General features: G+C 55.0%; 103 protein-coding genes and 1 pseudogene (2 of these 104 only partly in view). 32 read left to right on the top strand and 72 right to left on the bottom strand.

The window, feature by feature from the left end; all coding sequences use genetic code 11:
- Window positions 1-190, top strand: the final stretch of a protein-coding gene (locus MLE19_RS10060) for a methyl-accepting chemotaxis protein (protein ID WP_240718046.1). It extends 1517 nt beyond the left edge of the window; only the last 190 of its 1707 coding nucleotides appear in the window; its start codon lies beyond the left edge, outside the window; its stop codon occupies window positions 188-190.
- Window positions 191-226: 36 nt separating this feature from the next.
- Here the strand turns inward: MLE19_RS10060 and MLE19_RS10055 are convergent, their stop codons facing one another.
- Window positions 227-1861 carry an NAD+ synthase gene (locus tag MLE19_RS10055; RefSeq protein WP_240718045.1) on the bottom strand — a complete coding sequence of 545 codons (1635 nt, stop codon included), beginning with the start codon at window positions 1859-1861 and terminating at the stop codon, window positions 227-229.
- 136 nt (window positions 1862-1997) lie between these two features.
- Here MLE19_RS10055 and MLE19_RS10050 point away from each other — a divergent pair, with 136 nt between their 5' ends.
- Complete coding sequence (locus tag MLE19_RS10050; RefSeq protein ID WP_240718044.1) at window positions 1998-2270, top strand: PP0621 family protein; 273 nt, start codon at window positions 1998-2000, stop codon at window positions 2268-2270.
- Here the strand turns inward: MLE19_RS10050 and thiO are convergent.
- On the bottom strand, window positions 2267-3382 hold the full coding sequence (thiO, locus tag MLE19_RS10045; protein ID WP_240718043.1) for a glycine oxidase ThiO: 1116 nt from the start codon (window positions 3380-3382) through the stop codon (window positions 2267-2269). The two genes, MLE19_RS10050 and thiO, sit on opposite strands and share 4 nt — an antisense overlap.
- A 134-nt stretch (window positions 3383-3516) precedes the next feature.
- Here thiO and MLE19_RS10040 point away from each other — a divergent pair, with 134 nt between their 5' ends.
- Window positions 3517-4053, top strand: coding sequence for a GspH/FimT family pseudopilin (locus MLE19_RS10040; RefSeq protein WP_240718042.1), 537 nt, complete (start codon window positions 3517-3519; stop codon window positions 4051-4053).
- A 21-nt stretch (window positions 4054-4074) separates the two neighbouring features.
- On the opposite strand, the gene trxB is transcribed toward MLE19_RS10040, so the two are convergent.
- A complete protein-coding gene (gene trxB / locus MLE19_RS10035; RefSeq protein WP_240718041.1) occupies window positions 4075-5028 on the bottom strand; it encodes a thioredoxin-disulfide reductase in 954 nt (317 codons plus the stop codon).
- A gap of 253 nt (window positions 5029-5281) precedes the next feature.
- Here trxB and acnA point away from each other — a divergent pair, with 253 nt between their 5' ends.
- Entirely contained in the window at window positions 5282-8014 is a 2733-nt protein-coding gene (gene acnA / locus MLE19_RS10030; protein WP_240718040.1) for an aconitate hydratase AcnA, read from the top strand.
- A 63-nt stretch (window positions 8015-8077) separates the two neighbouring features.
- Here the strand turns inward: acnA and MLE19_RS10025 are convergent, their stop codons facing one another.
- The 3 genes from MLE19_RS10025 to MLE19_RS10015 form a co-directional block, all read right to left on the bottom strand.
- Window positions 8078-9757, bottom strand: a complete 1680-nt coding sequence (locus tag MLE19_RS10025) for an NAD-dependent malic enzyme (RefSeq protein WP_276322405.1) — start codon at window positions 9755-9757, stop codon at window positions 8078-8080.
- A 179-nt stretch (window positions 9758-9936) separates the two neighbouring features.
- A complete protein-coding gene (locus tag MLE19_RS10020; protein WP_240718038.1) occupies window positions 9937-11148 on the bottom strand; it encodes a YeeE/YedE family protein in 1212 nt (403 codons plus the stop codon).
- A gap of 141 nt (window positions 11149-11289) precedes the next feature.
- Window positions 11290-12303 carry an AI-2E family transporter gene (locus MLE19_RS10015; RefSeq protein ID WP_240718037.1) on the bottom strand — a complete coding sequence of 338 codons (1014 nt, stop codon included), beginning with the start codon at window positions 12301-12303 and terminating at the stop codon, window positions 11290-11292.
- 495 nt (window positions 12304-12798) lie between these two features.
- Between MLE19_RS10015 and MLE19_RS10010 the strand changes: the two genes are divergently transcribed.
- Window positions 12799-13296, top strand: a complete 498-nt coding sequence (locus tag MLE19_RS10010; RefSeq protein ID WP_240718036.1) for a hypothetical protein — start codon at window positions 12799-12801, stop codon at window positions 13294-13296.
- Window positions 13194-14534: an HD domain-containing phosphohydrolase gene (locus MLE19_RS10005; RefSeq protein WP_306420907.1), complete on the top strand. Its 1341-nt coding sequence runs from the start codon at window positions 13194-13196 to the stop codon at window positions 14532-14534. Before MLE19_RS10010 ends, MLE19_RS10005 begins: the two co-directional genes overlap by 103 nt.
- A 730-nt stretch (window positions 14535-15264) precedes the next feature.
- Here MLE19_RS10005 and MLE19_RS10000 read toward each other — a convergent pair.
- From MLE19_RS10000 to fliD (MLE19_RS09905), 20 genes are all read right to left on the bottom strand, one after another.
- Window positions 15265-16287: a tryptophan--tRNA ligase gene (locus MLE19_RS10000; RefSeq protein WP_240718034.1), complete on the bottom strand. Its 1023-nt coding sequence runs from the start codon at window positions 16285-16287 to the stop codon at window positions 15265-15267.
- A 146-nt stretch (window positions 16288-16433) separates the two neighbouring features.
- Window positions 16434-16865, bottom strand: coding sequence for a hypothetical protein (locus MLE19_RS09995; protein WP_240718033.1), 432 nt, complete (start codon window positions 16863-16865; stop codon window positions 16434-16436).
- Entirely contained in the window at window positions 16865-17974 is a 1110-nt protein-coding gene (locus MLE19_RS09990) for a PilW family protein (RefSeq protein ID WP_240718032.1), read from the bottom strand. The genes MLE19_RS09995 and MLE19_RS09990 overlap by 1 nt, the downstream gene beginning before the upstream one ends.
- The gene (gene pilV / locus MLE19_RS09985) at window positions 17971-18417 is read right to left on the bottom strand and encodes a type IV pilus modification protein PilV (protein ID WP_240718031.1); all 447 of its coding nucleotides are present in this window, start codon (window positions 18415-18417) and stop codon (window positions 17971-17973) included. Before pilV ends, MLE19_RS09990 begins: the two co-directional genes overlap by 4 nt.
- On the bottom strand, window positions 18404-18829 hold the full coding sequence (locus MLE19_RS09980) for a type IV pilin protein (RefSeq protein ID WP_276322404.1): 426 nt from the start codon (window positions 18827-18829) through the stop codon (window positions 18404-18406). Before MLE19_RS09980 ends, pilV begins: the two co-directional genes overlap by 14 nt.
- A gap of 35 nt (window positions 18830-18864) precedes the next feature.
- Window positions 18865-19845: a 4-hydroxy-3-methylbut-2-enyl diphosphate reductase gene (gene ispH, locus MLE19_RS09975; RefSeq protein WP_240718030.1), complete on the bottom strand. Its 981-nt coding sequence runs from the start codon at window positions 19843-19845 to the stop codon at window positions 18865-18867.
- Window positions 19846-19875: 30 nt separating this feature from the next.
- Complete coding sequence (gene fkpB, locus MLE19_RS09970) at window positions 19876-20322, bottom strand: FKBP-type peptidyl-prolyl cis-trans isomerase (RefSeq protein WP_240718029.1); 447 nt, start codon at window positions 20320-20322, stop codon at window positions 19876-19878.
- Window positions 20323-20358: 36 nt separating this feature from the next.
- The gene (gene lspA, locus MLE19_RS09965; RefSeq protein WP_240718028.1) at window positions 20359-20856 is read right to left on the bottom strand and encodes a signal peptidase II; all 498 of its coding nucleotides are present in this window, start codon (window positions 20854-20856) and stop codon (window positions 20359-20361) included.
- 37 nt (window positions 20857-20893) lie between these two features.
- Window positions 20894-23755 (bottom strand): isoleucine--tRNA ligase, encoded by a 2862-nt coding sequence (gene ileS / locus MLE19_RS09960; protein WP_240718027.1) that lies wholly within the window; start codon window positions 23753-23755, stop codon window positions 20894-20896.
- Window positions 23739-24866 carry a bifunctional riboflavin kinase/FAD synthetase gene (ribF, locus tag MLE19_RS09955; RefSeq protein ID WP_240718026.1) on the bottom strand — a complete coding sequence of 376 codons (1128 nt, stop codon included), beginning with the start codon at window positions 24864-24866 and terminating at the stop codon, window positions 23739-23741. Before ribF ends, ileS begins: the two co-directional genes overlap by 17 nt.
- Window positions 24867-24931: 65 nt before the next feature.
- Window positions 24932-26515, bottom strand: coding sequence for a murein biosynthesis integral membrane protein MurJ (murJ, locus tag MLE19_RS09950; protein WP_240718025.1), 1584 nt, complete (start codon window positions 26513-26515; stop codon window positions 24932-24934).
- A gap of 136 nt (window positions 26516-26651) precedes the next feature.
- On the bottom strand, window positions 26652-26918 hold the full coding sequence (gene rpsT / locus MLE19_RS09945) for a 30S ribosomal protein S20 (protein ID WP_022521977.1): 267 nt from the start codon (window positions 26916-26918) through the stop codon (window positions 26652-26654).
- Between the two features lie 281 nt (window positions 26919-27199).
- Complete coding sequence (locus tag MLE19_RS09940) at window positions 27200-27955, bottom strand: amino acid ABC transporter ATP-binding protein (protein ID WP_240718024.1); 756 nt, start codon at window positions 27953-27955, stop codon at window positions 27200-27202.
- On the bottom strand, window positions 27952-28620 hold the full coding sequence (locus MLE19_RS09935) for an amino acid ABC transporter permease (protein ID WP_240718023.1): 669 nt from the start codon (window positions 28618-28620) through the stop codon (window positions 27952-27954). The genes MLE19_RS09940 and MLE19_RS09935 overlap by 4 nt, the downstream gene beginning before the upstream one ends.
- An 82-nt stretch (window positions 28621-28702) precedes the next feature.
- Window positions 28703-29473, bottom strand: a complete 771-nt coding sequence (locus MLE19_RS09930; protein WP_240718022.1) for an amino acid ABC transporter substrate-binding protein — start codon at window positions 29471-29473, stop codon at window positions 28703-28705.
- A gap of 125 nt (window positions 29474-29598) precedes the next feature.
- On the bottom strand, window positions 29599-30288 hold the full coding sequence (locus tag MLE19_RS09925; protein WP_240718021.1) for a cell division protein ZipA C-terminal FtsZ-binding domain-containing protein: 690 nt from the start codon (window positions 30286-30288) through the stop codon (window positions 29599-29601).
- A gap of 407 nt (window positions 30289-30695) precedes the next feature.
- A complete protein-coding gene (locus MLE19_RS09920; protein ID WP_240718020.1) occupies window positions 30696-34091 on the bottom strand; it encodes a tetratricopeptide repeat protein in 3396 nt (1131 codons plus the stop codon).
- Between the two features lie 163 nt (window positions 34092-34254).
- Complete coding sequence (locus MLE19_RS09915; protein WP_240718019.1) at window positions 34255-35370, bottom strand: FliC/FljB family flagellin; 1116 nt, start codon at window positions 35368-35370, stop codon at window positions 34255-34257.
- Between the two features lie 364 nt (window positions 35371-35734).
- Window positions 35735-37129 (bottom strand): flagellar filament capping protein FliD, encoded by a 1395-nt coding sequence (fliD, locus tag MLE19_RS09910; protein WP_240718018.1) that lies wholly within the window; start codon window positions 37127-37129, stop codon window positions 35735-35737.
- Between the two features lie 201 nt (window positions 37130-37330).
- Window positions 37331-38677 carry a flagellar filament capping protein FliD gene (fliD, locus tag MLE19_RS09905; protein ID WP_240718017.1) on the bottom strand — a complete coding sequence of 449 codons (1347 nt, stop codon included), beginning with the start codon at window positions 38675-38677 and terminating at the stop codon, window positions 37331-37333.
- A 314-nt stretch (window positions 38678-38991) separates the two neighbouring features.
- Here fliD (MLE19_RS09905) and MLE19_RS09900 point away from each other — a divergent pair, with 314 nt between their 5' ends.
- Entirely contained in the window at window positions 38992-39348 is a 357-nt protein-coding gene (locus MLE19_RS09900) for a hypothetical protein (RefSeq protein WP_240718016.1), read from the top strand.
- A 395-nt stretch (window positions 39349-39743) separates the two neighbouring features.
- Window positions 39744-40748 (top strand): serine hydrolase domain-containing protein, encoded by a 1005-nt coding sequence (locus MLE19_RS09895; RefSeq protein ID WP_240718015.1) that lies wholly within the window; start codon window positions 39744-39746, stop codon window positions 40746-40748.
- A gap of 24 nt (window positions 40749-40772) precedes the next feature.
- Here the strand turns inward: MLE19_RS09895 and MLE19_RS09890 are convergent, their stop codons facing one another.
- Genes MLE19_RS09890 through MLE19_RS09880 form a run of 3 tightly spaced genes read right to left on the bottom strand, consistent with a single transcriptional unit; the run spans window position 40773 to window position 42398 of the window.
- Window positions 40773-41333, bottom strand: a complete 561-nt coding sequence (locus MLE19_RS09890) for a YqhA family protein (RefSeq protein WP_240718014.1) — start codon at window positions 41331-41333, stop codon at window positions 40773-40775.
- 14 nt (window positions 41334-41347) lie between these two features.
- On the bottom strand, window positions 41348-41941 hold the full coding sequence (locus MLE19_RS09885) for an exopolysaccharide biosynthesis protein (RefSeq protein WP_240718013.1): 594 nt from the start codon (window positions 41939-41941) through the stop codon (window positions 41348-41350).
- Window positions 41934-42398, bottom strand: a complete 465-nt coding sequence (locus MLE19_RS09880; protein WP_240718012.1) for a TerB family tellurite resistance protein — start codon at window positions 42396-42398, stop codon at window positions 41934-41936. Before MLE19_RS09880 ends, MLE19_RS09885 begins: the two co-directional genes overlap by 8 nt.
- A 225-nt stretch (window positions 42399-42623) precedes the next feature.
- Between MLE19_RS09880 and MLE19_RS09875 the strand changes: the two are divergent.
- Window positions 42624-42833, top strand: a pseudogene (locus MLE19_RS09875) (type II toxin-antitoxin system HigB family toxin); the annotation flags it as partial.
- The gene (locus tag MLE19_RS09870; protein ID WP_240718011.1) at window positions 42823-43179 is read left to right on the top strand and encodes a helix-turn-helix domain-containing protein; all 357 of its coding nucleotides are present in this window, start codon (window positions 42823-42825) and stop codon (window positions 43177-43179) included. The pseudogene MLE19_RS09875 and the gene MLE19_RS09870, both read left to right, overlap by 11 nt.
- Before the next feature lie 25 nt (window positions 43180-43204).
- Here MLE19_RS09870 and MLE19_RS09865 read toward each other — a convergent pair whose 3' ends face one another.
- From MLE19_RS09865 to MLE19_RS09805, 13 genes are all read right to left on the bottom strand, one after another.
- Window positions 43205-44218, bottom strand: a complete 1014-nt coding sequence (locus MLE19_RS09865; RefSeq protein ID WP_240718010.1) for a nucleoid-associated protein — start codon at window positions 44216-44218, stop codon at window positions 43205-43207.
- A gap of 54 nt (window positions 44219-44272) precedes the next feature.
- Window positions 44273-45034 (bottom strand): ABC transporter permease, encoded by a 762-nt coding sequence (locus MLE19_RS09860; protein WP_240718009.1) that lies wholly within the window; start codon window positions 45032-45034, stop codon window positions 44273-44275.
- Window positions 45031-45972, bottom strand: coding sequence for an ABC transporter ATP-binding protein (locus MLE19_RS09855; RefSeq protein ID WP_240718008.1), 942 nt, complete (start codon window positions 45970-45972; stop codon window positions 45031-45033). Before MLE19_RS09855 ends, MLE19_RS09860 begins: the two co-directional genes overlap by 4 nt.
- A 95-nt stretch (window positions 45973-46067) precedes the next feature.
- The gene (locus MLE19_RS09850; protein ID WP_088701779.1) at window positions 46068-46346 is read right to left on the bottom strand and encodes a peptidylprolyl isomerase; all 279 of its coding nucleotides are present in this window, start codon (window positions 46344-46346) and stop codon (window positions 46068-46070) included.
- Window positions 46347-46406: 60 nt separating this feature from the next.
- The gene (locus MLE19_RS09845; protein WP_240718007.1) at window positions 46407-47534 is read right to left on the bottom strand and encodes a serine hydrolase; all 1128 of its coding nucleotides are present in this window, start codon (window positions 47532-47534) and stop codon (window positions 46407-46409) included.
- Between the two features lie 29 nt (window positions 47535-47563).
- A complete protein-coding gene (locus tag MLE19_RS09840) occupies window positions 47564-48673 on the bottom strand; it encodes a heparan-alpha-glucosaminide N-acetyltransferase domain-containing protein (protein ID WP_240718006.1) in 1110 nt (369 codons plus the stop codon).
- A 186-nt stretch (window positions 48674-48859) separates the two neighbouring features.
- Complete coding sequence (locus MLE19_RS09835) at window positions 48860-49162, bottom strand: hypothetical protein (protein WP_240718005.1); 303 nt, start codon at window positions 49160-49162, stop codon at window positions 48860-48862.
- A gap of 334 nt (window positions 49163-49496) precedes the next feature.
- Window positions 49497-50267 carry an SDR family NAD(P)-dependent oxidoreductase gene (locus MLE19_RS09830; protein ID WP_240718004.1) on the bottom strand — a complete coding sequence of 257 codons (771 nt, stop codon included), beginning with the start codon at window positions 50265-50267 and terminating at the stop codon, window positions 49497-49499.
- Window positions 50268-50324: 57 nt separating this feature from the next.
- Complete coding sequence (locus tag MLE19_RS09825) at window positions 50325-51488, bottom strand: Gfo/Idh/MocA family protein (RefSeq protein ID WP_240718003.1); 1164 nt, start codon at window positions 51486-51488, stop codon at window positions 50325-50327.
- 35 nt (window positions 51489-51523) lie between these two features.
- Window positions 51524-52576, bottom strand: a complete 1053-nt coding sequence (locus MLE19_RS09820; protein ID WP_240718002.1) for a sugar phosphate isomerase/epimerase family protein — start codon at window positions 52574-52576, stop codon at window positions 51524-51526.
- Window positions 52577-52691: 115 nt separating this feature from the next.
- Window positions 52692-53657 carry an ABC transporter substrate-binding protein gene (locus MLE19_RS09815; RefSeq protein ID WP_240718001.1) on the bottom strand — a complete coding sequence of 322 codons (966 nt, stop codon included), beginning with the start codon at window positions 53655-53657 and terminating at the stop codon, window positions 52692-52694.
- A gap of 77 nt (window positions 53658-53734) precedes the next feature.
- Window positions 53735-54760: an ABC transporter permease gene (locus tag MLE19_RS09810; RefSeq protein ID WP_240718000.1), complete on the bottom strand. Its 1026-nt coding sequence runs from the start codon at window positions 54758-54760 to the stop codon at window positions 53735-53737.
- Window positions 54753-56264: a sugar ABC transporter ATP-binding protein gene (locus tag MLE19_RS09805; RefSeq protein ID WP_240717999.1), complete on the bottom strand. Its 1512-nt coding sequence runs from the start codon at window positions 56262-56264 to the stop codon at window positions 54753-54755. Before MLE19_RS09805 ends, MLE19_RS09810 begins: the two co-directional genes overlap by 8 nt.
- Before the next feature lie 217 nt (window positions 56265-56481).
- Here MLE19_RS09805 and MLE19_RS09800 point away from each other — a divergent pair, with 217 nt between their 5' ends.
- Complete coding sequence (locus tag MLE19_RS09800) at window positions 56482-57708, top strand: ROK family transcriptional regulator (protein ID WP_240717998.1); 1227 nt, start codon at window positions 56482-56484, stop codon at window positions 57706-57708.
- A 61-nt stretch (window positions 57709-57769) separates the two neighbouring features.
- On the opposite strand, the gene MLE19_RS09795 is transcribed toward MLE19_RS09800, so the two are convergent.
- The 6 genes from MLE19_RS09795 to MLE19_RS09770 form a co-directional block, all read right to left on the bottom strand.
- Window positions 57770-58546: an SDR family oxidoreductase gene (locus MLE19_RS09795; RefSeq protein ID WP_240717997.1), complete on the bottom strand. Its 777-nt coding sequence runs from the start codon at window positions 58544-58546 to the stop codon at window positions 57770-57772.
- A 20-nt stretch (window positions 58547-58566) separates the two neighbouring features.
- The gene (locus MLE19_RS09790; RefSeq protein WP_240717996.1) at window positions 58567-60312 is read right to left on the bottom strand and encodes an IlvD/Edd family dehydratase; all 1746 of its coding nucleotides are present in this window, start codon (window positions 60310-60312) and stop codon (window positions 58567-58569) included.
- 31 nt (window positions 60313-60343) lie between these two features.
- Window positions 60344-61351, bottom strand: coding sequence for an L-arabinose ABC transporter permease AraH (gene araH, locus MLE19_RS09785; RefSeq protein ID WP_240717995.1), 1008 nt, complete (start codon window positions 61349-61351; stop codon window positions 60344-60346).
- Window positions 61352-61412: 61 nt separating this feature from the next.
- Complete coding sequence (gene araG / locus MLE19_RS09780; RefSeq protein ID WP_240717994.1) at window positions 61413-62906, bottom strand: L-arabinose ABC transporter ATP-binding protein AraG; 1494 nt, start codon at window positions 62904-62906, stop codon at window positions 61413-61415.
- A 57-nt stretch (window positions 62907-62963) separates the two neighbouring features.
- Window positions 62964-63959: an arabinose ABC transporter substrate-binding protein gene (locus tag MLE19_RS09775; protein WP_240717993.1), complete on the bottom strand. Its 996-nt coding sequence runs from the start codon at window positions 63957-63959 to the stop codon at window positions 62964-62966.
- A gap of 64 nt (window positions 63960-64023) precedes the next feature.
- Entirely contained in the window at window positions 64024-65265 is a 1242-nt protein-coding gene (locus tag MLE19_RS09770; protein ID WP_240717992.1) for an aldose epimerase family protein, read from the bottom strand.
- 146 nt (window positions 65266-65411) lie between these two features.
- Between MLE19_RS09770 and MLE19_RS09765 the strand changes: the two genes are divergently transcribed.
- From MLE19_RS09765 to MLE19_RS09755, 3 genes are all read left to right on the top strand, one after another.
- Window positions 65412-66353: a LysR substrate-binding domain-containing protein gene (locus MLE19_RS09765; RefSeq protein ID WP_240717991.1), complete on the top strand. Its 942-nt coding sequence runs from the start codon at window positions 65412-65414 to the stop codon at window positions 66351-66353.
- Window positions 66354-66504: 151 nt separating this feature from the next.
- Window positions 66505-67491 carry an AraD1 family protein gene (gene araD1, locus MLE19_RS09760; protein ID WP_240717990.1) on the top strand — a complete coding sequence of 329 codons (987 nt, stop codon included), beginning with the start codon at window positions 66505-66507 and terminating at the stop codon, window positions 67489-67491.
- Window positions 67492-67520: 29 nt separating this feature from the next.
- Window positions 67521-69095, top strand: a complete 1575-nt coding sequence (locus tag MLE19_RS09755) for an aldehyde dehydrogenase (NADP(+)) (RefSeq protein WP_240717989.1) — start codon at window positions 67521-67523, stop codon at window positions 69093-69095.
- A 19-nt stretch (window positions 69096-69114) separates the two neighbouring features.
- Here the strand turns inward: MLE19_RS09755 and MLE19_RS09750 are convergent, their stop codons facing one another.
- Genes MLE19_RS09750 through MLE19_RS09735 form a run of 4 tightly spaced genes read right to left on the bottom strand, consistent with a single transcriptional unit; the run spans window position 69115 to window position 73667 of the window.
- Window positions 69115-70065, bottom strand: coding sequence for a Gfo/Idh/MocA family protein (locus MLE19_RS09750; protein ID WP_240717988.1), 951 nt, complete (start codon window positions 70063-70065; stop codon window positions 69115-69117).
- Between the two features lie 35 nt (window positions 70066-70100).
- Complete coding sequence (locus MLE19_RS09745) at window positions 70101-70871, bottom strand: FadR/GntR family transcriptional regulator (RefSeq protein WP_240717987.1); 771 nt, start codon at window positions 70869-70871, stop codon at window positions 70101-70103.
- Window positions 70872-70902: 31 nt separating this feature from the next.
- Window positions 70903-71847, bottom strand: coding sequence for a DMT family transporter (locus tag MLE19_RS09740; RefSeq protein WP_240717986.1), 945 nt, complete (start codon window positions 71845-71847; stop codon window positions 70903-70905).
- 17 nt (window positions 71848-71864) lie between these two features.
- Window positions 71865-73667, bottom strand: coding sequence for an IlvD/Edd family dehydratase (locus MLE19_RS09735; protein WP_240717985.1), 1803 nt, complete (start codon window positions 73665-73667; stop codon window positions 71865-71867).
- Between the two features lie 372 nt (window positions 73668-74039).
- Between MLE19_RS09735 and MLE19_RS09730 the strand changes: the two genes are divergently transcribed.
- Window positions 74040-75116, top strand: a complete 1077-nt coding sequence (locus tag MLE19_RS09730) for a TRAP transporter substrate-binding protein (protein WP_240717984.1) — start codon at window positions 74040-74042, stop codon at window positions 75114-75116.
- A gap of 46 nt (window positions 75117-75162) precedes the next feature.
- Here MLE19_RS09730 and nanR read toward each other — a convergent pair whose 3' ends face one another.
- From nanR to MLE19_RS09690, 8 genes are all read right to left on the bottom strand, one after another.
- Window positions 75163-75885: a transcriptional regulator NanR gene (gene nanR, locus MLE19_RS09725; protein ID WP_240717983.1), complete on the bottom strand. Its 723-nt coding sequence runs from the start codon at window positions 75883-75885 to the stop codon at window positions 75163-75165.
- A gap of 76 nt (window positions 75886-75961) precedes the next feature.
- Window positions 75962-77050, bottom strand: coding sequence for an Ldh family oxidoreductase (locus tag MLE19_RS09720; RefSeq protein ID WP_240717982.1), 1089 nt, complete (start codon window positions 77048-77050; stop codon window positions 75962-75964).
- 100 nt (window positions 77051-77150) lie between these two features.
- On the bottom strand, window positions 77151-78530 hold the full coding sequence (locus MLE19_RS09715) for a TRAP transporter large permease (protein ID WP_240717981.1): 1380 nt from the start codon (window positions 78528-78530) through the stop codon (window positions 77151-77153).
- Window positions 78531-78571: 41 nt separating this feature from the next.
- On the bottom strand, window positions 78572-79114 hold the full coding sequence (locus MLE19_RS09710; RefSeq protein WP_240717980.1) for a TRAP transporter small permease: 543 nt from the start codon (window positions 79112-79114) through the stop codon (window positions 78572-78574).
- A gap of 65 nt (window positions 79115-79179) precedes the next feature.
- A complete protein-coding gene (locus tag MLE19_RS09705; protein WP_240717979.1) occupies window positions 79180-80181 on the bottom strand; it encodes a sialic acid TRAP transporter substrate-binding protein SiaP in 1002 nt (333 codons plus the stop codon).
- 170 nt (window positions 80182-80351) lie between these two features.
- Window positions 80352-81530, bottom strand: a complete 1179-nt coding sequence (locus tag MLE19_RS09700; RefSeq protein WP_240717978.1) for a four-carbon acid sugar kinase family protein — start codon at window positions 81528-81530, stop codon at window positions 80352-80354.
- Window positions 81527-82528: a 4-hydroxythreonine-4-phosphate dehydrogenase PdxA gene (gene pdxA, locus MLE19_RS09695; protein ID WP_240717977.1), complete on the bottom strand. Its 1002-nt coding sequence runs from the start codon at window positions 82526-82528 to the stop codon at window positions 81527-81529. Before pdxA ends, MLE19_RS09700 begins: the two co-directional genes overlap by 4 nt.
- Window positions 82525-83289, bottom strand: a complete 765-nt coding sequence (locus MLE19_RS09690; RefSeq protein WP_240717976.1) for an SDR family NAD(P)-dependent oxidoreductase — start codon at window positions 83287-83289, stop codon at window positions 82525-82527. Before MLE19_RS09690 ends, pdxA begins: the two co-directional genes overlap by 4 nt.
- Before the next feature lie 237 nt (window positions 83290-83526).
- On the opposite strand from MLE19_RS09690, the gene MLE19_RS09685 reads away from it, so the two are divergent.
- The 3 genes from MLE19_RS09685 to MLE19_RS09675 are packed head-to-tail and all read left to right on the top strand — an operon-like array spanning window position 83527 to window position 87462.
- Window positions 83527-84690, top strand: a complete 1164-nt coding sequence (locus tag MLE19_RS09685) for a fumarylacetoacetate hydrolase family protein (protein ID WP_240717975.1) — start codon at window positions 83527-83529, stop codon at window positions 84688-84690.
- A gap of 46 nt (window positions 84691-84736) precedes the next feature.
- A complete protein-coding gene (locus MLE19_RS09680) occupies window positions 84737-86038 on the top strand; it encodes an L-fuconate dehydratase (RefSeq protein ID WP_240717974.1) in 1302 nt (433 codons plus the stop codon).
- Complete coding sequence (locus MLE19_RS09675; RefSeq protein ID WP_240717973.1) at window positions 86038-87462, top strand: FAD-binding oxidoreductase; 1425 nt, start codon at window positions 86038-86040, stop codon at window positions 87460-87462. The genes MLE19_RS09680 and MLE19_RS09675 overlap by 1 nt, the downstream gene beginning before the upstream one ends.
- A gap of 28 nt (window positions 87463-87490) precedes the next feature.
- On the opposite strand, the gene hpaI is transcribed toward MLE19_RS09675, so the two are convergent.
- From hpaI to MLE19_RS09655, 4 genes are all read right to left on the bottom strand, one after another.
- On the bottom strand, window positions 87491-88261 hold the full coding sequence (hpaI, locus tag MLE19_RS09670; RefSeq protein WP_240717972.1) for a 4-hydroxy-2-oxoheptanedioate aldolase: 771 nt from the start codon (window positions 88259-88261) through the stop codon (window positions 87491-87493).
- Between the two features lie 16 nt (window positions 88262-88277).
- Complete coding sequence (locus MLE19_RS09665) at window positions 88278-89573, bottom strand: TRAP transporter large permease (protein ID WP_008959408.1); 1296 nt, start codon at window positions 89571-89573, stop codon at window positions 88278-88280.
- Window positions 89570-90112 carry a TRAP transporter small permease gene (locus MLE19_RS09660; RefSeq protein ID WP_240717971.1) on the bottom strand — a complete coding sequence of 181 codons (543 nt, stop codon included), beginning with the start codon at window positions 90110-90112 and terminating at the stop codon, window positions 89570-89572. Before MLE19_RS09660 ends, MLE19_RS09665 begins: the two co-directional genes overlap by 4 nt.
- A gap of 92 nt (window positions 90113-90204) precedes the next feature.
- Window positions 90205-91185, bottom strand: coding sequence for a TRAP transporter substrate-binding protein (locus MLE19_RS09655; protein WP_240717970.1), 981 nt, complete (start codon window positions 91183-91185; stop codon window positions 90205-90207).
- Between the two features lie 258 nt (window positions 91186-91443).
- Here MLE19_RS09655 and MLE19_RS09650 point away from each other — a divergent pair, with 258 nt between their 5' ends.
- A complete protein-coding gene (locus MLE19_RS09650) occupies window positions 91444-92211 on the top strand; it encodes an SDR family NAD(P)-dependent oxidoreductase (RefSeq protein ID WP_240717969.1) in 768 nt (255 codons plus the stop codon).
- Here MLE19_RS09650 and MLE19_RS09645 read toward each other — a convergent pair.
- Window positions 92192-93106, bottom strand: a complete 915-nt coding sequence (locus MLE19_RS09645) for a LysR family transcriptional regulator (protein ID WP_240717968.1) — start codon at window positions 93104-93106, stop codon at window positions 92192-92194. The genes MLE19_RS09650 and MLE19_RS09645 overlap by 20 nt on opposite strands.
- A 149-nt stretch (window positions 93107-93255) precedes the next feature.
- Between MLE19_RS09645 and MLE19_RS09640 the strand changes: the two genes are divergently transcribed.
- Together MLE19_RS09640 and MLE19_RS09635 are read left to right on the top strand one after the other, a co-directional pair.
- On the top strand, window positions 93256-94461 hold the full coding sequence (locus MLE19_RS09640) for a CaiB/BaiF CoA transferase family protein (RefSeq protein WP_240717967.1): 1206 nt from the start codon (window positions 93256-93258) through the stop codon (window positions 94459-94461).
- 11 nt (window positions 94462-94472) lie between these two features.
- The gene (locus tag MLE19_RS09635) at window positions 94473-95408 is read left to right on the top strand and encodes a hydroxymethylglutaryl-CoA lyase (RefSeq protein ID WP_240717966.1); all 936 of its coding nucleotides are present in this window, start codon (window positions 94473-94475) and stop codon (window positions 95406-95408) included.
- 13 nt (window positions 95409-95421) lie between these two features.
- Here MLE19_RS09635 and MLE19_RS09630 read toward each other — a convergent pair whose 3' ends face one another.
- The 4 genes from MLE19_RS09630 to speB form a co-directional block, all read right to left on the bottom strand.
- Window positions 95422-96882 carry an aldehyde dehydrogenase family protein gene (locus MLE19_RS09630; RefSeq protein WP_240717965.1) on the bottom strand — a complete coding sequence of 487 codons (1461 nt, stop codon included), beginning with the start codon at window positions 96880-96882 and terminating at the stop codon, window positions 95422-95424.
- Window positions 96883-96891: 9 nt separating this feature from the next.
- A complete protein-coding gene (locus MLE19_RS09625) occupies window positions 96892-98520 on the bottom strand; it encodes a 5-guanidino-2-oxopentanoate decarboxylase (RefSeq protein ID WP_240717964.1) in 1629 nt (542 codons plus the stop codon).
- Window positions 98521-98530: 10 nt separating this feature from the next.
- A complete protein-coding gene (locus MLE19_RS09620; RefSeq protein ID WP_240717963.1) occupies window positions 98531-99913 on the bottom strand; it encodes a YjiH family protein in 1383 nt (460 codons plus the stop codon).
- Window positions 99914-100065: 152 nt separating this feature from the next.
- Entirely contained in the window at window positions 100066-101016 is a 951-nt protein-coding gene (gene speB, locus MLE19_RS09615; protein ID WP_240717962.1) for an agmatinase, read from the bottom strand.
- 306 nt (window positions 101017-101322) lie between these two features.
- Here speB and MLE19_RS09610 point away from each other — a divergent pair, with 306 nt between their 5' ends.
- From MLE19_RS09610 to MLE19_RS09580, 7 genes are all read left to right on the top strand, one after another.
- The gene (locus tag MLE19_RS09610) at window positions 101323-102741 is read left to right on the top strand and encodes a sigma-54 interaction domain-containing protein (RefSeq protein ID WP_240717961.1); all 1419 of its coding nucleotides are present in this window, start codon (window positions 101323-101325) and stop codon (window positions 102739-102741) included.
- A gap of 102 nt (window positions 102742-102843) precedes the next feature.
- Window positions 102844-103974: an ABC transporter ATP-binding protein gene (locus MLE19_RS09605; protein WP_240717960.1), complete on the top strand. Its 1131-nt coding sequence runs from the start codon at window positions 102844-102846 to the stop codon at window positions 103972-103974.
- 31 nt (window positions 103975-104005) lie between these two features.
- Window positions 104006-105286 (top strand): ABC transporter substrate-binding protein, encoded by a 1281-nt coding sequence (locus MLE19_RS09600; protein ID WP_240717959.1) that lies wholly within the window; start codon window positions 104006-104008, stop codon window positions 105284-105286.
- An 80-nt stretch (window positions 105287-105366) separates the two neighbouring features.
- Complete coding sequence (locus MLE19_RS09595; protein ID WP_240717958.1) at window positions 105367-106251, top strand: carbohydrate ABC transporter permease; 885 nt, start codon at window positions 105367-105369, stop codon at window positions 106249-106251.
- On the top strand, window positions 106248-107090 hold the full coding sequence (locus MLE19_RS09590) for a carbohydrate ABC transporter permease (RefSeq protein ID WP_240717957.1): 843 nt from the start codon (window positions 106248-106250) through the stop codon (window positions 107088-107090). Before MLE19_RS09595 ends, MLE19_RS09590 begins: the two co-directional genes overlap by 4 nt.
- Before the next feature lie 65 nt (window positions 107091-107155).
- The gene (gene recQ, locus MLE19_RS09585) at window positions 107156-108973 is read left to right on the top strand and encodes a DNA helicase RecQ (RefSeq protein ID WP_240717956.1); all 1818 of its coding nucleotides are present in this window, start codon (window positions 107156-107158) and stop codon (window positions 108971-108973) included.
- A gap of 119 nt (window positions 108974-109092) precedes the next feature.
- Window positions 109093-109488, top strand: a complete 396-nt coding sequence (locus MLE19_RS09580; protein WP_240717955.1) for an MbcA/ParS/Xre antitoxin family protein — start codon at window positions 109093-109095, stop codon at window positions 109486-109488.
- Here the strand turns inward: MLE19_RS09580 and mtnA are convergent.
- Window positions 109473-110492: an S-methyl-5-thioribose-1-phosphate isomerase gene (gene mtnA / locus MLE19_RS09575; RefSeq protein WP_240717954.1), complete on the bottom strand. Its 1020-nt coding sequence runs from the start codon at window positions 110490-110492 to the stop codon at window positions 109473-109475. The genes MLE19_RS09580 and mtnA overlap by 16 nt on opposite strands.
- 105 nt (window positions 110493-110597) lie before the next feature.
- Between mtnA and mtnB the strand changes: the two genes are divergently transcribed.
- From mtnB to MLE19_RS09560, 3 genes are read left to right on the top strand one after another with little or no spacing between them, the layout of a single operon-like run.
- Window positions 110598-111185 (top strand): methylthioribulose 1-phosphate dehydratase, encoded by a 588-nt coding sequence (mtnB, locus tag MLE19_RS09570; RefSeq protein ID WP_240717953.1) that lies wholly within the window; start codon window positions 110598-110600, stop codon window positions 111183-111185.
- 28 nt (window positions 111186-111213) lie between these two features.
- A complete protein-coding gene (gene mtnC / locus MLE19_RS09565) occupies window positions 111214-111900 on the top strand; it encodes an acireductone synthase (RefSeq protein ID WP_240717952.1) in 687 nt (228 codons plus the stop codon).
- Between the two features lie 35 nt (window positions 111901-111935).
- Window positions 111936-112484 carry a 1,2-dihydroxy-3-keto-5-methylthiopentene dioxygenase gene (locus MLE19_RS09560; RefSeq protein ID WP_240717951.1) on the top strand — a complete coding sequence of 183 codons (549 nt, stop codon included), beginning with the start codon at window positions 111936-111938 and terminating at the stop codon, window positions 112482-112484.
- A gap of 156 nt (window positions 112485-112640) precedes the next feature.
- On the opposite strand, the gene mtnK is transcribed toward MLE19_RS09560, so the two are convergent.
- Together mtnK and MLE19_RS09550 are read right to left on the bottom strand one after the other, a co-directional pair.
- A complete protein-coding gene (mtnK, locus tag MLE19_RS09555; protein ID WP_240717950.1) occupies window positions 112641-113930 on the bottom strand; it encodes an S-methyl-5-thioribose kinase in 1290 nt (429 codons plus the stop codon).
- 87 nt (window positions 113931-114017) lie between these two features.
- Window positions 114018-114950, bottom strand: coding sequence for a LysR family transcriptional regulator (locus MLE19_RS09550; RefSeq protein WP_240717949.1), 933 nt, complete (start codon window positions 114948-114950; stop codon window positions 114018-114020).
- Between the two features lie 89 nt (window positions 114951-115039).
- Here MLE19_RS09550 and MLE19_RS09545 point away from each other — a divergent pair, with 89 nt between their 5' ends.
- Window positions 115040-115343, top strand: the 5' portion of a protein-coding gene (locus tag MLE19_RS09545) for a DMT family transporter (protein WP_240717948.1). 125 nt of this gene lie beyond the right edge of the window; only the first 304 of its 429 coding nucleotides appear in the window; its start codon is at window positions 115040-115042; the stop codon falls past the right edge of the window.

Below are 115343 nucleotides of genomic sequence, written 5' to 3'. Positions count from 1 at the left end.
TAATAGCCTGCGCCAGAACGCCCACTCTTTACTGCATGCGATGGAAGTATTCAAACTACCTAATAGTCACCAAATAGCGCAGCCACAGACGCCATTAGCACCTATATCAGCCCGTGGCCAAGCAGCTAACAGGCCAGCACTGCCCGCCGTAAAACGTCAGCAGGCTGAGCCTGAATGGGAAAATTTTTAAACACGCCTAACTGCATTGGCTACCGTTAAAAATGTATTAATCTCCGGGCTGCCAGCCATTGACGATAGGGTAACGGCGGTCCCGACCAAAACCACGTGGCGTAACGCGTACGCCAATAGGCGCTTGGCGGCGTTTGTACTCACAGCGGTCAACAAGCTTGACTACTTTATAGACGTCCTCAGCGTCAAACCCGGCAGCGATAATCGCTTCAGCGCTCATGTCGCCTTCGATATAGCTCAATAGGATAGCATCGAGGGTGTCATAGTCAGGCAGAGAGTCGCTATCTTGCTGATCTGGCGCCAGCTCAGCGCTGGGTGGACGCTCAATCACCCGCTCAGGAATGGCCGGTGATTGCGTATTACGCCAGCGAGCTAGGCGATACACCCAGGTTTTGTAAACGTCTTTAATGGCATTAAAACCGCCCACCATATCCCCATACAGCGTGGCGTAGCCCACCGCCATTTCGCTCTTGTTACCCGTCGTCAGTACCATCAAACCTTTTTTATTAGAGATCGCCATCAGCAGTACGCCACGACAGCGGGACTGCAGGTTCTCTTCGGTGGTATCCCGTTCGGTGCCTGCAAAACTCTCTGCCAGCGTGCCCATAAACGCCTCTACCATGGGTTCAATCGGCATGATCTCATAGTGCACGCCCAACATGTTCGCTTGCTCAGCGGCGTCTTGTTTGGAAATGTCCGCGGTGTAGTGGTAAGGCATCATCACCGCCTGCACCCGCTGAGGCCCGAGTGCATCAACTGCAATCGCCAGCGAAAGCGCCGAGTCAATGCCGCCTGAAAGCCCTAGCACCACGCCGTCAAAACCACTCTTGTTGACGTAATCACGTAGCCCTGTAACGAGCGCACAGTAAAGGCTCTCTTCCGGCTCTACTTCGGGGTCAATCTCGCCTGGCTGTGGTTCCCAAATGGTCGCACTGGTTTGCAAAAACTGAATCGGCATCAGGCCTGCCTGCCAATACGGCGCCAGCACCTGAATTTGACCGCTGGCGTTAACGCAGCAGGAGCCGCCGTCAAACACCAGCTCGTCCTGACCACCAATCGTATTCACATACACAATGGGTCGGTTGACGTCTTGGGCGTGCAGCTCCAATAAACGCAGCCGCTCAGTGGGCTTGTCTTGATGGTAAGGCGAGGCATTTAAGGTGATAAGAATCTCAGCGCCTGCCGCCGTGGCGGCCTTGACCGGCGCGCCGTCCCATAAGTCTTCGCAGATCAATATGCCTAACTTGGCGCCCTTATGCTCATATACGAACGGTTCTGTGCCGGGAGTAAAGTAGCGCTGCTCGTCGAACACCTGGTAATTAGGCAGCGCTTGCTTGGCGTACTCGCCCTCCCATTGACCGTTATAAAGCACACCTGCCAAGTTGTAGCAGCGCCCCTCACGAACACCGGGATAACCAATAATGACCAGCACATCGCGGGCAATTTTCGACGCCATAAGCGCACGGGCCTCACGCAGCCGGGTCTCCATTGAGGGACGCAGCAGCAAATCTTCCGGCGGGTAGCCCGACAAAAAAAGCTCTGGAAAGACAACAATATCTGCCCCGTGCTCAATGCGAGCTTCGCGCACGGCCTCAATAGCACGTGCAGCGTTGCCGGGAATATCTCCGACCAGAGGATCAAGTTGGGCCATTACCAGCGTTAAGTCTTGCATGGGCGTTAAAATCTCTTGAGAATCTTTTAAATAGGGTTACACCGTCATACACGCATTGTCCCGCAAGGGCCATCAACTGGCAAAGGCCGTGCGTCACTCACAACGCTTAAATCCCTACTTTGGGGGCAAAAAAAGGATGAACCTCTTGATCATTCGGCTGATTATCTTCGCCGTTCTATTTTATGCCGGTTTAAAGCTCTACGGCATCTACCGGCAACGCAAACTTGAGCATGACGAAAAAAGTAAGACACTCAACCGCCACGAAGGTGGCAAAATGGTGCGCTGCCGCTGGTGCGACGTTCACGTGCCTGAAGATGAAGCGCTCCGTGACCAGGAGCAGTGGTTCTGCTCAGGAGCGCATCGTGACCGTTTTCTACAAGAGCAACAGGATAAAGACGGAACACTTTAGATTAGCTTAAGCCGCGCTGGGGTAGGTTGATAAGGCGCTGGGTCAATCAGTGGCTCACGCCCAAGCAGATGATCCACCAATAAATGGGTCGAGGCAGGTGCCAATACCAAACCGTTACGGTAATGACCCGCATTGACGAAGACATTAGGCCATCCAGGCAGTGCGCCAATAAACGGTATGCCCTGTGGAGACCCTGGCCGCAGACCTGCCCACTGGTGCGCCACTGGGCAAGTTGCCAATTCAGGCAAAATGGCTTCTGCACTCTTTTTCAAGGAGGCCAAGGCTACTTCGTCGGTGGTCTTATCAAACCCCGCCTCTTCCAGCGTGGAGCCGACCAATAACAGGCCATCTGCACGCGGAATAATATAGCGGCCGTCTTTCAACACCACCCGTTGCACTAACCCTTTCGGCGCTTGGTAAGCGATCATCTGCCCTTTAACGGGCCTTACCGGCAGGTGCACACCTAACTGCGCTAACAGCTGTGCGGCCCAAGCGCCGCCACACACCACAATACGTCCAGCTTTAAGTGGCCCTTGGGAGGTCACCACGCCCTCAGCCCTGCCCTCTCTATTGCCATTCTGATGAATAAAACCACTAACTTCACACTGCTCCCGAAGCGTTACCTGGGGCATCGCGGCTAGCCGTGCCTTCAACGCCTTGGCTAAACGCGGGTTGCGCACGCTGCCCAATGTTGGCATCCATAGGGCGCTGTCGCCTGCCATCGCCACGCTGGGCTCTTTAGTGTGAACGAAATCAGCCCCTACCCGCTCTAACGGCTTGCCCAATTGGCGTGACCACGTCAGCGCTTTGTCGGCATCATCCACATTGAGATAGAGCAGTCCTTTTTGGCGATACTCAGGGTCAATACCGGTCTCTTCTAACAGTCGCAAAGCCAGCGAGGGGTAGACACCTTCCGACCAGCGGGAAAGCTGCGACACTGCCGAATCGTAACGCCAGGGATAGAGCGGTGAAACAATGCCGCCACCGGCCCAGGATGCCTCTTTACCGCACTCACCTCGCTCAACCAGCGTGACTTGCTGGCCCGCATCGGCCAGCTGCAGCGCTGTCATCATGCCGATCACACCGCCGCCAATAATTAAGAAATCGCTCACAAAATTGTCCGTTCTGGCTTACATAAAAGAAGCGTAGCGCCGCCTAGGATGACCTATTAACTACGATGTGTTCGCTGTTAACGACGGAGAGTGAGCATAGCGCGGGCAATAGTAAGGTCAAGCGAGGAGAGGCGATGAACGGCTGCCATATCGATACACCCACTACCCCCGAAGGCGGGTTCACGCTGCTGGAACTTCTGATCACGCTGCTATTAGTCGGCATCATCGCCGCCTGGGGACTGCCCAATTTTCAAGCGCTGGGACAGCGTACCGCTCAGACCAGCGAGATAAACCGATTTCAGAGCGCATTTTCGTTAGCGCGAAATACGGCCATTAGCCAACGCCGCCAGTTGACACTTTGTCCCGCTGATGAGGATCGCAAAGCGTGCACTGATGACTGGGGTGGTGAGCTAATGATTGTACAAGGGGATAAAACAGACAGCATTGTCGCAGAGGATGTTTTGCGAATCGTACCCGCACAACAGGGCACCACAGTCAGCTATAGCAGAGGTTGGTCGCGCATTCGCTATAGCTCGCTAGGTTATACCAGCGGTTACAACGGCAGTTTTGCTATTTGCTCAAGCAGCGGCGGCGAGGGCGTTCAAGGTAGAAAGCTGGTGCTCAGCCAGTTGGGGCGCTTACGGGTGGATGAAGCGCCTATTGACTGTTAGGCGCTTCAAACTATCCCCTATTTATCCGGCAATGCCGTCCAGGTAACGCTCGGCATCCAGTGCTGCCATGCAGCCACTGCCCGCCGAGGTAATCGCCTGGCGATAAATGTGATCCATGACATCACCGCAGGCAAACACGCCCGGCACGCTAGTGGCTGTCGCGTTACCTTCCAAGCCAGAAGTGACTTTGATATAGCCGCCATTCATTGCCAACTGGCCTTCAAAGATGCCCGTGTTGGGGCTATGGCCAATGGCGATGAACAGCCCAGGCGCATGAATCTCTTTGCTGGTGCCATCTTTCGTGGATGTCACCCGCACCCCGGTGACCCCCGAGTTATCGCCAAGCACTTCTTCCACTTCCTGGAACCATTCAAGCGCGATTTTGCCCGCCTCGGCTTTCTCGAACAGCTTATCCTGCAAGATTTTTTCCGCACGCAAGGTATCTCGACGGTGCACAAGGGTTACCTTGGAGGCAATATTGGAGAGATAAAGTGCCTCTTCCACGGCGGTATTACCGCCCCCGACAACAATGACTTCCTGATTACGGTAGAAGAAGCCATCGCAGGTAGCGCAGGCCGAAACCCCTTGCCCCATAAATTGCTGCTCTGTGGGCAAGCCCAAGTAACGCGCGCTGGCACCGGTGGCCACAATCAATGCATCGCAGGTATAAACACCGCTATCGCCCTTTAAGGTGAAGGGCTTTTCACCTAGGCTTACCTCATTGATATGGTCAAACATAACTTCGGTATTAAAACGCTCTGCGTGCTGCTTCATACGCTCCATTAATTCAGGCCCTTGGACACCCTCTGCGTCACCCGGCCAATTATCCACGTCGGTTGTGGTGGTCAACTGGCCACCCGCCTGAATACCGGTGATCAATAACGGCTTTAAATTTGCCCGTGCAGCGTACACGGCGGCCGTATAGCCGGCCGGGCCGGATCCAAGAATAATCAAACGCTCATGACGAGTTTCCATGACACCACCTTGTAAAGACTTGACTGATAGCTTTGTTGAAAGCTGTGTAAATGATTTTGGCAAAGAGTCTGCCTGAAATGGCGTCAAGTACAAGCTATTGCAAGGTTTCGTCTACGCTATTAGGCGAAGATACCTTGAAAGCCCTTATGCAAAGACGCATGTGTTATTACTATGGTACGCAAGGTAAGCCATACTAAAAGAAGACAGTGACCGTCGCGCTGAGCTAACACCCCAGCAATCAGAGGAGAATGGCATGAGCAAGACACCCGATACGCTAAGCACCCTAGAGGTTGGCAGTACAACGTATCACTACTACAGCCTCCCCAAAGCGGCCGATGCCCTGGGCAATATTGATCGTTTGCCCAAGACGCTCAAGATTCTGCTCGAAAACCAACTGCGCTTCGCCGATGACGAGAGCGTAGCCCAAGAAGATATGCAGGCCCTGGTCGACTGGCAGACCGAGGGTAAGTCCAGCCGTGAAATTGGCTACCGCCCTGCGCGCGTATTAATGCAGGATTTCACCGGTGTACCCGGAGTGGTGGACCTGGCCTCCATGCGCGCCGCTGTCGAAAGCCTCGGTGAAGATCCGGCCAAGATCAATCCACTTACACCGGTTGACCTTGTTATTGACCACTCAGTCATGGTCGATAAGTTTGGCAACCCAGCGGCGTTCCAAGAGAACGTTGATATTGAAATGCAGCGTAACCGCGAGCGTTACGAATTTCTACGCTGGGGGCAGCAGGCGTTTGATAACTTCAGCGTCGTGCCTCCCGGCACCGGTATCTGCCACCAGGTAAACCTGGAGTACTTGGGCCGCACGGTGTGGACCAAAGACGAAGACAGCAAAACCTTCGCCTATCCCGATACGCTCGTTGGCACTGACTCACACACCACAATGATCAACGGCCTGGGTGTTCTCGGCTGGGGTGTCGGTGGTATCGAAGCCGAAGCAGCCATGCTTGGTCAGCCGGTTTCAATGCTAATCCCTGAAGTCATTGGCTTCAAATTGACCGGCAAACTACGCGAAGGCATTACCGCGACGGATTTGGTACTCACCGTTACAGAAATGCTGCGCAAAAAAGGCGTGGTAGGTAAGTTTGTCGAGTTCTATGGCGACGGTTTGAAAGACCTGCCGCTGGCGGATCGCGCCACTATTGCCAACATGGCCCCGGAGTACGGCGCCACTTGTGGCTTCTTCCCGGTGGATGAAGAAACGCTTAACTACATGCGCCTTACGGGTCGAGAAGATAAGCAAGTCGCGCTCGTTGAAGCCTATAGCAAAGCGCAAGGCCTGTGGCGTGAGCCCAGCGATGAGCCGATCTTCACCGATGCCCTGCAGTTAGATATGACTGAGGTAGAAGCCAGTCTTGCTGGCCCCAAGCGTCCGCAGGATCGTGTAGCACTGCAGGACATGGCGGCAGCGTTTGATAAGTTCCTGCAGGAAGATACCAAAGCGAAGCCCACTGAAAAGGGCAAGTTCTCCTCTGAAGGTGGCCAAACCGCCGTGGGAGTAGAGCGCAGCTTCGAACATGACACCAGCCAAGCCGTTAAACTGGATGACCATGACTTCAGCCTTGACCCCGGCGCGGTAGTGATTGCGGCAATTACGTCGTGCACAAACACCTCCAACCCCAGCGTGATGATGGCGGCTGGTCTACTGGCGCGCAAAGCGCGTGAAAAGGGCTTAACTACCCAGCCGTGGGTGAAAACGTCGCTGGCGCCCGGCTCCAAAGTGGTCACCGACTATCTTGCCGCCGCGGGCCTTAATGATGACTTGGATGAGCTGGGCTTCAACCTTGTCGGCTACGGCTGCACCACCTGTATCGGCAACTCCGGCCCACTGCCGGATGAAATCGAACAGGCCATTAACGATGGCGATCTTGCCGTTGCCTCGGTGCTTTCCGGTAACCGCAACTTTGAAGGCCGCGTGCACCCGCTGGTGAAAACCAACTGGCTCGCTTCACCACCCCTAGTAGTGGCTTACGCCCTGGCCGGTAACGTTCAGCGTGACCTCACCAAGGAGCCGATTGGTAAGGGCAGCGACGGCGAACCGGTCTATCTAAAAGACATTTGGCCCAGTCAGGCAGAAATTGCCAACGCGGTTGAGAAAGTGAATACCGAGATGTTCCGTAAAGAGTACGGCGCGGTGTTTGAGGGCGATGACGTCTGGAAAGCTATCGACGTTTCAGAAAGTAAAGTGTACCAGTGGCCTGAATCCACCTACATCCAGCATCCGCCTTTCTTTGAAGGCATGGGCCGGGAGCCGGATGCCATCGAAGATGTGCATAGCGCCCGGGTATTGGCGATGCTGGGCGACTCGGTCACCACCGACCACATTTCCCCAGCCGGTGCCATCAAGCCAGACAGCCCTGCAGGGCGTTATCTGCAAGAGCATGGTGTTAAACCGGTCGACTTCAACTCCTATGGCTCGCGCCGGGGTAACCACGAAGTCATGATGCGCGGCACCTTTGCCAACGTGCGGATCAAAAATGAGATGCTCGATGGTGTTGTTGGCGGTGAAACTCGCCACGTACCCAGCGGCGAGCAGATGGCTATTTATGATGCGGCCATGAAATACAAAGAGGAAGGCAAACCGCTTGTCGTGATCGCCGGTAAAGAGTATGGCACCGGTTCTTCGCGGGATTGGGCGGCCAAAGGTACTCGCTTGCTGGGCGTTCGCGCGGTTATCGCCGAATCCTTTGAGCGTATTCACCGCTCCAACCTAATCGGCATGGGCGTTGTACCGCTGCAGTTTGCCGAAGGCGAGAGCCGTCAAACGTTGGGATTAACCGGGGATGAAGAGATTTCGATTGCCGGTTTAAGCGATCTGACGCCGGGTGGCACGGTCAAAGTCGTGATCAAAAATGCCGACGGGGAACGTAGCGTTGATGCCAAGTGCCGAATTGATACGGTAAACGAGCTGGCTTACTACCGTCATGGTGGTATCCTTCACTACGTGCTGCGCAAGATGATCGGCGCAGCCTAAAGGTAAAACCTACCAATGCTTGCATGCCCCCACCTCGGTGGGGGCTTTTTTTTAGCTATGCGCTTAAAAAGCACGGCGACGGTAGGTGCGGTAATCCGGGGACCAGGACGCCTTTTCAATCAACTCCCTCAGGGTCGTGCCGCTGGTTTTCAGCGCCACGCCGTTCTGCTGCGCCTGTGCGGCAACCTCAAAAGCTATCGATTTACTGATATCGCGAATACGCGACAGCGGCGGCAGAAGCGCCCCTTTGCCCTCTTTTACCAGCGGTGCTTCACGGGCCAGCGCCCGCGAGGCGCTCATCAGCATCTCATCGGTGACGCGGCTGGCACTGGCGGCAATCACGCCCAACCCAATGCCCGGGAAGATATAGGCATTGTTGCACTGAGCAATCGGATATGTGCGGCCATTATAAACCACCGGCGCAAAGGGGCTGCCGGTGGCGACCAGGGCTTGGCCATCGGTCCAGCGGATGACGTCTTCCGGCACCGCTTCAGCTTGGGAAGTAGGATTAGACAGCGGCATGATCACCGGGTGCTCACAGCCTGCGTGCATGGTGCGTACAACTTGCTCGGTAAAGATACCGCGCTGACCACAGACACCGACCAGTACCGTTGGTTTGATTTGGGCAATCGTCTCTTCCAAGCCCTGGCCATTCCACTCAACCACGAGGGAAGGATCGTGCGCTAAACGGCGCTGGAAATCGCGCTGCCACACCTGATCGCTGGTCATCAAACCATCCCGATCAACAATGAAAATACGCGCTCGCGCTTCGCTTTCGGTCAAACCTTCAGCTTCCATGGCCACAACCACCTGCTCGGCGATGCCACACCCGGCTGAACCACCGCCGACAAATACCACGCGCTGCTGGGCAATCGTCTCATCCCGAGCCTGACAAGCCGCCATCAAGGTACCGACCACCACAGAAGCCGTGCCCTGTACGTCATCGTTAAAGCAGCATAGCTCGTCACGATAACGTTCCAGCAATGGCACCGCGTTGGCCTGGGCAAAGTCCTCGAACTGCAAGAGCACGTTAGGCCAGCGGCGCTTCACAGCGGCAATGAACTCCGCCATGAAAGCATCGTACTCTTCTTGGCCAACCCGCTCATGGCGCCAGCCCATATACATGGGGTCATCCAGCAGCGCTTTGTTATTAGTGCCCACATCAATCATGATCGGCAGCGTGTAGGCGGGGCTGATGCCACCACAGGCGGTATAAAGCGCCAGCTTTCCAATCGGAATCCCCATGCCACCGATGCCCTGGTCACCCAAACCTAAAATGCGCTCGCCATCCGTCACTACGATGACTTTTACGTTGTCTTTCGTGGCGCTGCGCAGGATGTCATCCATATGCTCGCGGTCAGGGTAGCTAATAAACAGCCCACGGTGGTTACGATAAATATTGGAGAACTCCTGACACGCCTGCCCCACCGTGGGGGTGTAGATAATCGGCAGCATCTCTTCAAGGTGCTGGGAAACCAAGCGGAAGTAGAGCGTTTCGTTGTCATCTTGAATGGCGCGCAGATGGATGTGCTTTTCAAGGTCACTATGGCACTGCTGATACTGGCGATAGACCCGCTCCAGCTGATCCTCAATGGTTTCCACCTTTTGCGGCAGCAAACCAATCAGGTTAAACGCCAAGCGCTCCTGCTGAGTAAACGCACTGCCTTTGTTCAATAGCGGCATTTCGAGCAGAGAAGGACCGGCGTAAGGAAGGTATAGGGGGCGTTTACTCTGGGTAGTCATAAGCACTCTCTTTTTTATGTCAATCACTGCTGCGATGCAGCAAAATCGGGCGTTTGCGGCGTTTGGACGTAATGTAACATGCTCCTGAGACAAAGGTAGAAGAGTGCGACCCTGTGAACATAAAAACGCCCCGATTTAGGGCAACTAAATCGAGGCGTAATAGAGACTTTAAAACTAAATCAGGCGGTTTTTGCAGTGGGTTTGCGTCCCTCTACTCCCGCGAAGAAAAATGGCCGCAGCTTAACGCCGAGCATATTGCCAGCAAACGCTGCTACCAACCATATCCAACCATGCAAACTGCCTGAGGCAATGCCACTGAAGTAAGCACCGATGTTACAGCCATACGCCAAGCGCGCCCCATAGCCCAGCAAGAGGCCACCGATGATCGCTGCAAGAACAGACTTTAACGGGATTTTAAAGTTAGGTGCAAAACGACCTGCCAAACTCGCGGCCGCTAGTGCGCCAAGCATAATGCCGACGTTCATGACCGTGGTAATATCGCTCCATACGCTAGCCTCAAGGGCTGCCGCATTACCCGGTGCCTGCCAATAGCCCCACTGACTGACATCGCCACCCACTAACTCAAAACCTTTTGCGCCCCATAGCGCAAACGCAGAGGTAATTCCCCAAGGACGGCCTGCCAGTGCCAAGGTAACAAAATTCAGCAGCGCTAATGCCACCGCACCCGCCACTAACGGCCAAGGCCCCGTCAGCCAACGTGCATAGCCATGCTTAGTGACGATAGGCGCTTGTTCTAACTGACCGTGACGGCGTTTCTCCATCACCCAGGTAAAGGCCGCAATCGCAGCAAACAGCACCAGACTAATCGCAATCCCACCACTAACCCCGGCGACATTCACCAGTGATACCGGCTGAAAAGCAGGCAAACTCTGCCACCAAGCAAAATGCGCAGATCCAATCACTGAACCCACAATAAAGAATACCAGGGTAATCAACATGCGGGCGTTACCACCACCTGCCGTAAACAGCGTGCCGGACGCACAGCCGCCGCCCAGTTGCATCCCTAATCCAAACAAAAACGCCCCTACCAGTACAGAGATACCAATAGGTGCCACAAAGCCCGACACCTCATTACCAAACAGGGTTCCTGCACCCAATGCGGGGAAAAACAGCACCACGGCAATGGCCAGCATGACCATTTGCGCACGCAGGCCACGCCCACGACGCTCGGTAATAAATACCCGCCACGCAGCAGTAAAGCCAAAGGCAGCGTGGTACAGCACCATGCCAAATAGCCCGCCAACAATCATCAGCAGGCCGGTATTGGCTTCGAACACCATCCCCACCAGCAACGCACCAATTACAATCGCCGCAGTGGCTATCAGCGGCACGCGATAGCTCTGCGGCGCAGCAACAGTCGTAGTCGACATACATTCACCTTTAGCAATGCCAAAAGCGTCTGTTCATCAACAAGCGCTTCCAACTAGTTTGAGTCATGGTGACAAGCTTAACGCTGCCTATAATAGACGTACAATTATTTGTGCGACGTTATTTAACACGATTAACTTTTTCTATGAGCTCTCTTCCTCACGTGTTACGTAAAGACGGTTCACCAACACAAACGCCACCACGGTCAGCGGTGCGGCCAAAATCAGGCCAGCCAAGCCAAACAGCGTACTGGCGGCAAACAATGAAAACAGTAGCATCGCAGGCGGCAAGTGAACGGCCCGCTGCTGTACCAATGGCTGTATAATATTGCCTTCTATCTGCTGAATAATCGTATACGCAATCAGCACAAACAGCGTGGTTTGAGGACTCACCGTAAAGGCCAGCAGTAATGCAGGAATAGCGGCAATCATCGGCCCCACCAGGGGCACAAAATCCAATAGCCCCGCCACTAAGCCCAAGCCAAGCGGGGCGGGCACGCCCAAGAGCCACATAGTGATGCCTACTAATATCCCAGTGACCACCATGGCGACTAACTGCCCGCCCAACCAATAACGTAGCGCCTTCCCGCTCTCATCCAATGCATCACCCAATTTTGGGCGGCTTTTTATCGGCGCCAGTAACAGCAGCCCTCGGCGGTAAAGCCCCGGCTGCGCAGCGAAATAAACCATGCCCACAATCAGCGCAAAGAAGCTGACCACACTGCCGCCCATTGAGACCACCATCATCCCAACTTGCGAAATGCCGTTTCCAAATAAATCTCTCGCCCGCCCTGCCGCGTCATCAAGCAAGGGGGCTAGCTGAGAACCTTCAAGCCGTTCCTGCAGCTGTTCCCACGCATCGGGTAATAGCACCGCCAACGACTCCAACTCAGCAGACACCTGGGCACCAAACGCCCAGCTTATTAAGGCTAATGCCAAGGTCAACGCAACAATCACCATTAACAACGCGAGCCATCGCGGTGTACCTAGCTTTAAAAGTGGCGACATACACGATTGCAAGATGCAGGCACCGACTACCGCCCCAAAGATCAAAATCAGTAGCCCTACCAGTTTCCATAGCATTAACGCCACGACCGCCAGCGTTAATGCTATCAATGCACACTCCGTAAACGTCTGATGCCGCTTCCTTGATCGCATTCACTACTCCCTTTTGTAGACGCGTTGACAGCAGCAAGCTAACACCGAAATAGAAAACATACGTGCCATCGATGACCACTACTATAGGTCAATAGCCCACTCAATGGGCCGCCACCTAAGGCCGTATCACAGCTTTTATACAAGATGGGTTGAGACAATTTTTTACAGGCACTCATTATTCTGATTAAAGGGACGCCCGATAGATAAAGGACTGCCATGAGGATTTCTAAAGAGGAAAAGCGAAATATGAGAGGATCGGTATTGAAAAAAACGACCCTGGTTTGGGTATCCCTCCAGGCATGCTATAGGGAAATAACTTGCCAGCATGGATAGCCTAGGTAGGCAAACATACCATTTTGCATTACTAGACGTTTCAAAACCTACAATTTGATGACGAATTGATTATTTTACTAACTAAAATAAATTATACTTTTAAGCATGACCTCTCCCCTGAAAGATAATTTAAAACCGTTAGCACACTCATAGGTATTTCAGATGTCCGTCTCTGCTTTGTATAAAAATCCTTCAGCAAACGTCATACGTTCACTGCTCCAGCATACCCATGAGCTGTCTATCTATGCCAAGGACATGCCCTACGCTTTAAAGGCGCATATTGTAGAATTGAACCTGAGTACTGGTCGTTTAGTGCTGGAGGTAGACTATGCAGGATCTGATATTGAAGATTATTTAGTCAACGGTGGCGTGAGCTTCGACCTTGAGGCTCTAAAAGGCGTACACGCCACAGAGCGTGAGACCTACAGCCTCAGCAGCGTTGCCGCCAACTTAATCAAAATGGACAGTGCGCTATATCGTCTGGAGTGCCAGCTTCCAGAATCAGTCTTCGTTCAAGAGAATAGGGGAGCGCGGTACGCATTCCCTTTATTCTTGGCATGCAGGCCCGCGTCAATCTCGAAATTTATATGCATGAACTCAACGTTCCGGCCAGGCTGCGCAATTTATCCGTGGGCGGTTGTATGGTTGACATCGATTTAGCGGAGAGTATCGCAATTAGTGTAAAGCAGGAAATCCCAGGAATCACGCTAGAATTCCCCAACGGAGTAAGCTTTTTTGCAGCAGGTAAAGTCCGACATATACGTCCCTTGGGTAACCAGGGCTATGCAGCGCTTGGGATTGAGTTCATTAACTTAACGACGTCTCAGACAGAGGCCTTATTTCAGTACGTCAATGAGGCCGAAAGAGAGGCTGCTTTCCGAACAGGGACTAACGATAAACTCACTCATCACTCCCCCCTGTTCGTTGCTGGTGCCAAAGAGAAAAAACTGCTGCAAAGAGAAGCACAAAATCGTGAGAAGCGCGCCCGACAGTCACCCATGGAACGAGGTGTTGTAGATGTGTCGCATCAACTCCAAGTAGGGCTGATGCATATGAGGACTCGCTCTGTATTCCCTAGCGAGCTCTTTTACGATTGCGTCGACACATTGCGTTATCTTGTCGAACAGGATCGCAAAACCTTTCTTTATGCCCTGGCATTCCTTCGTGATGAACCAGATTGGGTGAGGCATGCCGTTCAGGTAGCCGGTCAGCTGGCTGACATGCTACTGGCCAGAGACCCGCACTCCCCCCAGGTGCGTGAAGCCGTGCTGGGTGCTTTATTACACACCATGGGTAAGCCGCTTCTGATCAGCGCCGAACTGCCATCTCTCAAGGTCAATATGAATCCGGCACAGAAAGCTATCCTGAGCGGCCACATTGAAGAGTTAAATAGGAAGCTGAGTGAGTTAAATTGGGTGCCAAGCCCCACCTGCCGCGAGGTAATAGAACAAGCCAACGAGAGATTGGACGGCTCTGGTTACCCCTCTGGCAAGCACGGTGAACAGCTGTCGACTCTTATTAGGCTAGTCACAGTCATCAAGGCAATCAACAAGCTGCTGCACGGGCGTAATGGAGAACCTCCTCGCTCACCGCTTAAAGCCTACCGAAGAATCCATGAGACCAGCGCGGCTTACGACAAAACCGTTCTGATTGAGTACATCCAAGTATACGGACTTTACCCAATTGGGAGTCTGGCTAAATACTCAGCAGGTTTCCTTGCCTGGGTGATGGACACCGACAGTAAGGGCATACCTAAACAGGTCAATATTGTTAAGAACTTGAGCTTTCCGGATACTAATATTAGCAGCGTTATTAGCGAAGGAGATTTGTCACAGATCGGTGAACTACAAGAAATCGTCAACCCCGCTGATTACGGGGTAAAAGTGATTAAAGTATAAGTAGAGACACACTGCCCTGAAATGAGATTGCCCAACATAGAAAATGGCTGGGCATCTCATAATTATCTAGTAGAACAGAGACTGATCAAGTTCCTCTGGTGCCAGGCCATATTTGCTTTTGGGATGGCGACGACGGCTTTCTATCTGCAGCACCTGGGCTCAGCTTGGAGTGACTCTCTTATTAAAGTCTGGCTAACAAAAATAGATCAAGATGCGGCAATCTATCGCACATACACGATGCGTCGGACCAAAGCTTCGCTGAGCTGAGATGCCGTTGCATGAAAACTTGAGAACGTTGCAACTGCCCGTAGAGCATAGGTAGCTTAAAAGTACTGTCAGATATTTTAGAATAAAAACAGATGGGGCCTTACTTAGAAATGGCTGAGCAAGCGGTAGTATAGAAGTATATACGTCGATCTTTTTCAGGCATTCATTACCGGTCAGAATTTACCGAAAGGACCGCTTTGGGTCCTGGTCGTGTGAAAACAGAAAAATCTGGCCCATCCTACGTTGCTTTCTGCTGCTCATATCGATAGCCTCGCAAACATATCTATCATAAATTAAATGTACTTCAGCGTATCGGTTTTTCTCCGTTGATAACAAGAAAAAGGTCGCCCGAAGGCGACCTTTTTCTCAATAGCATTTTTTTCAATACTGCATGTCTCGGTTAAAGCGCCCTTTCTCGCTAAGGGGAAATCAATCAAGCTAGCTAGCTAGAAACCATATGGATTTAAACAAACCGACCAAGGCCAACCGCTGAACGCAACCGATCCATCGTCACAGCCGCTTCTTCTCTGGCCCGCTCGGCACCTTTCTGTAAGATCGCTTCGATGTGGGCGGGGTCTTCCATCAATGCGTTGTAACGTTCACGGGGAGCGCTTAAGTGGGCATTCAAATATTCGAACACCTGATTTTTTGCATCGCCCCAACCAATGCCCGCAGCATATTGCTCACGGAGGCTGGTTGTCTCTTCTGCTGTCGCGAAGGCTGAATAAATCTGGAACAGCGTGCAGGTATCAGGATCTTTCGGCTCACCAGGTTCCAGTGAGTTGGTTTTGATCTTACGTACCAGCTTTTGGAGCTTCTTCTCGGGCGAAAAGAGCGGGATCGTATTATCGTAGCTTTTGGACATCTTGCGCCCATCTAAGCCATTCAGTAGCTGTATTTTGTCGTCTACCACCGCCTCAGGGAGTACAAAGTGCTGACCTTTATAGAGGTGGTTAAAACGCCCGGCAATATCGCGGGCCATTTCAATGTGCTGGATCTGATCACGACCTACCGGCACTTTGTTGGCGTTGAACATCAGAATATCGGCCGCCATGAGCACGGGGTAACCAAACAGCCCCATGGTAATACCTTTATCAGGATCCTGGTTTTCTGCTTCTTCGTTCTCTGCCACCGCTGCTTTGTAGGCATGGGCACGGTTCATCAGGCCTTTGGCGCATACACAGGAGAGCATCCAGGTAAGCTCAGGGATTTCCGGGATATCCGACTGGCGATAGAAAATCGCGTTGTCGGTGTCTAGTCCCAGCGCCAGCCAAGTAGCGGCAATTTCCAGGCGTGATTCTTGAACACGTTTAGGATCTGGACACTTTATAAGCGCATGGTAATCAGCCAAAAAGTAGAACGACTGAACGTTGGGATCTTGACTGGCCTCGATGGCAGGCTTGATCGCCCCGACATAGTTACCTAAATGGGGAGTTCCGGTGGTGGTGATACCGGTAAGAACACGGGTTTTGGGAGTTTGACTCATAGTTTCCAGGCTCATCATTGAACGTACATAACAGCATGATACTGGTATGAATCCAGGTATGCGACTAGCAGAACTTAGTTTTACAATACATGCTGGCAGTATTGAAATTTATATAAACATTATGCCTCAATCATTTCGCATAATTTTTAATTGACAAATAGAAAAAACGGATCACTAAAGGCAAGCGGTTCTTCCTGTTCATTACTTACAGTCCCAAAAGCTACGAAACACTCCTTGCCATTCACGATCAACGGAAAATAAAAACAAAGGGACGCCTTCTCCTCACATTGATCTACTACCTGTCCAAGATCTTTAATTTCTTCCCAGCGCATTTTTTCAATATCATCTTGATCATAAGACTCACCACCCCAGTTTATTGTTTCGAGACTCTCTTCAAAAACCCTTGAGTAAGCAGACTCTGCATTCATGTTAGCTTGCGCTACTAACCGGTAGTTACCCGCCAAATGCTCATTTATTATTGCTGATTGCATGCCAGCAGTTCCCAATAACAGTGCCCCGGCTAGCAACGCCATAACAATGACCAATGCAGCCCCCTTCTGGCGGTGATATAAAGTCATTAGCCATCACCGAAATTAATATTTTCCGACAAATCCTCTAATGCTTGACGCATAGAAAAATCATAACCATAAACTGAAAGCAATTCCCAAACACTCAGATCGGCATTAATACTATTAACATTATTGAACACAACCGACCCACTTGCGATAACACTACCAACAAAATCAACACCAGACATACTTAAATTGACACTACCAGCACCCCAAATAAGTCCTCGAAAAAATGCATTGGCATTATTGCCATTAAAATTAATTGCACCACCAGCGACAATAGCGACATCTGAAACCGAGGAATTATTATTTTGATACATTGAAATACCTTGCTCTGCCACCACCACCTTTCCATTTAGTTCAGCTAAATTTAAATTGTTTATATTACCATTACAATAAAAAGCCATACTTGAAGAAGAGGTTATTTCACCTTCATTGCAAGTAGCAACTACATTATCCAGATTACTAAAGTTCTTAATATATCCGGTGTATAAAATATGTGAGTTGCTTGACTGTGGAGAAGGTAAGGTCGACAGACCTAAATTGGAATTAACCGTTGACTCACTGACAAGAATATTTTCTGTTCCGCTCACAGCACCTCCCGCGATCACGGCATCTCCTCTACCCTCGCGGCTTGTTGGAGTATCAAAGAGGCTAGCATATACGCCCTGCCGCTCCAGGACATGAAATATAATCCCCTCACCGTTTTTCTCTAATGGCAGTTTCACTTGATAAAGCGGCGCATCCCCAGGCACACGTTCTCCTAGCTCGTGTTCTTGCTCAACACATTGACTTTCCAAATAACCGTTTGGTAAATCTTTGAGAAAACTGATTAACGGTTGACCACTTTCTTCTTTATCTGCCACCGTACAATTGCAATTACCATAATCTAGTTCACACCGCAGGGTGTAACGTCCTGGCCCATTTTGACGTATCTCGCTAGTTATTCGCTGAGCGATAAAAATCAAGTTTTCCTGCTTACGGCTTACTTGGTCGACGGTTTGAAATGTTTGATAGGTCGTTAAAAACAGCTGTCCAGCGCCTAATATAATGACCGTTCCAATCGCCATCGCCACCATCAACTCAACCAATGTAAAGCCATTTTGACGCTGGTTCATGGCGAGCTCTCGAGGAATGGGAGGCTAAAAATGTAGTCAAGCTTGTCATTGTTATCCTCACCTAGCACCAGAGTGACTGTGAACTGACATTTATCGTTGCCACTATCTGGTTCAATACCACTTTGCGCTACAATAGCATTGCGCAGCGGCGTTGAATCTCCACCGTAAAACCAGTCTTCTCTCCAACCGGACTGAACGGCAAAGGCGTTGATATCTTTGCAGTTTTGGCCTTTTTCAAGCGAGGCAAGATTTGCCCATAGCCTCTCCTGGGCGTCTACTGCCGCGACGCTTGCTACCGAGCGCTGATAACCAGCATTCGCACTCTGCAGCGCCTTCAACTGCATAGCCGCCACACCAATCAGGCCGATAGAGAGAACCACCAGCGCGATGAGCGCCTCTATTAAGCTAAAGCCACGCTGTTGATTCTGTTTACCAACAGGCATCGGGCAACCTTTCGCCAGTTGAACTTAAGGTTATATTCCCTTCGCAACCATCATTTTGAAGAGGAGTCGCGGTCAGTAAATAGCCGTTACCGCTAATACTCGACTCAATCTCATAGTTGTTTTCGGGAGAAGACTCACTAATGTTGCAATCACTATAGGTGTAAGAGCGCGTATAACAGCGCTCAAGCTCAGAGGCAGCCTGCATTAGGCCTGCATGGGCGTCGGTTCGGACGGATTTTTGCACGTAGCGGGTATAGCTGGGGTAGGCAATAGAGGCGATGATGCCGATGATCACCACCACTATCATTAACTCAATGAGAGTAAAGCCGCGCTGGCCGCTAAGTGAAGGTCGGCCAGAGGTAGGATGAGAAACATAAGGCACGCGGCTTTGCTCCTGTATTAGTTGGCTCATACTCTTTAGTATGTCGCAAACCAATACGCTTTGCATTAGCTACTGGCAATCACCTTTTCACGCAACTCTTTCGGCATTGAGAAGGTAATAGTTTCTTCTCGACCCTGTAACTCTTCGGGCATAGCAGCGCCCATGGTTTGAAGTTTGGTGATAACACCTTTAACCAACACTTCTGGGGCACTAGCCCCTGCCGTCACGCCAATGCGCGCGACATTTTCAAGCCACAGTGGATCAATCTGTTCAGCGTTATCGATCAAGTAGGCGGGTGTGCCCATGCGCTCAGAAAGCTCCCTCAAACGGTTGGAGTTAGAGCTATTCGGGCTACCCACCACCAGCAATAAATCGCTTTGGGCGGCTAGTTCACGTACCGCATCCTGACGGTTTTGTGTGGCGTAGCAGATGTCATCATTGCGTGGCCCTTGAATCTCAGCAAACTTATCACGCAGCGCAGCGATCACCTTGGCGGTGTCATCCATCGAGAGCGTCGTTTGGGTCACGAAGGCCAGCTTGGAAGGGTCGCGTACCTCTAGCTTAGCGACATCTTTTTCGTCTTCCACTAGATAGATACGCCCACCGTGGGAGGTGTCATAACGCCCCATGGTGCCTTCAACTTCCGGATGGCCTTCATGACCGATAAGGATGCACTCCTGTCCACGCTTAGCGTAGCGCAACACTTCTAAGTGCACCTTGGTCACTAATGGGCAAGTGGCGTCGAATACCTTTAAGCCCCGCCGTTCCGCATCAGCCTGTACTGCTCGAGAAACGCCGTGGGCAGAGAAAATGACGATAACGTCGTCCGGCACTTCATCCAATTCTTCAACAAACACAGCGCCACGGTCACGCAACGTTTCAACCACAAAGCGGTTATGAACCACCTCATGGCGAACATAAATAGGCGGGCCAAAGACATCCAGTGCGCGATTGACGATGTCAATGGCGCGGTCCACACCGGCACAAAAACCTCGTGGGTTGGCCAGTTTGATTTCGATAGGCTGTGCTTGCTGCGTGCTTGTCATAAGAGCACCTTGATGCGACATGGCATCTAATTAATGAGTGGTCACCGGCTTAACGTCCAGTACTTCTACTTCAAACGTGAGCGTGCGGCCTGCTAGTGGGTGATTGAAGTCCACTTCAATACGGTCACCGTCAATGGTTTTGACCACACCAGGCAATTCCGTTCCCGCTTTATCGGCAAACGACATCACCATACCAATTTCTGGCGCTTCATCGCCAAAATCAGCCCGCTTCAGGGTCTGAATATTTTGCGGGTTGTGCTGGCCGAAGGCATGCTCTGGGGTGATCTGAAAAGTACCCTCCTGCCCCGCGGCCAGGCCTTTAATGGGGTGCTCAAACCCGGGCGGCAGATTACCGTCGCCAAACTCAAACGTGGCCGGTGTTTTGTCTTTGGTGGAGTCCACCAACGTGCCGTCTTCTAACTTTAAGGTGAAGTGTAGCGTCACTTCCATACCGTCATCGATCAGATAGTCGCTCATTACCGCTCTCAATAGTCAGTTGTTCTCAATGTTCGATTAATGGGAAGCATCGGCCACTTTTTTGCGCCGCCGCTCGCCCATAATAGATTCCCAGATTAAAGCGACCGCCCCTAGGGTAATCGCAATATCTGCCACGTTAAACGCTGGGTAGTACCACCCAGCGGCGTGGAAAGAGAGAAAATCGACCACATAGCCATGCACTAAACGGTCGTAAAGATTGCCCAAGGCGCCTCCAATAATCAGCGGCAGCGCTATCGCTAATAGTTTTTCATCGTGCTTGATGCGCATCAGCCAAATTGTTAAGCCCACGCTAGCGCCAATGGCAATAATCGCGAAGAACCAGCGCTGCCAGCCGGGATGGGTCGCTAAAAAGCTGAACGCCGCGCCGGTATTGTGTAGCAGGGTCAAGTTAAAGAATGGCAACACTTCTACCGGCTGCGCATAACCGAGCTGGCTGCTGGCCACGTATTTAGTGGCCAAATCCAGCACGATCACCGCCACGGCTAGCCATAGCCAGCGCAGTGGCCGTTGCATCGTTGGACGTACGTTTGTATCAGGCGTATTTCCTTCTTTAAGCATAGTAACGAATCTCACCGCTGCCTTCGGGAAGGTTGCTGATACAACGCCCACATAGATCCGGATGGTCAGCATGAGTACCCACATCCGGGCGGTGGTGCCAGCAGCGCTCGCACTTGGTGTTATTGCTGGCGTTGACCGCCACTTTCAAGCCTTCAAGCTCCGTTGTTTCCGCCGCTACATCACCGGCTTCAGCAAGAGGCTTGAGCGTGACTTCGCTGGTGAGCATGACAAAGCGCAGCTCATCACCCAGTTTAGCCAACGTTGCCTGAAGCTCATCGCTCACATACAGCGTGACTTCCGCTGCCAAACTGCCTTTGATGACTTTGGCATTACGGGCGTCTTCCAGGCACTTATTGACCGAATGCTTAACCTCCAGCACTTGCTCCCAGAACGCACGGCCAAGATCCGCGCCCTCTTCCAACGTGCCAAGGTCAGTGTAGTAGGTCTCAAGCAACACGCTGTCGCCGCGCTTACCAGGAATGTTCTCGTGGATCTCTTCTGCGGTGAAGGAGAGAATCGGCGCAATCCAGCGGCTTAGTGCTTCCACCACGTGATAGAGCGCGGTTTGCGCACTACGGCGTGCCAGTGAGTCGGTTTGGGTGGTGTATTGGCGGTCTTTAATCACATCTAAATAGAAGCCACCCAGCTCTCGCGCGCAGAAACCGTGCACCTGCTGGTACACATCCAGGAAGCGGTACTCTTCATAGGCTTTTTCAATGCGCGCCTGAAGCTGAGCCGCGCGATCCACGACCCACTGATCCAGCGCCAGCATATCGCCAAACGCCACTTGGTTTTTCTCTGGATCAAACCCGTTAAGGTTCGAAAGCAGGAAGCGGGCGGTGTTGCGAATCCGGCGATAGACATCGGAGGTGCGCTTCAAAATCTCGTCGGAGACGGCCATTTCACCGGAATAATCGGTGGAGGCGACCCATAGGCGCAGAATATCGCCGCCTAGCTTATCCATCACTTCCTGGGGCGCGACCACGTTGCCCAGCGATTTAGACTGCTTGCGGCCCTGAGAGTCGACGGTAAAACCGTGGGTCAGAAGCTGGCGATACGGCGGATGACCATCAATCGCCGAGCCGGTGAGCAGCGACGAGTGGAACCAGCCACGGTGCTGATCAGAACCTTCCAAGTACAAATCAGCCCGTGGGCCGCTTTCGTGACCATGAGGGTGCGAGCCGCGCAGCACGTGGCGGTGTGTAGTGCCGGAGTCGAACCAAACATCCAGTGTATCGGTGACTTTGTCGTACTCTGCGGCTTCCGCACCCAACAGCTCTGCTGTGTCGAGCTTGAACCAAGCCTCAATGCCCTCTTGCTCAACGCGCTTCGCAGCTTCTTCCATCAGCCCGACGGTGCGTGGGTGCAGCTCGCCGGTTTGCTTATGCAAAAAGAACGGAATCGGCACGCCCCAGTTACGCTGGCGGGAGATACACCAGTCCGGGCGGTTAGCGATCATGCTGTGCAGGCGCGCCTGCCCCCAGGCGGGCGTGAACGCCGTGGCTTCGATGCCTTCCAAAGCACGCTCACGCAGGGTCTTGCCGTCTTTGCCTTGAATATCCATGCCCACAAACCACTGCGCCGTGGCACGGTAGATCACCGGCGTTTTATGGCGCCAGCAGTGCATGTAGCTGTGCTTGATCGGAATATGCGCCATCAGCGCACCGACTTCGCTTAGTTTTTCGACGATCTGGGGGTTGGCCTTCCAGATCATCTGACCGCCGAAGAACGGCAAGTCATCAGCGTACACACCGTTACCCTGCACCGGGTTGAGCATGTCGTCGAACTCCATGCCATGCTCGCGACAGGTGATAAAGTCATCCATGCCGTAGGAAGGCGCTGAGTGAACGATACCGGTACTACCCACCTCAGACTCGACATACTCAGCTAGATAGACTGGCGAGAGGCGATCATAGAATGGGTGACGGAAATTGATCAGGTCGAGGTTTTTGCCCTGGGTCGTAGCAACCACTTCGCCCTGCAAACCGAAGCGCTCTAAGCAGCTCTCCACCAGCTCTTCGGCTAAAAGGAGCAGACGCTCGCCGGTATCCACCAGCGCGTAGGTAAACTCCGGATGAACGTTCAGCGCCTGGTTGGCAGGAATGGTCCACGGCGTGGTGGTCCAGATCACCACGGCGGTAGGCTTCGCCAGCTCAGTTAAACCAAACGCTGCGGCAAGCTTTTCAGCATCTTCCACTGGAAAGGCAACGTCGATAGCGTCGGACTTTTTATCGGCGTACTCAACTTCGGCTTCTGCTAGCGCCGAACCACAGTCGAAGCACCAGTTAACCGGCTTCAAGCCTTTAAATACATAGCCCGCATCGACCATCTCAGCCAAGGCGCGAATTTCACCCGCTTCATTGGCAAAATCCATGGTGCGATAAGGGTGATCCCAATCACCGATAATGCCCAAACGCACGAAGTCGGCCAGCTGCGTTTCAATTTGCGCACCGGCGTATTCACGGCATAACTCACGCGCTTTACTAGCCTCAAGGTGCTTACCGTGAGTGGTTTCGACTTTGTGCTCAATGGGCAGGCCGTGGCAATCCCAGCCGGGGACATAGGGCGCATCGAAACCGGCCAAATTCTTCGACTTAACGATAATATCTTTAAGAATCTTATTAACAGCGTGACCAATATGGATACTGCCGTTGGCGTAGGGAGGGCCATCGTGCAGCACAAACAGCGGCGCGCCCGCGCGAGCTTCACGCAGGCGCTGGTAAATGTTCATATCCTGCCACTGGGAAACCCGCCCAGGCTCCTGCTTCGGCAACATGCCGCGCATGGGGAAGTCAGTTTCAGGCAAATTCAGCGTGTGCTTATAATCCATGGTCTCGTCAGCCGTTGTTAGCATCGGCGGCATCATCCGCCGAAGAAGAATCAGAAGAAATCGTATTTGAAGACCCAGTATCTGAAGACATCGTCTCACGCCCAAGCGGGGCCGAGGCCAGCGGAAGAGAATAGTCCTGTTCAGAACTGTTTTGTTCAGAACTGTCTTGATCAGCACTGTTTTGATCAGCACTGTTTTGCCCAACTACTGCCGCCGTTAAATAGTGGCGAGCGCGGGCCTGATCACGTTCAATTTGCGCTTTCAGGGCCTTAAGGTCGTCAAACTTGACCTCACCCCGCAGGCGCGCGCAGGGAAACACCGTCATGCGCTGGCCGTAAAGGTCACCACTAAAATCGAGCAAGTGTACCTCAAGCGTCGGCCGTTCTGAGCCGACCGTGGGGCGAAAGCCCACATTCGCCACTGCCGGGTAGCGTTCGCCACTTGCCAACTCGGCGACCACCGCGAAGACGCCGCGCAGGGTTAATGGCTGCGGCAGCAGCGGCAAGTTGGCGGTGGGGACACCAATCGTGCGACCCAACTGCTGGTCACGCACGACACGGCCATGTAACGAATAGGGGCGGCCCAGTAAGCGTGCAGCGGCGGAAAAGTTGCCGCTAGCCAGCAACGTGCGTACCCGCGTACTGGAAACCCGCTCGTCATCCACGGTAAAAGTGCGGGTGTGCTCAACGCCAAACCCCTGTTCACTGCCCACTTCCGCCAGCAGCGCAAAATCGCCGCGGCGATCACAGCCAAAGCGGAAATCATCGCCTACCACCAAGTGCTTAACGCCTAACCCCTCGATCAATACCTGATCGATAAACTCACGCCCGGTAAGGCTGCGCAGCGCGTCGTTAAATGGCAGAACCAGCACTTGTTCCGCGCCAAAGTCGCGCAGCAGCCGCACTTTCTCACGCAGCCGGGTCAAACGTGGCGGCGCTTGATCACCGGCAAAAAACTCGCGGGGCTGGGGCTCGAACACCACCACCGTCAGCGGCACACTCCAGCGTGCGGCATGTTCACGGCACTGCTGAAGGATGGCTTGATGGCCACGGTGCACACCATCGAAATTACCAATGGTCGCAACGCAGCCACGATGAGCCGCCCTCAAGTTGTGCAGACCTCGAATAACGCGCATGGCACCTCAGCCGTTGGAGGACATAAAGCCTCTGATTATAACGCCGCACCCAACTGGGTGCAGCGTTATGAGTGCATTTTAAAATGACGAACGCGTAAACCCAGTGCCGCTAACCACCCGAAATAGAGCGCGCCCCCTAGTAATACTAACCCTGTGACCCAGCTTATCCGCTGCCAAAGACCAAACGTGAGCCACGACTGCCAGTCAGGCGCCACAAAATAGAGTGCCGCGCACATCAAGGTGCTACCCCCTAACAACTGCACCGCATAACGCTTCCAGCCCGGCTGAAAGACCAGCACTCCCTGCTTATGCAGCAAGTAACCCAGCAAGCCCGCATTTAAGAAGGCTGACAGCGCGGTGGCCAACGCCAACCCGGCATGAGCCAGCGGCCAAATCAGCAGTAAGTTAAACACCATGTTAGCGACCATGGCGATAATGCCTACTTTTACCGGGGTTTTGGTGTCCTGCCGGGCAAAAAAGCCCGGTGCCAATACTTTGATCAGCATAAAGGCTACCAAGCCAAAGGCGTAAGCGCGCAGGCTCATTGCCGCCATCTGGATGTCATTGTCAGTCATCGCGCCATAATGAAATAGCGTGATCAGCAGCGGCTCGGCCAACACGGCCAGCGCCAGTGCCGCTGGCAGCCCCAGCAGCAGAACAATCCGAATAGCCCAATCCAGCATGGCTGCGAAGTGCTCTTTGGATTGATCAGCATGGCGTTTAGAGAGCGCGGGCAGAATCACGGTGCCAATGGCTACGCCAAATACGCCCAGCGGTAGCTCTACCAAACGATCCGAGTAATAGAGCCAAGACACGCTACCCGCCGCCAGTAATGAAGCCAACACGGTATCCAACAGCAGGTTAATTTGCGATACCGAGACCCCAAAGAGCGCTGGCCCCATTAGTTTTAGAATGCGCCGCACGCCCTCGTGGGCAAAATTTGGCCACGGCGTGGGCATCAACCCCAACCTCAGCAGGAACGGCACCTGAAAAACCAACTGAGCGGCCCCGGCAATCAACACGCCCCAGGCCAGCGCCATGGCAGGCTCTTCCATCAGCGGCATTAGAAAAAGCGCCGCACCAATCAGCGATAGATTCAGCAATACGGGCGTAAACGCCGGCACGGCAAAGCGGTTCCAGGTATTCAACACACTGCCTGAAAACGCAGTCAGCGATATGAGCAGTAAATAGGGAAACGTTAAGCGCAGCATATCGGCTGTCAGCGCTAGCTTTTCAGGGTCACGCCCAAACCCAGGGGCAAATACCCAAATCAACCATGGCGCGCAGAGCATCGCCAAGGCGGTAATCAGTGCCAGTATGGCCGTTAAACTCCCGGCGGTGGCATTCAACAGCTCGCGGATCTCTTCACGACTTCGCTGGGTAGAGTACTCCGAAAGCACCGGGACAAAGGCCTGATTGAAGGCCCCTTCTGCAAACAGACGGCGCAGAAAGTTAGGAATCTTAAACGCTACGAAAAACGCATCGGCGCCGCTGCCCGCCCCTAAAAAGGTGGCAACCACAACATCGCGCGCCAGCCCCAGCACTCTCGACAGCATGGTCATAGCGCTGACCACAAGCCCAGAGCGCATTAGCCCGCGACGGGCTATCGCGTTACTGGGGGACGTATTGGGTATTTTCTTCGCCGTCATGAGCTGTCCAGAAAAACTATCCAGAAAAATCATCTAGAAAAACTATCTAGAAAAACCGCCTAGAAGAACCATCGAGCAAAAAACATCCAGACACAAAAAAACCGGCCGCAGCCGGTTTTTTATGGCGCCTGCCGGCTTACGCCGCCAGTGCCTTAATACGCTTGTTCAAACGGCTCTTCAGGCGAGCTGCTTTCTTCTTAGACAGCACGTCTTTGTCTGCAATACGGTCAACGACCGGCTGCATGGCCTTGAACTCTTCCATTGCCTTAGCGTGGTCGCCGGTGCCGATCGCTTTCACTACACGCTTGATGTAGGTGCGGACCATGCTGCGCTGGCTGGATTTCAGGACGCGACGGTTCTCGGCCTGGCGGGCGCGCTTGCGAGCTTGCTTGCTGTTCGCCACAGGGTATCTCCTTGGAGAATAAAGGTTGTCGAAAAACGACAACGAAATTAAATATGTTTCGTCGGCTGCGCCAATGCAGCACGACATTTCCACAACATGACACTTTAATAACCGATTGATTTGGCAGGTGATTCAGCCTACCAAAACGTATCACAGGCAGTTAAATAAGGCTGCCCATCTACGGGTCTTGTCTGAGAGGATGGCATAGTCTATCACGCACCATGCGTGCTTGCTAGCAGTTGTCAATGTACTCAAAGGGGTTCAACTACCATCGCTTCATCTCAAGGCACCGCCTGCCCAGTCGGCGCTAAAATTTTGCGCAAGAAGTGACGCGTTCGCTCATCTTTGGGGGCAGTGAACAACTCCTCTGGCGGCGCTTGTTCAACGATGCCGCCTTCGTCCATAAACACCACGCGATCTGCCACATCCCGAGCGAACTGCATCTCGTGAGTCACCACAATCATGGTCTGACGCTCTACTGCCAGTTGCTTCATCAAACTCAGCACCTCTTCTACCCACTGCGGGTCAAGGGAAGAGGTAGGCTCATCAAACAGGATCACATCGGCATTGGCTGCCATGGCCCGACCAATACCGACCCGCTGCTGCTGACCACCTGAGAGCGAAGCCGGGTACGCATCTGCTTTATCCGCCAGACCAATGCGCTCAAGAATTTCCCTAGCCCGCGCATGGGCTTTGGCTTTAGGCAGCTTATCCACCACGATCATGCCTTCGCTGATATTCTCCAGCGCGGTTTTATTGGCGAACAGGCCGTAGTTCTGAAACACAAATGCAGTACGCCGACGCAGCGCCAAAATGTCTGCACGGCTGGCACGCTGAGTATCAACACTCAAATCGCCGACGGTTAAGCGCCCCGCATCGGGCTTTTCAAGAAAATTAATACAGCGCAGCAGTGTCGATTTACCCGTACCGGAAGGGCCGATGATGACGATAATCTCGCCCTGGGAAAGGCTCAAATCGATATCTTCAAACACCGTATGGGCGCCAAACCGTTTGGTGATGCCTTGCAGCGAAATCATCGTTGATAGGCCTTATTCAGATAAATTTCTAACCGACGCTGACCCCAGGAAAGCACCTCAACGATCGCCCAATAAATCAGCGCCACCAGCAAGAATGCCTCTAGATAGAGAAAGCTGCCTGCGGCTTCTTTTTGCGTAGCGCCCATGAGTTCAGTGACCCCCAGCGTAAAGGCCAACGAGGTCGCTTTAATCATATCGATGAAGTAGTTCATCAGCGTTGGGGTGGCCACGCGGGTTGCCTGGGGCAGAATGATGCGGCGCATTAACTGCGACTGGGTCATGCCGATGGAGAGCGCCGCTTCGGTCTGGCTGCGATCAATCCCAACAATCGCCGCACGAATAGACTCCGCCATATAGGCCGAAAAATGCAGCGTTAGCCCTAGCACTGCCGCCGTTACGCCATTGATCGCCACCAACGCCTCCACCAACTGAGGTAAGCCGTAGTAGAAAAGAAATAGCTGAACCAGCAGCGGCGTACCGCGAAAAAACGAGATAAACAGCATCGAAAACGCGTTTAATACCGGTACTTTCGATACGCGAACCACCGCCAGCAGGCACGCCAGTATCAGCGCAAAGAACATGGCGATGGTCGCCATTTGTAACGTGAGTGGCAAATAGCGCAGCAGAACCGGCAACAGCCCCCACATATATTCGAGGTTAAGCATGATAATTAAACATAGGCTAAATCGCTTATAAGCAAACGGCCGTGGCAATGCCACGGCCGCGTTAAACGGATCAGGTCAGGCGTTAAGGCTGAGTGATATCAGTATCGAACCATTTTTCTGATATCTCACGCAGATCGCCATTATCGCGCAACTCAGAAAGCGCTGCATCAACGCGGTCGCGCTGTTCACGGCCCGCCTCGTCATCGCGGAACGGCAGTGCGTTCTCAATGGTCGAGAACGGCTGGCCAGCCAGTTCTAATGGTAAGCCTTTCTCTTTAATGACCTGCGTAGCGCTCACGCGATCCATCACAAACGCCTCGACCCGGCCCAAGGCCACATCTTGCTCGATGTTGGATTCATAAGTACGAATATCGATTTCATCGGCATTGGGTAACTCTTGCAAAAGCTGCTCATAGTTAGACCCCAGGTTCACCGCAACGCTTTTACCAGATAGATCCTCGACCCCCTTGATAGCGTCATTGCCCGCCCGCACGACAACTTGCGCGCCGTCGTATACATAAGGTGCGGTGAATACATACTTCGCTTCACGCTCTGGGGTGATCGTGATCTGATTGGCAATGGTATCGATACGGCCCGATTCAAGCATACCTGCCAAGCCTGAAAAACTTGCCGTCACAAATTCAATGTCATCGCCTGAAAGCTCGCCCACGGCGTTCATGACATCAACTTCAAAGCCTTTAAGCTCGTCCTGTTCTACAAACGTAAAGGGGAAATAACCGCCGGACATACCCACACGTAGCGTATCGGCTTGGGCAGAAGCGGCGAACAAACCACTGGCAACACTCAGCGAGAGCGCGGCTAAAGTAAGATTAAACGTGCGTGTTAGTGGCATCGGTTTTATTCCTTTTGGCTATACTCAACGCTATTGGACATATCTTACCCCTGCGCCAAAAGCGAATAAAAGAATATTAACAATATTTTTTATTCTTTATTAGAATATACAACTCACTCTGACGGCTACTTGTGCCGTATAGCGTAAAACGTTTCCGAGGTGGCCGCTTGGCGCTGGGCATCCAATATCTCACCTCCAAGCGCAGCTAGCTCTTGAGTAAACGTGATAAGCTTTTCCAACTGAACCTTATCAAATCCGCGTTTGCGCTTAGGCTTTTTGAGAATCACGCTCACACCACGGATCAGATTATCTGCTTGTTGAAACGATTCCATCACAGGCATCACACCAGGCGGGTAAGCATTGGCAACGCGCAGAGAATTTTGGGGTGTAACCCCAGGCACGCTGTATACCTGCAAATCGGTCTCGTAATGCGCCTCCCATTTTTGTAAGCACAGCTGAAGCTTTTTATTGACCGCAATATCGGGCTGGCTATACATGACAAAAAGCACATGCGCCGCACTGTATTCATCAGCCTCATCCTGTTCAGGGGCTACCTCCTCTACGCTATTTTGTTCAGGTAGCGTAGAGGAGGTATTCACCTGCGCAGCGGCAGTAGAGGGGTGAACGGGCAATTCGATGCTTTTATCGTTAGGAGCGAATGGCTTTCCAAGCTTTAGCCACTCCCCACCTCTCCACATCCCACTTTCCAGCACGCCTCTGCCACTTAGTAAAAAATATATGCAAATGATAAGGCTGTTGAAACTTAGCCAGCCTGCTGCGATAGCTAACGTTACCGCCAGTTTATGCGGATCCATTGTGGTTTCCCCGCCAAGTAAGAATACGTGAGCTGAATTATTATCATTCCCTGAGGCTCACTATAACTTACTTAATAACGAAGAGAAGCGGGAAGGTCAACTTTAGCAAGCTAATAAATTAGCAGAGGCTTCTGAGAGAAACGAAACCCTGTGGTAAATAGCAACAAAAAAATAGCAGCGCCAACGTATGTTCACGTTGCTGCTTAACGGTATCAGCCAGAATGACCAACAGCCTCTTTGTTAGTCTTCGTTCATGTCTGTTTCATCAAGGCATTTGCATGGCTTGAGTATCTTCGATAACCCCTTATAGCTCATTTATTACGCGCTATACTTTGCGGGTGACACTTATTCCTGAACCGCACATGCATAGAACGCTTTAAAATTTGATAAATAAGAATACGTACCTATCACTGAGGCTGTGCTTTATATTCCTCCCAAAGAGTCGCAACATCCTCTTTACTTACGTTTTGGGCCACTTTGAAAAGCCCTGCAGACTCTACTTTTTCCACTGCTTCCAAAAACGGCAAAACAACATGATATTGGGGCCGATTCCAAAAGTCATGAATGAAAATACGTGCTTCCTGAGGCTCAGTTGAGTACTCAAGAATATGTTGAATAGTGGCCATCGTGCAGGCGACACGAAAACGTCCATCGACAAGTATCAAATCGAACTCTTGGTCATGGTGATGGATGGCATTACTGTAAGTCGAAAACTCTGGTGCTTGCTGCATAGAGACAGGAAACCCCCACTGCTGAGTTGGGCCAATATCGACTGCTTCGATTTGGCATTTTTCACCCAACTTATCCTTCAAAGCGTTGACCCATTTGGCATCGCTTTCCACGCCCTTCACCAGTAAACCTTCTCTCACTGCCCACACGGTAGAACCACCAGAACCAAATTCAAAATAGTGTTTTGCCCGCTTTATACTCTTCAAGAACAAGTCACGCTCAGCAGACGACATAAAAGGTGCATCAGGCACCGGAAACGATTGTGTGTCTTTTGTTGGTAGACCGTTATTATCGTTCGCTGAAGTAACAGTAGGAGCCCTAATCCCCACCATCCCCTCCGCCATCAGATAATTTTCAGCCTTCTCTTCATCTACTTGTTTCAACAATGTAAAAGGCAAATCTTTAATGCCGTACACCGTATACAACAAGAAGGCGAGCTTAATTGATTGATTTTCAGTAAGCTCTTCCATGCGTGCGAAGTTAGGAAGAAAAATGGCATCTGCACTTTGTAGTTCGGTAGCGAGGCGCTTTTCCTTAGACACTTTCTCCGGCAAATAGCTATGGTGCTGCTCGTTAATGAAGCAGTAAAAACGGAAACCATTGCGACTGGCCCAGTGCTGTAACTCTACAAGGCTTGGCTGACGCTCATGTGTTGGCTGAAAAGCGACGCGGGCTTGAATAAGCAGCGTATCCTTTAGCTTATTGTGGCCATGCTCAAGAATGGCGACGGCGTCACTCAGTTCGTCTAGGATGAACCAATCCAGACTAGGCAAGCCCTCTATGTTATCCAACGCGACCGTATTGATGGGTAACTGGGCAAGCACCTTAGCACCTTTTCTGCGGTGCTCAGGCAGTTGGTTTTCTCGTAGCGGAGTAAGCGTGCTGCTTAGTGCGGGATCTAGGCAAGCGTTCAATTTTGTCGGCTGGCCATCACCTAGTAGAGCATGTTGAAAAAGCTGGATGTGTTCATGCTCGTCATAAGCCGATGGGTCTTGCAGGGTGCTTGCCGGGTCGAAAACGAGAATGGTGAATGCATTAAGTTTTGAAAGTTTTATGGCCGCGCCGGTCTTGATGAGCTTGGCGCTGTTATCCATCACGACGAGCTTGCCTTTCAGCTCCCACTGGAACTCATCGGTTTTAGCGGCGGGCCTCTCTTCTACGTGAATATCCAGCAGCTTTTTATCGTCCTCAAACCAGAACTCACCAGATGTACTGAATGTCAGCGCTTCCGGGGCTTTTTCTTCGCAGTAGCGTTGCCATATGGCGCGCATGGCTTGGGTGAAATGCTTAGCGAAGCGGGGGCCATTGCATACAGGCGATTGAAGCAGAACTTGCCGCAAACTGCGACGAATGATGGCTAAACTTTCCAAATCACTGGCTAGCTCTAGCACACGGGCGTGATATTCCTCCCAACTATGGGTCACCAGTTCTGGCATCCCGGCATGAACCAAGTGAGAAGCGCTATGGCGACCAGCAAAAGTTGGGCCAGGCATCGTGATCACTGGCACGCCCATGAGAAACGCTTCGCAGGTAGTTAACCCACCGGAGTAAGGCCATGGGTCGAGGGCGATATCGGCGCGATTATAGGCTTCAAGCAGTTCATAGTTGCCGCCCGGGCCCTCAATTATTAGCCGGTCGCGCTCAATGCCCTCGGCTTCCATCGCGCTATAAAGACGCTCACAAAAGGTTTCACTGGTGTAGGGGCGGCCTTTTAGTAGCAGTTTTGAATTGGGCAAATCATGCATGATGGCCGCCCAACGAGCCAGCGTGACGCTATTGATCTTGGTTGGATTATTAAAACAGGCCAAAGTTATAAAACCGTTGCGGTTGGCTGGCAACTCAGCAATCTCAGGGCGCTTGACCGGTGGGTCAAACACAATATAGTCATCTGGCAAGCGGATGAGCTGTTCGGTATAAAATTCGTCCTCGCCAACGGGTGTTTCAATGTGGTCACTCATTAAGTAGTCAATGGCTTTAACACCCGTTGTATTAATGAGCCCCCCCACCCATTTCACCAGCAGCGGCGCGGGCTGCATGGCCATAACACGCATACGTGTCCCAGCATTATGGCCAGAGAGATCGATAAGAATATCAATTTTATCCTCTCGAAATTGGCTGGCAAGGTCATCGTCCGACATATGACGAATCGACTGCCACGCACTCGTCATTTTCTTGATTCGATCAGTGATATTGTCGGCCATCGCACTGGAAGTGTAAGCGTAAAGTTCAATTTGCGCCGGATCCAGGCTTTCCAGACAACGAACAATCATTTTCCCAACCGGGTGGTTGCGAAGCCCATCGGAAAGCATCCCGACTCTTAGCCGTTTGTTTGGCTGACGATCAGCAGGCACCGGGCGAGGCGGCACATGGCTGGGCGCATAGCGCTGCTCCCAGCCATGTGCCAACTTGGCTATTTCCTCACGACTCGCCATCGGGTCGTAGTGCATTGCGGTTAGGTGATTTGAATAGGCAATAGCACTGTTGGCATTAATCTCGGCAGCCCTGCGATAGAAACGGTAGGACTCCTCAATAAGCCCCAGGTCACGGCGCAAATTACCCGCATTGTTCCAGTGCGAGAAGTTATGGGGATCCATTTTAATAAGCTGATCAAGGGCATCGATGGCTTCATCGTAGCGATAACTAGCACTTAGCGCTCTGCTCAAAACATCCAATACTTGCAGGTTATTTGGCTCAAGCTGCGCCGCCGACTGCGCACATTCAACCGCCTTATCTACCCGAGCGAGCTCCAGGTAGACCTTAGCCGTAATCACCCAGCCGATTACTGAATCTGGTAATATCTCGCGAGCCAGCTCTAGCTTTTCTAGAGCCTGCAGCGGCTTGTGCTGGAGCAGCTCAACATCGGCCAGCCGCACAAGGGCTTCGTGGCTATTGGGCGCGAGTGCCACCGCTTTCTCCAGCGCCAGGCACGCTTTGTCCTGTTCATTACGCTGGCTGAGCACTGCTCCTAGCTGTATCCAAGCAGCTGAATCATTGGGAAAACGCTGAGTCTGCTTGCGCGCTTGGGTGAGGGATATGGTAACGTTTTTGGCAAGCAGCTGTGTTTTTCGGGACATGATAATCAACGCGATAGAATGGGCTTAGGGAGGATTCTAAACTGGCAGAAGAGAGAGCAAAGCCGGGAAAAAGCGGGCAGAACGGCAAGTTTAGGCTTTATTAATTGAAAACGGGCCCAATGGGGCCCGTTCTGTGTACAACATTCGCCTATCTAGGCGTGGATTAACCCAGCAGAGAAAGCACGTTCTGCGGGATCTGATTAGCCTGAGCCAGCACTGAAGTACCGGCCTGCTGCAGAATCTGCGCGCGGGTCATGTTGGCCACTTCTACCGCGTAGTCAGCATCTTCGATACGTGAACGCGCAGCAGACAGGTTCGTTTCGTTGGTGCTCAAGTTATCGATGGCAGACTCAAAACGGTTCTGCACCGCACCCAAGTCAGAGCGCAAGCTATCAACCTCGTTAAGTGCAGCATCAATATCCGCCAGCGGTGTCAGACCTGCCTCTTTAGCTTCAACGGTGGTCAGAGTGGCACCTGTACTATCAAAAGAAACAACACCATCAGCATCAACGCTTGCTGTACCTAGCAGCGCGTATTGATTTTCTCCTTCGTCGTTAACCGTACGCAAGTAGTTAGCACCATCGCTGTTTTGCACAACAGTGCCTGTAACACTGTCAGCAAACGAAGAGCCTTGTACACCCGTAGTGGCTGGAACGGTAGGAACGGCCGCAGTAGTTCCGACTGCAGGAGTCCCTGGAACTTCAGCTGTTCCGGTCCCAGCAAAATCTGAGGCTGCCTGGGCACTGGGCAATTTTGTGACATCCAGACTACTCAAACCGAGGGTTTCAGTGGTGATTTCTTTAAGGCCGACGCTAATAGCCTCACCATCGTTGGCACCTACCTGAATAGCAATGCTCTGATTAGACGCTAGAACCTTTGTGCCGTTAAAGTCGGTTTCAGAGGAGATACGGTCGATTTCTGTTGTACGCTGAGTGATTTCGTCCTGGATAGACTGCAGGTCATTATCAGAGTTAGTACCGTTTTGGGCTTGAACCGTTAATTCACGAATACGTTGAACGTTATCGTTAATTTGATTCAGCGCGCCTTCCGCCGTTTGTGATACTGAAATACCGTCGTTGGCGTTACGCTGCGCTTGTGCCAGACCAGTGATCTGACTGCTCATGCGGTTGGCGATGGCCTGACCGGCCGCATCATCCTTGGCACTGTTGATACGTAGGCCTGAAGATAAGCGCTCCATGGATGTTTGCAGGCTGCTCTGAGACTTGCCCAGGTTTTGCTGGCCGATCATGGATGTGATGTTGGTATTGATCACTGACATGGTGTGAGACTCCTTGCTTTGGACACTGGCCCTGAGGCCTGCTTTCGGCCACTGTTTGTGCCGTTATATTAATTAACGGCAGAGCGAGAGGAATCTTTAGGGGAAGTGGTAAAAAAAGATGTAAAAGTAGGTAACTGAAAGATGAAGAGTTTTCATGCTTGAGTCGGCAGGCACCGAGTGCTTGAGATTGCTTCGCTGCGCTCGCGATGACATATCCCAGTTTATCCAGATTTCGTCAAATCGCTTTTGATAACTTCACAAAGCAAAAGCAGCGCTATGCGCTGCTTTTATGGCCTGAAATAAATGGAACGGCCATTTTTTTTAAAAAGAAGGAAACTTTATCTTAAAGCTTCCCGGATCAAACCTAGTCACGGCCTAGCTGAGCATCAAGGGCATCAAACTGCTGAGTGAGGTAGGAGCTGGTACTGTTCATTTGCGCGATCATCACATCAAGCTGGCTGAATTGAGTACGGTAGCGTGAGATCGTGCTTTCAATACTTTTTTCCATACGCTCATAGCGGGTATCGAGGCTCTTTACTCGGTTTTCCGCGCCTGAAATCGCGCCTTTCAGCACGCCGCTATCGCCTAACATTTGTCCAATTGATGTTTCGAGTTTGCCCGCTAGGCCGCCCTCTGTGGCATCACCGGCAAAAAAGTCACTAAGCGCCTGGGGATTATTGGCCACCAGATCGCTTAGCTTGTCGTCGTCTACTTCCAGCGTGCCGTCACGCAGCAGCGTAATCCCTAACTGGCTGAGGGTGGATAACTCGCCCCCTTCCACACCGCCCGTTAGAACGCTGCGAAGACGTGACTCAATAGTGCGCACAGCACTGTCGCCTAATAGCTCCGCTGCGCTGCCACTTTCGCTGTCAAACGCGGTTAATTTACCGATGGTACCTTTTAAATCATTAAACGCTTTTACAAAACCGTTAATCGCTTCGCGCTGTTTTAGCGTATTGCGCTCAATGTTAACCGTGCTAGACGCGGTTTCGCCTTCTTCAATACTGAGTTCAGCGAGGTTGAGCGTTACCCCTTGAATAGCACCTTCGATTTGGTTTTTGGCACTACTGATCGCGATGCCGTTAACTGTTAGCGCTGCATCTTGCCCTTGGCGCTTGGAGCCAGCTTCGGTGGCTTCACTAAATGGGCCCGTTACGACAGCATTGGCTGCATCTACAAAACTGAAACTGTCGATAGACGCTTCAACGCCCGTCTCTTTAGAACTTAGCGCCAGCCGATAGCCTTCACCGTCATTAATAATAGTGGCGTTAACACCGGCATCTTTATTTGAGTTAATGGCATCACGAATCTCATTCAGCGTGCTATCTGCTGAGATAGCGATATCAACTGAATCGCCACTGCCAAAAGTGAGCTTGAGCGAGGTAGCACCTTGTAAATCAAGTGCTTGATCTTTTTCGTCCACGCGCCCTGAAGCAAGCGTACCTGAGGTTGCCAACTGACTGACTTCTACTCGGTAACTGCCAGGTAATGCATCTTCGGTCGTTGTGGCAGTGATACCCTCCCCACGCACATTAGCGGAAAGGCTTTGATAAAGCTTGGGGTCGTTGATTTTCGCTACGGCGTCTTGAAACGCATTAAGCGAGGTTTGCAGCTGGCCGTAGGCAGAAATTTTGGCTTCTTGCTGCTTTTTTTGAAGCGTGATGGGGGCAAGCTTGCCACGTTCGGCTTCTTGTAATTGATCCAACAGGCCGGTCAGATCAAGACCCGATCCAACGCCAAGGGAGGTTATCGTCGCCATGCTGGGTGTTCCTCAGTGAAAAGGCTAAACCAAAAACATTACGCGCATCGTTTGCGCTAGGAAGTCTGGTAGTTAGCTTATCGACTGAACAGAGGGCAACTTTAGCGCTTTTTCTTTCGCTAACTGGGCTATTTTGTTTTTTACCAACAAAAACGCCTGCTTAGCGCAGGCGTCGGGTTCATCAATTTTTAGCTTACCGCATCAATCACGGCCTAGCTGCGCATCAAGGGCGTCGAACTGCTGAGTGAGGTAGCTGCTCGTTTGGTTCATTTGCGCGATCATGCCGTCCAACTGGCCAAACTGTGTACGGTAACGGGAGATGGTTTGATCAATGGATTGCTCCATACGAGTGTAACGCTCGACCAGCGATTCGGAGCGGTTTTCCGCCCCAGTAATTGCCCCGGTTACGGTGCCATTGGAACCCAACAATTGTTCAAGCGTATTGCTTAACTGACCAGCCATGCCATTCTCTTCAGAGGCACCGGCGAAAAACTCAGAAAGGGCGCCTTGGTTATTTGCAATGGCATTATCGAGATCATCGGAATTGATTTCTAACGTGCCATCGCGCTGTAAAGAAATACCGATATCGCTAAGCGTGGAGAACTGCCCTTCCGAACCGCTGGTAAGCGCAATCCGCATACGTGATTCAACAGTGCGCACTGCGCTATCGCCTAATAGTTCACCGGCTGCACCGGTTTCAGCGTCAAAGCTGGTTAGCTTGCCAATGGTGCCTTTAAGGTCATTGTAGGCATCCACAAAGCTAGTGACTGCTTCGCGAACAGCTAGTGTGTTCTGTTCTACTTTAACGGTGCTTTCGCCTTCTTCTTCAAGGTTTAGCGACACTCCTTGAATGGCGCCTTCCACCTGATTGGTAGAGCTGGTAATCGCGATGCCATTCACCGTTAGGGCGGCATCGGTGCCGCTTTGCAGTGTATTCTCGGTGTCGGCTGCAAACGGGGCAGCACCATCAAAGCTAAAGCTCTCTATAGAAGCATCAGCGCCGGTTTCGCGGGAACTGAGAGCTAAACGGAAATTAGTGCCATCATTAACAATAGTGGCGTTTACGCCAGCACTTTCGTTGGCGTTTATCGCATCGCGAATATCTTCTAGGGAGCTATCTGCCGCTATGTCGATCACCTGAGAAGGGCTACCCGCGAAATTAAGGGTTAGCTCTTGGGCATCCGTGGTAATCGCTTGATCAGCTGTAGCTACGCCATCTGAGGCTAGCGTGCCGCGAGTTGCCAGGGTTTCAACACTTACGTTATAGCTGCCCGGCTGCGCTTCTGCATCGGCAGTAGCGGTGATAGCTTCTCCACCTACGTTGGTGGAAAGGCTTTCGTAAAGCGCACTATCATTGAGCGCATCAGCGGAATCTTGAAACGCTGAAAGCGCGCTTTGCAGCTGTCCGTAGGCTGAAATTTTGGTCTGCTGGGTTTCCAGTTGCCGCTCAATCGGCTCAAGTTTGCCGCGCTCGGCGTCTTGCAGCTGATCCAGCAAGCCGTTGAGGTCGAGGCCTGAACCAATACCGAGTGATGAAATGGAAGCCATGCTTTACCGTCCTTTTTTAAAACGTTGTAACGCTTATGCTTATGCTGTTCATGCCGCAATTCGCTGTGGTGTTAGTTTAAAGCTATCGACCATTTAACATTTAACTTAAATATTTGTCGCTTTTATTGCGTGTCAAAATGTTACTGAAGGTGTTCTTGGCGATATTTCGATGAATGCATACGCCTTGAATATGGCGATTGACCCCACCGAGGCCATCTAGCTCAAACTAATGATAGACCTTGGTCTAACATCAACCTTAGTCTATAATGCGCTGCAACAAGCCCAATTTGGTGCTATTTGCAGGAGAACATTCGATGCCTCCAGAACTCATGAATTCCGAGCTGACTAACGAGCGCCCTGCCCCACCGACTCGTGGGCTCACCACTGCTGCGAGCGTTCAGCGAAGCCTTCGCCAGTGTTTGTCGATTGCCGCTGAGCTGCTGTATGACCATGGCCATGTGCTAGAAACCATCACCCTTTCCCAGCGTGGTTTAACGCGCCGTGAGCTTCTCGTGCTCGGTTCAGTCGCGCCCACTTGGGCAACCTGCCAGCAGGTAATGGAAGATAGCGAAGCCGCTACGTTCAATGAGTATGGCCGCTTTGTATTAACCCGCTTGGGCCGTGAATTGATGTTTGATATGTTTGGCCAGGGTGCCGCTGACTGCGCCTAATGGTTTCCCGGCTGATCGCACATAAAAAAACCGCTCGTAGGTGACACCTACGAGCGGTTTTTATTGGGCTTGTTATCTTGAGCTTAGCGCAGGCCGAGCATCGAAAGAATGAACAAAACAACCACGATAAGACCAACGATATAGATAATATTACGCATAGGGCGCTCCTTGCTTGTTTGCGTTTCTGAGAAATCAAAGGCTTGTTTAGCTTGATAGTAGCACCTCTATGGTAGCAGCCATTAGCGTCTTTTGCCTAATTAGGCGTTTGTGAGGCTGATGGAACCTTCGAAGCGAGCCACTTTCGAAGCTTCGTAACTTTCTCATTGCTCTGCAACATCCGCATATCTGTAGCAACAAGTCTCGAGCACCCAGTTTCTTCCAAGCGAGGTACCACGATGCGCTCACTATTTTTGTTGACGTCCAGCATTTTCGCTTTGTTAGGCGCGTCGTCGATCTATGCTGCAGTACCCACTACCACAACCTTGGCAACACTAGACAGTGAAACGGCTGAGCTAAGCCGTATACACGCCATCGTCGTGGCCCACCAAGGCGAGATCATTCACGAGTATCATCAAGGTGGACCTGGCGTGGCATCGCCTGCCAATATCAAATCGTTATCTAAAACGGTGTTAGCCGCGATTACCGGCGCGGCGATTGAGGCGAATATTGTCGAATCGACTGACCAACCCATGGTTGAGTTGTTTGGCGAGCACCTACCTAACGGCACGGAGCCACAGGTAAGCGACATCACCGTTGCCCATCTACTCGCTCAGCAGGCGGGTCTTGAACGCACCTCAGGCAGCAATTATGGCGCCTGGGTGGCCAGTGAAAACTGGGTCACTGATGCGATGACACGTCCTTTTGTGGATGAACCCGGCGGGCAAATGCTCTATTCAACCGGCACCAGCCACCTCCTTTCAGCCGCCCTTACCCACGCCAGCGGCGAAACGACCCACGCGCTCGCTCAGCGTTTACTGGGCAATCCCCTCAATATCAACATTCGGCCTTGGTTACGCGATCCGCAAGGCATCTATTTTGGTGGCAATGATATGCAGCTTTCGCCGCGGGCGTTAATAGAAGTAGGCGAGCTGTATCGCAATGATGGTGTGGTCAATGGCGAGCGTGTTCTGCCTGAAGGCTGGGTGGAAGCGTCGTGGCAGCCGCGTGGCACCTCACGCTGGACCGGCGATGGCTACGGCTATGGGTGGTTTATTACACAACTAGCAGGGGAAGATGTGTATTACGGGCGCGGCTACGGTGGCCAAGCGTTATACGTTATTCCTGAACGCGAGATGACGGTAGTCATTACTTCAGACCCCAACCCACCCTCACCGGGCGGGCAGTTCCAGCAGCAGTTAAACAGGCTCGTGGAAGGGCTGTTATCAGCCAATGAGCAGTAGCTTCGCCAGTCAATGCAGGCTGGCTTACTCGCCTTTGTGGCCGAGGCTCATCAAATAGAGCGCGGCCGCCAGCGCCAATACTGAAAGGGCTAAGTAGATGGCTTCCAGCGGCGTGGCGAAACGGATATCCACCACGGCGCGGAAAAACTCAATAATCACCGCCAGAATCACCACCCGGGCTATTTTGTCTTTGAGTTGATCCAACGATGCAACGTTAAACGGGTGGCGCAAATTACTCGCTTCGGCTTGGTCAATACGGGAGACAAACAGCCGGTATACGCCCAAGCCAAAGATCAATAGCACGATGGCAATCAGATAAATATCTACCGCGATAATAATGTCAGGCACCAAGCTGTCGTGAATATTCTGCGCACTGCCAAATAGGTAGTAACGAAAAACATCGGCAACCACCTTTAAAATATCCATGGTGCCGACAATAAACAGCATTAATGAGCCCAGCAGACTGGGTATGACCGCCAACATCACCAAGAAGCGTGAATTCCACAGCGCTGTTTCGATGCGCCGTTCCCAGGCCCCCTGTTTTTCCGGCAATTTGGGTGGGGTGGGTGGTGAAGCGTCTGACATGAAAAATACCTTTGTTAGAATAAACTCATCGCGATAAACGCAGTCGTGGCTGCAAACAGTGCAAACCCTAGTAACAGAGCGATACCATCCCGGGCAACCAAGCCTAACCCCAGCAGCGTCAGCGCCAGCCCCGCACCGTTAGCCGAAAAGGGAATGAACTCCATTGGTGGCATGGCAAGGGCGATCAGCAGGCAGACAACCGCCGTCACGCGGATTCCGATATAGCCCGTCAGCCACGGTAAGCGCACGCGCAGCAGCCCATCAATCCAGCGAGCGGGCTTTTTCATGTAATGAATGCCCTTATCGAACTTTTGCCGTGAAAGTGAGCGCTTTAACAGCCAGCCAGGTAGCCAGAAAGCGTCTCGACCAGCGAGAAGTTGCACTGAAACGAGGAGCACCAATGCGGCCATCAGCGTTGGCATACCGGGTATGTCACCAATAATGGGCGTTAGAGTAATTAAACCAGCCACCAGAAGTAGCGGCCCAAATGAGCGCCGCCCTACGGCTTGAACCACATCGTCAACGCTGACCCGCGAAGCGTCCTGCTCCATGTTCTCAATTGAGTCTATTAAATCCATTAAATTCGAGTCTTCGTTGCGGTTATGCATCGTGGTTATTGCGCTCCTCTACGTGCAGTTTGGTGCGGATAAAATCGCTATGGCTCACATACAGCAGATCCGCCAAGCGGCGAATACGGTGCTCTTCCAGTGGATCGACACAGCCGTCTGCCCAGGCAAGCTGCCACATTTGTGCAACCAGTTCGCAGCGCTGGTCGTAATCATAGTGCTCTTTGATCAGGCTCACGAACTGGTAGTGATCGACGGCTTCATCGACTTCGGCTTGCGCCAGCGTCATTAACTCTTCCACATCGCTTTCGCTTAGCCGGTAGCGCTCAATAAGCATAATACGCAGGGCAGCAAGCTCTTCTTCGCTGGTGTCGTAGTCGGCGCGAACAATTTCACACAACAATGCCGCGGTGGCTAGCTCCAGGGTCAACGTTTGGTTTTCGCGCTGCTCGGGTTGCGCCAGCGTGCGCTGGAAGAAATCACTAATGGCATTCAGCATTCGTACTCTCCATTGATAATCATCGACGTCTGACCGCGCTTAACCCTTGAAGTGCATTTATAGATACCTTAAGGCCTTGACTCCCAAAACGGGAGAGAGAACAATTCTCCCAAAAAGGGAGCATCCATGCGGATAATTGCCAAAAGTACATTGCGGAAGTTTTGGGAAACTCCGCAATATAGCGATGCAAAAGGGCCCCTTGAAATCTGACATGATGAAGTAGCCAATGCTCAGTGGAAAACATCTCATGATGTAAAGGCACACTTTGGCAACGCCAGCACACTGGGAAATAACCGAGTCGTCTTTAATATTGGTGGAAACAAATACCGCTTAATTGTTGAGCTTCACTACCGAGCGGGGATTGTATGGGTGAAATTCATCGGCACCCACTCTCAATACGATGAAATTGAGGCGGAGACTGTCAATGCTTATTAAACCTATTCGCAATGACCAAGATTTACAGGCTGCTTTTCATCGCCTGGAGAGTATCTTCCAAACCGAGGAAGGTACCCCCGAAAACGATGAGATGGAGGTTTTGGTCACTCTCATTGAAGCCTACGAAAATCAACACTACCCAATCGCCCCGCCTGACCCAATTGAGGCAATCAAGTTTCGCATGGAACAAAAAGGTCTTACCCGGCTCGATCTAGAGCCCATACTAGGCTCCAGCGGGCGCGTGTCTGAGGTACTGAACCGCAAGCGCAAGCTTTCCCTTAAAATGATGAAAAACCTGCATGATCAGTTGAATATCTCGTACGAAAGCTTGATGAGCCAAGCATAGGCAGCATTTTTGGGGCGCCTTTACCTCAATCCTTCTTGGTAAGCTGCTCTCTCAGTTGCTTAGGCACTTGCTTAATAATTAAGCGATCCTGGGCAGCGTCGTACTCGATGCTTGAGCCCAGCAGGTGCGAATCAAAGCTAATGGAGACGCCACCGGCGCGCCCGGTGAAACGGCGGAACTGGCTTAAGGTGCGTTTATCCGGCGGAATCTCTGGCGAGAGCCCGTAATCGGCGTTGCGAATATGCTCATAAAACGCTTTGGGCTGCTGCTCATTGACTAACCCAGAAAGCTCTTCCAGGGTCATCGGTTCGCCACGGCGCAGCTGTTCGTTGGCGTAATCCACCAGCGTGTCGGTTTTTTCACGACTGACTTCGTCGTCATAATCCTCTTTCTCGACGTAGTCACTAAACGCTTTGAGCAGCGTACGAGTTTCCGCCGGGGCATCGACACCCTCTTCCATACCCAGCAGCGCGACCAATCCTTCGGCGAGTTTTTTACCGCCGCGATCTTTTAGGAACGACACATACTGCGCGTTAGGCGCATCGCTCTGCCACTGGGTAAGGTTAATGCGCGCGGCCAGGGTAAGCTGGCTGGTATTCAACTGGGCGGCGGGCACCGCGTGGTGGTCATCGTTAATGCCAATCCCTTCACGCTGATGCACCAAGGCCATTAGCAGCGTTTCGGTATCACCCTGGCGCTGATGGCTAATCACTAAGTAACCACTCACTGACAGTTGCTCTTGAAGCTGCTTAGCGAGCCGTTCTGCCAAGTCTACTGAAACCTCAACGAAGCTTTTATTGCCCGCCAGATAATCGCTCAGCCACATAGCCAGCGGCCCGGCCTGCTCACCCTCTTCAGCAAAGCGCCCCCAGCCTTTGGGCTTGGTGTTGTAGGTGTCGTTCAGCGCACCTACTAAGCTCGCCATTACCGAGTCGTCGCTGGGCGCCGCCTGTTCTGACTGGGGTGCGGCAGTTAGGGTTAAGCGCTCACCGTCAAGCGTCGGATCAAGGCGGTGCACAATACTTTGCAGTAGTGGCATAAGCGTCTGCTAGCTTCCAGAGGTTAAGTGTTAAAGAGATGACTTAATGTAGAGTCAGGGTTTAAGGCGGTAACCGGTACGAAAAATCCAACCAATCGTCCCCAGGCAAGCTACGAGAAATAGCGCAATCATGCCCACACTCGCCGCTAAACTCACATCGCTGATGCCGTAAAAACTCCAGCGAAAACCGCTCACCAAGTACACCACGGGATTGGCTAACGTAACGTTTTGCCAAAACGGCGGCAGCATATCAATGGAGTAGAAGCTGCCACCCAAAAAGGTCAGCGGGGTAATCACTAACAGCGGCACCAGTTGCAGGCGGTCAAAGCCATCAGCCCAAATGCCGATGATAAAACCCAGCAGGCTAAAGGTGACGGCCGTCAGCACCAGAAAGAACAGCATCCAAAACGGGTGGGCGATTTCCAGCGGTACAAACAGGCCCGAGGTCGCCAAAATAATCAGCCCCAATAGAATCGATTTCGAGGCCGCCGCGCCAACGTAGCCAATCACGATCTCTAAATGCGAGATAGGCGCCGACAGCAGCTCGTAAATACTGCCGGAAAATTTGGGAAAAAAGATGCCGAAAGAGGCGTTTGAAACGCTTTGAGTGAGCAGCATGAGCATAATCAACCCCGGCACAATAAAAGCGCCGTAGCTGACGCCATTGACCTCACTGATTCGCGAGCCGATAGCCGCACCAAACACCACAAAGTAGAGTGATGTAGAGATCACCGGCGAGACAATGCTCTGCAGTAGAGTGCGGCGCGTGCGGGCCATTTCCGCCATATAAATAGCGCGAACAGGGTGAAGGTTCATGCACGCTCCTTAGGGTTAACCAGATCGACAAAAATATCCTCAAGCGAACTCTGCCGGGTGTTCAGGTCTTTAAAGGTGACCCCTTCACGCTCCAGGGCGGTCAGCAGCTCTGAAATTGCGTGGCTGTCCTCTTCCTGGCTACCGTCGTAGGTATAGATCAGTTCATACCCTTCGGCCGCAAGGCTAAGCTCAAAGCGCTGCAGTGTGGCGGGCATCTCGGTTAGCGGGCTGTGCAGGTTGAGCGTTAGCTGTTTGCTGCCCAGCTTGCTCATCAAGGCGGCTTTCTCTTCCACCAGCACCAGCTCACCGCGATTGATAACGCCGATGCGATCGGCCATCTCTTCGGCTTCTTCGATGTAGTGAGTGGTTAGAATAATGGTCACACCGTTATCGCACAGTTGGCGCACCACTTCCCACATCTCACGGCGCAGCTCTACATCGACCCCGGCGGTGGGTTCGTCCAGAAACAGTATGCGCGGCTCGTGGGAGAGCGCTTTGGCGATTAGCACGCGACGCTTCATGCCACCAGAGAGCGTCATCAAGCGGTTGTTACGCTTATCCCATAGCGTTAGCGACTTGAGCACTTTTTCGATATGCGCTGGGTTAGGGGCTTTGCCAAACAGGCCACGGCTGAAACTAACGGTGTTCCAGACAGTTTCAAACGCTTCGTTGGTTAGCTCTTGAGGCACTAAACCAATAAGCTCCCGGGCCTGGCGGTAATGGGTAATATTATCGAACCCATCTACCAGCACATGGCCAGCAGTGGGGTTGACCAAACCGCATACCACACTGATCAGCGTGGTTTTACCCGCCCCGTTGGGACCAAGCAGCGCAAATATCTCGCCACGCTGAATCGTTAAATCAATATGAGTTAACGCCTGAAAGCCACCTTCATAGGTTTTATTCAGGCCGTTAATGGTAATGATGGGGTCGTTCAAGGCGTACTCCTCACGCCGCGACTCGATAGTTTAAACACCATGGTCGCGGCGCTTGACGGCCTTTTAGGCAGAATTAAGAGCGGTTGGTGGAAAAGTTAAGAGCGTTCGGTAATTTCCAACAGGTGGTAACCAAACTGGGTTTTTACCGGGCCGTGGACTTGGCCCACTTCGTCGTTGAACACGACTTTGTCGAATTCAGGCACCATTTGACCGGGGCCAAAACTGCCGAGATCGCCACCTTGACGGCTAGACGGGCAGCTGGAGTGCTCTTTAGCGACTTCCGCAAAGTCGCGGCCATTTTGAATTTCTTCTTTCAGTGCTAGGCACTGCTCTTCACTGCTGACCAAAATGTGTCGGGCGCTGGCGCGTGTCATAACTTTCTCCTGACGGGATCTATTTATCGGGGGTTTAACTTCAAAAGGGCCAATAGTTTATCACGGCTTACCTAGGGCTCCGCTATAGCGAAGGGCTTCGCCTACACTGGCCAAGGCTCGTTCGTGGGCGCTTACCGCCACAGGCCCACGAGTACAGGAGACAATTACCCACGGCCCTTGTGTTGCACTACCGGCATTATCACGCTCGGCAATGCCTGCATCGCAGCTACGCCGCTGCTGAGTACCGGTTTTGTGGGCAAAGCTTACTCCCGCCCCCAGCCCCGCCTTAAGACGCTGTTTGCCGGAACTGGTTCGCTGCATAACATCCAAAAGTGCTTGCCGCTGCTCTGCATCTAAACCCTCCATGACACGTCCTTGCTGAACGGGGTGCAGGCTAGCCATCAGATCACCATAAGCACTAAGCGTACCTACATTTTCACCTGTGGCTTCGTAGGCATCGAAAGCGTGGTCATAATCCGGCTGGGTGAAGGTATCCGCGTTAACTCCCAGTGCACGGGCTAACGCCTGCGCGCGCTGGCTGACCGGGTGCTGGCGTAGCGCCATAAAATCCATACCGCCAAGCGTGCGCGCATCAGGGTGTAACTGGCCGTAAACCCCTTGGCGTACGCCCACTAATTTAGAGATAGGGCCAATCTCATCGGGGTTGCCGCCGCTTGCCGCGATCATGGTTCGGGCGCGTTGATTCACCGCTTCAAGTCCCACTCGGTCAATCAGCATATCGGAAGCGGTATTATCGCTGACGGTAATCATTTGCTCCATCAAGTAGCGGATGGAAATAGGCGTGCCAGGGTCATGCCAATTGGTGGGGCCTGCACCATCAACAAAATCGCTTTGGGCAAGCGTTAGCCGCTCATCCAGCGTTAAGGTACCCGCTTGGCGTTCAGCGAGGACCTGGGCTGCCACCGGTATTTTAATCAGCGATGCTAAGTACCAAGGGTCATCGGCGCGCCATGAAAAAGCTTCGCCACTGGCAAGGTTTTGTACATAAACGCCGAGTTCGCCCTCAAATACACCTTCAATAGCTTGCAGGCGTGCGGTTAAATCGCCCTGCCAGGTGCTCTGTTTATCTACCTCATAGTACCAATTTGTCTCATAGCCCTCTGCGTGAGCAGGAAGCGCTATTAACAGCGCTATGGCCACCAGTCCGCGTTGAATCCAGTGTCGCAAATCGTAAGCTCCAGAAATATTCATGGTGGCTAGCGGTGGTTAGCCATCCAGCGGGTCAACCAAATCCACGCCGCGGCGCCAAGTATCAACAGCCCGCCCACACCAAGTGCCTGTGGATAGGTATACATGCCCTCGCCCTCCCACAGAAAGCGCAGCACTAAAAAGATCATCACAATATGGAAAATAAACGCTTTCAAGGCATCTGAACCGACCACTGTCAGCGGTAAAAGTGCCTTGGCAGCTTTGGCGCCACCGGCTAAAGCAAGGGCTAACAGCACCAGCGCACCGCCTAAGCTAAACAGCATAAACTCTAATCCAGGCGGATGTTTGCCGACGTTGTTGGCCACTGCCACCATCGCCGCGTGCACATCCCCACTGGCAAAAGCGATGGCATAGAACCCGGACACCATCAGTGCGCCCAGGCCCAATAGCGTAAGCACTAAGCGCCGCCGCGAGACCGGCTCAAAATAGCAGCGCAGCAGCGCTTCACCGATAAGCAGCCCGACTAGAATCATCGGCGCACGGCTGATCTGCCCCCAGGTGTAGTGGTCTTCGTGATCCACCAACAGTGCCTTCAGGATATCGTTGCCGCCGAAAGAAAGGCTTTGCAGCCAAATGGTGAGCGCGGTTAACGCGCCAATGATAGCGATTCGACTCCAGAGCGGTGCCCGCGCCCATAGCGGCAGAATCAACGGCACCCATAGCAGTGCAATGGCGTAAAAACCTAAGATTTCGACCCAAATGGCAAACCGCCCATAGAGCAAGGCATCGACGATTTCGCTAGGGGGATAGAACGGCAGCATTTCAATGACCAGCAGTGCTTTGTACCAGAACCAAACTTCTATAGCGCGTAGCCATAGTTTTAACCGGCGTTTAGGCCAATCCTCGCTTTGGGCGTGGGATAGAAACGCCACGGCCAGCGCAATGCCAAACACCAGGATAAACAGCGACGAAGAGAACTTGGTCAGAAGATGGATCGGCACCATGCCCCAGTCGGGCACATTGCGAATACCCACTAAACCACTGACAGCGTGGCTCATAATCATTAAACCAATGGCTAGGCCACGGGCTAAATCTATCGCCTCTATACGGCCCTCGGCCTTGGGCAGTTGGGGAACTTCCGTCCAGTTTAGAGGCATCGAGACATCCTTGTGGGCACCGTAGGCAATGGTTAAGCATAAAGGTGCTTAACACTTTAGCGTGAAATTATATCGTTCGCTTTGGTTGATAGTGTTAACGGCCCCACACAAAGATGCCCCGCAGTTGGCGGGGCATCCGTTGGCTCATCCTTGAGCCCGAGAAAAGTTAGTCCTTAAAGATTGCAATTACCAACCGGTGTCATCTTTCTCCTCTTCACCAGTGGCAGGTACTTCTTGCTCCTCTTCCTCTTCTTCGTAAGTGAATTCTTCCTCTTCCTCTTCGTACTCAGTACCTACATCCGAACCTTTATCTTGCTCAGTGTCGTAGCTGTTATAGGTGCTTTCACCTTCCTGCATCGGCTCTTCTTGAGGGGTAGGCTCTTGCTCTTCGTCACTACCTTCCATTTCAGCGAAGACTAGTGGGCTGGCCATTAGGCCAAACGATACGCCTAGGATGCCAAGCTTCTTGAGATAATCCGTCTTCATCATGATACTGCTCCTATATGGCTTTACTGCTTAAATTAAACGTCGGTGCGAGCATTGCACGTCAGTTTAAAGTGCAAGAACGTCAGGTCGTCCTACCTGTTACGCTCTTACGTACTTCATTGCAGCCACCGTGCCACCTTGTGCCAACAGTAAATAAAAACCATTGCTAAACAACTTCTTATATGTTTAAAACAAATACCAACCTTTTGATTTTATTAATAAAAACTAGCCTTATGCTGTTTAAAATAGGCACATGATTCCCGATTGAGCAGGCCATCGGGGCAACGTAGAAAAGTCTTTTAGTAGATAATCCATCAATGGTCAGCCCATTTTGTCCTTAGGCCCAACCACCATCCACTGCCAACTCCTGACCAGTAATCGCTTGGCTTTCAGAACTGGCTAAAAACAGCACAGCGGGAGCTATATGCTCGGCTTCAAGGCGCATTTTTAAGCACTGGCGTTCTTGAATGGTGGCTTCATCGTCGGGGCCAATCCATTTTTCGAGCTGGCGTTCAGTCATTACAGCGCCCGGTACCAGCGTATTCACGCGGATATGATGCTCCCCCAAATCCCGGGCCAAGCTGCGCGTTAGCCCATGAACCGCCGCCTTGGCGGTGACGTAGGCAGGCAAACCGCCTAACGCCATTTGCACGCTGACCGAGCCGAAGTTAATGATGGAGCCACCATCGGCCTTTATCATCTGTTCGGCTGCCGCCTGGGCAGCGAAAAACATCGGCCGCAGATTGAGCGACATACGTTCATCCCAGTAGCCGACATCGACATCCTGCCAACGGTGTCGATCGTCGCTGGCGGCATTGTTCACCAGGGTATGAATTGGCCCTATGTTCTGGCCTGTCTCGGCGATAACCTGCTGTAGGCTTGCCACATCGCGAATATCGCAGTGGTGATAGCGCGGCGCCTCGCCGGAGTCGGCGCGAAGCTCATCGACCAGTGCCTCGCTGGCAGCATCGTTGATATCAACAAACACCACCCGCGCGCCTTGATGATGAAAAGCACGGGTAAGCGCGGCACCAATGCCACTGCCCCCGCCGGTAATAAAGACCACTCGCTGTTTAAGGTCCACATAACGCGCTGAGTGCTGATTCATATCGCTTCCTACACCGTTTTATTGTTATTGAAGAACCCTTCACTGCACCCAAAGCGACTAAACGTCTACCCACTGCCCGCCTGCTTGCGAGGATTCCAACGCGCGGGTAATAAACGTCAGGCCATCGACACCGTCGGCCACGCCAGGCGTTGGCGCTGCCAGTGAATTGGCGTTGCCGACGTTTTGATGGGCACGGATTTGCACCGCAAAATCACCATAAAGCTGGGCAAAGGCCTCGAGATAACCCTCTGGATGCCCCGCTGGAATTCGCGCCGCGGCCATGGCGGCTTCGCCAAGGCCGGGGCCGTTACGGGTTAAAATTCGCGATGGCTCGCCCAGCGGCGAGTGCAGTAACTGATTGGGGGTTTCCTGACGCCAAGCAAGGCCTCCTTTGCTTCCATAAACGCGCAGCTGCAGGCCGTTTTCGTTGCCCGGCGCGACCTGGCTCGACCACAGCATTCCCCGGGCTCCGCCCTTGAAGCGCAGCAGCATATGCACGTTGTCATCCACCGCGCGGCCTTCCACAAAGGTGTGCATATCGGCGGCGAGGGATTCGAGCTCTAAGCCGGTCACATACCGCGCCAGGTGGTAGGCATGGGTGCCGATATCGCCCAAACAGCCCGCCGGGCCGCTGCGTTTTGGGTCGGTGCGCCATTCGGCCTGCTTTACACCGCTCTCTTCCAAGCGGGTGGAGAGCCAATCTTGCGGGTACTCCACCTGGACGACGCGCAGCTCGCCAAGCTCACCGTTGGCCACCATTTCTCGTGCCTGGCGGACCAACGAGTAGCCGGAGTAGTTATGGGTTAAGCCAAAGAAAAGCCCCGTGCGCTCCACCAGCTCGGCGAGGGTTTGGGCCTCTTCCAGGGTGATCGTCATCGGCTTGTCGCAGATCACGTGAAAACCCGCTTCTAGAAAGGTACGCGCCACGTCGAAGTGCACATGGTTGGGGGTCACAATGGCGACCACGTCAATGCCGTCGGGGCGCTTGCTCTCCGCCTCCGCCATGGTTTGGTAGTCGGGGTAGGCGCGATCAGCGGCTACATGTAAAGCTGCAGCGGATGCCTGACCGCGCTCGGGGTCAGAAGCAAAGGCCCCGGCCACCAGCTCGTAGTGGTCATCCAGCCGGGCGGCTATGCGGTGCACGCCGCCAATAAAAGCACCCTGGCCGCCGCCCACCATGCCAAGGCGGAGACGACGCGGGGTGTCGTGTTGAGTGCTCATGTCGTTTTGTCCTGTCGTCTAGTTGAGTCCCGTTCTTAAAGACCCAGAATGCGTCGATTGGCTGCCTCATCAGAGCCACCGTCGGCAAAGTCGTCGAATGCCCGCTCGGTGACCTCAATAATGTGGTCGCGGATAAAGGTCGCGCCTTCACGGGCACCGACTTCCGGGTGCTTCAGGCAGCACTCCCACTCCAGCACTGCCCAGCCGTGGTAATCGTTGGCCGCCATCCAGGAGAAGATCGACTTAAAGTCGATTTGACCATCGCCAAGCGAGCGAAAGCGACCGGCGCGATCCGTCCATGACTGATAGCCGGAATAAACGCCCTGTTTAGGGCTGGGGTTAAACTCGGCATCCTTAACGTGGAACATCTGAATATGGTCGCGGTAGACGTCCAGAAAGCCGCGATAGTCGAGCTGCTGCAGGATCAGGTGGCTGGGGTCGTAAAGAATATGGCAGCGCGGGTGGTTGCCGACCCGCTCAAGGAACATCTCAAAGGTGATGCCGTCGTGTAGATCTTCGCCGGGATGAATCTCGTAGCACAGGTTCACCCCCGCCTCGTCAAAGGCGTCCAGAATCGGGCGCCAGCGTTTAGCCAGCTCGTCAAAAGCGGTTTCGATCAAGCCCGCAGGGCGCTGGGGCCAGGGGTAAACAAATGGCCACGCCAGGGATCCTGAAAAGGTGCCGTGGTCGGTGAGCCCCAGGTTTTGCGACGCCTTGGCCGCCAGCATTAGCTGCTCAACGGCCCAGGCCTGACGCGCCTTGGGATTGCCGCGTACCTCGGGTACCGCAAAGCCATCGAACATTTCATCATAAGCGGGATGCACCGCCACCAGTTGGCCTTGCAGATGAGTGGAGAGCTCGGTGAGCGCCAAACCGTGCTCGGCCAGGGTGCCTTTGATCTCGTCGCAATAGGTGCGGCTCTCGGCGGCGCGTTTCAAATCGATCATGCGCGCATCCCAACTGGGAATTTGCACACCCTGATACCCCAGCCCCGCCGCCCAGCCAGCGATGCTATCAAGGCTATTAAATGGGGCTTCATCACCGGCAAATTGGGCGAGAAAGAGCGCTGGCCCTTTGATTGTTTTCATAGGACTCTCTCACTATTGTTTTTGATTAAGTGCTTGGGTAGGCGCGGGAAGGAGTAGTGCTTTTTACCCGCGCCTATCTATCAGTACGCGTTATCAGTACGCGATCAGACCGTGTTTAGAACGGAGAGTCGGGGAAGTAGTACTGCTCGGCGTTCTCCTGGGTGATCAGTGGGGAGCCCAGAATATACTCGCCCACCACCGGGCCATTTGAGACAAAGTGCTGCACGGTGAGATCCATCGCCGTGGCAATCATCGCGGGTGGGTAGAGCACGTCCACCGGCACTAATTCATCGCCGTCCATGACACGCTTGATAATGTCCTTCATGCCCGCACCACCAACGATAAACAGCTCGTCTTCGCGGTCTGCCTGGCGCACCGCTTCAATGACCCCTAGCGCGATGTCGTCATCCTGGGCCCAAACGGCATCAATATTGTCGAAGCGCGACAAGTAGTCCTGCATCACTTCAAAGCCATCATCACGGTTCCAGTTGGCATGTTGCATATCGAGGATATTAACCTCGGAGCCATCAATGGCCTCTTGGAAACCCTGCACCCGCTCATCGTCGATCACGGTGGGAATGCCGCGCAGCACCACAATGTCGCCTTCACCATTCAGACGCTCACGGATGTACTCGCCGGAAACGCGGCCTAGCTCATGGTTATTGCCCGCCACATAAAGGTCTTCAATACCCTCTTCAGTCAGGCCACGATCCACGACGGTTACGAACACCCCCGAATCTTTAACACGGCGCACTGGATCGGTCAGCGGCCCAGACTCAAACGGTAGCACGACCAAGGCATCAATATTGCGTAGCGATACCAAGTCTTCCAGATCATTGGCCTGCTCACCTGCCGTACCCGCTGTAGAAATAGTGATTTCAATATCGGGGTAGAGCGCCTCAAGACGCTTTTTGGCCTCTTCGGCGTGGTAGTTGACCCCGCCCGTCCAGCCGTGAGTAGCCGCTGGAATCGATACGCCGATGGTGACTTCTTGGGCAACGGCTGCACCGGAAAACCCTATGGCTGTCGAGAGTGCTGCCGTGGTGGCAAATGTCGCCACGGCTGTTTTGATGGTTGGCATATTAATGCTCCTTTCGTGTTTGTAGTTGTTATGTTGCGCACTGCTTGTGGTTGATGTTGCCCTGATGGCTGGTGAGTTTATGCTCCTGTCTTTCTCCAAGATGCACGCTGCAGGTAGACCGCCACAATGATGATGATCCCCTGCACCGTACCGTTGAGATAGTTGGAAATGGCGTCGGTCAAATTGAGAATATTGCCGATCATGGTGAGCATGATGGCGCCTACCACCGTGCCCCAAATGCGTCCATGACCACCCTTGAGCATGGTTCCGCCGATAATCACCGCAGCAATTGCTTCAAGCTCCCATAGCACGCCGGTCGCCCCTGATGCGGAGCCCAGCCGTGGCACATAAATAATCGTCGCCAACGCCACGCACACGCCTTGCAGCATGTAGGTCATGGTCTTGATACGATCCACATGGATGGCGCTGTATTCGGCGACTTTCTCATTGGAGCCAATGGCAAAGCAGTAGCGTCCAAAGCGGGTGTAATTGAGCAAGATGTAGCCGATGACAGCGACAAAGAAAAACACCCATACCGGAATGGTGATACCAAGAAAGCTGCCGTAATAGACCGGGCGGTAGATATCGCGCACCGCCCAATCCAGCGTTAGAGTGCCTCCATCGGCCAGGTAGGTAACCAGCGAGCGGTAAATCCCCATGGTGCCTAGGGTGACGATAAACGCTTCGATTTTGCCTTTGGTCGTCACGATGCCATTGATAAAGCCTGCGCAAAGCCCCAGCAGTAGCGAGGCGCCAATGCCGAACAGTACGGTGGTCAACCCTGCGCCGAACTGCTCGACGAGGCTGTTCATGAGAATAATCATTACCCCGGCAATAAAGGCGGCCATCGCCCCCACGGAAAGATCCAATCCGCCTGCGGTAATCACGAAGGTGGCGCCGATGGCGATAATGCCGATGAAGGCACTGCGGGTGAGCATATTCGAGAGATTATCCAACCCCAGAAAGGCTGGATTGATCAGCACACCCAGCAGCGCCAAGACCACCAACGCGACGAAGGGCCCCCAGGTTTTCAAGTCAATCGCGAAGCCCTTTTGCCGAGCGGTTGGGTTAGCTGCTTTATTAGTCGTTTTGTTATTAGCCATAACGCTGCTCATCGACCCCTACTCCCTTAATGCCGGATGCGTACTGCATGATTTCTTGTTCATTAATTTGCTCGCCTTCAAGCACCCCAGTGAGCACACCCGCGCACATCACCGCTACCCGGTGGGAAAGCCCAATCAGTTCACCCATCTCGGACGAGATTAAGATGACCGAACGGCCCGCCTCGGTAAGCTCATGAATGAAGTGATAGATCTGGTGCTTGGTGCCCACATCGATGCCCCGGGTCGGCTCGTTGATAATCACGATTTCAGGGTCGATGGACATTACTTTGGCGAGCAGCAGCTTCTGCTGATTACCGCCGGAGAGTTCAGCTGCGGTGCGCGCCGCCGTGCGCAGGCGAATGTCAAAGCGCTGGATAGCCTCTTGAAAGGCGTGCTCTTCACGACGGCGGTCGATCAGCGGATGGCAGTGAGCACGTAAATTGAGCAAGGTAACGTTGGAGCGTAGATCCATATTGAGCACCAGGCCTTTGCCTTTTCGGTCCTCAGTCAGATAAGCAATGCGGTGACGAACGGCGTCGCGTAGATGGCGTAGCACGACTGGTTGCCCGTTGCGAAGTACCTGCCCAGCACTTTTCGCGCGGATACCCAACACCGCTTCTAGGAGCGCCGTTCGCCCCGCGCCCACCACCCCACCAAACCCCAAAACTTCACCACGACGCAGGGTAAAGCTGGCTTGCTTAACGGCGCCTGGCACTAAGAACTCACGTGCTTCCAACACCACCGGTGCATCGGCTGGAAGGTGCGTAAGCGGGGGATACATCTCATTAATCTCCCGCCCTACCATCAGTCGCGCCAGTTCCTCTTTGCTGCGCCCGGCCATGGGCCCGCTATCCACCAAGTGGCCGTCACGCAGCACCGTCACGCGGTCAGCAATCTGCTCGATTTCACGCAGCTTGTGGGAGATATACAGAATGGCCACACCCCGCTGACGCAGGCGGGCTATCAGTGCAAACAGCACCTTTACTTCGTTCTCCGTCAGGGTAGCGGTGGGTTCGTCCATAATCAGCACACGCACATCGCGGGTGATCGCCTTGGCGATCTCCACCATCTGCTGATCAGAGGTGCTGAGGTCTTTCACTCGAGCGCGCGGGTCGACGTCGGTTTCGAGTTCGGCCAGCGCCTCACGGCTACGCTCCCGCATGGCTCGCCGATCGAGAAAAAGCCCTCGGCGCAGTTCGCGACCTAAGAATATGTTCTCTTCCACGCTGAGCTGTTCCGCCAACGCCAGCTCTTGGTGGATCATCACCACACCGTCGGCCTCGGCTTCGTCGCTTGCGCGGTAGTGACGTTGGCTGCCCTCCAGCAACACCTCGCCCGAGGTGGGGCGAAGGTAACCCGCCAGAATTTTTACCAGGGTCGATTTTCCCGCGCCGTTCTCCCCCAGCAGTGCGTGTACTTCACCCGCCTGTAGGTCGAGATCAACGTCGAATAATACTTGATTATCGCCAAACGAGCGGCAGATTTTGCGCGCCGATAAGAGCATGGGGCCACCTGTTCATGACTGTTGTTATTGTGTTGGGGGGCTTACCAACATCGATTGCTATCGCGTGATGCTTGATTTACTTTAGGCGCTAAAATAAATAACTGCATATACAACTTAGGTCGCATTTTGGCCATCACGTAAACACTCCACGATGTGGGGCGCCGAGTGATCGCTAATATCGGCATTTTTTTCATCACGAAACATAACGGCACCCCCTATGGCCCTCCCGTCGACCGAGACCAGCCGCCATGACAATACCCTGGCGGTGATTCGTACCCTGCGTGACCAAGGGCCGGTTGCACGTGTCGATCTGGGCGCGCTGAACGGTATTAGCTCTGCCACGGTGACCTCCATTAGCACCGAATTACTTCAGCAGGGCCTTATCAGTGAGCGCCCACCCGAAACACCCCGCCCCACTGGGCGAGGGCGGCCTAAGACGCTGATTGAACTCAACGCCCAGGCCGCCTGCGTGGTATGCATCAAGCTATCGATCAATGAAATTCAACTGGTGGTAGGCGATTTCACGGGGCAAGTCCGTCACAGTGAACACCATACCGTGTCCACCTTGACGCTAAGCGCTGACGATTTGGCAGTGCTACTGGAAGAGAAGATCGACGCCGCTTGTGATCAACTGTTGGGGGGATTTCAACGCTTGGCGGGAATCTGTCTGGCGGTGCAGGGCGTCGTATCATCGCAAAACGGAACGATTATCTGGTCGCCCGCTTTGAGTTTTCGCAACGCTCGGATCTCGGCTCGTCTTACCGAGCGGTTTCACTGCAGCGTGCTGCTGGAAAATGATGCTAACTGTATTGCCAGCGTGTTGGCAGCAAAGCCCGATTATGCGGATTGCCCCAATATGGTGGTCATTATGCTGGGCTACGGCATCGGGATGTCAGTGTTGATTAACGGCGTGCCATATCTGGGCGCTAATGGCTCAGCGGCGGAGTTTGGACATAGCAAATACCAACCGGATGGCGCCTTGTGCGCCTGCGGCCGACGAGGCTGCATTGAAGCTTATGCCAGCGACTACGCGCTCTACCGCGCCGCCGCCGAGCATTTAAACCTCCCCGCTGGCGATAGCGCCCACCCCTCCGAACAGCAGATGCAGGCGCTTACCCAACTGGCGATGAACGGCGACCCGGCGGCGCAACGCATCTATGCCGAAGCGGGACGGGCGCTGGGTATTGGTATCGCCAATATCCTGGCGCTGTTCAACCCTGATCTGGTGTTGATTACCGGTTCCGGCGTGCGCGGCTTTGACGCCATGCAGGCCACCATGCATCACGCCATTGATGAAGCCCTGGTGGCCGAGCTGAGAGGCACTACCCGCATCGAAAGCTGCGCCTGGGATCGCGACATGACCTGCATGGGAGGCATCGCCATGGCGCTAAACGCTACCGATGGCGAAACGCTGCTCGAAAGCCAAACCGCCCGTGAAGCCTAGGCCGACCGATTAATGGCAGCGGAGGCTTATCAGTGTGTCCAAGCAGTTAAGCATCGCTTCGTCAGTCGTGATAGACCACACTGCGCCCACCATCAATCGTTAAGCAGCTTGCGTTGATAAAGCGCGCTTCATCTGAGGCTAGAAAGACCGCCGTCATGGCCACTTCCTCGGGTTGCCCTAGCCGCCCCGGCGGCAACAACGCTTCGATGCGGGCCTTGGCGGCGGCGGGGTCGTCGAAGATTTGCCAATGCGCTTCTACCGCCGGGGTGGCGATATAGCCCGGCGCGATGGCATTAACCCGCACACCGCGGGAGGCATATTCGATACCAAGTGCTCGGGTCAAACCAATCAAGCCGTGCTTGGCGACCGGGTAGGGAAAACAGCCGGGAATAATCGAGAAGCTATGGGTGGAAGCAATATTAATAATGGCGCCTCCGCCCTGCTCCAGCATATCGGGCAGCACCGCCCGGCTGCAGTGCCAAGCGCCTTCCAAATCCACCGATAAGCAGCGCTGCCAGGCCTCGTCCGGCATGGCAAGTGGCTCATGGAAAACATTCATTCCTGCGTTATTGACTAGGGTGGTTAAGGGCCCGGAGAGCTTGCGAGCCTGCGCCACGGCGGCTTCCACCGCCGCCCGTTCGGCAATATCGGCGACCAGCCCCTGCGCGTGGTGACCTTCACCACGCAACTGCGCCGCCAGCCGTTCGACGCTATCGCCCTCCCTATCTAGCAAGGCGACCTTGGCACCTTCGCGTACACAGGCTTCGGCAATGGCACGGCCGATGCCGGTGGCTGCCCCGGTCACGAGAATATGCTTGCCGGCCAGTCTGGCGGTCATCGCGCCTCCTTTACAGTTAATCAGTGCGAATGACGCGGCACATCAGCGCCTCGGCAGCCGACCAGGAAGTCGAAGTCGCAACCTTCGTCCGCTTGCAGCACCCGCTCTATATAGAGCTGGCGGTAGCCACCCTGGCTGGCAATTAGGGTTGAGGCGGCGGTGGGGTCGCTCTCGGCCAGGCGCGAGGCCAGCTCTTCATCGCTGATCTCCAGGTGCAGTCGGCCACTTTCGCAGTCGAGTTCGATCCAGTCGCCGTTGCGCACGGCCGCAAGCGGGCCGCCTGCCGCCGCTTCCGGGGCTACGTGCAGCACCACGGTGCCGTAGGCAGTGCCGCTCATGCGGGCATCAGAAATGCGCACCATATCGGTGATCCCCTGGGCGAGGATTTTGGGCGGCAGGCCCATATTGCCCACTTCCGCCATGCCATGATAACCGCGGGGGCCGCAGTGCTTCATGACCAGAATATCGTTGGCTTCCACGTCCAGGTCAGGGTCATTGATGCGCGCCTTGTAGTCGTCGAAGTCTTCAAACACCACTGCACGGCCGCGGTGCTGCATCAGTTCCGCCGTCGCCGCCGAGGGTTTGAGCACCGCGCCGTTGGGGGCCAGGTTACCACGCACCACGCAGATGCCGCCGTCAGCGGTGAGGGGGTTATCCAGTGGTCGGATGACTTCGTCGTTATACAGCGGGGCGTCTTGGACGTTTTCCCAGAGGGTTTTGCCGTTGACGGTTAAGGCGTCCTTGAAGGGCAGTCGGTCGGCCTCGCCCAGGCGCCTGAGCACTGCAGGTAGCCCACCGGCGTAGTAGAACTCTTCCATTAGAAAGCGCCCCGAAGGCTGCAAATCCACCACAGTGGGGGTACCGCGCCCTACCCGGCTCCAGTCGTCCAGTTTGAGATCAACGCCGATGCGTCCAGCAATCGCCTTGAGGTGAATCACCGCGTTGGTGGAACCACCAATGGCGGCGTTGGTACGGATGGCGTTATCGAAGGCTTCCTTAGTGAGGATTTTGGAGAGCCGCAGATCTTCGTTAACCATCTCGACGATACGGTTGCCGGAGAGGTGCGCTAGCACGTAACGGCGCGAATCCACCGCTGGAATCGCTGCGTTGTGGGGCAGCGAAGTGCCTAGCGATTCGGCCATGCAGGCCATGGTGGAAGCGGTGCCCATGGTGTTGCAGGTGCCCGCGGAACGGGACATGCCCGCTTCGGCGGCCATAAAGTCGTGGAGCGATATTTCGCCTGCTTTGACCTGCTCCGAAAGTTTCCAGACCACGGTACCCGAACCAATATCCTTACCTTTGTGCTTGCCGTTGAGCATTGGTCCGCCAGTGACCACGATGGTGGGAATATCGCAGCTCGCCGCGCCCATCAGCAGCGCCGGGGTGGTTTTGTCGCAGCCCACCAGTAGCACTACGGCATCAATGGGATTGCCACGAATCGCCTCTTCCACATCCATGCTGGTCAGGTTACGGGTAAACATCGCCGTGGGGCGCAGGTTGGATTCGCCGTTGGAGAACACCGGAAACTCCACCGGGTAGCCGCCTGCTTCCAGCACGCCTTTTTTCACGTGCTCCGCTAGCTTTCGAAAGTGGGCATTGCAGGGCGTTAACTCGGACCAGGTATTGCAGATACCGATAATGGGCTTGCCCTGGAACTCATGGTCGGGGATACCTTGGTTTTTCATCCAGCTGCGGTACATAAAACCGTTTTTATCAGCGGTACCGAACCACTCGGCGGAACGTAGGGGCGGCTTGCGATCAGACATAGAAAGTCTCCGTGAAGATAGGGAAAAGGCGTTAGGCCCGCTGACGACGGGTTTGCTTCCAGCGATCAAACAGCACCGCCAACAGCAGAATCGCGCCGCGCACCAGATACTGATAAAAGGTGGGCACATTAAGCAGCCCCATGGCGTTCTGCACACAGCCCATAATCAGCACGCCGACCACCACGCCGGTAATCGTGGCAACACCGCCGGATAGCGCCACGCCGCCCAGTACACAGGCGGAAATGACCGCCAGCTCCAAGCCCATGGAGGTATTGGGATCGCCCAGGCCCATCCGCGATGCCAGCAACACGCCGACGACCCCCGCGACGACGCCCTGGAGGCCGAAGACAATAATTTTCAGGCGGCGGACGTTAACCCCCGCCAACGCAGCGGCTTCTGCATTGCCCCCAGTGGCCAGTACGTTGCGGCCAAAGGCCGTCATGTTGAGCACGATGCCAAAAATCACAAAGCAAGCCAGCATGGTCCATACCGGCAGCGTTAAGCCAAGAAAAGAAGCGCTACCCAGCTCAAAGAAGGCCGGTACGGTAATCATCACCGCGTCGCCGCCGGAGGTTATATAGGCCAACCCGCGAACAAACTCCATGGCCGCCAGGGTCGCAATCAGCGCGTTAATACCGAACCTGGCAATCACTATTCCATTGAAAACACCCACTGCGCCCCCGGCGACAACCCCGCCGATCACGCCGATAAACACGCTACCCGTGCTGGAGGTCACTACCGCGGCGACCACGCCAGCAAAAGCCACCGTAGAGGCCACCGAGAGATCCACCTCGCCCAGCGCCAATACCAGCATCATGGTAGAGGCGAGGCTGCCAATCAGGGTGATCGAGAGCAGTAGCCCGACCATATTGCGTCCGGACAGAAACCCGGGGATAAATATCGCCAGAGCGATAAATAGCAGTAAAAAAATGGCAATCATGCCTGACGTATCGAGTAGGGTACGCAGCGGTTTGGCAAGCCCCTGGCGCCCCTTTGGACGTGCAGGCGCATCCCCTTGGGTTACATTGTTAGTTGTCATGATGTTTATCCTGAACGTGTGTTCTTAACGTTTGCTCTGAAGAGCTTATGGCATAAGCCCATTAGGCTGGCAGTGCTAGCCCCAGCAGACGTTCTGGGGTAGCCGACTCCCTCGGCACAACGTCCACCAGTTGGCCATCGCGCATCACGGCAATGCGATCACAAATGGAGCTGACTTCGGCAATATCGCTGGAGATTACCACCACGCTTTTGCCCTGCTCAGCCAGGTCGTAAAGCAGTGAGTAAATATCCCGTCGTGCGCTCACATCGATCCCCCGAGTCGGCTCGTCCATAACAAACAGGTCAATCTCTTCGGCGAGCCAGCGGGCCAGAATCACCTTCTGCTGATTGCCCCCTGAGAGTTTGCCGATAGGTGAGCGCGGGCCCGGTGTTTTGATACTGAGCTGTTGGATATAGGATTCAGCGTTGCGCCGTTCGCGGCCGGTGTGTCGAAAAATCCCCCAGCGTTTAAAAAAGCGCCGACAGCTGATATTGAGATTGTCGGCCACACTGGCGACGGGAAAAATACCTTGGGATTTGCGGTCTTCGGGGCACATGGCAATGCCGGCGCGGATTGCCTCGCCGGGGCTCTTGAAGCGCCGCGACTCGCCGTTAAAGATCACACTACCGGCTTTGGGAGCCTCGACCCCGCAGACCAGCCGGAGCAACTCGCTGCGCCCGGCCCCCACCAATCCAAACAGCCCAAACACCTCACCGCGCTTGACGGAGAAACTCACCGGCGCCTTGAGACCACGCCCTTCGATGGCTTCCACGCTCAAGACCACCTCGCCCTGTTCGCGAGCCCGGTAGCCATAAACATCGTCGATATCGCGGCCGACCATCTCACTCACCAGCAGGTCGTGATTCAACGACGACATATCCTCATGGGTGCGAATATGCTTGCCGTCACGGAAGATGGTGACCGCATCGCACATCTCAAACACCTCCTCCATGCGATGGGTCACATAGAGCACCACCCGGCCTTCATCGCGCAGCCGTTGAACGATACGCTTGAGTTGGCGGGTTTCCTGAATCGAGAGGCTGCTGGTAGGTTCATCAAAGGCGATCACCTTAGCGTCGCGCAGCAGCGCCCGACCAATTTCAATCATCTGCTGCTGACCGATAGAGAGCTCGCGTACCTTGGTCGAGGGATGGATGCCTCCCTCGCCCAAATCGGCCAAAATCGCCATGGCTTTTTCTTTCAACTGGCGGCGGTCAACAAAACCTCGCCGCGACGGTAGCTGACCTAGCAGCAGGTTTTCAGCCACCGACATATTGGGCGAGAGCGTTAACTCCTGATAAATAATCGCGATCCCTTCGCGCAATGCCTCACGGGCGTTACTGAACACATGGCGTTGTCCGTTGATCCACAGCGCGCCTTCCTCCACGCGATTAACGCCACTCAGCACCTTGAGTAGGGTGGATTTACCCGCGCCGTTCTCGCCCATTAGGGCATGCACTTCCCCAGCGTGGGCGGCGAAGCTCACCCCATCCAGCGCGCGCACACCGGGGAACACGACGCTAATCCCGTCGAACCGTAAATAAGCATCAGACATGCAGTAACACTCCAGCAGTTAGCCCGTTACATACCATGCTCTTAACAAACCCACTTGTTATAGACCCAGCTCTTCGCGCACTTCCTGCCAATTGTCACGGGTCATTAGCGTGCCGGAGGTTTCGGTATTCGCCGGTGGTTCTTGATCCTCGCTAATCCAGCGGTAGAGATCTTCGGCGGTCTGACGGCCATGCATAGTGGAGCTAACCGCCACGGTGCCGTGAAAGCCGGTAGGGTTATCGCGGGAAAACTCAGCAAAAGCAGCACCCGAGCCGTTAATACCCACCCCGATCACGTTCTCAGCTGCCAAACCGTACTGTTCGGTGGCCCTGACCCCGCCGAGAACACTCTCCTCATTGAGAGCGTAGATAATCCAGTGTTCATAATCGCCATACTGAGAAAGTACCGGCGAGGCCGCTGAGAAGGCACTGGCGGTATCACTGTTTTGCTGGGGCGCATCGAAAATATTGTCTTCCGGGAAGCCGGAGGCTAGCAGCGCCTCTGTCGCGCCATCGGTGCGCTCTACCGCCGTGGGGAGTTCATTGTTGGTAATGCGAAGTGCAGCCACCTCTTCTGGGTTCCAGCCGCGGGCTTCCATTTCGGCGGCAATCGCATCGCCCACCTGCTGACCAATCTTGTAACCGGACATGCCCAGGTGCGGTACGCCTTCCATCGGTTCACCGCTGGAATTAACAAACTGATCGTCCACGGTGACCACTTTCATACCGTACTGGTTGGCGCGGTTCATTATTGCGGGCCCCAGACGAACATCCGGTGGGCAGATTACGAACCCATCGGCGCCCTGGGCATAGAGGTTATCAATCGCGCTGAGCACTTCCTGGCCGTCTTCACCGCCGAGGCGTACCACGTCGAAGCCCAGCTCTTCACCTAACTCGGTGGCCGCCCGTTGTTCATTAATGAACCACGCCTGCTCGGGCTTTTTAACGATAAAGCCAATCTTCACCTCATCTTCCTGGGCCTGCACCGAACCCAACGAGGCCAACATAATCGCGCTACTAAGGGCTAAACGGGTCAACGTCATCGTTAATTTCATTGTTATACTCCTAAGATTTTAAGCATTGTTTTTATTGATATTTTGGTCTTTTTTTTCAAACCACTTACGACCCTATGTCTTGTTGCGCGGAAAAGCGATAAATCGTGCGCGAACGATACGTCTCACCGGGTTCTAAAATCGTGCTAGGAAATGCCTCTTGATTCGGGGAATCAGGGTAGTGCTGGGTTTCCAGCGCGAAGCCAGAACGATGCCCATAGGCCTGGCCCTGTTTACCAGTCAGATCGCCATTAAGGAAGTTGCCGGAATAGAATTGGATCGCAGGTTCAGTGGTGGTGATCTCCACCATACGGCCGCTCTCGGGCTCCCACACTTTGGTGGCCAGCACCAGCTCATCTGCTGCCGCGTTATCACGGTCAAGCACAAAGTTGTGGTCATAACCGCCGCCGAAAGCGAGCTGTTCATTCTCTTGCTCAATGCGTTCGCCGATGGGTGTCGCCTGGGTAAAGTCGAACGGCGTACCCTCTACCGAACGGAGCTCGCCGGTGGGAATCAGGGTGTCGTTAACCGGGGTAAATTCTGGGGCGTTGATCATTATTTGATGATCAAGGATGGTGTCGCTGCCCTCGCCCTTTAGATTGAAGTAGCTGTGCTGGGTGAGGTTAACCGGGGTGGCTTTGTCGGTCACCGCTCGATAATCCACCATCAGTTCGTCATTATCGGTCAACGTATAGGTAACTTCGGTCTCCAGCCTGCCGGGGTAGCCCTCTTCGCCATCCTCGCTGGTATAGCGCAGCACTAGCCCCGTTCCCTCGTCATTGTCGAACGGCTCGGCCTGCCAAAGCACTTTATCGAAGCCTTGATCGCCGCCGTGTAGATGGTTGCTGCCATCGTTGGTAGCCAACGTATAGCTTTCTCCATCAAGGGAGAACTGGCCACCCGCGATACGGTTGCCGTAACGGCCAATGATGGCACCGAAATAGGGGTTGGCCTGACGGTATTCATCGGAAAGGTAAGCTTCCAAAGAGTCGAAGCCCAGCGCGATATCGTCAAATTCGCCATCTACATTGGGGGTTTTCAGCGACAGAATGATGCCGCCGTAGTTGGTCACCCGCAGCTCGATACCGTTGGCATTGGTAAATTGATAGGCATCAACTTGGCGACCATCCGGCAACTGGCCAAATACCGATTTTTCAACGCCGTTTTCGGCGCCATTTCCAGCTTCCATTTGCGTCTCACTTTGCGCTTGAGCCGCGCTAACCATTAGCAGAACGATACCGGCGCTTAGCATCAGCGTGGATCCAATGCTATGTCTCTGAACGTCTACCTGAGTATTGATGAGTGGCATGATTTTCCTCCTAATGGAAGATCGTTGTTGTTATTGGAACTCCAATTCAGTCACTACAGTAGCCACGTCTTGCATAACCAACCAATATACAAACACCTCACAATCGATATACTTCTAAGTATCAATAACAATGCAAGGCTTATCCCATGGGCGTTCTCGGCGAGAACTGGTTTCTAGACGTGCGACTAAAGTTGCGCCATTTCCAGCTATTTTTAGCCCTGGACGAGCAGCGCAACCTGCACCGTGCAGCGACTCAGCTCAATATGAGCCAGCCCGCTGCCTCCAAGTTACTGAGCGATCTGGAAGCCAATCTGGGCATTCGCTTGTTTGATCGCCACCCACGCGGGCTTACGCCCAACTGGTACGGCGAAATTATGATTCGCCACGCCCACAGCATGCTTTCAGCGTTACACCACACCGGTGAAGAGTTAAACGCCCTAAACGCGGGCAGTGCAGGCACGGTAGCGGTCGGCACAGTAATGGCGCCGGCGGTAACGCTGCTTACCAGCGCAATTGAACGGGTACACCGCGATCGACCGGGGCTAAAGATCAGTGTGGATGTGGATGTCAGCAAAGTGCTGGTACCGCGCCTATTGGAAGGCGAGCTGGATTTTGCGATTACCCGGATACCAGCAGGCGTTGATACCGAGCGCTTCGTCTTTGAGGAAATTGGTGAAGAGGAGCTCTGTTTTGTGTGCCGCAAGGGCCACCCGTTAGCCGATAAACAAACGCTGAACCTTGAGGATATGGCGAGTTATCCGTGGTCGCTGCAACCCGCTGGCGCGTTGATGCGCCAGCGAGTGGACAGCCTGTTCCTGCACCATCAGGTTGCACCACCGCGCCAAATTGTTGATACCGCCGACCTGCTGCTATCGCTTGCCCTCGTCGATAAATCCGACACCATCACGGTGACCACACGAGAAGCCGCTGACCTGCTCTGCACACCACAGCGCTTTCACCTACTGCCCTTCAGCGAGACGCTGAGCGTTCAACCCTATGGGCTGGTGAGCTTGCGTCATCAGCGACTCTCCCCCGGTGCCGCCGTGCTAATGAGCACGCTGCGCGAGATTATTGCCCATGGTGTTTAGCCAGCCATCGCCGCTAGATGATAAGTTCCTCTTTGGTAACAGGCCATTTGGTTACAGGCCATACAAAAGCTTATGTTGAACAGTTTATTTTAATGTTCAACATAAGCTACCCTATGTATCTCTCATAACAACAAGCTTCAGGAATAGCCCTATGCGCTTAATTCAGTGTGATCACCAGGGCCAGGTTCGCGCCGCCCTGGTCGAGAGCGAAGAGCAGGTCAGACTGCTCGACTGCGATACCTACACCTTGGCCAACCGGGCGATTAGCGCCGGTAAGCCGCTCAGCGAGATGGTGACGGAAGCGCTGACCGACACCCGCCTTGATTATCAAAAGTTAGTCGATGATAAGCAGCTGCTACCGCCGCTGACACATACCGACCCGGCCCACTGCTTAGTGACCGGCACCGGCCTTACCCACCTGGGAAGTGCCGATACCCGCTCGGCGATGCATGCAAAAGCCCAGGCCGCTGAAGAAGATATGACCGACTCCATGCGTATGTTCAAACTGGGCGTGGAGGGCGGCAAACCTGACACAGGCCAGCCAGGTGCCCAGCCGGAGTGGTTCTACAAAGGTGATGGCCAGTGTGTGGCGGCACCGGAAGCCGAGATTCTCTCCCCCGCCTTTGCCGAGGATGCGGGCGAAGAACCTGAGTTGGCGGGCCTCTACGTGATTGGCAAAAATGGCCAACCTTGGCGAGTCGGCTACGCTTTGGGTAACGAGTTCTCTGACCACATCACCGAACGCTTCAACTACCTGTGGCTGGCTCACTCCAAGCTACGTGCCTGCAGCTTTGGGCCTGAGCTATTGATCGGCGAACTGCCGACACATTTAGAAGGCACCAGCGCTATTCAGCGCAATGGCGAAACAGTGTGGGAGAAGCCCTTTCTCACCGGCGAGGCCAATATGGCTCATAGTCTGGCTAATCTGGAGTACCACCACTTCAAATACCCGGGCTTCCGCCGACCCGGAGATGTTCATGTGCACTTTTTCGGCACCGCAACGCTGAGCTTCGCCGACGGCATTAAGGTACGCGAAGGCGATCGCTTTGAGATCAAAATCAACGAGTTTGGCCGCGCCCTGCGCAACCCGCTCCGGGTGGAAAAAGACACACCGGCCATCAGCGTAAAATCTCTCTAACTTAATCACCCACCCCAGCAGGAGGAAGTATGACTCTGGAAGGCAAACTACTCATTGGTCAGCAGGCCATCAGCGGCCAACAGGCTGACATTCATGCAGTGAATCCTGCCACCGGCGAAACACTGGCGCCCGCCTACCCCGGCGGCAGCAAAGCGGAAGTCGAGCAAGCGTGTGAACTTGCCGAAGCGGCGTACGCCACTTACCGCGAAACCTCGCTTGAAGAGCGGGCCGTGTTCCTCGAAACCATCGCCAGCGAGATCGAAGCAATCGGCGAAGAGCTAACCGAACGTGGTGTCGCTGAAACCGGCCTTCCCGAAGCTCGCTTGCAGGGCGAACGCGGCCGCACCTGCGGTCAGCTACGCTTGTTCGCCAACGTGGTACGGGCCGGTGAGTGGCTAGATGTGCGCATCGACCCCGCCCTGCCTGATCGCGAGCCGCTGCCCCGCGCCGACCTGCGTCAGCGTCATATTGCACTGGGCCCGGTGGCGGTGTTTGGCGCCAGCAACTTCCCACTCGCCTTTAGCGTTGCCGGTGGCGATACCGCATCGGCGCTGGCAGCCGGTTGCCCGGTCGTGGTCAAGGGACACTCTGCCCACCCCGGCACCTCCGAGCTAGTGGGTCGTGCGATTCAACGCGCCGTGGCCAAATGCAACCTGCCTGAAGGCGTCTTTTCGCTGCTGTTTGGTTCCGGCAAAGAGATTGGCCAGGCGTTGGTCGCTGATCCGCGCATTCAAGCGGTAGGGTTTACCGGTTCACGCAGCGGCGGTACGGCACTGATGGCCACTGCCCAGGCGCGGCCTCAGCCGATCCCGGTTTACGCCGAAATGAGCTCCATCAACCCGGTGTTCTTGCTACCAGAAGCGCTCAAGGCCCGCGGCAAAGCCATCGCCGAGGGGTTTGTTGGCTCACTGAACATGGGCGCCGGACAGTTCTGCACCAACCCAGGGCTGGTGATTGCGGTTCAGGGCCCAGAGCTGGATGCCTTTGTTGAAGCGGCTGGTGAAGCGGTTAAGGGCAGTGCGGCCCAAACCATGCTGACGCCGGGCATTCACGACGCTTACCAGCAGGGCGTTGAACGACTCGCCAACCACGCCAAGGTCACTGAGGTAGCTCGCGGCCAAGCCGGTGAAACGGCTAACCCTTGCCAAGCGGGGCTGTTCGTTACCCAGGCTGAGGCGTTCCTCAACGAACCCGCCCTTCAGGAAGAGGTGTTCGGTTCCACCTCACTGGTCATCGCCTGTGCCGATGCCAAAGAAGTGGCTAAGGTAGCTGCCCAACTCGAAGGCCAGCTCACTATTACCCTGCAAATGGATGATGGTGACTTGGCGACTGCCAAGCAACTGCTGCCCACCCTGGAGCGCAAAGCAGGGCGGATTCTGGCCAACGGCTGGCCGACAGGTGTAGAAGTGTGCCATGCCATGGTGCACGGCGGCCCTTATCCAGCGACCTCGGACTCCCGCACCACCTCGGTAGGTAGCGCGGCGATCTTCCGCTTCCTGCGCCCAGTATGCTACCAGGCGCTGCCGGAAGGGCTACTGCCCGAGGCTATTCGTGATGGCAATCCTGCAGGCGTATCACGCTTGGTCGATGGCAAGCGTGAATAAGAGGGCGTCTCTTGAGACGTTACTCAACGAAGGCGTCGGTGATCTCACGATGACCGTATAGAAACGCATCGGCGACCTGGCGCAGCGGGGCAACATCCACCTCGCTGCGTTTTTTTGCAATCAACTCGTCAAAGCGCGCGTAAAGGCCTTGATATTCACGCTCTTCGGCGTCGACGATTACCTCATCGTCGATCATCAGACGACAGCCGCCTTGGGTAAGACTCAAGCGACTTCCGTCGCTCTCGATATGCATATCCCAGGTTGGCGGGCCACTCTGGCGGAAGTCGAAATCTGCCTCAATCGCTGCCCCCTCAGGGTCCGTAAACGAGAGCTCCGCCGCAATCGGGGTTTGCGCATTGCTCGGCACCAGCAGCCTCGCCCGTTGCAAAAAGAACGGTTGGGGCAAGATGGCGGTGGCAATAGAGAGCGCATTAATACCTGGATCGAAAACGCCCATACCACCCGGCTGCCAGATCCATGCCTGGCCGGGATGCCATACCCGCACATCCTCCTTCCACTCGATCTTAACCCGCTGCACCTGCCGTTTGGCTAACCACTGCTGGGCTTGAGCCACACCGGGAGCAAACCGCGAGTGCCAGGCGGCAAACAGGCTAACGCCCTGTTCTTTAGCGCAGGCAATCAAATCCTCGACTTCACTTAATGTCGCCCCTGGCGGCTTTTCCAGCAGCACGTGCTTGCCACGCATCAGCGCGGCCCGCGCCTGGGAGTAGCGCAAGTGTGTCGGTGTACAAATTGAGACGGCGGTGATGTCAGGATGAGCGTCGAGCATCGCCTCCAGGCCTTGATAGGCGGGTAAATCCGGCAGTGAGGCGTAGGGATCTGCCGTGGCGACAAGCTGGCAGTTGGAGGTAGCGGCTATCGCAGGGAGGTGCTGATCGCGGACGATTTTACCCACGCCCACCAGGCCGAACTTAAAGCCAGAGCTAAAGCCAGAGTTGGAATCAGACATACGCTTGCCTTTGTTTTTAACCATTCAAAATGGGTTCAGGAAGTAGTGTGTGGCAGCTCAACGCTGCGCCCTAATGAACTGAAGCTGTGCTCAAGCCCCAACGCTGCGGCAGTGCCCGCCAACACGGCTTGGGAGGCTAGAAAGGCCTCCCGAGGGCGGCGCAATCGAATGCTCTCCATCAGTTGACGGTGACGCTCCAGGCTCTCTTCAGGATCTGGGGCGTTCTCGTTGGACATGGAAATCAGCATGTAGATGGAGGGTCGCAGGATATGTGATAGCTGCGCCCAGACAATATTGTGGGTCGCCTTGAAGATCGCCTCGTGAAAAGCGACATCACACTCACTGTGCAGCCGTCGCTCCTCTTCGCAGGTGGCATTGCGAAGATTCTGCCCTAAACCTTCAAAGGCTTCTTCGATGGCCACCAGATCCCGCGCTTTGGCCCGCTTTGCAGCGGTCATAGCCACATAGGGTTCAACGTCCAGGCGGAAGGCGAGAATTTCGCGCTGAATATCCGGGTTGGGGGCTGCATAGCGGGTTAGCCAGTCGGTCACCTGGGCGTCGAGAATGTGCCACTCCGAGTACTCGCGCACCTTGGAACCATGGCCGGAAATCCGCTCGATAATCCCGGCATCGACCAGTTGGCGCAGATCGCTACGCACCGCAGAGCGGTTAATCGCAAAACGTTCACATAGATCCATTTCACGGGGCACGAGATCACCGGGGTGATAGCGCCCGCCAAAAATCTCCTCGGCGAGATGTTCGGCGATACTGGGGCGAGCTGCTGGCTTACTGGGAGATGACGTCACTGCGATAAGGCCCTATTTCAATTCCTGCTAATCATAACGTACTTGACCGGTCTACTGTTACCGATGAGGCAGGGACGAGCCTAGCGCGCATCCTCAATTCAAGCCGCCGTTCGTAAAGGCCCTTAGCACTCAGCGTGCCCAGCACCAGAGCGCCGCCGACCATCGCCATTGGGGCGGGCTGTTCGGCCAAAATCCACCACGCCAAAAGCGTGCCGATCACTACTTCCAGCAGTATTAGCAGGCCCACTTCGGCGGAGGGCAGATAGAGCGGCCCGCGCTGCAGCAGCGTTACGCCACAGGGCACAATAATCAAACACAGCAGGATGACCACGCCGAGTTGGTGAGTGGCTGGCAGGCTCGTTTCACCCCCCGCCAGCCAAATTAGCCCGGCGATACTGCCAACAATAAGGCCGTTGAACACCAGCATAGGGCTCATATCGACACCCGGGCGGGTTCGGCACAGGGTAAAGTTAATCGCCAGAGTGGTTGCCGCCATTAAGGCGAAAGCGTTGCCTACCCAGGAACCTGCGCCGGCGTCATCGAGGGCGATCATCGCGATACCGACCATACATAGCCAAATCGCCAGCCAAGTGCGTCTGGGTAAGCGCTCTTTGAGAATGATCCAAGAGAGCACGGCGGCAATAATTGGCGAGCTGGCCAGTATCATTAAGACGTTGCCTGCCTTGGTGTACTGGTTGCCCAGCACAAAACCACAGGTAGTCAAACTGAACAGCAGCGCCACGGCGATACCCGTCCAGCCGCAGCGGCGATAGGCCGCCAAGGTGCCACGGCCGTAGCGCATCAGGGCAATCAATAGAAAACCTAAGCCCGAAAGAAAGCCACGCCACATCAATATCTCGGCATCGGGCAGATCTGCCACTTTAATCAGCAGGGCATCCGGGGCCATGATCAGCGCCCCGCCAGCGGTTAACAGCAAGCCCTGCTGGCGATGCGAAAAGGTACTCCAACGACTCATGTGTGGTATCAATTCCTTTAGTGATTGTCCCTGGGCGGATGCCGGCGGGCGACATCGCGATACTTAGTCGCTGGCTCCAATGTCATACCGCGATCCAAAGGTTCGACCATGCTCCGCTGGATCTCCTGCCAAGGCGTCTGATGGCCAGGGTAGCGGTAGCCGCCCTGCTGGGCTAAACGCTCGCGGCGCGCTTCCAGCTCACTCGCCTCAATCAGCAACTGCACTTCGCCGCGCTTAAGATCGACCCGCAGCCGGTCGCCGCTCTCCAGCAGCGCCAAACCGCCACCGGTAGCGGCTTCTGGGGAAGCATTGAGAATCGATGGCGAGCCGGAGGTGCCCGACTGTCGGCCATCGCCCAGACACGGCAGCGATTCGATGCCCTGTTTAATCAGCGCCTCTGGCGGCTGCATATTGACTACTTCTGCGCCACCAGGATGCCCTACCGGCCCCGCGCCCCGCATGACTAGAATGGTGCGTGAATCAATGTTCAGCGTAGGGTCATCGATACGGGCGTGGTAATCCTCGGAGCCATCAAACACCACTACCTTGCCTTCAAAGGCATCCGGATCGTTGGGATCATTGAGGAAGCGCTCACGGAAATCCCGCGAGATCACGCTGGTTTTCATCAGCGCCGAGTCGAATAGATTGCCCTTGAGGTTGAGGAAGCCCGCGTGGTCCACCAAGGGGTCGTTATAACGGCAAATCACATCGGGGTCTTGGGTTTCGCAGCCCTGTAGGTTATCGCCTATTGAGCGGCCATTCACTGTGAGCGCATCGACGTGCAACTTACCGGCGGTGTGTAGCTCATGGAGAATCGCGGGAACGCCGCCGGCGCGATAGAACTCTTCGCACAGGAAAGCGCCAGCAGGCATCACGTTGGCCAGTAGCGGGATCTCATGGCCCAGGCGCTGCCAGTCGTCGTTATCCAGCTCGATGCCCGAATGGCGGGCGATAGCATTGATATGCACAGGGGCATTGGATGAACCGCCCAATGCCGAGCAGGCCACGATGGCGTTCTCGAAAGCCTCCCGAGTCAAAATATCCAGCGGGCGCAGGTCTTCCCAGACCATATCGACGATCCGTGTACCGGTATCGTAGGCCACCATGGCGCGCTCTTTATAGGGCGCGGGGATCACCGCCGAGCCCGGCAGGCTCATGCCCAGCACTTCCGCCATGGAGTTCATGGTGGAGGCGGTGCCCATGGTATTGCAGTGGCCAATGGAAGGTGCCGAATCGCTAGCGCGTGAAAGAAACTCAGCGTAGTCGATATCCCCCGCCGCCAGGCGCTTGCGTAGCTCCCAGATAATCGTGCCCGAACCCACCCGCTCGGCGCCGCGCCAGCCGTTGAGCATCGGCCCGCCGGAGAGCACGATAGCGGGGATATTCACCGTTGCCGCCGCCATAAGGGCAGCAGGCGTGGTTTTATCGCAGCCAGTCGTTAACACCACACCATCTAACGGGTAGCCGTGCAGCACCTCGACGATGCCTAAGTAGGCAAGATTACGATCCAGCGCGGCGGTGGGGCGCCGTACGTTCTCGTGAATAGGGTGCATGGGGAATTCAAACGGCACCCCGCCCGCCGCGCGAATACCGTCTTTCACCCGTTTAACCAAGTCGATGTGGTGGCGGTTACACGGGGTTAAATCAGAGCCTGACTGGCAGATACCGATAATCGGCTTACCGCTGGTCAGTTCATCCAGCGTGATGCCGTAATTAAGATAACGCTCGATGCACAGTGCTGTCGTGCCGGGATGATCCGGATTATCGAACCAGTAACGTGAACGCAACTGATCAGGCGTTATTCGTTGATAATTGGCCATAGTGTCACTCCACGCCTAAAGTAAATATTGAGTGTCAGCAGGCGTGCATAAGCTACTAAAAAGCCCCCACTAACATTGTTGAATTAGTCACCTACCGAACGCGCGTAGGAAGTCGCCATGACGTTACGCTTTCTTGCCTGCGACGTCGATACATACAAAAGTATATGTTGAACATATAGGCAAAACGATAGACATTCACGTAAGGGTTTCAGTGAAAGGTCTTAACAACCGTTTCAACAACGGCCTTAATAACAGCTTCAAAAATCCGGGTTCCACAACTGGGTTCAACAACTACAACAGTAAACACGCTGTAGCTCGCTTAGCAGATACCCTTAGTGAAGCGACCTGCAGCACGCCAGGAGAATGACGACTATGCATCATCTTTGGAAACGCACTCTATTAGTAACCGGCGCCACGCTGCTCAGCTCAGGCATGGTTTACGCACAAACACCCGACCTTTCCGACCCACCTGAGATTGAGGGCGACACTGTGGGTGACCACGGCAGTGTGACCCTGCGCATGGGGCTTGGCTTAGCGGAAAGCTCACCCCAGTACATCTCCAGCCAGTACTTCGCGGACATTCTTGACCAGCGCAGCGAAGGGCGCATCAGCGTTAATATCTTCCCCAACAGCCAGCTCGGCGATGATGTGCAGATGATGGAAATGCTGCAGACCGGCACGCTGGACATGACCTATCCCTCCTCTTCCCCCGCTACCGGTTACGTTGAGGAGCTGGCCGTTTTCGATCTTCCCTTCTTGCTACCGACCCGGGAAGCCGCTATCAAGGCCATGCGCAGCGAGGCTGCCCAGGAAATGCTCGATGCTTTCGACGGCACCGGTCTAAAAGCCCTGGCGTTCTCTGAAAATGGTTTCCGGCAGCTCTCCAACAGCGCTCGTGAAGTCGCTTCGCCAGAAGATGTGGCAGGTTTAGACGTTCGTGGTTTGTCGATTCGTACCATGGAAAACCCGGTTCACCTGGCTATTTGGGAAGCGTTGGGCGCCAACCCAACCCCAATGGCCTTTGGTGAACTCTTCTCCGCCATGGAACAGGGCGTCGTGGATGGTCAGGAGAACCCCTGGAGCACCATTCTGACCTCCAATTTCCATGAGGTTCAAGACTACGGCTCTGAAACCCGCCACGTCTACACGCCCTTCATTAAAATGATCTCTCAGCGTACTTGGGACGAACTCGACCCTGAGTATCAGGAGCTAGTCCAGGAAGCCGCGCTGCAAGCTGCCGATTATGAAATCCAGCTTTCCAGCGAGTACGACGACTGGGCGCGTGATCAACTTGAAGAGCGCGGTATGCAAATCACCCGTCTTGATGACGAGCAGATTGCCGCTTTCCAGGAAGCCGTACAGCCGGTTTACGAAGAGTGGGCACCGCGCATTGGCGAAGATCTCGTGGCTGAATTCCAAGAGATTGCTGAATCGACAATGACTGAGTGATGTCACCCCTGCCGTCGACCGAACACGGCGGCAGGTTTAGCATGTTCTAAGAAGCGTCCGAGAGGCGCTTTTTTAGTTGCATATAAGTGCCGTAGTGACGGTCGAGGTGGCGCCGCATGGCCGCTTCGGCCGCATCTGGATCACGGGACTCTATCGCTGCGATGATTTCGGTATGTGCAGCGGTAGCCGCTTTGTCTTCATCCTTCTGCTGCAATACCAGCGCACGGCGATCATCCAACCACTCAGAGAGCGCTACATGGATGGCATCGAAAATGGGGTTACGGCCAATGCTCGCCAACACGCCATGGAAGTCGTTATCAGAGCGTTTAAAGCGTGCTTCATCCCCAATCGCGTCGCGATTATCCGCTAACGCTTCGCGTAGCCGCGCTAGATCCTCATCGCTGGCGTTACGCGCCGCGTAGCGAGCCAATGAGATTTCGAACATGGCCCGCGCTTCCTGGAAATACTGCTGCCCATCAGGCTTAGAGAGTAGCTGCCGGGTCACCCCGGAAAGCCTAGCCATCACCGCCTCGGCGGTAGGGCGAATCACTCTGGCGCGCGTGCCGCTATTAATGGCGATTAGCCCAAGCTGCTGAAGGTGGAACAACGCTTCACGCACCGCAGGTCTGCCGACACCAAACTGCTCCATCAGCTCCCTCTCTGAAGGCAGTTGATCGTTTTCACTCAACCGCCCCTCAAGAATTTCCGCCTCAAGCTGTTCAGCGACCTGTTCAGACAGCGTTTTACGCTCGATCCGGTATCTGCTCATAGGCAGTCACCCCTGGTTAACCTGGAATTTTCCGCCATTTTACTGCATTTCTGATCATTATCCTTCAAACCGCCTTTCAACCGAGCTGAGAGAGCGGCGTTATACGATACTCCTCCGCAATCTCGGCATAGGCTAATTGATTGGCAGAATCGAGCGGAATGCCTTCGGCGTCGCGCTGGGCTTGGCAGCGCCATTCACGATCACCAGGCGCCATTACCTGAGAACCTTGAGTCGCTGGCTGGGCTCTTAAATCGGTTAGATAGTTCGCTAGCCCGCGAGCAAAAGTGCCCTCTTCCACAAACGCATCGGGTTTCATGGCTAAAAAGAAGTGCCCAACCCCGCGAGGCGTAGACATATCAGGCCCGCCCATTGGGAGCAGGTTAAAACCGTGCTGCATACCCGAAAGCACTGAACTGAGTATCTCGACCATGCCACCCAGTCCTGCCCCCTTAAACCCGAAGGCACTGCCCCCCAACGGTAACAGTGCTGCCACCTCACTGGGCACTCGGCTTACTTGACCGGCGGCATTTGCTGCTACTTGATCAGGCAGCTCGCGGCCAATAGCACCGAACTGCTGCACGCGATTCCAGGGAACGGAGCTGGTCGCCATATCCAACAGGTAGGAGTTGTCACCCGCTACCGGTGCCGCAAAGGCGATGGGGTTCGTGCCATGAAAAGGCTTAGCGCCATCGTGCAGCAATACGAACGGATCAGAATTGCAGAACGCCAACCCCAAATAACCGCGTTCCGCCGCGGTCAATGCATAGCACCCTGCGGCCCCAAAGTGTGATGAATTACCCACCGCAACAGCGCCGATGCCAGCCACTTCTGCCATGGCAGTGGCGTGCTCCATAGCGGTGTAGCCAGCCAAGTGGCCCAGCCCATCGTCCGCATCTAAAAAGCCCGTGGCCGCTAAGCGCTGATGAAACATCATGTTGGGGGCGCCGTTAATACGTCCGCCTTTAAGTGCCTGCAAATAGTGGGGCAGCAGCCGCAAACCGTGGCTGTCAGTGCCCATCCGCGAAGCGGTGACCAGCGCGCGGGTGACGGCATCCGCCGACGCCTGATCAGCTCCCGCAGCCGCCAACGCTGCTTGCATAAAACGACTAAGGTCTTCCCGCGCGACGCGAAACTCTGTCGACGTACCTGGCGACGTATCAGTCATGGGTCACATACTCCTGGTCTTGATATTAATCCGTTACCGGCAGTCCTTAACGAGACAGTTCTTCGAGACAGTTCTTCGAGACAGTTCTTCGAGACAGTTCTTAACGATAAATCAGTGTGGGTAGCCACATGGAGATCGCCGGAATAAAGGTCACCAATAGCAGGCAGATGACCAAGGGAATCAGGAACGGCATGGTGCCACGCATGCAGCGCTCGAAGCTGACGTTCGATACCCTGGAAAGCACATAGAGCACCATGCCAACCGGCGGGGTGAGCAAGCCAATCATCAGGTTGAGCACCATGATCACCCCGAAATGAACCGGGTCGACGCCTACGGCAACCGCCATGGGTAGCAGCACCGGGACTAAAATAGTGATCGCGGCGATGGTTTCCATAAAGCAGCCAACGATAATCAGCACGATATTGGCCATCATTAGTACGGCAAGCTTGCTGTCGGCAAAGGGGCCCATTAAGGCAATCACGTTCTGGGTGACCTGATTGCTGGTGAGTATCCAGGCAAAGATCGACGCGGAGGAAACAATGAACAGAATGACGGCTGTCGTCTCAATAGTTTCCATACTGACTTTCAGCAGCTTGCGCCAGGTCAGCGTGCGGTAAACCACCACGCCAAGCAGCAGTGCATAGAACACCGCCGCTACTGCAGCTTCAGTTGGCGTAAAGGCACCGGTGATAATGCCGCCCACGATAATGACCGGGGTCATGAGTGATAAGAAGGCCCGCTTGAAGGTATGACCTAGCACGCGCATTGAGAACACCGCATCGCGGGTATAACCACGTCGACGGGAGATAATAAAGATCATCAGCATCAGCATGGCGCCCATCAGCAGGCCTGGAACCAGGCCCGCCGCAAATAGCTGGCCTACTGAGGCGGATGCCATCACGCCGTAAATCACCATGGGGAGGCTGGGCGGAATAATCGGCCCAATAGTGGATGAAGCGGCGGTAATACCTACCGCAAACTCCTCATCGTAGCCTGCGTCTTTCATCGCTTTGACTTCGATCATGCCAAGTCCACCAGCGTCTGCAACGGCAGCCCCCGACATGCCGGAAAACACAATACTGGCACCCACATTCACATGCCCAAGCCCACCACGCATCCAACCCATTAGGGCCTTGGCGAAATTGAAAATGCGCTCGGTGATGCCGCCGTTGTTCATCAAACTACCGGCAAAGATAAAAAACGGAATCGCCAACAGCGGGAAGCTGTCGATGCCGTTAATCATGCGGTGGGCCACCACGATATTGGGGACTTGCCCGGTGATCAGCACAAACATCAAACAGGCGCCCGCCAGGCTGATGGCGATAGGCACGCCAAGCACCAACATGGTAAACAGAGCAAAAAATAGAAAGGCTAAATGGTAGCCCATCAGTGGCAAGATCACGCAGCCCAACACCGCAAGAGCCGCCAGCAGCGGCGAGACGAGTGGCTTTTGCCAGCGCATCACAGTTAGTCGAGACATAGCAGGCCTCTCAATAAAAATGGCGGGGTGAATACCACCCTTTAAACATCATCGTTTCGGTGTTGATACTTGAGGTAGAGCCTTTGAACGGTACGCATCGCCATTAATACAAACGCCGCGCATACCGTGAAATAGATGATGCTTTTGGGCAGATCAATGGACACCATCAAACTATTGGTGCGCGACGCTAGTTGATAGGTCACCCACGCCATCGCTATATAGAAGGTAAGGCTTACGAGGTTAACGAGCCGTTCAAGCAGTAGGGCCTGCCACGCAGGCATGTAATGGTAGAAGAACTCCACCATAATATGGCTGCCATTGCGGGCTGCCATCACACTGCCCATAAAACCCACGCCTATCAGCAGGTAGCGGGCTATTTCCTCAGTCCATCCAATAGAGTCACCCATTACGTAGCGGCTAAAAAATTGGGCAAACACCACTAAAATCAGCGCCCAAAAGAGTATTAGGGTCGCCAAATCTTCAATCCGGTAATCACTTAGCCTGAACGGGGTATCGTCAAAGGCTGATTCAAAATCGACCATGGGGTCGCCGATCGGCGCGGCGTCTTCTCGCGTATCATTCATGGCACCAAGCTCCAGGCACTCCGCTCAGTGATAAGCGGAGTGCTGCTAACCAAGGAAGGGTTGGATTACTGGCCGATAGCCTGAAGACGCTCGTAGGTTTCCTCATCCCACGTGGCAGCGTCGCCATTGTGAGCAGGCACTACGGCTTCACGAAAGATGTCGCGATCCACTTCATTAACCGTGTTGCCCTGCTCCTCGAACCACGCCACCAACTCTTCCTCGGATTTGAGGATATCCTGGGTGTTGTTCTCGGCGGCTTCCTGGAAAACTTCGCGGAATATCTCGCGATCCTCTTCAGAGAGCTGGTTCCAGCGCGGGCCACCCACGATGGTAATCAATGAATCGGTAATGTGCCCGGTCAGGTTGATGTAATCCTGTACTTCATGAAATGCCTTGGCACGGATAGTCGGTAGCGGGTTTTCCTGGGCATCCACTACGCCTTGTTGCAAGGCGAGGTAGACCTCATCAAAGGCGATGGGCGTAGGATTGGCTCCGACTGCTTCGGGCATCATCATGTACATCGGCGCGTTGGGCACCCGGATTTTGAGACCTTCCATATCGGCAGGCTCGTTGATTGCCTCATTGGAAGTAACATGCCGCTCACCGTAATAGTTGAGCGCCATCGGAACGTTGCCGGTCTGATCCTGGTAGCCCTGGGCAATTTCTTGGAACAGATCGCTGTCGGCAAAGGCCTGCCAGTGATCAAAATCGCGGAACATGTAGGCAGCGCCCGCAATACCAATGGGCCCATACGCGCGGCCAGCAAACTGTGTGCCGGTATAAATAACGTCCACCGTGCCTAGCTCAAGCCCTTCGTTAATGTCCTCCTCTTTACCTAACGAAGAGGCGGGGTGCACCTGCATGGTGTAGCGCCCATCGGTACGCTCTTCAATTTCATCGGCAGCCCAGAGCGCCCATTTGTGAAATGGCTCAGAGGTTTCATAAACGTGGGCGAAGCGCAGATTTTCGGCGGCTTGAGCCGCAGCGGTAAAACCGATGCCTGCAGCGATTAGAGTGGCGGTCAGCAAGCGGGCCATTTTGATATGGCGTTGGCTTTTGTGGCTCATCGTGTACTCCTCACAACCATTGGATTTGTTGTTGGTTATAGTGCGAGTGGCGGCAGTCAACGTAACCGATCATAGTGCTATATACGTGTCATACCACCTATTTCAAACCTAGTTGGTCGTCCACCATTGCGCAACCCTCCCGATAAGGATTTTAATCATGTTGATGACTATTAAGACGGCGGAATGAGCTGTTCATGTAAACGCACTAGCAGCTGTGGATCGCCAAAGCCGCCCGCTTTCGTCATCACCCGCCGCCGCGTGTCGCCATCCATACATCCCAGCGCGACCCCTGGCGACCACTCAGCCTCTACGTTGATGTAGCTCACACCCTGCTGCGAGAGCACGGCCATGGCAATATCGCCTCCGGTTAAAAACAGCAAACTCGATTCTTCACCTCGCCAAGCAGAGGTCATCTCAGCCACTTGGGCAGCCATCCCCTCGGCTACCTGGCTTGCCGTGCGCTCTTCATCTTTTCCATCTTCTCCAGGCACCACGGCACAGACACCCATTGCAGAGTGGAGATACGTGTCACCACTGGCCTCAATAACAGCCAAATCGGGTAAACGTTGGCGCAGTTGATGGAACTGTTCGGCAGCGCGCGGGCTTCTAGATCCCACGGCATAAAGCACATTTTCGACTTGATCTAGCGAGCGAAAAGGTGCATTAGTCGATCTGTAGCTGTGTTTGGCAATCGCCGTTGCCAACCCCGCGGCACCCGCCATGGCCCAGCGACCGTCAGCACTCAGCACGCATTGATAGAGCGCCGAAAGCGCCTCGTTGCTTTCGGCATCGGCGATGCAGTCTCCGCTAGGGAGCGGAACGTCATACCCAGGGTGATAGCGCTGTAGCGGCAAACCGGTGGCGGCAAATGCCAGATCAATCGGGCCGACCAGCGGCGTCGAAAGAGCATCCTGTTGATAGGCGGTATTGGCCAATGGAGTGCCATCCACCCACACTTCGGCATGACGCACTGTTCGCCCCTGGGCTGGTACGGCGGGTGCCAGTAACAGGGGTAAACCAAGCGCTTCTCGCAGCGCTTTACACTCGGCCACTACTTGGCCACGCAGGGTGGAATCGACTTTCTTGAACCACTGCTGCGGCGCTACTCGCGTGAGCAAACGCACTGCTTCGCTCACCCTAAGCGCCGCCTCCTCGGATGGAAGATGGCGCGACTCGATATTCACCGCGATAACCGCTGGCCACTGGCCTTGCCAGGCCTCCAGCGTTGTTGCTAATGCCTCCAGGCTGATCACCACGCGGGCATCTGCCCCCCGCGCGGCAAACGGGGCGGCCGTGTCCAGCGCGCCCGAGAGATCGTCGGCAATAATCGCCAATCGACAGCTACTCATGCCTTGGCGCCACTGGCTAACCGCCGTGCGTAGGCGATCGCCGACCCCATATTGGTGGCATCGGCTTTGCCCTGCCAGGCAATATCAAAGGCGGTGCCATGGTCCACCGAGGTGCGCTGAAGCGGCAAGCCGAGACTGACATTCACCGTGGTATCAAAGGCGATCAGCTTGACGGGGATATGGCCCTGGTCGTGATACTGGGCAATCACCAAATCGAATTCGCCTTTTGAGGCGCGATAAAACACCGTATCCGCCGAGATAGGCCCGCTCACATCGAAACCGCGCTCGCGTAAGCGCTCCACTGCCGGAGCGATACAGCGGCTATCTTCGTCGCCAAAAATACCGCCTTCACCGCAATGCGGGTTAAGTCCTGCCACGGCAATGCGCGGTGCCTGCATGCCCAGCGCGACCAAATGCGCATGCCCCGCCTCAACGGTGGCGATAATGCGCTCGGGGGTGACTCGGTCGATCGCCTCGCGCAGCGAAACGTGAGTAGACACATGCAGCGTCGATAGCGTTTCCGATGCCAGCAGCATGAACGACGAGGGCGCGCCGGTCAGCGACGCCAGCATACCGGTATGTCCATCGTAATGGTGCCCGGCTTCATGCAGCGCTGCTTTGTTCAGCGGCGCGGTGACAATCACCTGCGCCCGCCTCGCCTGCACCAGTTCTACGGCCTTTTGAACGCAGCGAAACGCCATATCGCCCGCCCCGGCGCTAATTTGACCATCGAGAATCTCAACGCCTTCCGGCAGCTCGACCACACCGACCGCCACATGATCCTTACCGCTCTCTGCCTGCTCCAGTGGGACGAATTCAAGCGCGGCGCCCACACTTGCCGCCGCCCGGCGATAAATCGCCGGGTCACCGATGATCATCGCCGTGGCGCGCTCAGCGGCGGACATGGCACTCAAGGCGCGGCAAATGATCTCCGGGCCAATACCGGCAGGGTCACCCATAGTGATGGCGATTTCATAACAGCGTGGGGAGCTATTCATGGCATTAACTGCCCGCCGTTGACCTCAATAATTTGACCCGTGACATAGCCGCTCAAGGCATCGGTTCCGAGAAAAACGTATGCCCCGACGCACTCTTCCGACGTACCTAACCGGCCCATGGGTATCGATGCCCGCGCTGCGTTGAGATGCGCCTCGCTTGAGTGACGATCATGAAAATCGGTGGCAATCGTGCCAGGGGCAACGGCGTTAACGCGGATATTATCTCCCGCCAGCTCCTTGGCCATATTGCGAGTGATCGTACTCACAAAGCCTTTCGCCGAGGCGTATAAACCGGCGCCACCCCCGCCGCCATTACGCGCGGCAATCGAGGTAGTGTGAATAATATTACCGCCGCCTGCGCGGCGAAAATGCGGCAGCGCTGCGCGGCTGGCCATGACAACCGAGCGAACATTGAGATCCATGACCCGGTCATACTGGTCATCGTCCATCTCATCTAAGCCAACACGGCCCATCATGTCCCCAGCGTTATTGATCAACAGGTCTAAACCGCCCAGACGCTCGGCGGCATCGTCGACAAGTTTTTGGGTCTCGCGGGTGTGGCTGACGTCTGCTTTAAGGGTAAAAGCGTCGCCACCCGCATCGCAAATCGCCTTGGCTACAGCCTCCGCGGGCGCTTCACTGCTGTGATAATGCACCGCTACGTGGGCGCCCAACGCCCCCAGCTGTTTCGCCACTGCCGCGCCAATGCCACGGCTGGCACCAGTGATCAGCACACGTTTACCTTTCCACTCGTCTAACATGAAATTCTCCTTACTACTTTTTGTTTTATGGTGAGAGCTGTGCTTAGCAACACCGTCTTTATCCAGATAGATTTAACTATCGACCCGAAATGGAACGGTGCGCTAGAGTAAGCCATGAACTGGCATACCTGTCATACAACACGACATCTATAACATGATAGGCGATGGCGCGTTTAGCGCCAGTCGCCTACCGCTGCTAACGATTAAAACTAATTCTAAGAACGAATGGAGAAGCACATGAAGCCACTTTCATCGACGGATGCACTTCCCACCGACCTGGATAACGCACTGCTGGTAGGCCGCGTTTGGCTGGATGGCCCAAACCCTGGCCCTGCGCTAGTGGCCGTCAACGACGGTCAGGTGTTCGACATTACCGCGTTCGGGCCCACCATGGCTGACCTGCTGGAGCGCGACGACCTACAAGCGGTAGTGCAGCAGGCGGAAGGGCCCCCTCTGTGCACTGTCGAGGCACTGCTGGAAAATTCCCAGTTATCCCAACCCCAGGCGCCTTACCTGCTTGCGCCTTGTGATGTTCAGGCTGTTAAGGCGTGCGGCGTCACCTTCGCCGTGAGTTTGTTAGAGCGCGTGATCGAAGAGCAAGCGGGCGGCGATCCGGCGCGGGCGGTGGAGCTTCGCGACGATTTGCAGGCACTGATAGGCAAAGATCTTTCTAAAATCAAGCCAGGCTCTGACGAGGCGATGTCGCTTAAAAAAGCGCTTCAGGCGCGCGGTGGCTGGTCACAATATATGGAAGTGGGTATCGGCCCCGATGCGGAGGTGTTTACCAAAGCCCAGCCGCTCTCATCGGTAGGCTTTGGCACGCCGGTGGGTTTGCATCCCTCCTCTCAGTGGAATAACCCCGAGCCGGAAATCGTCCTGGCGGTCGATAGCCGCGGCCAGGTGCGCGGCGCCACCTTAGGCAACGACGTCAATCTGCGCGACGTCGAGGGGCGCAGCGCCCTGTTGTTAGGCAAGGCGAAAGATAACAACGCCTCCTGCTCCATTGGTCCGTTCATCCGCCTGTTTGATGACCACTTTACTATCGACAGCGTGCGCAACTGCCAGGTATCGCTACGTATCGAGGGTGAAGACGACGACTTCTTGCTCCAGGGCGAGAGCGACATGCGCGAGATTAGCCGCGATCCGCTGGATCTAGTGCAGCAAACCATTGGCGCCCATCACCAATATCCGGACGGTTTTATGCTATTCCTGGGCACCATGTTCTCGCCGATTCAGGACCGCGACGGAGAAGGCCAGGGCTTTACCCATCATATGGGTGATCGCGTCACCATCGCCACTCCAGCCCTGGGCGCACTGGTCAACCGGGTAGGCAGAAGTGATCAGCTGCCGCCCTGGACCTACGGCATTCGCGAACTGATGCGCCACTTAGCACGCCGCTGATACTGACAATCACTACGCCACTCATCGCACCGCCAAGGAGAGCACAATGACAACGATTACTCGCGTCGATATTCAGGATATCCGCTTCCCGACCTCGCGTTCGCTGGATGGCTCGGATGCCATGAATGCCGCGCCGGACTACTCCGCCGCCTACGTCATCCTGCACACCGATGACGGCAGCCCAGAGGGGCACGGTCTGACCTTCACGATTGGTCGCGGTAACGAGATTGTCGTTACGGCGCTGCAATCGCTGGCACCTCTGGTTGAAGGGCGCACGCTGGCCTCGATTACTGATAACATGGGCACCTTCTGGCGGGAAATCACTGGTGACAGCCAGCTACGCTGGATTGGCCCCGATAAAGGCGCGATTCACCTGGCTACCGCCGCCATCGTCAACGCCGTGTGGGATATGTGGGCAAAAAAAGAAGGCAAGCCGGTGTGGAAACTGCTGGTGGATATGACGCCCGAACAGTTGGTGCGCTGTCTCGACTTCCGTTTTGTGACGGATGCATTAACGCCAGAAGAAGCGATCTGCCTGCTACGCCGCCAAACCCCCGGCAAAGCGGCACGAGAAGCCGAAATGCGCAGTGATGGCTACCCCGGCTACACCACCTCCGCAGGCTGGCTGGGTTACAGCGACGAGAAAGTGCGCGGCCTGGCGCGTGAAGCGCTGGCCGAAGGTTGGACGCACTTCAAACAGAAAATTGGCGGCGACATCGAAGAGGACGCCCGCCGTGCAGCGCTGCTGCGCGATGAGATCGGCTGGGACAACGTGCTGATGATGGACGCCAACCAGGTGTGGGAAGTCGACGAGACGATCACCAAAATGCGCCGCCTGGCCGAGTTTGACCCGCTATGGATCGAGGAACCCACCAGCCCTGACGACATTCTCGGCCACGCCGAGATCCGCCACCGTGTGGCACCCATCGGCGTCGCCACCGGCGAGCACTGCCACAACAAGGTGATGTTCAAGCAGTTCTTCCAGGCGGATGCCATCGACTACTGTCAGTTGGATGCCGCACGCTTGGGCGGGCTAAATGAGGTTATTCTCGTAGTGCTGATGGCCGCTAAATTCGGCGTACCGATTTGCCCCCATGGCGGCGGCGTTGGGTTATGCGAATACACCCAACATATCTCACTGTTCGACTACATCGCGGTATCCGGCAGCCTTGAAGGCCGCGTACTGGAGTACGTAGATCACCTGCACGAGCACTTTATCGACCCGGTAGTCATCAACCGTGGCCGCTATCAGGTGCCCGAAGCGCCGGGGTACAGCATTGCCATGCACGCAGAATCCCAAGCACAGCACCGCTTCCCTGAGGGTGCAGCCTGGCAGGAAGAGCGTTAATGAGCGACACCACCACCTTTCTAAATGAGTTAACCAGCCTGCTCGGCGAGCGGGGTTTACTGCGCGAACCGGACGCCATGGCGCGCTATGTGAGCGACTGGGCAGGCGATACGCTGGGCATGCCGCTTGCTGTGGCTCGCCCGGCCAATACCGCTGAGGTCGCCGAGATAGCAAAGCGCTGCTATGAGCATGGGATAGCGATGACGCCACAGGGCGGTCATAGCGGCTTGGTGGCAGGCGCCTTGCCCGCCGCCAATGGCCAGGAACTGGTGATCAGCTTAGAGCGCTTGAATAGCGTGCGCACCATTGATCCGGTCAATTTCACTATCACAGTAGACGCAGGCTGTATTCTTGAGAACGTTAAGCTGGCCGCCTTTGATCATGATTGCGACTTTCCCCTCTCGCTAGGGGCTCAAGGCAGTTGTCAGATTGGCGGCAATATCGCCACCAACGCAGGCGGGCTTAACGTATTGCGCTACGGCATGATGCGCGAGCTAGTGCTGGGCCTTGAAGTAGTACTGCCTGATGGACGCGTTTGGGAAAGCCTGAATGCGCTGCACAAGGACAATCGCGGCTACGACCTTCAGCAGCTGTTTCTGGGTAGCGAAGGTACCTTGGGCATCGTCACCGGGGCGGTGTTAAAACTATCACCGCGACCCACCCAGAACCGTACGGCGCTGCTGGGCCTTCCTTCTGTTCAGGCGGTGATTGACCTTTACGGTTTGGCGCGCCGAGAGTGCTGCGATCTGCTGACGGCGTTTGAGCTGATTCCCCGCCGCTGCATCGAGCTGGCGATTGAAGCGACGCCAGAGCTACGTGATCCGCTTGAAGATGCCTACCCCTGGTACGTGCTGATGGAGGTTGCTGCCACAGGGCCAATCGATCTGAGTGCCTTGCTGGAAGCGCTGCTGGAAACCGGCATGGAGCGCGAGCTGGTGCTGGATGGCGCGCTGGCATCCAGCGATACCCAGTCCGCCCAGCTGTGGCAGTTCCGCGAAAGTATGCTGGAAGGTCAAAGGCGGCGCGGCGAGCATCTGCGCACCGATATTTCGGTACCTATTTCGGCGATACCCGACTTCGTGAGCCGGGCAAGCGAGGTGGTGATGGCAGCGTCCCCCGAGTGCGACATTATTGCCTACGGCCATGTGGGCGACGGCAACCTGCACTTCAATATTCTACCGCCCACGGCAATGGCCGATAGCGATAAGAAAGCCCACCTGCACAACCTGGAGGTGCGGCTTTTTGAAGTGCTTGATGATTTTCATGGCAGTATCAGCGCCGAACACGGCATTGGCCGCACCAAGCAAGCGCCTTATTTGGCGCGGCTATCGCCGATTGAGCGGGAGATGGTCAGCGGCGTTAAAGCGCTATTCGACCCCAAAGGATTGATGAACCCAGGGAGGATTTTGCCTGCTGGGGAGTAATCCCCAGCATGGTTCATCACTATTTGGTTCATTCGTGCTTGAATCGCCCCGCTAGACCGCGCAGCGCATTGGCGTAAAGCAGCGTATCAATCCCGACACCAACGAAGGTACAGCCCGCGGCGAGATAGCCGCGGGCTGCCTGCTCGTCCACCGTGACAATACCCGCTGCCTTGCCCGCAGCGCGTATCTTGTTAATGGCGTTACTAACCGCTTCTGTCACTTCAGGGTGGTTGGCATTGCCGAGATGCCCCATAGACGCCGACAAATCCGCCGGGCCAATAAACACCCCATCGACACCCTCTACTGCAGCGATAGCCTCCAGGTTAGCAAGCGCCTGGGGGCTCTCCACCTGCAGCATTAGACAGATTTCGTCATCGGCGCGTGAGAGGTAATCTTCTGCCTGCCCCCAGCGCGAGGCGCGTGCCAGCACATGGCCAACGCCGCGAATACCGTGGGGTGGGTAGCGCGTGGCCGCGACCAACTCAGCCGCTTGTTCAGCGGATTCGACCATGGGGATGAGCAGATTCTGCACGCCAATATCAAGGTAGCGCTTGATCAGCACCGCATCACCGGTGGGTGGGCGTACCACCGGGTGGCTTTGATAGGGGGCCAGCGCCTGCAACTGAGCAAGCAGGCTGGTCAGATCATTAGGGGAATGTTCCACATCGATCAGTAGCCAGTCGAAGCCCGCTGTGGCAGCAATCTCAGCGGTGTAAGCACTGGTCAAGCCGAGCCAAATTCCCGTTTGGGGTTGGCCCGCCAGTAGCTGTTGCTTAAACGCGTTGTGCGGCATTTTCATACAGGCTCCTTCTGAATTAGTACCCCATGATATCTGGCAGCCAAGTGGCCAACCCTGGCACGGCAATCAACAGCAAAATGGTCGCTATGATCGGCAGCAGGAACGGTAGTATCGCGGTCACCACTTGGCCATAACGCAGCCGTGTAATGCCCACCATTAAAAACAGCACCGTGCCAAATGGCGGCGTAATGACGCCCACTGATAGCGTGATGACCATCACGATGCCGAAATGTACCGGATCCAGACCGGCGCTAAGTGCCGCTGGCACCACAATCGGCGTAAAAATCAGGATGCTTTCGATCACCGACATAAAGCAACCGATGAGCAGGAAGAACAGCGCAAAACAGAGCAACAACGCAAACATCGGCATATCGATGCTGGCGACCTGACCCGCTAACGCCTGAGGAATCCCCATGCGCACCAGTATCCAGCCATAAAAGCTGGAGACCGCAATAATCAGCAAGATAACTGCACTGAACATCAGCGTGCGACTGAAGGCGTTATAGAGATCCTTCCAATTCAAATCGCGGTAGATCAGTCCACCTAGAATGATCGCGTAGAGCGAGGCAATAGCGCCCGCCTCGGTGGGCGTGAAGAAACCGCCCCAAATACCACCGACGATAATCGCTGGCATCATCAAAGGCAAAATAGCGCGTTTACCGGTGCGGACAACTTCGCAGGCGTCAAAAGGCGTGGGTTTAGGCATCACCACCCTACCGCTGGCAGACAGCAGCACGGTCATTCCCATCAGCAGCAGTGCCATCAAGATACCTGGCAGTAGCCCCGCCATAAACAGCCCACCAATACTCACATTGGCCAGCCAGCCATAAACGACGAGCGCGATACTGGGCGGCAGAATTGGCCCGATTACGCTGGAGGCGGCAGTGATGCCGGTTGAGTAACCCAACTCGTAGCCACGCTCTTTCATCGCCTTGATTTCGATACTACCCAGCCCGGCGGCATCGGCCACCGCGGTGCCCGACATCGTGGCAAAGATAGAGCTGGCCACCACGTTGGCGTGTCCCAAACCACCCTTGGTAAAGCCCACCAGCGCGGTAGCGAAATCGAAAATGCGCGTGGTGGTGGAGCCAATATTCATAATATTGGCGGCCAGGATGAACAGCGGAATCGCCAGCAGGGTAAAGTTATTGAGGGTTTGCACCATGCGCAGCGGGAGTAACTCGACGGGTAGCCCGCCGGCACCGGTGGCGAATAACGCGATAAACGAGGTCACGCCAATGGCGACCACCACGGGCAAGCCAATGGCCATCAGAACTAACAAGCCACCGACGAAAATCAGTAGTTCAGTCATGGTTGTGAGACCTCCTCTTCATGGGACGATTCCAACCACACCACCGGGCCGCGCAACGTTTGCCAAAAGGCAATGAGTGCCATGCCCACAAAGCTGAAAAAGATGCCGTAATAGAGATAGCTGAAACTGATACTTAACGAGACGGTTTTATTGTTGGCGCTCATGTCCGACATGATCCAAGCCCCCCAGGCGGCCAGTGCAAAAAAGCCGCAGGAGATCAGCGCAGTGAGACGGTACTGGATATTCTTACCCAGCCCGGAAAGCTTGTGGCTGAACAAATCGACCACCAGATGCTCGCTGCGTACCCAGGCGGATAGCGACCCGAAGCCAATCGCGTAAATCGCCAGCATGGACGCCACTTCTTCGGTCCAGGGCATGCCCAGCCCCAGCAGATCGCGGGCAATAACCGCCGCCACGATCAGCAGCAGAATGGCGGCCATTAACGCCACGCCCACGCTATCGCACAGACGTGTAACGCCGCGCAGCGTATAGAAAGCAATTCGATCTGGCCCCTTACTGGGCGCTACCGCGTCTTCCACTGGAGAACTCCTTACCCTGACTGCTGAAAACTTATTTGTAATGAAGAAAAGCGACGGCCCGATGGGCCGCCGCAATTTCTGTCTAGCGCGCTTTACTCGCTGTCGTTACCCAGCGCATCTTCACGAACGCCCTCGGCCATGTCGGCCATGACACGATCGATAGCCGGTAACGCTGCTTCGCGGAAAGGCGCAACATCCGGCTCAATGACGGTCATGCCCTCATCCTGCAGCGCTTCCAGATAGAACTCATCGAGTTCGCGTTCTTGCTCGGACCCATACTGGCGGGCCACCTCAATGGCCTCTTCGATCAGCGCTTGATCTTCCTCTTCTAAGCCATCCCACCAGCGAGCACTGGCCACCCAGCTCCACGGAAACTGCACGTGACTGGTCATGATCAGGTAGTCCTGCACTTCCCATAAGCGCCGGGTATAGGGGGAGGAGAGCGAGTTCTCGTGGCCATCGACCTGGCCGGTCTGCATGGCGAGATAAATCTCTGGTGCGGGCACGTTCACTACCTGAGCACCGATCTCTTCCCACACCTCCAGCCATACCGGCAGCGAAGGTAGGCGCAGGCGGAAGCCATCTAGATCATCTGGGGTATGTATCTCTTTATTGGCGGTCATGTGGCGGGGCCCGCGGTGCTGCAGACCAAAATATTTTAACCCGCCCTGGTTTTCTGCTTTCTCGACCAGCGCTTGGCCGGAAGGGCTTTCCATATAGGCGTCGACTTCATCCCAGGTAGTGAACACGAAGGGAACCGTAATGGCGTCATATTCAGGCGCATACTGTTGACGCCAGTTACCACCGGTCAAGGAGAGCTGGGTTTGGCCCAGGTTAAGAAGTTCCAACACGGCATTCTCACCGCCCAGAGAACCCGCTAAAAAGGGACGCACTTCAAAGCGCCCTGGCGCCTGCTCTTCTAAATACTCAGCAAAGCGCTCCACCGCAGCGCTTTCCGAGCCGCCTTCACTCATGGTGTTGTTAACTTGAATTTCGATGGGGTTAGCTAAAACGAACGGGGCCGTTGTTAGCATGCCTAGGGTAGCCAGCGTGGCAAACAGTTGTTTCCGCATGGGATGCACTCTCTACGGTTGTCGTTATTGGATGTGTTGCTAGTTCGATCTTGAAACAAGCCGTCGAGGGGCTCAAATCGACGTTCAAGAAGGCTGGCTTCGTCAAATACGATGGCTAGAAACGTCGCTATAGCGCGCTGTTTTACGCCACCGGCCTTGCCTATACGACCAAAGATGAATATCTAACCGTAGCGCTTGGCTCTCTCAATAGGCGATTAAGCTGCTTTCCAATAACAATTCATCTTAGGAGCATTCACCATGCACGAAGCCGCCCCCGTCGCGTTTATTACCGGCGCCACCTCAGGCATCGGCCTTGCCTGCGCCCACCGTTTCGCTCAAGCAGGCTGGGCGCTGGTGTTAACGGGCCGACGTCAGGAGCGCTTAGAAGCCCTTCAAGCGACGCTGGAAAAGCATGTGCCGGTCTACACGGCTCAGCTAGATGTAAGCGACCCGCAATCAGTGGCCAGCGTAGTAGCAGCCCTGCCCGAGCGTTTTCAGCATGTGCATACGCTGATAAATAACGCCGGCCTGGCCCTGGGTAAAGGTCCAGCGCAGAGCGCAGAGCTAGAAGATTGGTACCGCATGATCGATACCAATATTAAAGGGCTTGTCACCGTGACACGGCATTTACTCTCCAAGCTAATTGCCGCTGGGCCTGGGTCAACCGTGATCAACCTGGGCTCTATCGCGGCCCATACGCCCTACCCAGGTGGTCATGTTTACGGCGCTACCAAAGCGTTTGTAGAGCAGTTTAGCTACAACCTACGCTGCGATGTTGGCCCTCAAGGGGTACGGGTAACCGATTTAGCCCCTGGGATGACGGCGAGTGAATTTACCCTGGTTCGCATGAAAGGCGACAGCAGCGTTGCCGACAGTTATTACGAAGGGGCCCAACCACTACAGCCCGAAGATATTGCCGAGCAAGCGCTGCATGTCGCCTCGCTACCGCCCCACGTCAATATCACCCGTTTGGAAGTCATGCCGCTCTGCCAGCAGTGGTCGGCGCCTACGATACTGCGGGACTAACCTGGGGCTGGCCTTCGGTAAGGTGGTCAACCAAGTGCCGAGCGGTGACGTGTAGTGAAGCATAGCGGCGCATACCAATCACAAGCTCGCGCTGAGCCCAGGGGTCGCTAAGCGGGATGCTTTTGAGCTGCAAATCACCCAGATCACGATAGATGGTCTGCTCGGGGAGTACGCCAACGCCCATACCGTGGTGAATCATCCGGCAAATAGCGTCAAAGCTACGTACCTGAATGCGCATACGCAGCGCTTTGCCTGCTAGGTTAGCTTGTTCATTCAACAGCGATTGCAACGAGGCGTCCTGCTGTAAGCCAATAAAATCGAAGGCCAGCGCTTCGTTAAAAGCGATGCTTTCACGCTCAGCTAGGGGGTGATCAATGGGCGTCATTAACACGAGTCGGTCATGGCGATAAGAGAGCTGCTGAAGATCCGGCGCCGCCACATGCCCGGCAAAAATGCCGATATCGGTTAATCCATCGCGTACGGCGGCAATGATTTCACTGCTAACGCGCTCTTGAAGGTCAATTTTGATTTCAGGGTAGAGACGAGAGAAAGCACTGAGATCCTGGGGAAGAAAAGCAATGATCGCCGATGTATTGGAGTGAATACGCACATGACCGCGCACGCCTTCGCCGTATTCGCTGAGTTCGGCATGCAGCCGCTCGATGTTATCCATAATACGCCGGGCATGGTGCAAAAAGGCCTGCCCGGCAGGCGTTAACTCTACGCCACGGGGGCGACGGTAAAGCAGCGTGGTGCCTACCAGTGCTTCCAGGTCGCTAATACGCTTGCTCACTGCGGCGAGTGCCAGGTGTTCGCGCTCGGCGGCAGCCGTCAGGCGGCCTTCATCCGCTACGGAGATAAACAGTTTGAGGGTGACAAAATCGAAGCGGCGCATGAAAAAACTCCTAAGAGACAGCTTGATGATGCTAGCACCAACCTTCGTAGGTCACGAACCCTTTGTTACCGATTGCCTAATTGTCGGCCTTGAACAGCTCACGCATGCTGACAATAAATGATGATAACGACAAATAGAGGAAAGCCTTAATGAATGCTCCCGAAGCCCGCCAGCTTCCGCTCCAAGGCTTGAAAGTGCTTGAGCTTGGCCAACTGATTGCGGGGCCTTTCGCCACCAAACTGCTGGGGGAATTTGGTGCTGATGTGATTAAAATCGAACCGCCAGGCACCGGCGACCCACTTCGCAAATGGCGAATGATAGAGGATGGCACCTCGCTCTGGTGGCACGTCCAGACTCGCAACAAGCGCTCGGTGGCGCTGGACTTGCGCAGTGAAGAGGGCCAAAAGCTGGTGCGCCAACTGGCCGCCGAAGCGGATGTGGTGGTGGAGAACTTCCGCCCCGGCACGCTAGACAACTGGGGCTTGGGCTGGGAAGCACTCTCTAAACTCAACCCTAGGCTAATCATGGTGCATATTTCCGGCTATGGGCAAACCGGGCCTTACCGCGATAAGCCCGGCTTTGGGGTGATTGGCGAAGCCATGGGTGGGCTGCGTTACCTCACCGGCCAGCCGGGAGAACCTTCGGTGCGCGTTGGCGTGAGTATCGGTGATTCGCTTTCCGCGCTCTACGCCGTGATCGGCACCTTGTTGGCGCTTCAGGAGCGTAACCGCAGCGGTCTGGGCCAAGAGATCGACGTCGCGCTGTATGAGTCGGTGTTTGCGATGATGGAGAGCCTACTGCCTGAGTTCGATGCCAGCGGCCAGGTTCGCGAACCGAGCGGCAGCGCCCTACCCGGCATTACCCCATCAAATGCCTACCGCTGCCAAGGCGGCGATTACGTGCTGATTGCCGGTAATGGCGACAGCATCTTCAAGCGCCTGATGGGCGTGATTGGCCGTGACGACCTCGCCAACGACCCGGCCCTGGCCCATAACGATGGGCGCAGCCAGCAAGCCGAGATGATTGATGCCGCGATTCAAACGTGGACGGAAGAGCGCCCACGGGATGCCATTTTACAGGCACTGGATGACGCCCGCGTGCCCGCAGGCTACCCCTATACCGCAGAAGATATCGCCTTTGACCCCCACTATTTGGCGCGGGAGATGATTCAAACCTTTACACGGCCTAATGGCAAACCGCTAAAAGTACCCGGCGTATTGCCAAAGCTTAGCGCTACGCCAGGGCGAATCGGCGAGGGCGGCCCCACCCTTGGCCAGCATACCGACGACGTGCTGGATGAGCTGGGTATTGATCACGAAACCCGCGTCAAGCTGCGCCAAGCGGGCATTATTTAGGGAGTGTTTTTATGAAGTTGGTAACACCTTGCGCCACCAAAATCGAGATCAACGAAGTTGCCCCTCGGGACGGCCTGCAGATTGAAGCGCGGTTTGTGCCGACGGAAGAGAAAATCCGCTGGATCGATGCGCTCTCCACCACCGGCCTGCGCCGCATCGAAGCAACCTCGTTCACCTCCCCCAAAGCGATCCCCAACCTGCGTGATGCCGCCGACGTAGTCACCGGCATTCAGGGCCGAGAAGGCGTCGATATCACCGTACTGGTGCCCAACGTAAAAGGCACCGAGCGGGCGCTCGACTGCCAGGTGGATGAGATCAACCTGGTAATGTCCGCGAGCAATAGCCATAGCTTGGCCAACCTGCGTATGACACCGGAGCAGTCGCTAGAGCAGTTCGCGGCGATTTTGGAGGTCAGTAAAGACAGCGGCGTATTCATCAATGCCTCCCTCTCGACGTCCTTTGGCTGCCCCTTTGAAGGCGAGGTGCCCGAGGCGCGGGTGCTGGAACTGGTTGAGAAACTTATCGACCTTGGCATTCAGGGCGTCACGCTCTGCGATACCACCGGTATGGCCAACCCGGCTCAGGTGAAGAGCCTGTGCGAAGCAGCACTCGAGCGCTGGCCGGAAACGTCATTCACACTCCATTTCCACAACACTCGCGGCATGGGGCTGGCCAACGCACTGGCGGCGTGGCAAGCAGGGATCACTCGCTTCGACGCCTCATTAGGTGGGCTGGGCGGCTGCCCCTTCGCCCCAGGGGCAACGGGTAACGTTTGCACCGAGGATCTGGTGCATATGTTTGAGGCCATGGGCGTCGATACTGGCGTCGATCTGGATGCACTGCTGGAGGTCGCCGCCACCCTCCCCGACCTCATCGGCCACGATGTGCCGGGGCAGGTGGTCAAAGCCGGGAAATCGACCCGGCGTTATGCGATGCCTGAGCGCTAGCCTTACGCAGGCGCTATTTCGGCCCTATCACATGCTTCACTTCTTGATAGGCGCTTAATCCCCAAGGGCCCAATTCACGGCCAATACCACTACGCTTGAAGCCGCCCCAGGCGGTTTCGGGTAGCACTAGCTGCTCGCTGTTGAACCAGATGCTGCCAGCTTTGAGCTGACGACCGATGCGCTTGGCTCGTTCTGGGTCACCGCTAATGACCGTAGCTGCCAAACCATAGGCGCTGTCGTTGGCAAGCTGAATGGCTTCGGCTTCGCTTGCCACACTGCGCCCACACAGCACCGGGCCAAAAATCTCTTCCTGCCATAGGCGGCTCTCGACCGGCACATCGCGGTAAAGCGTGGGAGCGAGGAAGTAACCCGTCGCTGGCAGGGTGCGATGTTGCGCATCACGCACTGCCGTTAGCCCTTCCTGTTCAGCTATATCCAGATAGCGCTGCACGGCGTCGCGCTGTTTAGCGCTGGTCAGCGGCCCTAAGTCGGTGCCTTCAGCAAGCGGGTCGCCTAGCGTAAGCGCATCCATACGCTCGGCGAGGGCGGCATAGAGCGCTTCCGCTACCTCTTCGTGTACCAATAAGCGCGAGGTGGCGGAGCATATTTGCCCGGCGTTGAAGTAAATGCCCGCCATCACCCAGTCAGCGGCTTGGGCAGGATCGGCGTCCTCCATCACCAGAATCGGTGATTTCCCGCCTAGCTCCAGCGATACGCTGGCAGTACGAGCGCTGGCTGCTTGCATAACTGTTTCGCCTACACGATTACTGCCCGTGAAGGAGATTTTATCCACGCCGGGGTGATTGGTGAGTGGCGCGCCGATGCCCTCACCGTCGCCATTGAGCAGGTTCAGCACACCTGCGGGCAGCGCAATCTCTAAAGCAATTTCTGCCAGCACTAGTTCAGGCAGCGGCGTCACTTCCGAAGGTTTGAGCACTGCGACACAACCCGCCGCCAAGGCGGGCGCCAACTTCCAGGCGCTGGTCACCAGCGGGAAATTCCACGGTGCGATCAGCCCCACGACGCCCACGGGGTCGTAATAAGTACGCGCTTCAACACCCTCCATTTCCACGCTGACCAGCTCGCCCTGGCGAGCATCCAGCGCTTTTGCCTGACCAGCATAGTAACGGTAGCAGGCAATCGCATCGTCTAGATCAATTCCTGCTTCCGCTCGTGGTTTACCGTTATTGGTCGCCGAAAGCGTGAGAATAGTATCCCGACGTGCTTCCAGCGCATCGGCAAATCCATCCAGGTATTTTGCACGTGCGGTACCGCCTAACGCCTGCCAAGCGGGCTGCGCCTGCTGGGCGGCTTTAACGGCGGCGTCTACATCTGCCGCATCCCCCGCCGTGACTTGAGCAATACGTTCCTCGCGGTAGGGGTTCATCACATCGAGTAGGCGAGCTCCCGAAGATGCGACCCACTGGTTGTTGATAAACTGTTTGTTAATTAACTGCTGGCTGAGTGACTGCATGGAAATATCCTAGTCAGAAAGTGCACACGCACGCTGCCAGGCAGCGGCGTCAATTTCGATCAGTAACGGCCCGTTCACTTCACGGTTGGCAAGCGCCTTGGCAAGCTCGGCGGGGCTTTCCACTAGCATGCCGGGGCAGCCGAAACCTTCAGCCAGGGTGAGGAAGTTGGGCGCTTGAATATCGACCCCTAAGCGCGCCACGCCATTCGCATCCATATAGCGGCGAATCTCTTCATAGCCCGCGTTGTGCCACAGCACGATTACCACCGGCAGGCGCTCTTCTACCGCCGTTGCCATTTCCGAGAGCGTAAACATCACCCCACCATCGCCAACGAGAGCCACCACGGGTAGATCAGGCTGTGCCAGCTGGGCACCCAATGCTGCCGGTAGCCCATAGCCCAAGGTGCCGTAACCCGTTGAAGCATTGAAATAGCGCCGGGGTGCTGGCTGGCTGACCAAGTGGTTACCGGCATATACCGGTGCGGTGGAGTCCCCTACCAAAATAGCCTCGGGCAGATATTCGGCCAGGGTTTTATAAAGTGGTACGAAGTCGGCAAAGGCAGGATCGTTTAGCAAATTGAGCAAGCTTAACGTTGCGGCAGTTAGTTCAACGCCCTTGCGCTGCAATGGGGCGGGAAAGTGACCAAGCAGCAGTTCAAGACTGCGCCCTGCATCGCCCACCAGCCCAAGCGTTGTGCGCTGGTTACGCACCAGCTGTTCAGGGTCGAGATCAATACGAATCAGTGTGCCATTAAGATGAAAGCCACCATCAAAAACGACGTCGTAATCGGTCTCCCCGAGCTCGGTGCCTACCGCCAGAATCACATCGGCATTGGCGGCTAGTTCTCGAACTGCGGGCAGTGCAGCATTGGCACCTAAATCCAGCGGGTGGTCGCGGCCTAGCAACCCTTTGGCATTAATCGTCGTTACCGTCGGGGCATCGAGCTTTTCAACTAATGCTCGCGCTGCTTCCGGCGCTGAAGCGCAGCCTCCGCCCAATAGCACCAGGGGCTGCTTCGCCGCTTGAAGCAAGCGTGCAGCCTCGACCAAGCCTTCTGGATCAGGCGCCGCGCGATAAAGCGTAGGCGCTTGCCAACTGGCCGGCACATCCACCGGGGCATTAAACAGATCGATAGGGATTTCAATATGCACCGGGCCTGGGCGCGCGCCGTTGAAAACGGCGAAGGCGCGGGCCAACACCTCGGGCAGTGTATTGGCATCCAACAGGGTGTGGCTAAACCGCGCCACGCCGCTGATCATCTGCTGCTGGCTGGGCATCTCGTGCAGCCGCCCTTGGCCTAAGCCCAGAGTATCGCGGCGGTTTACGCTGGAGATCACCAGCATGGGAATCGAGTCCGCCAGGGCTTGGCCCATGGCGGTGGCGATATTGGTCATCCCTGGCCCGGTAATAATCAGGCACACACCTGGCTGGCCGCTGGCCCGGGCATAGCCGTCGGCCATAAATCCCGCGCCCTGCTCATGGCGTGGCGTTACGTGCTGAACATCACTGTTTTCAAGCCCGCGGTAGAGCTCCACGGTGTGCACGCCGGGGATACCGAACAGCGCGCGTACGCCGTAGGTATCGCGTAGCAGGCGGATCAGCAACTCCGCACAAGTCATGGTCTGGTTATCCTTCATAAATAGCCCCTTAGAAGAAAAACGTATGGGCCATAAAGGCGATGATCGGCAGCGTAATCGCGGTACGCAGCAGGAACACCACGGCCAGCTCCCAGAACTTGATGGGAATCTTCGATTTGAGCAGCAGCGCACCGATCTCGGACATATAGACCAGCTGCGTCATGGAAAGACAGGCAATGACAAAGCGGGTCAGCTCGCTTTCGATATTGGTCGCCAGCACCGCAGGCAGGAACATATCGGCAAAGCCCACCAGCGTCGCAGGGGCTGCCGCTTGTGCTTCTGGGATACGAAGCAGCTCAAGCACCGGCACCATGGGATAAGAGAGCCAGGTAAACAGCGGGGTAAACTCGGCCAAAATCAGTGCGACGGTGCCAATGGCAAATACGAGTGGTAACAGCGTCAGGAAAATATCAATGACGTTGAGTAGTGCGATGCGGGCTAACTGGCGGGGCCCAGGTGCACTACCTGCGCGGCGGGTGGCCTGAAGCAGGCTGTAGCGAAATAGGCCGACATTTTCAGTACGCTCTTCACTCAACTGACAGCCCACAGGCTCATAATAGTCATTGGATTTGCGCGACAGCGGCGGAATCCGTGACACGATAACGGCAGCGATTAAACCTGACACCACTACGGTGAAATAGAACTGAACAAACAGATGGTTAATTTCGACAAAGTTCGTCACTAACAGGCTGAAAGCAATAGAAGCGACTGAAAAGTTAGTCGCAATCACCGATGCTTCGCGGCCGTTGTAGTAACCCTGCTCGTACTGTTGAGCGGTAATCAGCACGCCAACGGTACCTGACCCCATCCAAGAAGCGGTGGCATCGATTGCGCTCCGTCCCGGCAGATTAAAGATAAACCGAAACGGCTTCCGTACCATGGTGCCGATAAATTCCATAAAGCCGAACTCAACCAAAAACGGCAGCAGTAGCGCAGCAAAAAAGAAGAACGTCAGCAGTACCGGCGCCAAATCATTCAGCATCACTCCGCCGGTAAACGAAGCGGTGACGAACTCAGGGCCGAACTGAAAAAACGTCATAAGAACAAAAATCGCGCCCAATACGCGCATCGCTATCCAAATTGCGCCCACATCGAACATATCGTGAAAGGGGCCGCTTTGTGCCCAGGCGGGCTTCGCTAGCTTGACGTATAGCGTTACCACCACTGAGAGGCAGAGAATGACCACTGCAATGGCGGGAAGCGCTGAGCCCAATAGCGTTTGCAGGCCATCCGCCATCATACCCATGCCAATATTGATAGAGTCCCCGACCTGGAAGGGAACCAAAAACAGCAATACCCCTATGATGGAGGGAATCAGAAATTTCAGTAAGTGCGCGGGGGGAATCGGTGCCGAAGGGCTCGGCTGTTCCGTTTTAACGTTGCTATAAGACATAGGGTTCACCCATTGGAAGTGATTATTGGAGGTGGGTTGGCGGCGTCCTGGCAGAAAGATGTGCTTCCCGCCTAATATCTTTTTATGAGCGCCTTGTTAGGTCAGCGCTTTTTAAATCAAAACTGTCTTATCAAAACTGTTTTAAGAGCGGCTTAGTCGCCACGCTTAACGCCCGGGAGGACGCAGAGCATTTCATACAGCAGCGTGGCCCCCATCAGTGCGGTGTTGCCGCTGGGGTCGTAGGGCGGGGATACTTCCACCAGATCACAGCCGACAATATTCAGGCCCAAGGCGCCCCGGACAATTTCCAATCCCTGAGTAGACGTTAGCCCCCCCATTTCTACCGTGCCGGTACCGGGGGCAACAGAGGGATCCAAACCATCGATATCGAAACTGATGTACACCGGAATATCGCCCATCTGTTCGCGCACTTCCTGCATCAACGGCGCTAGCGAGCGGTACCAGCACTCCTCAGCGGGAACAACGCGGAAACCTTGATCGCGGCACCAGTCGAAATCCTCAGCGGCGTAACCAGTACCACGCAGGCCGATTTGTACGACCTTACCGTGGGCCAACAAGCCCTCTTCCTGAGCACGACGAAATGGCGTGCCGTGAGCAATCGGCTCGCCGAACATATGCTCGTTTACATCGGCATGGGCATCGATATGAATCAATCCCACCGGGCCATGCTTTTTGGCCATGGCGCGTAGAATTGGCAGGGTCAACGTGTGTTCGCCGCCCAGGGTCATCGGAATGCAGTCATGCTTTAGCACGTCGTCGTAGAAAGCGGTGATGATGTCGACGCTTTTTGGCAGGTGGAAGGTGTTGATGGGTACGTCGCCGATATCGGCTACCTGAAGGCTTTCAAACGGCGCGGCGCGGGTTGCCATATTGTAGGGGCGCAGCATGCGCGACTCATCGCGGATCTGACGCGGGCCTAATCGCGTGCCAGGGCGATTGGACGTGCCAATATCCATGGGTATGCCGATAAACGCCGCGTCTAAACCTTCGGCGGTGTCTTGGGTAGGCAGGCGCATCATGGTGGCGGGGCCGGCAAAACGCGGCATCGTATTACCACCCAACGGCTGATTGAAATCCGACATACACATCTCCTCGATCTTGTTTAACTTATTGAATCGCTATGCGAGCGTCTTTAAAGCCCTGCTTATCTGTTAAAAGCTATCTGTTAAGAACTGTCTGTTAAGAGTTTTCTGTTAAGAGCCTGTCTATTAATAAATAGTGCACAGAGCGTGCCAAGTCGTCGAAACTGCATAGAAAGGCACTTCTGCCATCAAAATGATGCAAAAATGAATTGATCTTCGCAGCTTTCGATTCAACAATGCATCATTGATGCAAAAGTGGTTCAACTATAGGGCCAGGCCAGTTGGAGACTGAATGAGTGAAGAGACATGAGTGAAATAGACAGGCGCGTGCTGCAAACCATTGTAGAAACCGCCAACGACCACTTCTTTATCGTCAGTGGCGATGGGCAAATAGTCGACATTAGCCCTGGTGCCGAAGCGGTTTACGGCGTATCCCGAGAAGAGCTGCTCTCTAGCAGCGTTCAGCAGCTGCAAGCCGCGGGAGTACTTAAGCCGTCGATCACCCTGGAAGTGATGCGCACCCGCAAGCCTGCGCAGCTCATGCAAGTAACGGGCACAGGCCGCCGGGTGATTGCCGAAGCCTACCCCGTCTTTGTTGAAGGCAAGCTTGAACGCATTATCAGCCGCTCCCGGGACTTGACCGATTTGCAGCTACTACAGGATGAGTATGCGCTGCTGCAAAAACGCTTCAACGAACATCTCAAGCGCAGTCAAGCAGCCCCCGATGCCGAGGAGCAGGCGCTGGATGACGCCCTGGATGATCTAAAGGTGCGCAGTAGCGTAATGCGTGAAATTGCGCTGCTGCTTAAGCGCGTTGCGCCCTCAGACGCCAACGTGCTGATGCTGGGTGAGTCGGGCGTAGGAAAGACAGCGTTTGCCAAACAGCTACACCGCTGGAGCCAGCGCTGCGACGGCCCCTTTATTGAAGTTAACTGTGCAGCGATTCCAGAAAACCTGTTTGAATCTGAGATGTTTGGCTATCAGCCCGGTGCGTTTAGCGGCGCTGCGCGCCAGGGCAAGGCGGGATTATTAGAGCAGGCCGAAGGCGGCACACTGTTTTTGGATGAGATTGGTGAGCTGCCGCTGTTGATGCAGACCAAACTGCTCAAAGTGATTCAGGATGGCAGCCTGACCCGCTTGGGCGATACACGTCCACGCCGTGTCGATTTCCGTTTGGTGGTGGCGACCAATCAGGATTTAGCCAAGCAGGTAGAAGCCGGGCTGTTTCGCTTAGATCTGTACTACCGGCTCAACGTAATCCCGGTGACATTACCGCCGCTGCGTGATCGCCGTGAAGATATCCCCGTGCTTGTCGAAGCCTGTCTGCGGCGGCTTAATCAGCGCTACGGTCGACAAAAAATTCTCGATACGCGGGTGTGGTCAACCTTGATGGGCAGCGACTGGCCGGGCAATGTTCGCGAGCTGGAAAACTGGCTAGAAAGAGCCTGGCTCTCAAGCCCCACCGATCAGATTGAAGTACCTGCCTTTCATTCAAGCGCAGCGCATAGCTACGCTGAAAGCTTGCCGGGTGACTCACATTCTTCTCCAGCAGCGCTAGAAGCCCATGAAACCCTTAAGCAGTATCTCGCTCGTCTTGAGTGCGAAACCCTCGCAGAAGTGAGTAAAACATTACCCAGCACCTATGCCATCGCCGAGCGGCTTGGCATCAGCCAATCCAGCGTGGTGCGAAGACTGCAGCGCTACGGGATTAAAATCGACAAGTAATTTTTCCACTTGACATAAGATTGCTATATAAGTGTCATGCAAGTGCAACACCTTCAACACAAGCTGAACCAATAACAACCAACAGCCGGTGATGTGTGTGCTATGTCAAATCAATCGCGTATCCGCTTGGAACGCGTCACCAAACGTTGGGACGCGACCACTGCTGTCGATGACATCTCCTTCGACGTAACCCCTGGCCAGTTTGTCATTCTGCTGGGGCCGTCGGGCTGCGGAAAATCCACCACGCTGCGCATGATCGCAGGCTTGGAAGAGGCCAGCGATGGTCGCATCTTTATCGGTGAGCGCGACGTCACGCACCTGCCGCCGGGTGATCGCGGGCTAAGCATGGTGTTTCAGTCTTATGCGCTGTTTCCGCACCTAAGCGTTGCCGACAATATCGTGTTTGGCCTGCGCAGCCGCAAGGTGCCCAAGGCAGAACAGCGCGAGCGGCTGGCAAAAGTTGCTGAACTGGTCGATCTCACCGATTACCTGCACCGCAAGCCTGCCCAACTTTCCGGAGGCCAGCGCCAGCGGGTGGCGCTGGCGCGCTCGGTGATCTCCGAACACCCCATCTGCTTAATGGACGAGCCGCTTTCCAACCTGGATGCGCGGCTGCGCAGCGATATGCGCCGTGAAATTAAAGCGCTACAAAGCCGCTTGAACATGACCGTGATCTACGTCACCCACGATCAGGTTGAAGCCATGAGCATGGGGGATCGCGTCATTCTAATGCAGCACGGCAGCATCGTGCAGGACGGCACGCCCGACGAACTCTATAACCGCCCCGCCAGCGCTTTCGCCGCCAGTTTTATTGGTAGCCCAGCGATGAATTTGCTGCCGCTGGTGACAGGCGAGCAAGGCGCCGTGATTGAAGGCGAAACCAATGTTCCGGTGGCACCTCTTGAGGCCGCTGGTGGGCAGTTGGGTATCCGACCTGAAGATATTGAGCTGCACCCGGCCTCGATTTACGGCGTGCCCGCGATGGTAGTGAGCGATGAGTACTTGGGGGCGGATACGATAGCCCATGTCTCTGTAGGTGGTCATACCGTCAGGGTTCGTATGAGTGGTAAGCATGCGCTTGCCGGCCAGCCCTGCAGCCTTAGCTGGGCACGCGAAAACGCCCATCTCTTTGATGCTAGTGGCTTACGGCGTGACGACCTAACGCCCAACCCTTTACCCAGCGCCCCTCGCGCTGTTCCTCGTCCACCGGCGGTGGGCTCTTTCCAACATTGATAGCCATTATTGGCAACTGTGGAGCCTTACTATGCGCTTACGCATTCCCTTCGCTATGACCACCTTAGCAGCAAGCTTATTAAGCGCTGCTCAGGTAAACGCAGATACCATTGATCTCACTATGTACTACCCCGTATCAGTGGGCGGTGCGCTAACCGATGTGATCGATGATCTGGTTGATGAATTTGAGAGCGAATACCCTGATATCAACGTGGAAGCGATCTACGCCGGTAACTACGACGACACCCGCGTGCGCGCCATGTCGGCGATGGAAGCGGGTGATACGCCCCAACTCTCGGTCATGTTCTCCATCGATCTATACGAGCTGATTGAGCAGAACGCCATCGTGGCTTTCGATGACCTGGTGGAAAGCGACGAAGAGCGCGAATGGCTCGATGGTTTCTACCCTGGCCTGATGGAAAACGGACAATTGGATGGCAAAACCTACGGCATCCCCTTCCAGCGCTCCACCATCGTGCTGTTCTGGAACAAAGATGCCTTTGAAGCGGCAGGCCTAGACCCGGAAACGCCGCCGGAGAACTGGGAAGAGATGGCCGAAATGGCCGCTACCGTGCGCGAGGCCTCCGACGGTGAGCAGTGGGGCGTGATGGTACCCTCCACCGGTTACCCCTACTGGATGTTCCAGGCTTTCGCGTTTCAGAACGGCCACCGCCTAATGAGCGAAGATGGCACTGAGGTCTATTTCAATGACCCAGCGGCGATTGAAGCGCTTGAATACTGGGTGTCGCTGGCCACCGAGCACGATGCCATGCCCGATGGCACCATTGAGTGGGGCACGCTGCGCCAGAACTTTATCGAACAATCCACCGCCATGATGTGGCACACCACCGGCAACCTGACCGCCGTTCGCAGCGAAGCCGATTTTGATTTCGGCGTTGCGATGCTGCCGATGAAAACCCAGCGCGGCAGCCCTACCGGTGGCGGCAACTTCTACATTTTTGAAGATGCCAGCGAAGAAGAGCAGCGCGCGGCGATGACCTTTATCCGCTGGATGACCGACCCCGAACGCGCCGCCGCCTGGTCGATTGAAACCGGCTATATGGGCGTTAGCCCCGCCGCTTATGAAACCGATGCGCTGCAAAGCTACGTTGAAGAGTTCGCGCCCGCAGCAGTGGCCCGCGACCAGCTTGAACACGGCACCGCCGAGCTTTCCACCTATCAGGGTGGCCGGGTGCGCCGGGCGCTGGATAACGCTGTACAAGCCGCGCTGACGGGGCAAATGACACCAGAAGAAGCGCTAAATCAAGCGCAGCAAGAAGCCGAAGGTGTGTTGCGCCGCTACGCTCGCTAAGGCATAGAGCGCTTGAGGCAGATGACGTTTGCATATTCGCCGGGGCTTGCCCCGGCTTTTCCAACTTGCGGTAGTTAATTATGCCCTTCACCGCCCACCGAAAAATGCAGCTCTATGGCGCGCTTCTGCTGCTGCCCGCTGCCATACTGCTGGCCACCTTCGCTTACCTGCCAACCATTGCCACAGTGATTAACAGCCTGTTTTTGCCCGGCTTTCGCGGCGCCCCGACTGAATTTGTAGGGATGGAAAACTATCAGGTGCTGTTCGATGACCCAACGTTTTGGAAGGTAGCTCGTAATAACTTAATCTACGCAGTCGGTACGATTCCCACCTCAATCGCGCTGGCATTGTGCATGGCGCTATTTGTTAATGGCAAACTGCGCGGGCGAGGCTTTGTACGCATGGCCTACTTTACGCCCACCATTCTGCCGATGATCGCCGCGGCCAATATCTGGATGTTTTTCTACGCCCCACAGATTGGTCTATTTAATAAGCTGCTCGGCGCATTAGGGTTTTCCGGCGTTAACTGGCTTGGTGACCCCAACGTCGCGCTGGGGTCAGTGATCGTCATGTCAGTTTGGAAAGAAGCTGGCTTTTTTATGATTTTCTACCTTGCCGCGCTGCAGGGTATCCCTCCCGAACTTAAAGAGGCTTCCGACCTTGAAGGCACCAGCCGCTGGAGTTTTTTTTGGCGCGTGACTTTCCCGCTGCTGATGCCTACTACGCTGTTTGTGCTGATTAATTCGCTGATAAATTCAGTGCGGGTCGTGGACCATCTGTTTATTTTAACCAAGGGCGGGCCCAACAACGCGACGAACCTGCTGCTCTATTACGTTTACGAGAACGCGTTTTCGTTTTTTGACCGCACCACGGCAGCCACCATTACGGTCGTTATTCTGCTAGTACTTGCGGTCGTCGCCACGCTGAAGTTCACGATTTTAGACCGCAGGACGCACTACCAATGAACACAACGACGACTTATACGCCCCGTGCTCGTTACGTCTCCGTTCCGTCGCTTGAAACCGTGGCCGCATGGCTGCTGGCAATTATTTGGGTTTTTCCGCTGCTGTATGCCTTTTGGGCCGCCTTTCACCCCAGCGAATTTATGGTGAACTTTGAACTCTTCGCACCGCTGACGCTGGAGAACTTCACTAACGCCTGGTCTCAGGCCCCCTTTGCCCGCTACTACCTGAACACCTTTGCACTGGTAACAGGCGTTGTGATCGGCCAGTTTATCGTCTGCACCCTGGCGGCGTTTGCCTTTGCACGCTTCCCGATTCCTGGCAAGAACGTGCTGTTTATGCTGGTGCTGATTCAGCTCTTTGTGTTTCCCGAAGTCCTGATTGTGGAGAACTACCGCATTGCAAGCGAGCTGGGATTGATCAACACCATCACCGGGATTGGCCTGCCCTACGTGGCCAGCGCCCTGGGTATTTTCCTGCTCCGTCAAACGTTTAAAACCATCCCCCGTGAGCTTGAAGATGCCGCCCGCATCGAAGGCTGCAACTGGCTGGAAATTTTGTGGAAGGTCTACGTACCGCTAGCCAAGCCAACCTATTTGGCTTATGGCCTGGTCTCAATCAGTCACCACTGGAACAACTTCATCTGGCCATTAGTGGTCACCAACTCGGTAGAGAGCCGCCCGTTAACCGTAGGGCTCGGGATCTTTTCCGCGCCTGAAACCGGGGTTAACTGGGCCACCGTGAGTGCCGCGACGCTGTTAAGTATCGCGCCGCTACTCATCGCCTTTTTGCTCTTCCAGCGCCAGTTCGTGCAGTCGTTTTTAAGAGCGGGTATTCGCTAGGCAGACGCCCCTAAAGTCTTTCGTGCGATAATTCCCTCTCAAAGCACGAGACAAGGAGAGCAGTGATGCACGGCGACCCCCACCCGGCACTCCTCAAGGTGTTGCAGGAGGTATTTGGCTACGACAGCTTTCGCGGCCCACAGCAGGCGATCATTGAGCATGTGATGGCCGGGGGCGATGCGCTAGTGCTGATGCCCACTGGCGGTGGTAAGTCGCTGTGCTATCAAATCCCCGCGCTGTTGCGTGAAGGCACCGCGATTGTGGTCTCGCCACTGATCGCGCTGATGCAGGATCAGGTAGCGGCACTTCAGCAGAACGGGGTCAAGGCGGCCTACCTCAATTCCAGCCTCGATTATCACGAGGCAGTCGTGGTGGAGAACCGACTGCGCTCGGGCGATCTGGATCTTTTGTATGTTGCCCCCGAACGGCTCGCCACGCCGCGAATGCAGATGCTGCTGGAACAGACCCAGATTGCCCTGTTCGCCATCGATGAGGCCCACTGCGTCTCCCAGTGGGGCCACGATTTTCGTCCCGAGTATCGCCAGCTCTCCCACTTGCACCAGCGTTTTCCCCAGGTGCCGCGCATCGCGCTTACAGCCACTGCCGATGTGCCCACCCGGGGCGATATCATAGAGCATCTGCAGCTCCAGGAGGCGGCGCTTTACAACAGCGGCTTTGACAGGCCCAACATTCGCTACCATATCGCTGAAAATCAGGGCAACGCCAAAGAACAGCTGCTGCGCTTTATCCGCGAGCATCACGACGGCGAGGCGGGTATCGTCTACTGCCTCTCCCGGCGCAAGGTGGAGGAGACCGCCGCTTGGCTCGAGCGCCAGGGGCTAACCGCGCTGCCTTACCACGCAGGGCTTCCCCCCGAGCAGCGCCAGCACCACCAGACCCGCTTTCTGCGTGAAGATGGCGTGGTCATCGTTGCTACCATCGCGTTTGGCATGGGCATCGATAAGCCCGACGTGCGCTTTGTCGCTCACCTTAATCTGCCTAAAAGCATCGAAGCCTACTACCAGGAGACCGGCCGTGCCGGGCGAGACGGCCTCCCCGCTGATGCCTGGATGGCCTACGGGCTGCAGGATGTCATCACGCTGCGCCAAATGCAGCAGGACTCCAGCGCTGCCGACCATCAAAAGCGCATTGAACAGCAAAAGCTAGACGCCATGTTGGGGCTGTGCGAAATCATCAGCTGCCGCCGCCAGGCGCTGCTCCACTACTTTGGCGACCACCTGGATGCGCCCTGCAGTAACTGCGACAACTGCCTGACCCCACCCGACACCTGGGAGGCCACCGTGGCGGCGCAGAAGGCGCTGTCGTGCGTCTACCGCACCGAGCAGCGCTTCGGCGTGACCTATCTGGTGGATGTGTTGCTGGGCAAACATAACGAGCGTATCACCCGCTTTGGCCACGACCGCATAAGCACCTTCGGTATTGGTAAAGAGCTCGCGGCTAATGAGTGGAAAGCGCTGTTTCGTCAGCTGATCGCCAGCGGCTATTTAAGTGTCGATATGGAGGGCCACGGCGGCATTAAGCTCACAGCCAATGCCAAGCCGGTGCTGCGCGGTGAACACTCGCTTACCCTGCGTAAACCAACCAAGGCCAAGGCCACCCGGCGGGGTAGCAAAGCGGGCTCGGCCACGCTGCCCCATGGGGAGCTATGGGAAGCCCTGCGCCAACACCGTCGGGAACTGGCCGAGGCCCAGGGCGTGCCTGCCTATGTGATCTTCCATGACGCCACTTTAGCTGAAATGGTCGAGCAGCAACCCCAAACCCTGGATGCTTTAGGCGCAATCTCCGGCATCGGCGCGCGCAAACTGGCGGATTACGGCGAAGAATTCTTGGCCGTTATCCAAGAGCACCAGGACACCGAGTAAAACAGCTGAATCAGTGGGTGCAGTGGTTCTTACGAGCGGGAATTAGAAAGGCTCAAATGATCGTAATTTTCAAAATCGCTCACTTGGCGCAATCTATACATAAGTGAGGAGGAGAATAGATGGCCATTCAGCATAAAACAGCCGATAAGCGCCGCAAAATGGGGGCCGCTGCAATGCGTACCTACCCCCATATTTCACGTAGCTGGGGGCTTAAAGAGAGCGAGGCGGCTCTGCTGTTGGGAGTACCTGATTCCACCTATCGCCGTTGGAAGCAGGCACCAGAGCAGGCCAGCTTGGATGCCAATCATTTGGAGCGAATGTCGTTGATTCTGGGGATCTACAAAACGCTGCATTTACTACTTCCCAACCCAGAAAGCGCTAATAGCTGGCTGCAGAGACCCAACAGCACGCCTCTTTTTGCTGGTCACTCACCAATGGAGCGCCTGTTAAGTGGGCAAGTCTCTGATCTCTACGTTGTTCGCCAGCATTTAGATGCCCGCTACGCCCTACCCTGACAATGCTCGCCCCGCGCTATCGCGGCCGCATCAAACACGCCGGTATCCAAAATCCAGGCGGTGACGAGGCTGGCGGGTGTAACATCAAACGCAGGGTTCCACACCGGGGAATCGCTGGGTGCCCACACTACCTCGCCAAAGGCACCCGAGACACCGCGTATTTCAGCGCCGTCGCGCTGCTCAATGGGAATATCCGCGCCGGTGGCGCAGGCAGGATCTACCGTGGTGTATGGGGCTACCACGTAAAATGGCACCTGGTGGTAGTGAGCAACCACCGCCAGCATGTAAGTACCCACTTTGTTGGCGAAGTCGCCGTTGGCGCAGATACGGTCGGCGCCCACCATGACTTTATCTACTTTGCCTAACGCCATCAGGCTAGCGGCCATGCTGTCGGTAATTAACTGATAGGGAATGCCTAGATCAGCCATTTCCCAGGCGGTTAAGCGGCCACCTTGCAGTAGCGGGCGGGTTTCATCCACATACACATGAAGGTCTACGCCGCGCTGTTTGGCCACCGCCAGCGCGCCAATCGCGGTGCCCACCCCGGCGGTCGCCAGCGCGCCGGTGTTGCAGTGGGTGAGCACACGGTCACCCGTTTTAAGCAAGTCAGCGCCCCGCTCGGCCATGCGTTTGCAGAGCGCCCGGTCTTCGGCAAACAGCGCGGCAGCGCGCTCGGCAAGTGCGCCAGCACCTTGCTCAAAGCAGGCTTCCATGGCATCCAGGCAGTACATGAGATTCACGGCCGTCGGGCGCGTGGCGCGCAGGCGATCGCTGACATCCTGCCAACAGATTTTGGGGTGGCGCGCGGCGTACTGCGCCAGCACAAACGCAGCGCTCAGGCCAATCAGCGGCGCGCCGCGAATAGCTAAGTTTTTAACCGCAGCCTGCCAACCTTCAGGCGAGTCACAGCGCACCCACTGCTCGGTTTGAGGCAGTTGGGTTTGATCCAAATACTCAAAGTAGTCGGCGTAGACCCGCAAACTGCGTGACTGAAGATGAGGCATCGTTGGACTCCTTGAGCACTTAACTAGCGGAACAACTGCGCGGCTTATCAGGCGCGAAGCTTATCATATAGAATGGCTGCCATTAGAAGAGGCGACGCAGATCTTATGATGACGTTACAAACTGAACTGCTGGATGCTATTTCATGGGCGGCACAGCAGGGCTGGACACCCGCTACCGGCGGTAACTTTTCCGCCCGAACCGGGGCTGGCTATCTTGTCACCGCTTCTGGGCGGGATAAAACCCGCGTTCAGGCCGATGACCTGTTGCTGTGCGACCTTGATGGCAAGGTGCTTGAAGGTAGCGGCAAGCCTAGCGCAGAGAGCGATCTGCATGCTGCCCTCTATCGTATGGACAGCACCATTGACTGCGTGTTGCATACCCATACGGTGGCCAGCACGGTACTCTCGCGTCGCTTTCCAGAGGGTATTGAGCTAAGCGGTTTTGAGATGCAAAAAGCGCTGGCGGGTAACGTGACTCATGACGCTACTATTCGCTTGCCGGTAGTGCCCAACTCCCAAGATATGCAGGAGCTGGCCGAGCATGTGAGCAGCGGCTGGCCCATGCCCTGGGGCTTTTTGGTCGCGGGGCACGGTATTTACGCTGTGGGCGATAGTATCGCCAGCTGTCGCCGCCACCTGGAAGCGATTGAATTCTTACTAGCCTGTGTGCTTGAAGAGAATCGCTGGTCTTAAAAGAACAGTCTTAAATGAGTAGCCTTAAATGAGTAACCCAACAGTCCGCGCGATTGTGACCGACATTGAAGGCACCACCACGGATATTAACTTCGTGCATAAGGTGCTGTTTCCCTACGCCCACGATAAGTTGCCTGACTTTCTACGCGCTAACGCAGAAACTCCGGCCGTTGCCGAACAAATCGACGCCGTGCGTAGTGAAATGGGTGACCCTGATGCCACGCTGGGAGAGGTCATTAATCAACTATTGCACTGGATCGATACTGATCAGAAAGTCACCCCACTAAAAGCCTTGCAGGGCATGGTGTGGGCGGATGGCTACCAGCGCGGCGACTTTACAGGCCATTTGTATAGCGATGTAGCCCCCGCTTTACGCCAATGGAAAGATGCCGGTAAAGCGCTTTACGTTTACTCATCTGGCTCGGTTCAGGCGCAAAAACTGCTGTTTGGCTACAGCGATGAGGGGGACCTGACGCCGTTGTTTAGTGGCTACTTCGATACCCATATTGGTCATAAGCGCGAGGTGACTGCCTATCAGCGGATTATCGCTGAGCTTGACCTACCTGCGGATGCAGTGCTGTTCTTGTCTGATGTAGTTGAAGAACTAGACGCCGCCAAGCAGGCAGGTATGCAAACCCTGCAATTGGTACGCGAAGGCACCCAGGCAGGCACCGCTCACCCGTGCGTTACCCGCTTTGATGAGATCGTTCTGTAACGTTGATGGCACGCCACCTTTAAGGAGAGTTGTTAATGTCGCAACTAAAAGTATTTGCTGATCAGAACCCAAATGATTCCATAATCGACACCACTGACAGCGAGCAAATTACCGCTGAGCTAAACAAGGTGGGCGTGCTTTTTGAGCGCTGGGCAGCACCGGGCGAGATTGCTGATGATGCCACCCAGGAAGATATTTTGGCGCTGTACCAGGAAGATATCGACAGGGTCAAAGCTAAGGGCGGCTATCAGACCGTGGATGTGCTGCACATGGTGCCCACGCACCCAGACAAAGACGCCATGCGGCAGAAATTCTTAAACGAGCATCGCCATCACGAAGATGAAGTGCGTTTCTTCGTTAAAGGCCAGGGGCTATTCTGCCTGCACATCGATGACAAGGTGTATCAGGTGCTGTGTTCTCGCAATGACCTGATCAGCGTGCCTGCCAACACGCCCCACTGGTTCGATATGGGGCCAGCACCGGAATTCACCGCGCTGCGCTTCTTCGATAATGTAGAAGGCTGGATACCCCACTGGACTGAAAGCGATATCGCAGGGAAGTTTGATCGTTTGGATCAGTTATAAGCGCTGAGGAGTAAAGATAAAAGGCAGTTGTAGTGCGGCGTAAGCGTCAGCGCACCCGCGGAAGCAGCGCGCTAGCGGTGCCGAAGTTAGCACCGAGGCTTGATAAGTCGCGGTGGCATCATCCAGGCGGCTGGCGCCGCCGCGCGGGTAAAGCGCTTACAATACCTCTTGCTGGTTATAAGCCTTGGCGAGATCCGTTAGAGCAGTAAGATTGCTATAAGCCTCCGGCTCCATAATCAGCGCTTGGCCCATCAGCACATTGCGCGCTTCAAGCTTGGCGCGCAGCGCGGTGTCTTTAATCTCTTCGAAGTCGGCGTTGTGGGCCAGTGATAAAACACGGCGATGCATTTCGATGCCGCAGTAAGCCAGCGCATCTAGGCGGATCTCATCCAGCAGCGCATCGCAGGCGTCGTCAGCGCTATTGCCCTGCTCTTCAAACAAGGCTTTCGGGTACAGAATGCCGCTGCGCTCGGTTTGCCACAGGTGGCGGAACTCGGCATCGAAGCTGCTAAAGCACGCTTCAATAACGCTTAAAATCCACGTCTGATACGTTTCAAGCTCATCTTCCGAGCGGTGGGCAGGCTGGCTAAAGTAGGCCATCAGGAAGTTGGCCACCGCCATGCCCAAGTCAAAGGCCATTGGGCCGTATTGGGAGAACTCAGGGTCAATCACGCGCACGTCAGTATCCGTGGCCATAATCGAGCCGGAGTGAAGATCACCATGCAGCATGGTTTCGGTGTTCGAGGTGAACTTCATCAACAGTCGCTGAACTTTGGCTTTTAGGCGCGCATTGCGGCGCAGTTCGTCCACCACCGGTGAAAGTTCCGGGGTGTGGTGGTTCATTTCGGCGCCGTAATAGGGGTCGGTAAACACCAACGACTCGGTGATAGCAGGAATCGCCACATTGCCTGAGAACAATCCTACGTCCGCTTTTTTTTCTGGGCTGCTCAGCGAAAGCTCCGAGCCACGAAATGCGGTGCGTGCGCAGAATTGGCCGATGGTTTCGCCAAGCTGGGCAACTCGCTCACCGTTGATTAACTTGCGGCGCAAAATCGTGTGCGGGTGAAGGTACTCCATCACAAACAGCGCCTGGGGTTTGTCGAAGTGGTACACCTCAGGGGCAATACCTGGAGCCCGCTTGGCTTGGCGCACCAGCGCATAGTATTCAAAGTGGGCGCGATAAATCGGTAGCGGCCAGCTTTCGCCTACCATGCGTACATAGGGAAGCGCCTGCTTAACCACGACACTGCCTACGTCACCCGAGACGATAAACACTAGGTTGAGGTTGCCGTCACCCACCTCGCGAATGCCCCAGCTAGTGGGGTAACCGCCCACTCGACTAGCCACCGCTTCAACACCCCCAAGCCGTTGGGATAGCGTGTCGACGCTGAGCGCGCGGTAATGTTGATCAATCTCCACAGGCCAATCCTCACCAAAACGTTGCATATATGCAGGCCCGAATAGGGGGCTTTAAGACATTTATTATCAGAGAGTAACGTTTAAAAGTTAATAAGGGGACTATCGACATCGCTATTAATGGTGATCCCAATAGGGTCGTTCGCCAATCACCGCGAACAAATACTCTAAAAAGGCGGCCACTTTCTGCGAGCGCAGGCGGTTTTCGGGGTATATAGCATGAATCCCTTCTCGCGTCGCTTCACCTAGGGCTTCATAGGTTTCTAGAATGGGCGTTAGGCCGCCATCGCGCAGCGCATCGAATAGCAACCATGTGGGGAATAGCACAATACCTTGTCCTTGCAGAGCGGCTTCCACAAGGCTCTCGGCATTGTTGCTATGCAAATTGCCTTTTACCGAATAACGCTGCGCTTGAAGATCACCAGACGCCTGGAAATACCAAGGCTGAACGCCGCGTGTCCCTTTATAGACTAAGCAGTTATGGTCACTCAATTGTTCAGGATGGTGGGGCTCGCCGCGCCGCGTTAAATACGCGGGGGAAGCGCAAGCGACAAAGCGCTGGGTTGCCAGTTGCCGGGCCACCAGGCTTGAATCCCCCAGCGATCCCACACGTATTACGACATCGGCGCCTTCTTGTACCGGGTCGATAAAGGCATCGCTCAACGTTAGCTCTACTTCCACGGCCGGGTTTGCCTGCTGAAAACTAGCCAATAAAGGCGCGATATGCCGACGCCCAAATGCTACAGGTGCATTAAGACGCAACAATCCCTGGGGTTGCTTAGCGCCGCTGATTACCTGCTCGTTAGCTAAATCCAGATTTTCAAGCACACGGTGAATATCGCGATAGTAGCGCTCACCAGCATCGGTCAGCCTTACCGCTCGCGTATGGCGATAGAGCAACCGCTGGCCTAGCGAACGCTCCAACCCTGCAATATGCCGCGAGACCGAAGAGGCCGGTAAATCAAAGTAGCGAGCGGCGTCAGCAAAGCTGCCACTTGAGGCCACTCGCACAAAAAGGCGTAACGCTAACAGGCGAAGTGAGTTGTCCAAAATGCAATAGTCCTTTGCTGTTTTGACGCATTGTAGCAATAACACTAACTCTCTAAAGTACGCGCTTCTTTTACTTAGCGGAGCCACCTATGCGTCATGCACTTATTCTGCTCGGCGTGCTAATCGCCGGGATGGGGCTATCGGTCGAAGCCGGCTTGCTAGGCCCGCTTGGCGAGCAGGTTGGGCACTTATCGGCCACCTTGTCGATTTTTATGGTGGGTGCGCTACTGCTCTCGCTAGCACTGGTGTTTGTGCCTAAGCGACAGCTGGGAGCCCTTTTTAAGCAGCCTCGCTGGCTACTGACGGGCGGCATCTTAGGCCCGATCTACGTCATTGTGTTAACACTTGCGACACCGTTGGTGGGAGTGGGTATGACAATGGTGGGCATCTTGT

The sequence above is a fragment of the Vreelandella neptunia genome, from assembly GCF_022489065.1.
GTDB lineage: Bacteria > Pseudomonadota > Gammaproteobacteria > Pseudomonadales > Halomonadaceae > Vreelandella > Vreelandella neptunia_A.
This window is presented reverse-complemented; position numbering and strand designations above follow the sequence as displayed.

What these genes read in the sequence shown, in the direction of transcription:
- MLE19_RS10055 (WP_240718045.1), bottom strand. Translation starts at nt 1,861, where the DNA reads ATGCAAGACTTAACGCTGGTAATGGCCCAACTTGATCCTCTGGTCGGA.
- MLE19_RS10050 (WP_240718044.1), top strand. Translation starts at nt 1,998, where the DNA reads ATGAACCTCTTGATCATTCGGCTGATTATCTTCGCCGTTCTATTTTAT.
- MLE19_RS10040 (WP_240718042.1), top strand. Translation starts at nt 3,517, where the DNA reads ATGAACGGCTGCCATATCGATACACCCACTACCCCCGAAGGCGGGTTC.
- trxB (WP_240718041.1), bottom strand. Translation starts at nt 5,028, where the DNA reads ATGGAAACTCGTCATGAGCGTTTGATTATTCTTGGATCCGGCCCGGCC.
- acnA (WP_240718040.1), top strand. Translation starts at nt 5,282, where the DNA reads ATGAGCAAGACACCCGATACGCTAAGCACCCTAGAGGTTGGCAGTACA.
- MLE19_RS10025 (WP_276322405.1), bottom strand. Translation starts at nt 9,757, where the DNA reads ATGACTACCCAGAGTAAACGCCCCCTATACCTTCCTTACGCCGGTCCT.
- MLE19_RS10020 (WP_240718038.1), bottom strand. Translation starts at nt 11,148, where the DNA reads ATGTCGACTACGACTGTTGCTGCGCCGCAGAGCTATCGCGTGCCGCTG.
- MLE19_RS10015 (WP_240718037.1), bottom strand. Translation starts at nt 12,303, where the DNA reads ATGCGATCAAGGAAGCGGCATCAGACGTTTACGGAGTGTGCATTGATA.
- MLE19_RS10010 (WP_240718036.1), top strand. Translation starts at nt 12,799, where the DNA reads ATGTCCGTCTCTGCTTTGTATAAAAATCCTTCAGCAAACGTCATACGT.
- MLE19_RS10005 (WP_306420907.1), top strand. Translation starts at nt 13,194, where the DNA reads ATGCAGGCCCGCGTCAATCTCGAAATTTATATGCATGAACTCAACGTT.
- MLE19_RS10000 (WP_240718034.1), bottom strand. Translation starts at nt 16,287, where the DNA reads ATGAGTCAAACTCCCAAAACCCGTGTTCTTACCGGTATCACCACCACC.
- MLE19_RS09995 (WP_240718033.1), bottom strand. Translation starts at nt 16,865, where the DNA reads ATGACTTTATATCACCGCCAGAAGGGGGCTGCATTGGTCATTGTTATG.
- MLE19_RS09990 (WP_240718032.1), bottom strand. Translation starts at nt 17,974, where the DNA reads ATGAACCAGCGTCAAAATGGCTTTACATTGGTTGAGTTGATGGTGGCG.
- pilV (WP_240718031.1), bottom strand. Translation starts at nt 18,417, where the DNA reads ATGCCTGTTGGTAAACAGAATCAACAGCGTGGCTTTAGCTTAATAGAG.
- MLE19_RS09980 (WP_276322404.1), bottom strand. Translation starts at nt 18,829, where the DNA reads ATGAGCCAACTAATACAGGAGCAAAGCCGCGTGCCTTATGTTTCTCAT.
- ispH (WP_240718030.1), bottom strand. Translation starts at nt 19,845, where the DNA reads ATGACAAGCACGCAGCAAGCACAGCCTATCGAAATCAAACTGGCCAAC.
- fkpB (WP_240718029.1), bottom strand. Translation starts at nt 20,322, where the DNA reads ATGAGCGACTATCTGATCGATGACGGTATGGAAGTGACGCTACACTTC.
- lspA (WP_240718028.1), bottom strand. Translation starts at nt 20,856, where the DNA reads ATGCAACGGCCACTGCGCTGGCTATGGCTAGCCGTGGCGGTGATCGTG.
- ileS (WP_240718027.1), bottom strand. Translation starts at nt 23,755, where the DNA reads ATGCTAACAACGGCTGACGAGACCATGGATTATAAGCACACGCTGAAT.
- ribF (WP_240718026.1), bottom strand. Translation starts at nt 24,866, where the DNA reads ATGCGCGTTATTCGAGGTCTGCACAACTTGAGGGCGGCTCATCGTGGC.
- murJ (WP_240718025.1), bottom strand. Translation starts at nt 26,515, where the DNA reads ATGACGGCGAAGAAAATACCCAATACGTCCCCCAGTAACGCGATAGCC.
- MLE19_RS09940 (WP_240718024.1), bottom strand. Translation starts at nt 27,955, where the DNA reads ATGATTTCGCTGCAAGGCATCACCAAACGGTTTGGCGCCCATACGGTG.
- MLE19_RS09935 (WP_240718023.1), bottom strand. Translation starts at nt 28,620, where the DNA reads ATGCTTAACCTCGAATATATGTGGGGGCTGTTGCCGGTTCTGCTGCGC.
- MLE19_RS09930 (WP_240718022.1), bottom strand. Translation starts at nt 29,473, where the DNA reads ATGCCACTAACACGCACGTTTAATCTTACTTTAGCCGCGCTCTCGCTG.
- MLE19_RS09925 (WP_240718021.1), bottom strand. Translation starts at nt 30,288, where the DNA reads ATGGATCCGCATAAACTGGCGGTAACGTTAGCTATCGCAGCAGGCTGG.
- MLE19_RS09920 (WP_240718020.1), bottom strand. Translation starts at nt 34,091, where the DNA reads ATGTCCCGAAAAACACAGCTGCTTGCCAAAAACGTTACCATATCCCTC.
- MLE19_RS09915 (WP_240718019.1), bottom strand. Translation starts at nt 35,370, where the DNA reads ATGTCAGTGATCAATACCAACATCACATCCATGATCGGCCAGCAAAAC.
- fliD (WP_240718018.1), bottom strand. Translation starts at nt 37,129, where the DNA reads ATGGCGACGATAACCTCCCTTGGCGTTGGATCGGGTCTTGATCTGACC.
- fliD (WP_240718017.1), bottom strand. Translation starts at nt 38,677, where the DNA reads ATGGCTTCCATTTCATCACTCGGTATTGGTTCAGGCCTCGACCTCAAC.
- MLE19_RS09900 (WP_240718016.1), top strand. Translation starts at nt 38,992, where the DNA reads ATGCCTCCAGAACTCATGAATTCCGAGCTGACTAACGAGCGCCCTGCC.
- MLE19_RS09895 (WP_240718015.1), top strand. Translation starts at nt 39,744, where the DNA reads ATGCGCTCACTATTTTTGTTGACGTCCAGCATTTTCGCTTTGTTAGGC.
- MLE19_RS09890 (WP_240718014.1), bottom strand. Translation starts at nt 41,333, where the DNA reads ATGTCAGACGCTTCACCACCCACCCCACCCAAATTGCCGGAAAAACAG.
- MLE19_RS09885 (WP_240718013.1), bottom strand. Translation starts at nt 41,941, where the DNA reads ATGCATAACCGCAACGAAGACTCGAATTTAATGGATTTAATAGACTCA.
- MLE19_RS09880 (WP_240718012.1), bottom strand. Translation starts at nt 42,398, where the DNA reads ATGCTGAATGCCATTAGTGATTTCTTCCAGCGCACGCTGGCGCAACCC.
- MLE19_RS09870 (WP_240718011.1), top strand. Translation starts at nt 42,823, where the DNA reads ATGCTTATTAAACCTATTCGCAATGACCAAGATTTACAGGCTGCTTTT.
- MLE19_RS09865 (WP_240718010.1), bottom strand. Translation starts at nt 44,218, where the DNA reads ATGCCACTACTGCAAAGTATTGTGCACCGCCTTGATCCGACGCTTGAC.
- MLE19_RS09860 (WP_240718009.1), bottom strand. Translation starts at nt 45,034, where the DNA reads ATGAACCTTCACCCTGTTCGCGCTATTTATATGGCGGAAATGGCCCGC.
- MLE19_RS09850 (WP_088701779.1), bottom strand. Translation starts at nt 46,346, where the DNA reads ATGACACGCGCCAGCGCCCGACACATTTTGGTCAGCAGTGAAGAGCAG.
- MLE19_RS09840 (WP_240718006.1), bottom strand. Translation starts at nt 48,673, where the DNA reads ATGCCTCTAAACTGGACGGAAGTTCCCCAACTGCCCAAGGCCGAGGGC.
- MLE19_RS09835 (WP_240718005.1), bottom strand. Translation starts at nt 49,162, where the DNA reads ATGATGAAGACGGATTATCTCAAGAAGCTTGGCATCCTAGGCGTATCG.
- MLE19_RS09830 (WP_240718004.1), bottom strand. Translation starts at nt 50,267, where the DNA reads ATGAATCAGCACTCAGCGCGTTATGTGGACCTTAAACAGCGAGTGGTC.
- MLE19_RS09825 (WP_240718003.1), bottom strand. Translation starts at nt 51,488, where the DNA reads ATGAGCACTCAACACGACACCCCGCGTCGTCTCCGCCTTGGCATGGTG.
- MLE19_RS09820 (WP_240718002.1), bottom strand. Translation starts at nt 52,576, where the DNA reads ATGAAAACAATCAAAGGGCCAGCGCTCTTTCTCGCCCAATTTGCCGGT.
- MLE19_RS09815 (WP_240718001.1), bottom strand. Translation starts at nt 53,657, where the DNA reads ATGCCAACCATCAAAACAGCCGTGGCGACATTTGCCACCACGGCAGCA.
- MLE19_RS09810 (WP_240718000.1), bottom strand. Translation starts at nt 54,760, where the DNA reads ATGGCTAATAACAAAACGACTAATAAAGCAGCTAACCCAACCGCTCGG.
- MLE19_RS09805 (WP_240717999.1), bottom strand. Translation starts at nt 56,264, where the DNA reads ATGCTCTTATCGGCGCGCAAAATCTGCCGCTCGTTTGGCGATAATCAA.
- MLE19_RS09800 (WP_240717998.1), top strand. Translation starts at nt 56,482, where the DNA reads ATGGCCCTCCCGTCGACCGAGACCAGCCGCCATGACAATACCCTGGCG.
- MLE19_RS09795 (WP_240717997.1), bottom strand. Translation starts at nt 58,546, where the DNA reads ATGACCGCCAGACTGGCCGGCAAGCATATTCTCGTGACCGGGGCAGCC.
- MLE19_RS09790 (WP_240717996.1), bottom strand. Translation starts at nt 60,312, where the DNA reads ATGTCTGATCGCAAGCCGCCCCTACGTTCCGCCGAGTGGTTCGGTACC.
- araH (WP_240717995.1), bottom strand. Translation starts at nt 61,351, where the DNA reads ATGACAACTAACAATGTAACCCAAGGGGATGCGCCTGCACGTCCAAAG.
- araG (WP_240717994.1), bottom strand. Translation starts at nt 62,906, where the DNA reads ATGTCTGATGCTTATTTACGGTTCGACGGGATTAGCGTCGTGTTCCCC.
- MLE19_RS09775 (WP_240717993.1), bottom strand. Translation starts at nt 63,959, where the DNA reads ATGAAATTAACGATGACGTTGACCCGTTTAGCCCTTAGTAGCGCGATT.
- MLE19_RS09770 (WP_240717992.1), bottom strand. Translation starts at nt 65,265, where the DNA reads ATGCCACTCATCAATACTCAGGTAGACGTTCAGAGACATAGCATTGGA.
- MLE19_RS09765 (WP_240717991.1), top strand. Translation starts at nt 65,412, where the DNA reads ATGGGCGTTCTCGGCGAGAACTGGTTTCTAGACGTGCGACTAAAGTTG.
- araD1 (WP_240717990.1), top strand. Translation starts at nt 66,505, where the DNA reads ATGCGCTTAATTCAGTGTGATCACCAGGGCCAGGTTCGCGCCGCCCTG.
- MLE19_RS09755 (WP_240717989.1), top strand. Translation starts at nt 67,521, where the DNA reads ATGACTCTGGAAGGCAAACTACTCATTGGTCAGCAGGCCATCAGCGGC.
- MLE19_RS09750 (WP_240717988.1), bottom strand. Translation starts at nt 70,065, where the DNA reads ATGTCTGATTCCAACTCTGGCTTTAGCTCTGGCTTTAAGTTCGGCCTG.
- MLE19_RS09740 (WP_240717986.1), bottom strand. Translation starts at nt 71,847, where the DNA reads ATGAGTCGTTGGAGTACCTTTTCGCATCGCCAGCAGGGCTTGCTGTTA.
- MLE19_RS09735 (WP_240717985.1), bottom strand. Translation starts at nt 73,667, where the DNA reads ATGGCCAATTATCAACGAATAACGCCTGATCAGTTGCGTTCACGTTAC.
- MLE19_RS09730 (WP_240717984.1), top strand. Translation starts at nt 74,040, where the DNA reads ATGCATCATCTTTGGAAACGCACTCTATTAGTAACCGGCGCCACGCTG.
- nanR (WP_240717983.1), bottom strand. Translation starts at nt 75,885, where the DNA reads ATGAGCAGATACCGGATCGAGCGTAAAACGCTGTCTGAACAGGTCGCT.
- MLE19_RS09720 (WP_240717982.1), bottom strand. Translation starts at nt 77,050, where the DNA reads ATGACTGATACGTCGCCAGGTACGTCGACAGAGTTTCGCGTCGCGCGG.
- MLE19_RS09715 (WP_240717981.1), bottom strand. Translation starts at nt 78,530, where the DNA reads ATGTCTCGACTAACTGTGATGCGCTGGCAAAAGCCACTCGTCTCGCCG.
- MLE19_RS09710 (WP_240717980.1), bottom strand. Translation starts at nt 79,114, where the DNA reads ATGAATGATACGCGAGAAGACGCCGCGCCGATCGGCGACCCCATGGTC.
- MLE19_RS09705 (WP_240717979.1), bottom strand. Translation starts at nt 80,181, where the DNA reads ATGAGCCACAAAAGCCAACGCCATATCAAAATGGCCCGCTTGCTGACC.
- MLE19_RS09700 (WP_240717978.1), bottom strand. Translation starts at nt 81,530, where the DNA reads ATGAGTAGCTGTCGATTGGCGATTATTGCCGACGATCTCTCGGGCGCG.
- pdxA (WP_240717977.1), bottom strand. Translation starts at nt 82,528, where the DNA reads ATGAATAGCTCCCCACGCTGTTATGAAATCGCCATCACTATGGGTGAC.
- MLE19_RS09690 (WP_240717976.1), bottom strand. Translation starts at nt 83,289, where the DNA reads ATGTTAGACGAGTGGAAAGGTAAACGTGTGCTGATCACTGGTGCCAGC.
- MLE19_RS09685 (WP_240717975.1), top strand. Translation starts at nt 83,527, where the DNA reads ATGAAGCCACTTTCATCGACGGATGCACTTCCCACCGACCTGGATAAC.
- MLE19_RS09680 (WP_240717974.1), top strand. Translation starts at nt 84,737, where the DNA reads ATGACAACGATTACTCGCGTCGATATTCAGGATATCCGCTTCCCGACC.
- MLE19_RS09675 (WP_240717973.1), top strand. Translation starts at nt 86,038, where the DNA reads ATGAGCGACACCACCACCTTTCTAAATGAGTTAACCAGCCTGCTCGGC.
- hpaI (WP_240717972.1), bottom strand. Translation starts at nt 88,261, where the DNA reads ATGAAAATGCCGCACAACGCGTTTAAGCAACAGCTACTGGCGGGCCAA.
- MLE19_RS09665 (WP_008959408.1), bottom strand. Translation starts at nt 89,573, where the DNA reads ATGACTGAACTACTGATTTTCGTCGGTGGCTTGTTAGTTCTGATGGCC.
- MLE19_RS09655 (WP_240717970.1), bottom strand. Translation starts at nt 91,185, where the DNA reads ATGCGGAAACAACTGTTTGCCACGCTGGCTACCCTAGGCATGCTAACA.
- MLE19_RS09650 (WP_240717969.1), top strand. Translation starts at nt 91,444, where the DNA reads ATGCACGAAGCCGCCCCCGTCGCGTTTATTACCGGCGCCACCTCAGGC.
- MLE19_RS09645 (WP_240717968.1), bottom strand. Translation starts at nt 93,106, where the DNA reads ATGCGCCGCTTCGATTTTGTCACCCTCAAACTGTTTATCTCCGTAGCG.
- MLE19_RS09640 (WP_240717967.1), top strand. Translation starts at nt 93,256, where the DNA reads ATGAATGCTCCCGAAGCCCGCCAGCTTCCGCTCCAAGGCTTGAAAGTG.
- MLE19_RS09635 (WP_240717966.1), top strand. Translation starts at nt 94,473, where the DNA reads ATGAAGTTGGTAACACCTTGCGCCACCAAAATCGAGATCAACGAAGTT.
- MLE19_RS09630 (WP_240717965.1), bottom strand. Translation starts at nt 96,882, where the DNA reads ATGCAGTCACTCAGCCAGCAGTTAATTAACAAACAGTTTATCAACAAC.
- MLE19_RS09625 (WP_240717964.1), bottom strand. Translation starts at nt 98,520, where the DNA reads ATGAAGGATAACCAGACCATGACTTGTGCGGAGTTGCTGATCCGCCTG.
- MLE19_RS09620 (WP_240717963.1), bottom strand. Translation starts at nt 99,913, where the DNA reads ATGTCTTATAGCAACGTTAAAACGGAACAGCCGAGCCCTTCGGCACCG.
- speB (WP_240717962.1), bottom strand. Translation starts at nt 101,016, where the DNA reads ATGTCGGATTTCAATCAGCCGTTGGGTGGTAATACGATGCCGCGTTTT.
- MLE19_RS09610 (WP_240717961.1), top strand. Translation starts at nt 101,323, where the DNA reads ATGAGTGAAATAGACAGGCGCGTGCTGCAAACCATTGTAGAAACCGCC.
- MLE19_RS09605 (WP_240717960.1), top strand. Translation starts at nt 102,844, where the DNA reads ATGTCAAATCAATCGCGTATCCGCTTGGAACGCGTCACCAAACGTTGG.
- MLE19_RS09600 (WP_240717959.1), top strand. Translation starts at nt 104,006, where the DNA reads ATGCGCTTACGCATTCCCTTCGCTATGACCACCTTAGCAGCAAGCTTA.
- MLE19_RS09595 (WP_240717958.1), top strand. Translation starts at nt 105,367, where the DNA reads ATGCCCTTCACCGCCCACCGAAAAATGCAGCTCTATGGCGCGCTTCTG.
- MLE19_RS09590 (WP_240717957.1), top strand. Translation starts at nt 106,248, where the DNA reads ATGAACACAACGACGACTTATACGCCCCGTGCTCGTTACGTCTCCGTT.
- recQ (WP_240717956.1), top strand. Translation starts at nt 107,156, where the DNA reads ATGCACGGCGACCCCCACCCGGCACTCCTCAAGGTGTTGCAGGAGGTA.
- MLE19_RS09580 (WP_240717955.1), top strand. Translation starts at nt 109,093, where the DNA reads ATGGCCATTCAGCATAAAACAGCCGATAAGCGCCGCAAAATGGGGGCC.
- mtnA (WP_240717954.1), bottom strand. Translation starts at nt 110,492, where the DNA reads ATGCCTCATCTTCAGTCACGCAGTTTGCGGGTCTACGCCGACTACTTT.
- mtnB (WP_240717953.1), top strand. Translation starts at nt 110,598, where the DNA reads ATGATGACGTTACAAACTGAACTGCTGGATGCTATTTCATGGGCGGCA.
- mtnC (WP_240717952.1), top strand. Translation starts at nt 111,214, where the DNA reads ATGAGTAACCCAACAGTCCGCGCGATTGTGACCGACATTGAAGGCACC.
- MLE19_RS09560 (WP_240717951.1), top strand. Translation starts at nt 111,936, where the DNA reads ATGTCGCAACTAAAAGTATTTGCTGATCAGAACCCAAATGATTCCATA.
- mtnK (WP_240717950.1), bottom strand. Translation starts at nt 113,930, where the DNA reads ATGCAACGTTTTGGTGAGGATTGGCCTGTGGAGATTGATCAACATTAC.